Source organism: Aureispira sp. CCB-E (genome assembly GCF_031326345.1).
Taxonomy (GTDB): domain Bacteria; phylum Bacteroidota; class Bacteroidia; order Chitinophagales; family Saprospiraceae; genus Aureispira.
In genome coordinates this window covers 576,714-692,056 of the sequence record NZ_CP133671.1, presented here as the reverse complement: position 1 = coordinate 692,056, position 115,343 = coordinate 576,714, and the positions used below count along the sequence as shown (strand labels likewise).

Here is a 115,343-nt window from a genome sequence, read left to right as displayed (position 1 = left end):
GTAGTCGCAACCATTAAAAAAGCTGCCATATTGGTCAAAAATACATTCAAAATAACCAAAGACCCTAGAACCAACACCAAGAGCCAACCTAGATAATATCTCCTAGGAGTCTCCAATATATTTTGTGTTGGAGTGGCTTCTGAGCTTCCTGTTTCATTATCTAGGATTGTGTCGATCACCTCTATTGAAGATGCAGCAGTTGCTTTTTCTATTTTCAATGTTGAGGTTGTATTGGCTAAGAGACTATGTGCTCTTGCCATTGATCGTGGCAAAGCATCTAAACAAGTAATCGTTGTACTAAACATGGTAATAAAAGCTGCTATTCCTATAAAAAGTCCAACCCCACTTCCTAAAGTTGTTACGTATAAATCAATGAGTTGTTTGGCAAAAACAGCGCCCTTAGGAGAAAATTCTGTTCCTGATCGATACATCACCAAAGCACCTAATGCCACAAAGAAAAATGCTAGGACAGTTGTGCCTATATAACCTACATTAAAATCAAAAAGGGATTTTTTTAAGTCAAAACCGTTGCTGGCACTTTTTCGCTTTTCTAATGCCCATAAAGAGTGCCACACAGACAAATCCATTGGGGCCGGCATCCATCCCATAAACGCAATTACAAACGTCAAGCCTATTCCTTCTATTGGAAATTGTTGCGTCCAGTCAATCGGATGTTGCCTGTTATAAAAGGCAATAAATACGGTTATTAGGGTAAGTAGTGTGAGGGTTGTAATAATTATTTTCATCAAGTTATCCAACAAATTATACCGCCCTATTAGTAATAAGGTCGAGCAAATCAGCAACAAGCCTCCTACCCATAACATTAAACTTCCTCCTCCAAACAAGTGTGCAGCTAGACTTGCAGTTACAATAGTTACCGCAGCCTGAACGGTAAACATTGTCCCTAAAGTAATTAATACAAAAATTACCAAAACCCAATTTCCTAATCGCTGGTAACCTTTTAACAAACTCTCTCCCGTAGCAGTCGCATACCTTGGTCCAAACTCAAAAAAAGGATATTTAAATAAATTGGCAACCAAAACTAGCCAAATCAATCCAAAGCCATAGTTAGCTCCTGCCCTAGTAGAATACACCAAATGAGAAACGCCAACCGCTGCGCCTGCAAATAGCAAGCCTGGACCTAAAGATTGTAATAAATTTTTCACCCTCATTGCACTTCTTAAATTGTCTCACAGCTAATTTCCAATCCAGCAGCAATCAACCGCTCTAGCAAAATACTATCAAATGCTATGGTTGGGGTTAAAAAGCCACTATAATTAGGCAATCGCTCTATATCTAAGGACAAGGCTAGAGCCGATTCACACAAAAAACAAATCGTAGCCTTATTCCCTGCGTCACCATTGTATTTCAGAGTCATCATCGCACGATGACCTTGATTGTCCTCTCCAACAATACGCAATTTAAAAAAACCTTCTTCTATATCTGTTTCCTTGGGACCTTCCCCAGAACTAGGACCTAGTTTTTTGACCAATGATCGGAAAGGTTTAAATTGTCCCAAAATGCCAAAAGAAGCCATTCCAACGGTTCCCATCAAAGCAGGTATCCGTTTGCCAATCGCATGGTATTCTTGATAAATAAATTGATTGGGATGTGGTAGGTTGTATTCAGCAGCTAAAGCGATGCTACGATAAACAACTTTGGTATTGATTTCTGCCATAAAAAATGGGTATACCCACTTATCAATTTCCTTGGCATAGTGATTTTTCTTTCTGTTTCTTATTTTAGGAATGAAATGGCGATGTTTTAAATCTTTGGTTAATAACTTGGGATTTGCCAAACGCTTCTCTTCTCCTTTTTCAAGCATATTTAAAGCAGATAATAATGTCCCTCCATTTAAGCCTCCACCCGCCAAAGTATAATACGCTTTGGCTTCTACCAATTCGGATTGCCAAGTCTCACGCATATATTTTTGCAAAAACCAAACACCTAAATCAGCAGGAATGCTATCAAATCCACAAAATGGGATAATCTTGGCTTTGGTTGCCTGGGCAATTTCTCCATACTCTTCTAACATATCTCGTACCCAAGGAGATTCTCCCGTAATATCTACATAATGAACGCCATATTTAGCACAATGCCGTACCAGTTCACTTCCATACAACGCATAAGGACCTACTGTGGTCATCAGCACTTGGGTTTGCTGAACCAGAATGTCTATGTCCTCTTCATTTGTCGCATCGGCTACCAAGGCATCAACATTTAAATTAAGTTCTCTTTTCAGGTTTAATAATTTCTTTTCATTCCTTCCTGCTATTGCCCAACGAACGGACATAGGTGCGTGTTCTTGCAAATAAGCAGCAGCTCGTTGCCCTGTAAATCCCGTCGCACCGTAGAGTATAATATCGTATCGCGTCATAAAGTATGATTTCATGTTTGGTAGTTCTCTAATATAACAAAACTCTTTAAACTGTCTAGCTTAAAGAGTTTTATATTAAAAAAAAGGATCTACTGTCTTACAATTTATTGGTTACTTTTTGTCTATTAATAGAGACCAATACCGTAGATAAAAATAATAATCCATAAAAATTTCATCAAAGAAAGGTGCATCTCAACGGCGTTTTACAAAATCGCCTAAAAGTACCACGACAACCATCACTAAAAACAAAAAAGCTAAACTAAATGCAAGTAGGACGCTCCACACAGTCAATATATAAGAACTGTTTATCATCGCATTTCCCAATATCAATAGTTCGTTGAAAAACTTTATTAGTTTGATAATTAACAAGTTATAAATTTACTACATTTTGTGTTAAAATTTTAATTATCAAACTATTATAAATAGTGATTTTTTATCTTTTTGGTAAAAAAGTAAAAAATCAACGAACTACTACAATATAATACCAACATAATATTTGCTTGTTGCTAAACATTCTCCTATTCTTCCTAAAAAAGATAAACAAGGGAATATAAATAGTATGATCGCAATAAAAATATAACCTAGACAAATCGTAAGATTACTTTCTTTCATCTTATCATTTTGGTAAAAAGAATAGATTATTTTACCATAAAAAAAAATTACTAGAATACTAATTCCCCAAACTAATAGCGTTTCCATAAGTAAAAATCTATTATACTTCATCAAACTTATAACATAACATCATCTAACACATCCTCCCGAAAAGCCCCGTTTTGTCTGCTTCCATCCATGAACACATCGGCATTCTTATAAGCCAACCATGTCAAACGATAATACCAAGTAGCAATACCTACTGGAATAATAAAAAGAAATAAAATAATGAAGACCTTATCTAAAATACCTAAATAAACATCCAAGTACTCTAACAAAGTACCTCCTATAAATAAAAACAGCAAGTACCCTACTGCCAGTAAAAAGTAACGCTTGTGGGTATCGTCTCTATAACGTATGCTGTGAAATGCCCCACTTAAGACTTGAGTGACTCCGACAAAAAATTGAAGTAGTGCGCCTATAATAAATACTTCTATTTCTACAAAACCAATGGGGTATAGTGCCATCATCGGCAAATAAAAAACACTCTGAATAATTAAATCGTTTTGGTACGTTTGTTTGGTTGGTTGATTCATTGTTTTATTATTTTATCCTTGTAACAATAGTTTACTTTAGAAAAAACCGAAGTGTTTTCACCCACCAATTCCATTTTGTTTTCTTTTGTTGGGTTGAAAACTGGTTTTCAATTTGATCAAAAGCATCTTCGATTAAAGCATCGTGCAGCCAACGTATTCCTACCAACCAAGTAAACATCCCAGTACCTTTTGCCTCCATGTCTATGGTGTGTATGATTTGACTTTGATCTACTGTTAATGCCTTTATTTCAAATTTGTGTATGCCTACAAAATTTTTAGGATTTAAAAATTGAAACTGAATCAATTGGTTAGGGATGTATTTTTGCACGACATAACCAATCGGACCATGTCCACCTTTAGATCCTTGTTCAAGTCCTCTATCTAATTTCATACTAGGCCAATGCTGGGTGGGCCAAATTTTATCCTCCTTTGTTGCCAAAGTCAACAATAACGCACCTAGTTCTTCTTGTGATTGAGGAATTACTCTTTTGTGGATGTTCGTTATTTTCATTACTATAGTCTATTAAAAATTATTAACTTTAGAGTATTAGTAGATAATGCTTGATATTCTTTTATAAAAAACAAAAAATACCAAGTAAAAAACAGATAGAATTAGCAGCTTATTGTATGAAGCATCTATATGCTATATTATGATAACGACCATAAGCTTACAAAAGTTTCAATAATTACTGAAATTTCAAAAACAAAATACATGAATTCAAATACAATATTAGAAAGAGGTACTCTTAGTACTCAAATCATTCGTTCTAGGCGAGCTATTTTTCCACATTCTTATACTGATAAAAAAATTCCTTCACCTATAATAGAAGAACTATTGGAAAATGCCAACCATGCCCCAACCCATCGACTGACAGAACCATGGAGGTTTAAGGTAATTACTGGAGAAAAATTAGGCGCATTAGGAGATTTGCTGGCAGGGCTTTATAAAGAAAATGCATCTAAGGACAATTTTTCAGAAATGAAATACAAAAAAACAGCTCAAAAACCCAGACAATCTTCACATGTCATTGCAATTTGTATGGAGCGTGACGCTCAGGAAAGGGTACCTGAATGGGAAGAAATTGCTGCAACAGCCATGGCTGTTCAGAATATTTGGCTTAGCGCTAGTGCCTATGGAATTGGAGCTTATTGGAGTTCTCCTGCTACTATTAAGTCTTCGGCTTGTCGAACGTTTCTAAACTTGACAGAACGCCAACGCTGTCTAGGCTTTTTGTTTATGGGGTATCACCAACTCCCTTCGCAAACAGCTAAACGAACACCTATTCAAGAAAAAGTTGAATGGCTCTAATAACCAATCATATTTTAAACTGTTTAAGTAATTGTCCAAAGTTTCTCACATTAAAAAGCCTCATTTTTTATCCTCACTAGTCCTCAAAACCTATTCAATCTCTTAAGTGATGAAAAAAACAGCTTATTCCTATAAAGAATTTATTCGCAATATAGATGTAACAACACATTTGCACATCAGCTACAATGAAGAATTTATTCCCCAAAAATTAAAAACCTTAACAGGCTTAACATTGGGACATACCGACTATGTAGAACTTCCTAGTTGGTTACAAGTACTAACTAATCTAGAAGAATTAGAAATAGGTACTAGCAACCTTAGCACGCTCCCAGATTGGTTGCCTCAATTAAAAAACTTAAAAGTGCTTCGTCTCCAATCTGCTCGGCTAAAGTCTTTGCCAGCAATCATCCATCAAATGAAACAGTTGGAAGAATTAGATCTTTCTAATAATATTTTAGAAAAATTCCCTAGCCATTTAGAACTCCCTCACTTAAAAAAAATTGATCTGTCGTATAATACGCTTCTAGATAATAAAATCATTTTAGATACATTAATGCAGCTCCCTAAGTTGGTTTCTTATGCACTTCCTAGCAAAATGTCATTGAGGTATTCCTACGGCAGAAAAAATCCTGACGTATACTATTTTGATAAGTTTTTTGCTGCTCTCTGCAAGAAGCGTTCTACCTTATTATATAAAAATCAAGTACATCCCCAAGCAATCAAAAGCTTGTGTTGGCTCTTTCAAAAAAAATTCTCGGCTGTTCAAGAGATTGCTCCAACAATTCTATATACCGCACTACATGCAAATACTAGTCAATATCGTAAAATGGTATTAGAATACTTGTACAAATATCCTCTAAACACTCCTAAAACTTTGTATAAAAAACGCTTGGCTATTGTAGGCAAATTGACGGTTAAGCGAAGCGAGTACACTGTATGGTTGGAGGATACTGGCGCTATTTTGGATAAAAAAATTGGTCCTTCCACTGACTTTATTGTTCTAGGCGAAAAACCAGGAAAACAGTTAGAGCAAGTCATTCCTTATCAAGAAAAGGTCATTGTAGAACAAATGGTTTGGGATTTAAAGGAGACTCCTTATCTCCAACATCAAATGCCAGAGGTTACTCAAAACCTGCAAGAGTTGTTGCAAAACCCCGCCATAGAAAACCTAGAAATTGCGCTCCAAATGATGGAACTTGGAGGAATGCCTCCTCATTTGGTTGAAGAAATTGTAGCTCTAATGCTTTTTCATACCAATAATTTTATCCGAAAAAAGGCAACACTTATTTTTAATCGATACCTGACTCAACATTTGTCCATCGAAACTCAAAAGCTATTACAAAAACAAGCTTATAGAATTAAAGAAGATAAAAAAATCACACAATTCTTAAGAGAATTAGCACGCTCTAGTGGATGGGATTTGGATCTATTGGCTTATGCAACTTATCGAGCTTCTGGAAAAACTCAAGCACAAGGACTTTGCCTGATGTCTTCTAAAGTTTCTATTTGTGTCATTCGAGATTATATCAATCGTTACGAAGAATTGGAATTTAAGCCACACAATCGTTTGGTCAATGGATTGTATTTAGAACACATACCACCTGCTGTTGAGGAAATTTCAAAAGAAGTTAGCACGATTCGCTTAAAAGGACATCGATTCAAAGAAGAAGACTACTTAAAACTGAAAGGATTTAAACATATGATCCTCAACATTGAAGGCAGCACTAAAATACCTTATTCTATCTTTCAAAATACTCAGCTTGAAAAATTAGATTTAACCGCTTATCGAATCCGAAAACTGAGCGCTTTAATCGGAAACTTAACGCATCTAAAAGAGTTAAAGTTATTTCTAATCAATGTTACCACACTTCCTAAAGAACTTAGAAAACTACAAAAACTCAAACGATTGACATTATCAATAGCCGAAACGAATGTGCCACTTTGTATTGGTGAATTGAGTGCTTTAGAATATTGGTTTATGGGCAACCCTATCACTAATTTTCCCAAAGAGCTAGAGCAACTAAACAACTTAAAATCACTGAATGTTAAAACATCTAATCAATGCCCTCCTAAAGATGCTAAGCGTCTAAAAAAATTTATAGAAAAAGTAAAAGCTAGACAATAATTGATCGCTTAAATGGTATAAAAAAAGGCTATGGAGCAATAGGCATCTCCATAGCCTCACCAATAGATACTAGCTATGTTCTATTAGGCAAAACTCTTAATAAATCCTGAACCTGGGAATAGTAGGCGGCTAAGGGTCGCTGTTGGTTTTGATGACAAAGCCTTAAATAGATCTGTAAGAATGACGCTTTTACAAGCAGCCAACTCTTGAGGGCTATTATGCGACATTTCGGTTATCTGAAGTAAAAAAGCATCTGGATCTGTAATCACCTTCATATTTTCGTTGCTAACCTTTGAATTAGCACCTGTCTTAACGATAATTTCAGCGGCATAACGCTCTCCCCCAACAAAACAATCCTTTACAAATTGATCGGCAGCAGCACGACGGTCAAGTCCTTTGGTTCCTTTTCTTTTTTTGTAAATCGCTCTACCCAAAAAGTAAGATTGCTGAATGGCATTGATAGTAGTTTTAATAAGGTCTAAAGAGAACCCTACAACTGCTCCAACACCTGTTATTTTTAGGATTGTAGAACAAATAGCCAACACTCTTTTTAGGATTTCAACAATATCCCAAATAAATTGGCGTAGCTTTTTAGTTAAGACAACTCCTAAAGCAAAAATCTTTGACTCGTAATCTACTTTGTTTTGCAAATTAACAGCATGAACATTCGCATCGTTTTCCATTGCAGTATTTAGTTTCTCCAGCTCCTCTGTCCACTTATTCATTTCCGTTTTCGCTTCTTGACGCAAATCCATTGCTTTTTTGGCTTCATTAACAAAACCAGGAATGGTAGCAACAGCACTGGCAATATTAAGACCAGTAACAGTTAAAGCAAAATCTGCAAGTACATCTCCAATACTAAATAGTTCAATAAAGCCATCTTTAGCAGCATCCAATGCTTCCTCCGCATTATTTGGTTCGGCATTTAAGGCATCATTTAGTTTCCCCTCTGATCCCTTAACTGCTCTTACGATACTATTGACAGTCGCCAATAAAGCTGATGTTTTGGCAATGGCTACTGCCTTACCTTCAATGTTTTTAGCAGCACAAAAATCAGCGTATCGCTCTGTTACTACAAATTTTGCAATATTAATTACATCCGTATCATCTTGTGTAGGCAAGGTTCTAACACCATGATCTAACAAATACTTCATGGCAGCTTCATCATGTACCGAGGGGTGCAATCCTAATTTATGAACTTCATCAACCAAGTTAATAATCACATGCCCCGTATTGTCATAAGTGTAATTATTTTTTGGAGGCAATTTAATTCCCTTAATGTTATTAATTAGTAGTTCATAATTTTTTTGACTCCAAGTTATCCATATAAACGTTTGCATTTCGGGGGCAAAATCATCTAAGCCATTCTTTAACGTTTGATAATTGGGAGCATTGAGCAAATCCTGTACATCAGCACTATTCGCAACGATTATATCTATAAATGCTTGCAAACTGTCTCTAATATCTCCTTCTATATTATGAAAGCTTATCCGAATCACATCTTCGGGCAAAATGATTCCCTTATTAGCGATATCATTATTAACGCCCTCCAATTGAACCGTCTTTTCTCCTGTCTCCATTTCAATTCCATATCCAACTGGATTGGTTCTAATTTTATTTAAGGCAAATTCAATTGGGTCGGCTTTTCCTTTTAAAAGCACTTGCTCCACCTTTTTCTTGTCGGATAAACCATCTCCTGCCAACAAATCATAATCACTAGGAAAGCCTTGCCAAAAAGGAGTTTTGGTAATTCCATCGCTCAATAGCTCCCTCATTTGTCTTTTATGTAAACCATCTATTGCCTTAGCATCCTCTCCAAATTTCTCCTTCATTGCATTAAGAAAGCTAGCGGTATCATACTGGTCTGCAAACGCTCCTAGTGCAGCTGGTACATCAATATTATACATTTCCTCCATTGTTGCCTCCTCTTGCCCTGAGGCATAATCACCAGCATATGCTCGATTCATTTCAGCAATAACATAGTCTTGGAAACGAGCCAAGGCATCGGCTCTATTTTCAGCTTCTATATTAGCTGCTTTTTGCTTAATCTCAGCAACCAACAAATTTATAGCTGCCCCTACCACTGGATTTCCTTCGTCGACAGGCTTGGGATGATTTCCTAAGGCATTGGTGATGTTAGTCGTGTACTCCAAATCATTATTTCCTTTTTGGACAGCCCCTGCATCAATTTTGCCAGCTATATTCTCTATCAACCAATCTCTATAATATTTTATTCCATTGTACTTAGAGATAAGAATTGCTTCCGAACTTGCCAATTGTACAAGATCATTTTGTCTAGAAATAAAGTCATTTACAGTGGGGTAGGTTACAAAAATAGAGTGATTATCTATTGCATTTACGACCCTTCTACAGGTTCTCATGTTATTTTCTGCTAAATCAAAAGGCATAATTTTATATTTTTTATCGTTAACAGCAGTGCTTGTCTGCTAATTATTTTTGTGAATAAATTGGATAATTGAATTAAATTTCAAAGGTAATTTTTCTAAAATCATTGATCGCTTGAACAACTTTTGCTTGGATAGAAGCATCAAATGTCTTGTTAAATTCCTCCATCAATTTTTCTATAATTTGGATGGTTTTATCCGCTTCTTTAAGTTGTGCTTGTATGGCATTTTTCATTTTGGTAGCTTTACTACGTACAGCCGTCATGTGCTCTGAAATTTTAGTCGCATTTCCAACACCTGCTTTTTTAGATAACAGAATCAAACCTCTAGAACGTTCTTCTACTTTTTTCTGAAACGCTTGTATCTTTTTCTCTACCTGTTCTAATGCTGCTCTAGCCTCTAATGGTGAGGCAATTGTCTTCGTATAATCACGGAACTCATTCCACAAGCGCTCTGCTTCATTTTTGAATTCTGCCCCAACTTTGGCCGCTTCTTTAATTTGGCGCATCAGCTCTTTTTTCAGCTCTTGATTATTCATAATTTCAGCTGTTGCTCCATCCAACACGCTAGAGAATTGCTTTTTCAAATCGCCTACTCTCTTAAAAATTGCTTTATAATTCGGTGTTGCGGCAATTTGCTGGCATGTTCCCATCAAGAAGCTATATTCATTAACCAATTCTTCTAGATTGAGAGAACTGTTGGCTTTTGCCGCATTCAGACGATCTTCCAACTCTTGTACTTTTGCTCTCAAGGCCATTGTTGCTTCATCGTCCTCCTGTGGTACATTGTTGTTTGTTTGTTCCTGATTGCCACTTTGAGCTGCTTTAAATTTGGCTAACCATTCCTGAAATGTTTGCTGTATCAAACTATCATCTGGGCGCTGAATGGTTACTTTTTTAAACTTTCCTAACAAGCCTTTCCATGTTTGTAAGGTATCAGGACTAGGATTATTGATATGACTTGCTTCTACAGCCTCCAAACGCTCTACCAATTGGTCTAGGATTGTTTTTTTGGGGCTTTCTGTTGTTGCTGTTTCAGGACTAGGGGCAGTTTCATTGGTTGTAACGGTAGCTGCTCCTGCTTCGAACTTAACCCCATAAGGCTTGCCTAATTTATTGAGCCATTTTGTTACAGGCATTAATTTCATCTTACAAGCAGAAAGTGCTTCAATACCCAAGATTAAGTTTTCTCCTTCTTTTTTGCCATTAAACACAACCTGACAAGTTGCAATTTGTTTGTCTCCCTTTTTGACAACTTTATCAATTTCTTTAAATGTATTTTTGAACGACCCTGCTTTTGCTTCAGGAAAAAACACGCAGTAATCAGAAGGATTGGGATCGGCAATTGTTTTACAATCTAGTACAATTAGACTAGAAATGGAAGAACCTATTGGATCGGCTTCTGGGTCACTTTCTGCGGCTCTAATTGATTTAGAGATAACATCTAAATTACCTCGCAATTCCGCCAACATCATAGCACCTTTTCTATCGGTTGCAATTTGTCGTTGACCACTCTTTAATGGATTTAATTGGGCTGGTTTTACTTTCGTTATAACAGGAATACTGATTGGCATAATATTCTATTTTCACAAGTTTAATAAGAACAATAGCTAGTTGATGTGCTATTTTACCTTATAGTCGTTAGGTCCACAAAAGCTCCCCTATTTTTAGAAAATATTTTTATACCTTTTTAAAAAATATGTCGAAACAGCAACAACACCCAGTCAAACACAACCAATTGATTAACATGCTATTAAAAACACATCAAGCGAACAAAAAAATGAAAAATATTTTTTTATTTTTTATTCAAATATAAATCCACTCCACTAACTTCTGCTAAGTTCAGGACTTTCAACTCTATAAAAAAGACTCCATTCATGGCTAATTTCATCTGTCACGATACCATCATATAGTAAAAAAATAGTCGAGGTTAATCTTAAAAAAGGAAGGGATAGGTATGTGACTTTAGGGCATGGGATACCCTCCTCAATTAGTAGAAGAAATACAAAGTTTTCTAATCTCTAATTAAGAGCAACGTTCCCAAATAGAATGATTGAAAAAAGCAACCTCAGATTGAAAGGTTAAAGAGTCGTAAGCATTACCATTAAAGCTTAGAACAATTGATTGATATCGGCTAAGATTTGGTTTTTGGCTTTTAGAAATAAGGCTTTAAATTCCTCTGCATCTTCGTTATCAACTTCCTCTTTGGCCCATTCAACTTCTTTAGTTAATGTATTTAAAACATCAGTGATAACAATATCTATAGCCTGCTTGAGACGGAAAGGAATATCTTTTTTTTGATATTGGCTTAGGCAATAAATGGCATTATTAGCTAATGCCTCCAAAAACTGAATGTCAGCTTTGAAGGCACTTAGCTCATCTATTTCATCTCGAATTTGCTCTAGTTCGGGTGTCATTTCATTCAATTAAAAGAGCATAGAACAAAACTTATGCTATACAATACATATTCCACTTAATAGCAACCATTGAATAGCATAATATATTTCATCATAAGTAGTCTGTTGATAATCGCTGATTTTAACAGACCAACTCTTTATTAATCAGCTAATGCTGTTTTTGTTTCATTAGTTAGCCATCCTTTGTGAAGCAAATACTCTGCAATCTGTACGGCATTTGTAGCAGCACCTTTTCTCAAGTTATCTGCAACAACCCACATATTGAGAGTCTTCTCATTCGATTCGTCTCGGCGAATTCTTCCTACAAAAACGTCATCTTTGTGTTGAGCATCCAATGGCATTGGATATTGATTATTTGTAGGATTGTCTACAACGACAAGACCATCTGCACTTTCTAATATAGTTTTTAATTCTGTAATTTCAAAATCTTTGTGAAAGCTAACATTCACACTTTCAGAATGTCCTCCTTGTACAGGAACTCGAACAGCTGTTGCTGTAATTCTTAAACTACTATCTTCTAGTATCTTGCGTGTTTCTTTAACAAGTTTTAGTTCTTCTCTTGTATAGCCATTATCAAAAAAGACATCGCAATGAGGCAAACAGTTTTGAAAAATGGGGTGTGGATAAGCAGGATTACTAGCCGTTCCTGTTGCCATTTCTTCTTCATATTGTTTGACAGCCTGTACACCAGTGCCAGTCATTGATTGATACGTAGATATTACCAAACGATCAATGCCGTACGTTTCATGTAGAGGTTTTAAAGCGACGACGAGTTGAATGGTCGAACAGTTGGGATTGGCAATAATCTTATCCTCCTGTTTTAAAACATGAAGGTTTACTTCAGGCACGATTAGAGGTTTATCGGCATCCATTCTAAATGCCGAAGAATTATCTACCACAGTAGTTCCAACAGCAGCAAACTTAGGGGCATATTCTTTTGCAGTACTTCCTCCTGCAGAAAAGATAGCTAAATCAGGTGCCTTATCTATTGCCTCTTGCATTCCTATTACCTTATACTGTTTCCCCTTAAATGTCACCTGTTTACCTACGGAACGTGCAGAAGCGACGGGTAAAAACTCTGTAATTGGGAAGTTGCGTTCTTCCAATACTTGACACATAACTTGGCCCACCATACCTGTGACGCCAACAACAGCTACTTTCATGATTCTGTTTTTTTAATAAGTAATAAGTAATAAGTAATAAACAATAATACTCCGTTGATTATTATTCGCTACGCTCATGAGAGCGCAAGGTTAGTTCCCTTTGGTCATGAGGACGCAAGCTTAGTTTTTTAGTTTTTCTGCCTCCCGAAGGTTGTCACAGAATGTTTTTTTATAAAACAAAGATAGGAAGAATACTTTTGAGAAGCAGTACATTTTAACCCCGAATTATTATCAGGTTGCATAAAAAAATAAAAAGGTAGCCTTGTACAATTATCTGGATTTCTGTAAAGTTCGCAAACTTTTAACCTTCAATTAATCTTAGAGTCTTTATTTTTACTTAAATTGACTAGAATTTGAAGACTATAAAATACACTTGGTAATAGGTTTAATTTATTCCTATACTTTTTATACTGACAACCCAGCTTATAAAAGAAAGTAGCCAATAATAATAGACAAACAATAGTATAATGAAATACATTTTCTTACTTTTTTTGATTATCTGGATCAATAATCTTAGCCTAGCACAAACCCTTCAAGAAGATTTTTCGGATGGCAATTTTTCTGCTAATCCTACTTGGGTTGGAACAACTTCGGACTTTATTGTAAATGTAACGAACGAGTTGCAAACAGATAACTTAGGCGTTTCAGCTAGTTCAGAATTAAGCACTCCTGCAGCTATTCAAGACTCTACGTTTTGGGAATTTTATGTCCGCATGGATTTCGCCCCTTCTACTTCCAATTATACCAGAGTTTACCTACAATCAGATGAGGCAACTCTCAGTAATACAGGAAATGGTTACTTCCTTCAAATTGGCTCTAGTGGTAGCAGTGACTCTATCGAAATCTATAGAGTAGATGCGGGCAGTTCTACAAAAATATTTGGTGGCACCAATGCTGCGGTTGCAACCAATCCTAATGTAAGTTTCAGAATCATTCGTGACAATGCAGGAGTTTGGGAAGTTTTTGCAGATTATACAGGTGGTAACACGTACGTTTCGGAAGGGACATTTACTGATGCCACTCATAATACAGGCGCACATTTTGGTTTTTTCACATCCTATACAACTACCCGAGGCGATAAATTTTTCTTTGACAACATCTATATATCTCCTTTAGTTGTTGATGTCACACCCCCTAGCATTAGTTCAACAACGGTTATTTCTGCAACAGAAGTAGACGTGCTTTTTGACGAAGTTGTTGACTTGACCTCTGCTAATCTTACCACCAACTATACGATCAACAATGGAGTTACTGTCAACACGGCAACTAGAGATGCGAGCAACCTAATGCTGGTACATCTCACAACAAGTGCATTAACTAGTGCTTTGCAAAATACCATTACCATCAATGGTGTAGAAGATTTAAATAGCAATGCTATTGTTAATGGAACAGATAATTTCACTTATTATAATGTCCAAGCAGCAACATTTCAAGATATTATTATCAACGAAATACACGCCGATCCTTCTCCTACGGTTGGCTTACCCAATGCAGAATTTGTAGAGTTGCTAAATCGCTCCAACAAAATCATTGATTTGGGAGGTATGTTGTTTAATGATGGAAGTGATAAGACCTTGCCTAGCTTTTTGTTATTTCCCGATTCTATGGTAGTCTTAACAGCATCTGCTAATGTTAGTGCTTATAGCTCTTTTGGAACGACACTCAATATTGGTTCCTTGACTTTAACTAATGGGGGTGAATTGGTCACCTTTAAAAATGCATTAGGACAAACGATTGATAGTGTTGATTATGATGATAGTTGGTACCAAGATGCCGTTAAGGACGATGGAGGCTGGACGCTTGAATTGATTAATCCTAACTTAATTTGCCAAGGGGCTATTAATTGGATTGCATCTAACAACCCAGCAGGAGGAACGCCTGGGCAAGAAAACTCGGTATACAATAATACCCCTGATACCCAAGGTCCCTTGTTGGTCGATGCTAATTTTACAAGTGCTACCCAAGTTCTTCTTACCTTTAATGAAGGCTTAGACAATAACGCCAATGTACTTGGCAATTATAATATTAGCAATGCGACTATTTCTAGTGTCAATTTTTCTCCTCCAAGCGAAGTTCTTTTGACCTTAACTGCTCCAATGGTTGATTTGACCAATTATATAGTAACCGTTAATAATGTTGCTGATTGTTCTGGAAATACTATTCTTGCCAATACAATCGATTCTTTTGATTACTACGAAATCCAATTAGCAGGTTACCAAGATCTTATTATCACAGAAATACATGCTGACCCAACTCCTGTAGTCGGGTTGCCCAATGCGGAATTTGTGGAAATTTATAACCGTAGTAACAAAACACTTGATCTTGCCAATTATGCCTTGTTTGAATCTAGCAATCACCTTCTTCCAAGTCATATCCTACGACCAGGAGAATATGTAATTTTGTGTACAGCTTCTAATCAAGCTAGTTTTAGTGGATTTGGTACTGTTGTTCCTATAAATAGCTTAAGTCTAACCAATAGTGGAGAACTACTAATGCTAATCAACCCTAACGGAACTACTTTGGACAGTTTGGAATATAATGATACTTGGTATCAAGATAATAATAAAGATGATGGTGGCTGGACACTTGAATTAATCAACCCTAACCTACTATGCAAGGGATCTGCAAATTGGATTGCTTCTAACAATAATACAGGCGGTACTCCTGGGGTTCAAAATTCTGTTTATGATAATACGGTTGATAATACACCTCCAAGTGTCATCAATACCCGCCAATATGGTCCAAATCAAATATTGATAGAATTTGATGATGCTCTGAATAAAAACCTAGCAAGCCTAACCAGTAGTTATTCCATTGACAATGGGGCTATTGTTGTGACCGTAATTTGCTTATCTAACAATGAAGTTGTTTTAACACTAGGCGCAAATATGGTTGATCAAACCGTTTACACTATTACCTTAAATAATTTGGAGGACTGTGTTGGCAACAGTATGGGTATTGGCACCACATCAATGACTTATTATGAATCTGGTGCAGCTAGCCATTACGACTTAATTATTAACGAAATAATGGCGGACCCTAACCCTCCTGTTGGTTTGCCAGAAAAAGAATATGTAGAGATATACAACCGTTCTAACAAAACATTTAATTTAGAAAATTTCACGTTTACAGATGCCTCTTCTGTTACATCAACACTACCTTTCTTTATTTTAGGTCCTGGTGAATACGTTACCATTTATAGTGGTGACGATACGGTTAGTTTTGCTTCTTTTGGTCACGTGTTGCCTGTTAGTCCTTTTCCCGATTTAAATACTAGCGATGAATTGGTTTTACAAGACCAATCTGGAGAGGTGATTGATGCCGTTGCTTATGAATTGTCTTGGTATCAAAATGCGGATAAAGATGATGGGGGATGGTCTCTAGAACGCATTAACCCTGATCGTCCTTGCGAGGCAGCAGACAATTGGAAAGCATCTGAGAATTTACTGGGGGGGACACCTTCAACGCCCAACTCTGTGTTAAATACTGCCCCTGATGTACAATCTCCAGATGCGCTAAGAGCATTTCCTTTAAGCCCAGATAGCATCCGAGTTTATTTCTCTGAAGCAATCGCTGACGTTGCAGGGGCTACAGCAAGTAATTATAGTTTCAACGATGGTAATATCAACATTACATCTGTGTTCATTGAACCTCCATTATACAATAGTGTCACGCTTTTATTAGACAGAAATTTAGATTCAAATAAAACATATATCATAACAATAAACTCAAGGGTAACCGACTGTGTAGGAAATTCAATTGCGTTAAAAAATACAGCTCGTGTTGCATTACCTGTTTCTCCTAAAGATCTCAATAAAGGTGATTTCATTCTAAATGAAATTCTATTTAATCCTGTTACAGGAGGTAAAGATTTTATTGAATTATACAATAGATCTAATAAAGTATTAAATACAGCCGACTTCGTTCTCTCTAACCAATCAATTCCCTATAAAAATTCAACAATTGCATCTTCTGTTCAAACTCGTCCTGTCGATATAGATTGGCTAGTATTTCCTAATGAATATGTTGTTATTACAGAAGATGCCGATCAAATAAGAGAACAATATTATACCCCTAACCCAGAACTCTTTGCTGAAAATGATTTGCCAACTTATGACGATAAAGAGGGTACTGTCTTTTTATATGCGGTCTATGATTCTACTTGTATTGATAGTTTAGGCAACCCAAAAATTGCTTATTTGGCAAAAGTAATGGACCTATTTGATTATTCAGAAGATTATCATTCTCCATTAATTGATGATCAAAATGGTGTTTCTTTAGAACGTATTGACTTTGATGCTCCAACCAATGATCCCAATAATTGGCATTCGGCAGCAACAAAAGTAGGTTATGCAACACCTGCTTACCAAAACTCTAGTTTCTACGCTAATGATATTGATGGGAGCGACTTAATTCAACTCCCTAATGAAACAGTTTCTCCCGATGGCGACGGTTATGAGGACTTCCTATTAATCAATTACAATGTAGATGATTTGGGTTATGTGGCAACGATTGACGTATACGATGCGACAGGGCGTTTGGTTCGGAACTTAATCAACGGAGAACTGTTGGCTAGAGAGGGCAGCTTGCAATGGGATGGTACCAATAATGAAGGAAAAAAAGCAAGGGTTGGCATTCATATCTTGGCGATAGAAATATTCCGCCCCGATGGGACTGTCAAGCGATTCAAAAAAACGTGTATTGTTGCAGGACGAATGGAATAAAACACTATAGATCCTGTATCAGCGGTTATAACAACAAAAATTAATTACTTATTGTTTCATATTTAGTTATAACTATCTAATAGTTAGCCGACTACTTCGTAATCACTTCGCTTTTAGTTAGCTCGCTACGCTCGTGAGAGCGCAAGCTTAGTTACACAAAAGCATATTTATATTAGTTTACTTCGTGAGCGCTGCGCTTTTAGTTAGCTGCGCTGCTACTTCGTGGTACTGCGTGAGCGCTTTGCTTTTAGTTAGCTGCTGACAGTCTATTTCAATTGAATGCTCAAAAGGATGAAAGCACCTTAAATATTTATCTCACAAAAAGAATACAATTGATATAGAAGGTACTAGCCTTTACTTTGTATCAGGTAATTCTATGAACTAAATAAAGTCGTATAATTAGAAAAAAGAGAAGTAGAGGTGAACTATCTTACTAGCAAAGCTAATAGGCTTATATTTTGCATTAGTCCTCTACATTCTCCCTTCGTTGAATAGCTTCAAATAGAATAATAGATTAGCAGATCTACTAAAGGCGTGAAAGAAATTCAACATCAAATTAATGATCTAAATTATGAAAAAGTATTCCCATTACATTGGTGTAGATGTATCTAAATTAAGCTTAGACTTATTAGCACTTAATTCATCCAATGAAATTGTTATATCAGCTTGTACAATAGCTAACAAAACAAGAGAAACTAAGACTTTCTTTTTAAACATTGTTAAACAATTAGGAGATAAAGATTTTGTAGTAGCTTTTGAGAATACAGGAGTCTATAGCTCTTTACTTGCATGTACATTGGAAGAACTAGATATTGATTACTGTCAATTATCTCCTTTAGATTTGTTCTTGAGTAAAGGACTCAGTAGAGGAAAGTCAGATAAAATAGATGCTTATAGAATTGCCCAATATACCTTATTTAATCGAATGAAGTTAAGCTTGAGTCAAAACAACCCAGCTTCAATAGAAAAACTAAAAGTCCTTCATTCTCAAAGAGAAAAGATTGTTAAGTCTATAAAAAAATATAAGAGCAATAAAGAATTAGAGGCTTTTTTGCCAAAGGAAATGCTTAAAGAATTGACAAAATCAAGCAAGAGTATCTTGAATAATTTAGAGAAGAACTTGAAGTTAATCGAACAAGCAATCTTAGCCACTATAAAATCTGAACGTCAACTTAAGATAGATTATGAGTTGGTCCAAAGTATTCCTGGTATTGGTCCTCAGATTGCTACTTATTTGATCATAGTAACTCGTGGTTTTTCAAAGTTCAAAAGCGCAAAAAAGTTAGCTTGTTATGCGGGAGTTGCGCCATTCCCATTTCAATCTGGAACGAGTATAAAAGGCAGGACAAAAGTAAGTCCCTTTGCTGATAAAAAATTAAAAAGTCTATTAATAATAGGTGCTCTCAATGCTAAAAGAGCGGATAGAGAATTAAATAACTACTACCTAAAAAAAGAAAGTGAAGGAAAGAATCCCATGCTTATTTTGAATAATATCGCAAACAAAATTTTGGGTAGAGTTTATGCGGTTATTAATAGGCAGCAGCCTTATATCAATACTCAAAAATTTGCTGCTTAAATATTGCTTCTTTTATTTGGTTTTATAGATAGAATGCAAAATGTATAGTTTTAAATTTTAAAGCATGAAATAGGTTCTTCACCAAGTAGGTTCAAAGCTTTTTTGTTCTAAGCTTGCCTTCAATTATTTTTATATTAATAAAAAATATTCTTAATAATTACATTTCATCAAAACACCATCGCTCCCTCTAACTTTCATTATTTTATTATTACAAACCATACAAATAGCATCAATAATAAGTTACTTAGCCTCTCTTTGCAAAATTTTATTCCTATCCCAAAGCCTTGTTTTAGTTTTACAAACAAGATTCAATTGTCATAAAATCGTAAGGTATTTTCTAGAATTATTTTTTTTTTAAAGACTTCGTGAAAAATTGATCTATTCTCGAACACTTTCAATTGAAAAAGTGTTACTTTTGTACTAGATTAGATTTAATCTAAATACAATAACAAATAGAGAACAAATGTCTGACAAAAAATTAATTTACTTAGATAATAACGCCACAACTCCAGTTGACCCAAGAGTAGTTGAGGCTATGATACCTTACTTTACTGAACATTTTGGAAATGCAGCCAGCAGAAACCATCCTTTTGGTTGGGCTGCAGAAGGAGCTGTTGACAAAGCAAGAGAGCAAATTGCAGATTTGATTGGAGCAGATCCTCGTGAAATCATTTTCACTTCTGGTGCAACTGAAGCAGATAATCTAGCCATCAAGGGAGTTGCTGAAATGTACAAGCGTAAAGGAAATCATATTATTACCTTAGAGACAGAACATAAAGCTGTTTTAGACACTTGTAAAAAGCTAGAAAAAGAAGGTTGCGAAATTACCTACTTAAAAGTGGATCGCCAAGGTTTGGTCGATTTGGCAGAATTAGAAGCTGCTATTCGTCCTACAACTATTTTGGTGTCTATCATGTTTGCTAATAACGAGATTGGTGTCGTTCAACCAATGAAAGCAATTAGCGACATTTGTGTCAAACACCAAGTGTTGTTTATGACAGATGCTACTCAAGCAGTAGGAAAGATTCCTGTTAACGTTAAAGAGTTGGGCATTCATTTAATGGCATTTTCTGCTCATAAAATGTATGGACCTAAAGGTGTTGGTGTTTTATATGTATCTCGCAAAGCTCCTCGTGTAAAAGTAACCGCTCAAATGGATGGTGGTGGACACGAACGTGGCATGCGCTCGGGTACGCTAAATGTGCCTGGTATTGTGGGCTTGGGAAAAGCTTGTGAGCTTTGTAAACTAGAAATGGAGGCTGATGCAGAACGCTTGTCTAAATTGAGAGACAAACTAGAGACTGAATTGATGAAAATTGAAGAAGTTGTCTTTAATGGTCATCCTGAATACAGAATGCCACACATGACAAATCTATCGTTTAAACATGTAGAAGGCGAAGGCTTGATGATGACGTTCAACCAAAATATTGCGCTTTCTTCAGGTTCTGCCTGTACCTCTGCCTCTTTAGAGCCTTCTTATGTTCTAAAAGCATTGGGCTTGGGTGATGATTTGGCGCACTCTTCTCTTCGTATCAGCTTAGGGCGTTTTACAACCGAGGAAGATATTGACTTTGCAATCGAAGCGATTCGCAATGGTGTAAATCATATGCGCGAACTGTCTCCAATTTGGGAAATGTACAAGGAAGGTATCGACCTAGATTCTGTAGAATGGGCAGAACACTAATGATAATCACTACGTATTATCAATCATAAATTTTGATCACTCGCTACACCATTTTGTAGCACTAAAATAAATACAATTATGGCTTATTCTGATAAATTGTTAGACCACTTCAAGAAACCTAAAAATGTTGGTACCCTAGACAAAAACCAAAAAAATGTTGGTACTGGACTTGTTGGCGCTCCTGAATGTGGTGATGTTATGCGTCTTCAAATTGAAGTAGACGAAGAATCTGGCGTTATCAAAGATGCTAAATTCAAAACATTTGGCTGTGGTTCTGCCATCGCTTCTTCTTCTTTGGCTACAGAGTGGCTCAAAGGCAAAACATTGGATGAGGCTTCTTCTATTGACAATATGGATATTGTTGAGGAATTAGAATTGCCTCCTGTAAAAATTCACTGTTCTGTTTTGGCAGAAGATGCTATCAAATCAGCAATCAAAGATTACAAAAGTAAAAACGCTGAGTAAATTTACATTTGAAAATACTTTCAATTCTTTATTATGATATTTGTAACTGATAGTGCTAAAGAACAAATCAACCATATTCGTTCAAAGAATGAAAACTTGGACGACAACTACTTTATTAGAGTTAGTGTAACGAGTGGTGGTTGTTCGGGCTTATCTTATAATATGGATTTTGATAACGAATCACAAGCAGAAGATCAAGTATTTGAGGACAATGGTGTCAAGATTGTCACCGACTTAAAAAGCTTTTTATACTTGTTTGACTCTACACTAGAGTTTTCTGGAGGTTTGGATGGTAAAGGGTTTCATTTTACCAACCCGAATGCTTCTAGAACCTGTGGTTGTGGCGAAAGTTTTGCGGTGTAGAGTAAATATAAAAGAGACAATTACACCAATACCACTCTTGTGGTCGTTCATGATACTACTAAGCTTCTCAATTTTTGAGGAGCTTTTTTTATTGGCATAAAAAAATTCAATAAAAAACGCCTTGCACAAAATAGTACAAGGCGTGTTCTTTATTTCTATTCAGTAGAAAAACTGGATTAAACCAATTTCACTCCTACTGCATTCACTCCTTTTCTTCCCTCTTCAAGATTGTAAGAAACACGATCATCTTTAGCGATTTCATCTACCAAACCTTTGGCATGTACGAAGTAATCTGTGTTGTCATTATCATCTTTGATAAAGCCGTAGCCTTTTTCTTCGTTAAAGAACTTTACTGTTCCTGTATTGGTACCCATAATAAAAAATTTTGTGTGCAAAATGGCACTTAAATACAACGTTTAATTGGAGTTAACTCTTGTGGGTTGAACATCTAGAAAACATTGATAGAAAAATAAAAATTCGGCATCCAAACAAGTGGATACTCTACAAAGGAAAGAAATCTATTTCTAAATTTCTATTTTTTAATAGACATTTATTACTTAATAAGCTAAAAAACAACCTTTAGTTAACACTATAGAAAAGAATGTTAGGGATATTTTATGGTTCAATATCTGTTTTTTAGACGTAATTATTCTTCTTCTTTCTTTTGAATTCCAAAACGTTTTCTTCTTACATAGGTGTACAATCGCCCAAAAATAATCAAAACTAATAAAGGCAGAACAAGGTTTATCATTGGCCATTTAGGTAATGTTATTAGTTGTATTTTTTTAATACTAATTGCCATTTTTTCATCAAAAGCTCGTTCTTGATCCAAAGGACGCAGTTTAATCTGTTTATTCCTTGATGCTATAATCCCCTTATTATCAATCATGTACTCCATGCAATTCATCAAGAAATCTTGATTACCATAATGATAGCCATCAAACGGGTTTATTCCTAAAGGTAATGGAGTTGGTTTTCTTTTGTTGGCTGGATCCAAAGCATTTTTAGCAATATCTCCATCTGCAATAACAATCATTTTGGCTGGTTTACCCTGCTCTTTAAATGGTTGTCCCAATTTTTTTAACCCAGCTAACATTTCAGGAGAAACCCTGTTTTTGTAATAAGAAGTAAACGAACCTTCTAGTAATACCGCAATATCTTGATTTCCTTTGGTGAACGCATCTTTTGTGATGCCTTTGTCCATGATATCAATACTTACTCGAACAGGAGGATACTGCACTTTGCTATATTGAGAACTTCTCAACAAAGGCGTTTTTTTAATATAATTACTCGTTTTTATGGTATCTATACTAGCAGGATAACGGGTATCTACAAAGTCTAAATTCTGGACAATAGGATGTTGGATCGTATGACTTCCCGTTTCTTGAGCATCTAACGGTGTTGCATACGGATATGCTTTAGGATGGTAGAACCATTTTCTTGATTCGATTTGTGGTCTTTCTGGTGTTGGACTAACATTAACAGGGATAACACTACACTCCCAATCAGACACCAAGTTAGGGTTAATTCGTACACCATAATTGAATAAGAAATTATTAATGTCCAATTTATGTTCATTGGGCATAAATACGCCTGCCCTCTTCAAACTATCTGCCTCCATATTCAAAGGATCTACCAACCAAATTACATTTCCTCCATTCATCATATATTGGTCGATCATAAACAAATGCTGTGGAGGGAACGGACGGATTGGTTTTGGAATAATAACAACATGTATATTGGTATCAATATACGTCACATCATCCAGATTAAGCCGAGCTATATCATAGTATTTAAACATAGCAGCCTCCAAAGACTCCGTCCAAGGGCGTTGCAATTCGCCATGACCAGTCATCAAAACCATTCGAGGACGGTTTCTCATTTTCAGCTTTTGAATGGCATTCGCAAATTTATACTCTAACAAATTGATAGAGGGGTTAATAGCTTCCATTCTTGTGTAATCCTTGTTGTACCCCCCTGTGGTTTCTAACAATGGAATCACGGTTTTCTGTTGTTTATAACGAATGACCGCATAAGGAAACGCCAACATTGCTTTTCGGACATTTCCACCTCTTGTCGAATTGGTTAAATTAATGGGATAAATGCCATCTTTAGACAAAGCTTCTCCATTAGCAATATTTTCTTCTTCGGTACCACTCATTGGGTCAACCCAACGAACTTGAATAGAAGAATTATGGCCTCTCAATTTGCTCAACAAATCCGATGTTGCATTTTGCAAACGTTTGAAAGAAGAAGGGAAATCACCTTCTAATAAAACTTCTATAGTTAGTACTTCCTCCAACTCTTCTACCAATTCATAGGTGGCAGGATTGAGGGTAAATCGTTTGTCTTCTGTTAAATCAATATCTGAGTAATAAAAACTAGAAATAACATTAACAAATATCAGAATCCCCAAAACCAAAGCTAGGCTTACCAATGATTGTATAAAGCGTGAATTTTGCATATTAATTTTATATCTTTTTTAGTTTGTAGTCGTCAGCTAAATGTTTTAGAATAAATAATTTTAGCCAACTATCGAACGGGCTGTGTTGTCAGTTAATTGAATGCCTTTTAGAGGCTTACCATTTTCGTTTTTCTATCGCAAATTTTGTAAAAGATAAAAAAGCGACAATCATACTAATAAAATAAACCACATCTCTAGAATCAATTACCCCTCTACTCACAGAAGCATAGTGATAATTAATCCCTAACCCTTCCACCAAAGCATCACTGGTTCCGTAAAATAGTGGCAATCTTGCCAAACTAGCAAAAGCATCATAGAAAAAGCCACATAAAAATAAGCCCAGCATAAAAGCAATAATCTGGTTGCTGGTCAGAGCAGAACAAAAAATGCCAATAGATACAAAAACAGCTCCCAAACCAAACAAACCAAAGTACGATCCCCAAGTTGCTCCTATGTCCAAATTCCCTTTGGGCATTCCCAGTTGATACACAGAATAATAATAAACAAACGTTGGTAAAATAGAAAGTAAGACGAGAAATACACATGCCAAATATTTTCCTAGTATAATTTCCCAATCACTAATAGGCTTTGTTGCTAACAGTTCCATTGTTCCTGTTTGTGTTTCCTCTGCAAATGTTCGCATGGTAATTGCTGGAATCAAAAAAAGAAAGACATAAGGTGCCATTCTAAAAAAAGATCCTAAATCTGAAAATCCATAATTGATAATACTATAATCAGGAAAAACCCATAAAAATAACCCTGTTGCTAGTAAGAAAACGCCAATAGCAATGTAACCAATTAATGAACTCAGAAATAAATTAACTTCTTTCTTAAAAATGCTAATCATAATGTTTTTATTCTACTAATGATAATTCCTTATAGGATTTACTTCACTTCTATTGTTAACAATCGTTTTTACTGTTCATTACCCTTTTTTAATAATGGCATTCATCTACAAAAGGGTAAGTCACAAACAAGGTTTTGCCTTTCTACCTTATTTTATTGTCAAAGAGACAAAAATACAGTTTTGAGAGAAACTTAGGTATACTATAATAGAATAAGTTTACCGATTGTCGATAAACTTATTTTATGGAGGTAAAATACAGAAATGTCTAGGGAATTTAAAAGCTAAAACGCAAGATTTGGGGTTTCATGTATAACTTGCTAAAAAATACTACTCAAAAAAGCATACTTTAACCTAGTCTTAAGGATTTTTTTAGGACTCTTCATAGATTGGGTGACGATCGTTGTAGATTTTGATGGTCTTAAACAACTTTTCTTGCACTTCGTCCTCTGTCATATCCTTGAGGGTTTTCATCAAACGTTCATCATCTTGAATCCATGCTTTAAAATTATCTGCGGTATAATCTTTTATTTCTCCTGTTTCAAAAAGCATTATTTTCTTTACTAATACACGTTCTCTATTGACAATTTTTCGCCCCCCTACACGGTTTCCAGAATAAGGGTTGTAAATCAACATTTCCACCTCTTTGTCCTCTATAGAAGGATAATACAAATAACAAATGCGTCCTAGTATATGATAGCTCACAAAATAAATAGCTCCGTCCTTGCCCTTGGGATTGACTTTCATATAAGGTTTGCCTTTGATGCACAAGCCCCAAATATTGTCTAAGGATTTAATTTCTGATGTTGATAATTGTGCTACAGATTCTTCAGATAAAAACAGCAAGTTCTTTTCTCCATCTAATTGATAATCAAAAGAGGGAATCCTATAAAGAGGAAAACTAGGTTTGTTGTTCTTAAAATCTAGATGACTGGTGTATACGCCATCTTCAAAATCATATCCCTTCTTTATTTTTTGTTGCGCCTGAGCAGGCAGCCAAAAGGTCATACAACTACACCATAGAATCCATACAATTGCCTTCATGCTCTTTTATTTTTATAATGGTTTAAGAACTATCACCAAGTCATCCTTCTACAATGCACTCAATGTAATCTTAATCTGCCATTTGGTCTTTTACTAATAAACTTCAAAAAATTTTGTACAAAGATAAACGTTAAAATAATAGACAGAGTTAATAATGACCACTTGATTTTTTATTTTTTAATAAAAAATCCCCCCTTATTCCTGTTACCGCTTGGGAGGATTAAGACTCACTAAGATAACAAACGCTTTTTCGGAACTATCGCCTATTCGTATAACACCACTCTTGTATGCAAAACTAGAATCAAATTCAATACCGAAAAATGCACTGTTGTCTACAGCAAACAATCGATCTCCTACATACCAACGGGTCGAACTACTGGGAATATAGGTCGTTATGTAAGGGTTTAGCGTTGTTTTTTCGAATGAAATTGGCTGTGAATTTCCCCTTGTTGCCGTCGCAAATAATACCAAAGCTATATTTTGGCTATACAAGTTTTTACTCAACTCCGAGGAGTTGGGGTTGATATAGGAAAAACGTTGAGCATTACTCAAATTCAAAAATTTATTACCAAAAAAATCTAGCCCTAATTTTGGGGTAGCAAAGCCTAATACCTGTTCGTTTCCTATTTCTACAACCTCACTCAATGCATACCCATTCTGCCCATACAAAGCTGCTGAATAATTACGCACACACAAAACCATTATCAGAAACAAACTAATTGAGCAAACGTTCTTCATTGATGGAAATTTTAAACAATAGGACAACTTTTTTTAGATTGGGGAACGATCTAAGAAATGGTTATACATTGCAGATTTAGGACTTAAAAACATACCGTTCAACACACTATCTTCAATTCTCTGTTAAACCATGCAGTAGCAGCGCAGCTAAACTAATAAAGTTTTTCAACGACCACGTAGTAGCAGCGCAGCTAACTATTGTAGTATTTCTAATGTGCAAAAAACTAATAGGCTATTCTATTAAGATACGTCAAAAAAACACTGATTGTCAATATTTTTAATAAAAAAATTATCAAAAAGTTGTAGAAAAACAATAAAAAAGCGTGCCTTCAACAGGAAAGCACGCTTGTATTATTATTCTTTATATTGATTGTAAAAAATTACAATTCGTTGCCCTATTTTACTTGAGCTGCATCTTCTATTAATTGTTTTGCCAATGCAATTGCTTTTTCTAAACCATCAGGATTTTTTCCTCCTGCAGTAGCAAAAACAGGTTGTCCACCACCACCGCCTTGGATTTCTTTAGAGACAGCTTTGATAATATTTCCCGCGCTTAAGCCATAGTTATCAACCACTTGTTTATCCATTGCAACAGTCAACAAAGCCTTGCCTTTGTTGGTTCCTCCCAAAACTAAAACTAAATTTTCAAACTCCTGACTCAAACTATTATTCAATTGCTTGATACCGTCTTTGGAAGTAATATTGCTAGTAGTTCCCAAGAAGTGCAAATCACCAATTTTAACCACCGACTGTTTCAACTGATCTTTTGCCAATTGCGCTTCTAAAACTGCCATTTTATCCAACTCTTTGTTCAACTTCTTGTTAGCATCCAACAAATCTTGCAACGCCTTCGTCAAGTCTTTAGGATTTTTTAAGGTAGCACGAACAGCAGCTAATTGTTGCAACTCGTCTTGCACATATCCCATCGCTTCTGCTCCTGTTAAAGCCTCAATACGACGTATTCCTGAAGCAATAGAAGTCTCTACAACAATCTTAAATAGACCGATTTCTCCAGTTGCCTTTACATGGCAACCGCCACAAAGTTCTTTCGAAAAGTCCTCTCCAAAAGTAATAATACGAACTGCATCGCCATATTTTTCTCCAAACAACATCATCGCTCCTGATTCACGCGCTTCATCAATAGGCACGTTTTGTTGCTCTCTCAATGAGATGTTTGCTCTAATTTTAGCATTTACAATTTCCTCCACTTCTCGAATTTGTTCCTCCGTCATTTTGCTACTGTGCGAAAAGTCAAAACGCATCTTATCAGATGAAACAAAAGAGCCCTTCTGTTGAACATGTGTTCCCAATACTTGGCGCAAAGCAGCATGCGCCAAATGGGCAACAGAGTGATTTTTCTCTGTCAACTGACGCTTCGTGCTGTTGATTTCAGCAACTACATTTTGCTCTATGTTTTGAGGTAGTTTTTTGACCCAATGTACAATTAAATTGTTTTCTTTTTTGGTATCAATTACAGGAATTTTTTCTTCTCCAAACCACAACAATCCAGTGTCGCCAACTTGCCCACCGGCTTCAGCATAAAAAGGCGTTTTGTTCAATACGATTTGATATTGTTCTTTCCCTTTTGCAACAACTTTTCGGTATTTAACCACCTTAGCTTCTGCCTTGTGCTCAGTATATCCAACAAACTCGACATTAGGATTATCTAAAATTTCTTCCCAATCGCTCACATCTTTTTGAGCATCTTTTTGAGAACGTTTTCGCTGTTCTGCCAAAGCAGCTTCAAAACCTTTTTCATCAACCGTCCAACCTTTTTCTTCTGCCAACAAACAGGTCAAATCAAAAGGAAAACCAAAAGTGTCAAACAAGACAAAAGCATCTTGTCCACTCACCTCTTTGTTCTTAACTTCTAAGTCTGCAAATAGTTTCAGACCACGCTCCAAAGTTCTTAAGAACGCAGCTTCCTCCCCTTTGATCGTATCCATTAACATTTTTTGCTGCGCTTTTACCTCTGGAAAAACTTCGGCAAAAGATTCGGATAATGTTGGGATTAATTGATAAATAAATGGCTTTTGAATGTTCAAAAAGCTATAATAATAGCGCACTGCTCGGCGCAATACACGGCGGACCACATAACCTGCTCCTGTATTATCAGGACGTTGTCCATCTGCAATCACCAAAGCAACTGCACGTACATGATCGGCAATCACACGCATCGCAATATCCGTGTAAGCATTTTTATCATAAGAATTAGTATACTTAATTTCCGACTCTTTTTCGATCAACTGAATCAAAGGACTAAAAGCATCAGTATCGTAATTAGATGTTTTTCCTTGTAGAGCCATACAAAGACGCTCCAAGCCCATCCCTGTGTCAATGCATTTGTTAGCTAACGGCACCAAAGAACCATCTGCCATACGATTAAATTGCATGAAAACTAAGTTCCAAATCTCAATAACCAGTGGATGATCTTCATTGACCAAACTTTTGCCATCTACCTTAGCTCGGTCTTCGTCCGAGCGAATATCAATGTGAATCTCAGAACAAGGACCACAAGGACCTTGCGCTCCCATTTCCCAGAAGTTATCTTTTTTACCAGCACGAATAATTCTATCCTTGGACACCCATTTTTGCCACAACTCAAATGCCTCTTCGTCAGCTTCTACACCATCTTCTTTATCTCCCTCAAAAATAGTTACATACAAGCGATCCTTATCCATCTTGTAGACTTCGGTCAACAACTCCCAAGCCCAAGCAATGGCTTCTTCCTTAAAATAATCACCAAATGACCAGTTGCCCAACATTTCAAACATGGTTTGATGATAGCTATCGCGCCCTACATCTTCCAAATCATTGTGCTTGCCAGATACTCTCAAACATTTTTGAGTATCTGCAATACGGGCCGCCGAAGGAGTTTCGTTTCCAAGGAAATAATCTTTGAACTGTGCCATCCCTGAGTTCATAAACATCAAGGTAGGATCGTTCTGATTTACAATTGGAGCAGAAGGGACAATCTTGTGTTCTTTGCTCTCAAAAAAGTCCAAAAACTTTTGGCGAATTTCTTTTACCGTCATCATGTTTTTAAAATGTTAGAAATAAGATATTAAATAGGAAGTTTCTTCTTAAAATACGTTTGATTTTATAATTGTCAGACAAACAAAGATGTGTTTCTTTGAGTTATATCCCAAAAGATATTTTAAAGTAGTTCCCATCATAATTTTGAATCGCACAAATATAATAGTACTGGCTCTAAATAACTATATTCATTATCAAATAATTTCATTTTGCTCTATTTATTATCGTAAAGTTTTTTTTAACTCTATTTTAACTCGTAAAATATATGTTCAAAGCTGCTTCTTTTGCCAAATTTAAAATTGATTTTACCACATAGAATTATTTTTTATTTCCCCAAAACACTATTATATCGAAAACAAGCCCCACTATTTTTCTTTTTTCAAAACATATACAAAGTGGTCAAAACAAAACAAATTGTCCAAAAATTTGGAAAGCTCCCCAATTTGTATGTAAATTCGCCCTGTGATTTCTACAAAATGTTCTCGAAATTACAATTATTAGTCCTTTTAATAACTTAATATCCTCATGGGAAAAGAAAAGTATATCTATAATAAGCATACCTTACGCTACGAAAAAGCCAATGTGCCGTTTAAGCATCAATTGCTACGAATATTAGGGGTTACAGGTTGTATCGCAGGTTACACAGCGCTTATTTTCGCTTTATCGCCCAACACAAGTACTTCTAGCCAAGCTAAGGAATTGGCAGATATGAAACAGAAGTATGAAGCGATGAACTACCAAATAGATATGATGAGTAGTGCTTTAGAAAACATTCATGATAGAGACGATGCGATTTATCGTCAAGTACTTGAAATGGAGCCGACCGATAAAGGTATTTGGAATGGAGGACGTGGAGGAAGCGACAAATATGCTGACTTGCGTAACCTTTCTGACAGCGAACTGTTGATTACAACTAGCAAAAAGTTAGAAAAATTAAGACACCGTTTGGCTGTATCTGCTCAATCTCAAGACGAAATCATTCAACAAGCACAGGACAAAGAAAAGATGCTTGCATCAATTCCTTCTATTCGTCCAATTCGCAATTTAAAGAAAAAAATACAACACCTTTCTGGTTTTGGATATCGTACACATCCTGTTTTCAAAACACGTAAAATGCACACTGGTATTGATTTTGGTGCTCGCAAAGGTACACCTATCTATGCTACTGGTGATGGTAAAGTTGTCCGTGTAGAATACAAAAAGACTGGATACGGTAGAAATGTTGTTATCGACCATGGCTATGGTTATCAAACACTTTATGGGCATATGTCTAAAGTTCAATGCAAAGTTGGACAAAAAGTGAAAAGAGGTGAAATTATTGGTTTGGTAGGCAGTACAGGTACTTCTACTTCTCCACACGTTCACTACGAAGTTGTTCACAAAGGCAAAAAAATTAATCCACTTCCTTTCTGTTTAGATGGTTTGAGTCCTAAAGAGTACAAGGAATTTGTAACAAGTGCAACGGCTGAAAACCAAGCTATGTCTATTGATTAAGTCAGGAATAAAGGTTTTAATATAGAATATAGGTACAACCTTCTAAGCTTTGGCTTGGAAGGTTTTTTTTATAATAAGTAAGAGGTCAGAAAAAATAAGAACAAAAAATGGGATTATTTTTTGCTAATCAAAGAAGAAAAAGGAAGGCTGTTTTACTTGTTATTTTTTTTGAACGATTACTTAGATGCTAAAAACAAATTATTTTTAAGTAAGCAGAAATATATAGCTATGTCAACACTACATCAATTGGCAATTGGTTTGAGTGTTAGTGAAAAAACACTCCAATCTTGGAATAAAAGCTTTAAATTAAGTCCTTCACTCAATGCAGAAGGGCAATTGGTTTATAATTCAGAACAAAAAGAATTGTTGTTGCAAATACATCATTTGATAAAAGAAAGAGGATTCACTATTTCTGGCGCTAAAAAAGAGCTAAAAAAACGCCCTCTCCACGAAAAGAAAAAAGAAACTATCCAAAGCCTGCAAAACATTCGAGGATTCTTAGAAGAACTAAAGAATTCTATATAAAACCGTTTTTTTCAACCGTTTTATTATAGTAGTTTGGTGGTTGCCTCAAAAAAAAGCCTCAAAGCGAATCTATCACTCTGAGGCTTTTATCTTCTAAAAAGAAGGGCTTACTCTTCTTTTTTAAGATCGTATTTTTCCATGTACTTATTGTACAAATCCTTTTGTTTATTGCCTAAATCTACTGCATTTCCTGCCATAAAAGCAGCTGTTATAACAGAAGTACGCATATCAAGTGCATCGCCTTCTGAAACTATAAATGTAGCATCTTTTCCCGTTTCTAAACTTCCTACACGATCTGCAATTCCTAAGATTTCAGCTGTATTCAAAGTTAATGCGCTTAGTGCAGCTTCTTGGTCCAAACCATGCCCAATAGCCTGTCCAGCTTGAAACATAAGATTGCGAACATTCCAACTCCCTTGTCTATTGAGAGAAAAGGCAAATTTAACGCCTTTTGCTTGCAATACTGCTGGTGTCTTAAAAGGTTGATCTATATCCGAATCATCTCTACGAGGTAATTGTTGTACATCATCCAAAATAACAGGCACATTTTTCTCCTTTAAGAAATCAACAATCTTCCAAGCTTCTATTCCTCCTTGAATCACCAAATCGACCCCATAAGGTTGCAAAAGGTTAATTGCATCCATCATAGACTTCGCATCATCAGCATGTACAATTAATTTTTTCTTCTTTTGAAACAAAGCCTTCATTGTTTCAAACTTCAAATTCTTTTGCTCCACACTAGTTTTTTGTGCATAAGCTTGTGCTGCATCAAAATAAACACGGGTAGCTGTCATACCATTGTTGTAATCCTTGTTCATTTCTGTTCGTCCTCTTTGCGCCCACCATCCTGTGTAACGAACTCGATTCGGCCAACGCAAATGCACGCAATTATCAAAAGCAAGGGTAGCATCTTCCCAGTTATCTCCCTGTGTGTAGACAATAGAAGACTGCCCAGAAATACGCCCTCCTTCTGGTACAATTTGTGCCAATAAGACCCCATTGGAACGAACCGTTGGCACTACTTTAGAATCGGTATTATAAGCGATAATAGAACGAATATTAGGATTAAAATTACCCACTTCACGATAATCTATCGTTGAACGAACAGCTTGGATTTCTTCCAAGCCTAAACGAGTGTTAGGAGCAATAAACCCTGGATAAACGTGCTGCCCGTTTCCATCTATTGTGCGATCATATTTACTACTTGGCTTGGCATCCATCGTTTCTACCAAATCAATTTTTCCGTTTGTTACACCAATTTGTCCATTCTCAATTACTTTTCCATTGCCAATATGAATGGTTACATTAGTATATAAAAATGATGTTGAGGTATTTTTTTGAGCCACAACATTTAGTGTCGCAATGCCCCATATTATAAGTAGACTAAAGATAAGTTTCATTTTGTCTGTTTTATGCTTTTATAAATTTCAAGGTTTGCACCTTATTATTAGTCTTGTAAACTGCTAAATAAGCTCCTGAAGGTAAGTGCATCGTTGGAATCGTTCCTGTTTTATCACCTGCAAATACTTGGCTTTTCAACGGGTTACCTAAAATATTGTAAATTGTTATTGTATACGGTTCTGTTGTGGTTGTACTCCAACTCAATTCATTTTCAACAGGATTTGAACTTGTTATTTGAAACCAATTAGCAGGCTCCTCTTTCACGCTCTGCACCGAAGTAATCAAACGATACGGGCTAAAAAATTGCCAGATTTCTACACTTGCATCAAAATCCATGTTGGTATTTCCACTAACAATTACCCCTGAACCTGGCCAACTATGCCCTCCGTTATTGACTCGAATTAAGTGTACAGGATAATTTGATCCTGTTTCATAACGCCTCTTATCTGCTGTTGAGCCATCAAATAAATTTGTATTCGGAAAAGCCGTTGACGAAACAGCCGTTGTGAGACCATTGTGTGTTCGCCAGTGTTCTACTAGAGTATTTACACCAATTAATGCTCCATTCCCGTTATAGGGCACCACCGCATCTGACGTTCCATGAATGTGCAAAACTGGAATTTTATTGGCAGGCGTACAGGCTGCATATTGCGTTGCACTCATTGTCCCTGCGACTCCTGCTATTGCCGCAATTCGATGATTTAGCTCACAAGCCAATGTATTGCTCATTATAGCGCCATTTGACAGCCCTGTAGAATACACTCGCTGCAAATCAACCGTATAACTAGCTGCTATTGTATCAATCAAAGCATCAATAAACCCTATATCATCAACCCCTGTCCCATAACCAGCATTCCAATATGGTTGAGAAGAATTATCTAAGGTTCCTTCGGGATAAGCGACTATAAAACCTGCTGTATCTGCAATGGCATTCATTTTTGTCAAATTTGCTTGCGCATTACCATTAGAAGTATAACCGTGCAAATTAAAAACAATAGGATGCGCATTTGCCGTTGTATAATTGGCTGGAATATAAAGCGTATAACTCCGAGTCAAACCATCATGTACAAAACTTCCCGATACATTTTGTCCAAAAACATTCGACAAGCCAATACATAAAAAACTGATAAAAAGACTATAGTAGTTCATCTGATTTTGTTTTTGTTAAAAATTCGGTGGTACTCCTATTCCGTTCCATTTACATCCACATTAAAATCTATAAACTTATTACAATCTGCATCTCCACAGTGATAATGCTGTTTAGGAATAAAAATAGCTGGTTGTGTTGGTACTCCTTTTTCTTTGGCATTCAACATTTTCTGAATCAATCGGTTGCGTTCTAATTTTATCGCTAATCGCTTTTCTTCATCCTTCTGCTTATCGAATAGACAAACACCATCTACAAACGTCTTTTCTGCTTTAGCATAAACAGACAAAGGGTTGTGCGACCAAAGAACAACATCTGCCGATTTACCGACCTTAATAGAACCTACTTTATCATCTAGATGCAATAATTTTGCAGGATTGTGCGTCACCATATTCCACGCAGCTGTCTCAGACATTCCACCATATTTTACGCCTTTAGCAGCTTCTTGATTCAAGCGGCGTCCCATTTCTGCATCATCAGAATTAATTGCAACCACAATTCCCATATCATCTAAAATCTTAGCATTGTAAGGGATTGCATCAATTACCTCATATTTGTAAGCCCACCAATCCGAAAACGTAGAAGCTCCTGCTCCATGTGCTTTCATTTTGTCTGCAATTTTGTACCCTTCTAAGATATGTGTAAACGTATTTAAAGTAAATTTGTGCTTTTCTGCGATGCGCATCAACATTGTAATTTCACTTTGTACATAAGAATGACAGGAAATAAAACGCTTGCTGTTGATAATTTCTAAAATTGCATCTAGCTCCAAATCTTTGCGAACGGTTTTACCAGCAGCAATCGCTGCTCCATATTCTGCCGCTCTAGTAAAATGATCTTCATATACTTGTTCGACTCCCATACGAGTTTGGGGGAAACGTACTCTTGCATGAGGTCCCCAATTCGATTGCTTAACATTTTCTCCCAAAGCAAATTTGATAAACCCATCTGCTCCTTTGTATTTGATTGCCTCTGGTAAACTCCCCCAACGGAACTTAATAATTGCCGATTGTCCACCAATTGGATTAGCAGAACCATGCAATAATTGGGCACCTGTTACGCCGCCAGCTAACTGACGATACATATTAACATCTTCCGAATTAATTACATCTCCAATACGTACTTCGGCAGAACTGGCTTGCGTTCCTTCGTTAACACCATAACTAATACAAATGTGTGAATGCTCATCAATAATCCCTGCTGTCAAATGCTTTCCTGTTCCATCAATTACTTTTGCTCCTGTTATAGATAGTTTTTTACCAATTCTGGCAATTTTTCCATCTTCTATTAAGACATCAGTTGCTTCTAAATTTCCTTTTTTCTCCCCTGTCCAAACCGTAACATTTTTAATTAGAACTGTTTCTTTTTTAGGCAAATTAGCTTTGGTGTATCCATAAGGAGACCAAGGATACAGCACCTCTCCTAATTCATCTAAATTGACTAGTTCTGGTAATTTGGAGGAATCAGACGGCACAGATCCTGTTCGAGTCGCTGTCCATGAAATCCATGTTCCATCAAACTTTGTCGCTTGTCCTGCCCATTTATTTAATTCTGCTTTACCAGAAAGACGATAAATTTTTAAACTTTTCTTTGTTGTATCTTTCTCTGGAACAAAAGCAAATGAAATAGTATTGTTGATTAGGTTGTGTTTAATTTTATGTTGTTTGCTCGTATCCTTTGTATTCGTCCAGTACAGTTCAGGAGCTGCCTCGGTTCCTTTTACTTCTAATTGAAAGGTTTTATTATCAATAGATAATTGATATTTTCCTCGAATATCAACAGCGTTTAAATCTTTTACTATATATGGCTTGCCCTTTACCCAGTTGTGATATAAGACTACTTTCTCATTCAATACATTATCAGAAGTAATGATAAAATTTGCCAATTTGCCTTGTTCCAGTGTGCCAATCCATTGATCTGCTCTGATTAACTTAGCTGGTGTTGTTGTCAAAGCTTTTAATAGGTCTTTTTCTGATAAACCATGCTGATAAGCCTTGCGAACTTGTTTCCAAAAATCCTTTTTATCTTTATTCAGTCTAGATGTTATGGCAAAAGGGATTTCTGCCGCTGCCAATCGCGCAGGGTTCGTGGGTGCCAATTCCCAATATTTCATTTGCGTTAGACTTACCTCTTCTGCATCGTAAGGATCACTCACATCATAAGCCTTTGGAAAATGCATTGGAATAACAAGCGCTCCATTTGTTTTTTTGATGGCATCCAAACGCAAAAACTCATCGCCACCACCTCTAAAAATATATTGCACTCCAAATTCATCGCCCAATTTATCAGCACGCAATAAATCCAACCGATTGCCCAATTCAAAAAACTGAGGTACATCTTGAATTTTGTTCCAATATTCTAGAGAAATATTATAGGATTCGTTGCTTTCTCGCTCTGCGTACCATTTTCCATCGTAATATGTTTGTCGTAACAAGGCAACAGCCCCCATTCTAGAACTTGGATAATTTTGCTTAGAAGTTCCTTTCGAAAAAGAATAATGAGCACTAGCTTTTCCTTTAAGAATCATATCGTGTTCATTTTCTTCTCCTAACAAGACCAAGGCAGAAGTGCCTCGTGCCATGCCATCCATCTGATGAGTTAACACTGTCCCAAAGCCTAATTTGCGTAGGGTTTCAGCAGCTTTTTTATCAACCGAAAACAAAGCGGTTGCATCTTGTTCTGGTTTCAATGCCTCGTTCCAACTATAAGCTCCTTCTTTGTTAGAAAGCATTTGAGGGGCACTAGATTTCGATTTTGTCCCAACAGGTTTTGGCATACCGTAATTGCTAGATAACTCAATAAAAGAAGGATAAATAAACTTTCCTCTCAAATCAATTGTTACGGCATCAACAGGAATTGTTAGGTTGGTGCCTACACCAACTATTTTTCCCTTTTTGATCAATAATGTCGCCTTTTCTAGTTTCTTTTCTGGTGTCACGTAAATAGTTGCATTGGTAAAGGCATAATGCCCTTCTTGCTCATCATAAACCCCATTCCTAGGAAAAGTTATTTGTGCTATGGTTATAACAGACCAAAAGCATAAGAAAAGTACGGCTGCTATTTTTTGCAATCCCATGTCTTATTAATTTAATTTTTTGTCAGTTTTTCGCAAAAGCAATAATATTGTCGTTTTTTGTGCTAAACAAGTACAGAATTATTCCTAGCGAATAATTAGTATCACCATTCAATTTGCAGGATAAAAAACAGCAATTTGATTTCTGATAACATCAACTTGTGATAATACTAAAAAAAATCAACCAACAATATATATATGCATATTTTTTATAACAACTCAAAAGTTGCTTACCAAAAAGTAGGACAAGGACAAACACTTGTTTTGCTTCATGGCTTTTGCGAAGATAGTACGATGTGGGCAGACTTTGTGCCTCTTTTGTCAAAAAAATACACCATTTTGACGATTGATTTATCTGGCTTTGGCAACTCTGATCTTTTGAAGGATACAAGTATTGATGGAATGGCTGATGCCGTGCTGGCTGTTTTAAGTGCGGAGAACACAAACTCATGCGCCTTAATTGGGCATTCTATGGGAGGATATGTTGGTTTATCCATTGCTCAAAAGGCTCCCCAAATATTAATCGGATTGGGACTCTTTCATTCTCACCCCTATAAAGATTCTCCTTCTAAAACAGAAAATAGGCTCAAAACAATTGGTTTTATAGAACGGCATGGTATTGCTCCTTTTGCGGGACATTTTGTCCGCAACCTATTTCCTCCCAAGTTTGTTGACAATAACAAGCTATTTATAGAGGAATTAATTCACAAAACCAGTATGCACCATTCGGATGCCGTTATTGCCGCTTCTCATGCCATGATTGATCGTTCTGACCGAACTGATGTCTTAACCAATTTAGCCTGCCCTACGTTATTTATAGTAGGAACACTGGATAATGCCATTGCGACTGAACATAGTTTAAATCAATTGAGTTTGCCTTCCATAGCTAGTGTTCATATTTTAGAAAACATTGGTCATATGGGGATGTTTGAAGCGCCTATGGAAACGCTAGAAATCATTGTAGATTTTATTGATTTTTGTAATTTATTTACCCTTGAACCATCAAAATCGTAAAACAATAGCAATCTATACACAGCATTCTCAAAGTAATTAGTGGGTTACTAAAACCTCAAGAAGTACTATAAAATAATATTTATGAAAATTTTTCTGTGTCTCTTATTTTTCGTTGCAATCAGCATTTCTGCTTGTACCAAAAAAGTAGATGGATGTATGCACCCGAGAGCTGTTAATTTTAATCCCGAAGCCGATGAGGATAAAAATGATGCTTGCCAGTATTACCAGTTAATTTTGCAAATGCAACATTTTGCCAGTTCGCTTCCTAACGATACTCTAAAATTTGGCAACTGGCTCTATGATGCCAACAACGAGCCTTTTTATTTAAGCACCATGAACCTTTTGGCGGGGGAAGTACACTTGGTCAAATCGGGTACCAACGAGGAAATAAAATCTCCTGAAACAGCTCCCTTTTTTAATGCCAATAGTACCCCCATTTATGTGGAAGATAATTTTTTTATCAGCACCTTAGAAGAATATGCTTATAACATTGCTGGATGGACAGAGTTAGGAGATTTTGACCGCATTCGTTTTAAGTTGGGCATTCCTGATGCCATTCGAGCAACCAATCCATCGTTGGTTAGTGAAGCCAATCATCCTTTGTCGACTACAGCTATCAGATATATGTATGATTCTACGTCTATGAATTATCTAACAGCTAAGATAGTGGTCGAACAACCCAACACCAATACAAAATTAAGCTTTGACTTTTTTGATTATATTCCAATAGAATTGCCGTATGCGGTAACAGCACAAGATGGTGCTAATATCCCCATTCGTCTACGTTTGGATTACTTAGCTTTATTTAATGGCATTTCGTTTAGCAATGATAGCCCAACAATCATAAAAGATAAGATTTCTCAAAACTTTACTACTGCCTTTTCTACCTATTAAGTAAGAGGTCAGAAAAATAATCCCATTTTTTGTTATTTTTTTGAACGATTACTTAGTCTTAACATTTTAATCAACACATTCACCATGCGTTTACTTTTCATACTTCTTCTATCTAGTTTATTAGGAGCCTGTCTTTCCACTAATCCAACCTCAGAGCAAGAATCAAAATTAAAGAAAGAACAATTTGTTGGTGAAACAATGGGTACTACCTTATCTATTGCCTATTTAGATAGTACAGGAATGGACTTTTCTCAACAACTTAGTGACTTGCTGATTGATATTAACAATGCTGTTTCAACTTATATTAAGACCTCTGAAATTTCTATTCTCAACCATGAAAAAGATTCCTTGTACGTTGCTCAAGATGGGCATTTTGCTCGAAATTATGCCCTAGCTCAGCAAATATACCAACAATCTGATGGGTGGTTCAACCCTACTGTTATGCCTTTGGTCAATTATTGGGGGTTTGGATACAAGGAAAAAAAGATGGTGGCGCAAACCAATTCTTCTACCATTAAAAACTTGTTGAGTTTGGTGCAGTTTGACTCTATAAAAGTGCAAAAGGCTGCGACTAATCAATTGTTATTCACCAAAAATATAGAAGGTTTAGAATTAGACTTTAGTGCAATAGCCAAAGGCGATGCTGTTGATCAAGTGGGTTTATTATTAGAGAGCTTAGGAATTGATAATTATTTTGTTGAAATAGGTGGTGAAGTTCGTGCTAGAGGAACTACTATTAGTGGTTTTCCTTGGCGTACAGGCATTCGTAGCCCAAGAGAAAATAGCTCCACCAAAGAGTTACAAGTTGCTGTTCAACTAGACGATCTATCGCTGGCTACTTCTGGTAACTATGAGAATTATTATGAAGACAAAAATACAGGTATGAAATATGCTCATACCATCAACCCCAAAACGGGATATCCTGAAAAAAATCAATTGCTCAGTGCTTCTGTTTTTGCTAGCAATTGCGCCACAGCAGATGCTTTTGCAACAGCATTTATGGTTATGGGCTTAGAAAAAGCATTTGAGTTGGCAAATGAGCTGCCTGAATTAGAGGCTTACTTTATTTACAGCGATACCAATGGCAATTTACAAGTAAAATACACCTCCAAGGTTGAAGACTTTATGCAATTGGGAAAAAAGTAACCCTATCAATCAACAAGTTCTTCTAGTTTTTCATTGATGAAAACCTATTTAGATGCTATGTTCAAGTCACAAAAGCCTGAAGATAGCATCTAAACGTACTCTAATATTTTCTTGGTTTTAATTGAGGTTGCCTATTCAGCAAAATGGCGCTGGTACAAATCTATACGCATCGCTGCAATGTGTTTGGTATAAAGCTCTATCGCCTCCTTGATATGATCAACCGTTAAATTATCGGTATGTGGAAAGTCCATTATTTGCATTAAAAAATCTTGGAACAAGGCATATTTACTCAATCCATGAAAATGTGCCTGCATCAATTCTTCCAAACAAGCCCCTCTATTTTCTTTTGGAAGTTCAAACAAAACAAAGTATAAAATCAAACTTGGAAAGTCAGGATTGACACTATTGTCTGCCACTATTTGCACTTCTACTTCTTGGTAAACAATTTTCCAGTTTCCAGGTCTTAATTGTTGGCTACTAGTTGGCTTTAACGCCTCAATTGCTAGCTCTATAGTAGTATGAAGCAGCTCTATTTTAGAGGTAATCATCTGCGTAATTTATCAAGGATTAATAATTTTATTCAATTCTTTTTTCACCCATTTTGCTGTTTTTAGACTAGCCGCTACTCGTTTTTTTCTATTTTCTGGTTTGATAATAAAATTGGCATCTGTTTTAGACGTATGGAAGCCCCATTCTTCTAAGATAGCCCCAAACCAATTGAATTCTTGCAAATCTGTTTCTCTCAAAATTTGAAAATTCACTTCAAAATCAACATCTCCATCTCCTCTAGTCTGCGCTCGATACTTCCAATTACTTTTTCCTATAGCAGCCTGAACATTTTCAAAATGTTGGGTTGCAATTTTATCAGAAAAGTTATTACCTCTCGTATTGAAAATCATAAACCCACGCGTCGCATCCAACTTAGCAGGCGTATTGCTACTAGAGATAGCGTTTGAATGAAAAGAATGCAGATAACCGTAATAACCTCTACGCAGCCAACTACGAACAATTTCTGTTCGTTGAGACAAAGAAGTGTCTTTGTAAGGATGATAGGTGCGTACACACATAATTCCTGCATCGGTACAAGCCTCTATAAATGATTCTGCAATCAAACGATTTTCATACCCTTCGTAGTAATGCCCTCGTTCGTGCATTTTTTCGCCCTTATGATACGCTCGTTTACCTGGCGTAACGTATTTTCCATTTTCATCAATACCTCCATGCCCTGCATCTACAAATACGACAAAGCGCCGTTTGCCAAAATGCAACAAATCAGAATTTTTATTGAACATAGCTCTGTAAACGACATCCAATTTTGCATTGGTTTTGGGACCAGCATGCCCATCTACCACCAAATCATATAAAGATTGAAACAAACGAACAGCAGCTTCGGTAGAGGGACCATAATCTCCATCAATAGAAAGGCTTCTGTTCAGCACCTTTCTCAATTTATATTGAAGTATTCTAACTTCAGGTCCTTTGTCTCCTCTTTTCATAGTAAAATGGTTTTTAAATTGTTTGTATTTTCACTTAAAATCTGCGATGAAGGCTTCAAAAAATGGAACATCATATTCCAAACACCCCGCTACAAAGTCATCATAACACCTCAACTACTCAATAACAGAAACTTTTAGCATATTGGTTTTCTTTCGTTCATGAAGTGGCATTGAGCCTGTATTGATAACAACATCTCCCGTTTTGAGGTGCCCACTTTCTACCAAGAGATTTTGAACATCTTTTATCGTGTCGTCTGTACTTGTGTATTTATCATAATAGAAACAGCGAATGCCCCATACCAAACTCAAGGTGTTCAACATATTTTCATCCGATGAAAAGATAAAAATACTCTGTTTAGGTCGGTAACTGGAAACCATAAATGCCGTATAGCCCGATTTGGTCATACCAATAATACATTTAGCATCTACTTGACGAGCAATTCGACAAGAGTTATAACAAATAGCGTCCGACAAGAAAGAATCTGATTTTTCAGAAGGCGTCAAGTGCTTGTAATAAATACTATCCATTTTTTCCGCCTCTGCAATAATATCATTCATTGCCTCTACAACCTTTACGGGGTGAATACCCATTGCTGTTTCGCCACTCAACATAACCACATCCGCACCATCAATGACAGCATTGGCAACATCTATAATTTCGGCACGGGTAGGTGTTGGATTTTTGATCATTGAATCCATCATCTGAGTAGCGACAATAACTGGTTTTGCCTTTTTGATGCATTTTTCAACAATCATTTTTTGTAGCATGGGCAATCGCTGCATGGGCACCTCTACACCTAAATCGCCCCGAGCTACCATTACCCCATCCGTGGCATCAATAATATCATCAATGTTATCAATTGCCTCAGGTTTTTCTATTTTAGCAATAATTTTCACCCTTGATTTTCTGTCTTGAATGCGCTTACGCAAATCGTGAATATCCTTAGGAGAACGAACAAAAGACAAGGCAATCCAGTTAAAATCATGGTCTAAGATAAAATCCAAATCTCTCAAATCCTTTTCAGTTAATGAAGGTAGACTAACATTGGTTTGAGGTAAATTCACACCTTTTCTAGAAGATAAAAATTCGCCATATAGAACTTCTAGTTTTACCTCATTAACGCCATTCGTTTCCTTTACCAACAACTGCACATTACCATCATCCACCAATACCTTTTCACCAACTTTTACATCCTGAGCAAATTGCTCGTAACTCATATAAATTTTTTCACTATTGCCAATACAAGGTTCATTAACAAAAGTCAAAATATCACCTTTTTTTAAGGGCATTTTACCATTTTCTATTTCCCCTACTCGAAGTTTTGGACCTTGCAAGTCGGCTAAGATAGAGATGTTCGTTTTGTATTTTTTATTGATGTATTGAATGTATTCAAACACTTTTAAATGACCTTCATGTGTTCCATGAGAAAAATTCAAGCGAAAAGCATCTACTCCTGCTTGTACCAATCCCAACAAAGTACTGTAGTTGTTAGAAGAAGGTCCTACGGTTGCCAAAACTTTGGTCTTTTGAAAATTACGGATTTCCATATTAAGTGATTATTTTTTTAGTAGTTTTAAGTTTGGGTTCTTGGTCAAATGATGTGCTGTTGCTAAGCAAAATAATTGGATATACAAAGACATGTCTTGTGTATATTAGACATTATCACGAATTAATTTGTATGGCTAAAAAATAGCATTTATCAAGAAACGAAATGTTTTCAAAACAAGGAACATATTTTAAAGGAGCTTTGTTTTATATTAAATGCACGATTCATTAACGTTTTTATTATAAAACAACAGTCATAAAATAAGAATTCTTTGAAGAAAGCCATTAGCTTTTCTCATTATTTTTTTATTGTGAGAACAATTGTTTAATATTAACCTCTTAGATGAACCACACAACAACTGAATTCAAAGAGTAATGAACTCCTAAAAAATCAAGCTGAGTTAATTTCTTACTATTGACATATAATAGACTATTGGGTACAGGAACATATAGAACAATGACAAACAAACACGTATTAGTTACAGGAGGAACAGGTTTTTTGGGTGCTTATCTTCTACACTACTTAGTACAAAAAGGTTATCAAGTTAAAGCGATCAAACGAAAAACAAGTTCGATGGATTTAGTTAAAGATATCCAAAATCAAATTGAATGGCTAGAAGGAGATATCTTAGATACACCTTTTTTGGAGAGCGCTATGACGGGGGTTCAACAGGTTTATCATGCTGCAGCGGTTGTTTCTTTTAATCCACAAGAAGCAGCTTTTATGCTTAAGGTCAATGTTGAAGGAACCGCTAATATGGTTAATACAGCGATCTACAAAGGCATCGAAAAATTTGTACACATTAGTTCTATTGCTGCTTTGGGGAGAAAAGAATTTCAACCGCATATCAATGAAGAGGCACAGTGGGAAAATTCTAAGGAAAATTCAAATTATGCCATTAGCAAGTTCAAAGCAGAGTGTGAGGTCTGGCGAGGAATGCAAGAGGGGCTTAACATCGCCATACTTAATCCTTCTGTCATTATTGGCGCAGGGCATTGGGATCAAGGTTCCTGTAAGCTAATTCAACGAGTAGCCAAAGGGTTCAAATACTATCCCAAAGGTCGTACGGGTTTTGTTGATGTTCGAGATGTGGCCAAAGCTGCTATTATGCTTATGGAAAGTACGGTTTCAGGGCAACGTTATATTGTCAATAGTGCTAACTGGTCGTACCAAAAGTTTTTTAGTCAAACGGCACAAGCCCTCGACCAACCTGCTCCCAATCAAGCTGCGGCACCATGGATGGTAAACTTGCTTTGGCGCGCTGAATGGTTGCGTTCCAAACTATTTCGTACCCAGCCACTATTAACTAGGGAAACTGCTCGCACCTCTCAATCTACTTACTATTATCATAATGAAAAGATTGTAGAAGATTTTGGATATGATTTTATTCCAATGGAAGAAACGATCCAAACAACAGCTAAGGTTTTTCTTGATTCTCAAAAAAAAGGTCAAAATTATGGTTTAATGCCACTTTCTTAAGTACATTTCCATTATAGAGTATTTAATGTGCTCTAGATTTACTTGGCGATTGATGAACTTCTACTTATTATACTTTCAAAAAATTTTGAAAATTAATTTTTTGATGTATATTTAAGGCATGGAATTAGACGAAGCAAAACAACGATTTATACAAGCATGGGGCACTTTAGGCTCTAATTGGGGGATTAACCGCACTATGGCTCAGGTGCATGCGCTTTTATTGATATCTGCCGAACCTCTTTGCGCAGATGACATTATGGACAAGCTTAAAATTTCTAGAGGAAATGCTAATATGAATATCCGTGCGTTGATTGATTGGGGACTTGTGTTTAAAGAATTAAAGCCTGGTGAACGTAGGGAGTACTTTATTGGTGAAAAAGATATGTGGAATGTTGTTCGTCAGATTATCACACATCGCAAAAAGAAAGAATTGGAACCTGTCCTAAAAGTTTTAGACGATGTGAGTGATATTGAAGGCAATAGTGCTGACAAAGAAGCGTTTCTAAATGTTATCAAAGATATACAACTGTTTGCATCCAAAGCGGATAAAACACTTGATAAATTGGTTAGTTCTGATGCCAATTGGTTGATGAAAACATTTATGAAAATGATGTAAAATACATTGTTCTGCTGTTCTAAGAAAATACTGTTTTTAGAACCAAAATGGAATTTAATTCTCCAAAATTTTCGATGTGGTACTGATAATAACGCAACATATCACTCAAAAAATCTCGTCGATCTTGATTGCTTAACTCTAATTGAGCACTTGCCTCAAAGTCTAATTCTAAAAATGCTGCTAACAAATGGGTGTTTTGAGGTGAGAAGTAATAATGATGCCCAGCTGGGATTTCTGGTAAAATCCGCCCCTCTGAATAATCAAACACACAATCTTCTGTCAGTGAATTAACAACTGAAAACAAGCCTAAATAAGTCGATAACTTTACTAAGAACCACACTGGAAAGTTGACAATTTTTGCCTCGGTTTGATCTAGTGTCTGATAGCAATTGAACAAAAACTGAAATAACAATGGATTCGATTCTGGTTCTCTCAACGTTTTCTGTGCCACTTCAGCCATAAATAACCCAATAGCACCTCTAGCAACATCAAAAGGTAACTGTTGATAAATATAACTTGGTTTGATTTCTTTGATTCGATTAATGTCTTTTTCTTCGTGGTGATATACGATCATTTCTACCAATGACATTGGCTGTACTAAGGCAGGGCTTATTTTGGAGTTTTTCTTGCGTACACCATTGATAATATAAGTTCTCAACCCTAATTCTGCGGTATAGGCATCGCAAATAACACTCGTTTCGGAGTATTTCACAGCTTTAACAATAAGTCCTTCTACTTTTTTTAGCATTTTAACTTGGAAGTAATTTTTTTAGTAATGAAGTTGTTTAAAATTAGTAGTTAGCTACGCTGCTACTTCGTGGTCGTTGATTAGCTCCCTGCGGTCGTGAGATCGCTATCGCTTAGTTGTTTACTTTTTTTACCAAAAAGACAAAAAAGCACATTTATATTAGTTTGATAATCAAATTTTTAACACAAAACACAACAGAGGCACAACTTACTGATTATCAAACTAATAAAGTTTACTTCGTGAGCGCTGCGCTTTTAGTTAGCTGCGCTGCTACTGCGTGGTTTCAACGAACTATTGTTAAAATGACATCTTGATAAAACTACTATTTTAGAATACATGACTGTATTTTAATGAAAAGCTACGTGGAGCTCCCATTTGCGCAGGACGACTAGCATATTCCTCATTGAGTACATTTTGAACGACAAGATTGATACGTTGTTTATCATTAAATCGATACCCTACTCTTATATCCCAAAGCCAATATCCCTTGTTATGTATCAACCTAAAATGCGACAATTTAGGGGTAATAAAATTATACTCAAACAAAGCATCAATATGATCCATAAAACTATTATAGGTAAGCGCAGTACCAAGTGTAAGACCCCACAATTCGGTTTCTACATCCATCCGAACCGTATGCATTCTTCTATATTTTAAAATGTTGGGATAATCTGCTCGTTCTACTCCTTCTGCAAATGTTCTAAACAATTCTCCAATAAAAACACCTGGGTCTCTTAATTTGCTCGTGTCAGCACTCAAATCACCAGGAAAACTATATGTATACCCTCCCCAAACTCTAATAGGAACTTTACCAATGCGAACTTCTCCTTGTGTGGATACTTCCCAACCTGCAATTCTAGCTTTGCTAATGTTCACAAAGCTAAACCCTGGTCCTTGGGCATAACTTCCCAACGAAAATTCGACCATATCATCATATTCCATCCAAAAGAAGGCGACATCTGCATATATTTTAATATTTTTTCCTCTAAAAATTCGTCGATAAGCCAACTCCGTTGACCAACCAGTTTCTGGGCGCAAATCTGGGTTGGGATAAATTCCCAAGAATGTTCCTGGAAGGCGTTCATTAAAATAACGTTCAGCCATAGATGGCAAGCGAAAACCTTGACCAAAAGAAGCTCTAATAAAATCGTTTGGACTTGCCTCATAGTTTAGACCAGCTCGAACAATAGGTAAAGCAGGTATAAAGCTAGTATCTACAACAAACCCTTCCCAACGGAGCCCCAATGTAGCTGAAAGTCGATTCCAAAACTTCTTATCTACCTGTGCATAGGCTGCAAACGAACCTCCTGTAAATAGCGCTCGTTCGGTATAATGTGCATTAACATCAGCAAAAAGAATACTATTTACATTTAAAAACTGCCCTCGTATACCTGCTGTGACAATCCAATCATTGGCGAAATTTCGCTGAAACTGATACTCTAAACTAAAAATATCCGCTTCCGAATCATCTCCTGGTTGTACCTTCGCTATTCTAAACCATCTAGCTCGTAAATCGTGCTTATTATCCAGTTTGTCAAAAGCTGTTAAATAGGGGTCTATTGTAATAGAATAATAGCGATCTCTGTAAATCGTATCTAGGTTTAAATAAGCATTACTTGCCATGTCTTTTGCCATAAAAAAGCGACCATCCTCATGATACATAATATTGCCATTAACCCCATAAGAAATACGACCATCGAGTTGGGGCACCCTAAACCTTGTATTAAAGTTAAATCGAAAACGGCGTTCATCCGCTCCTCGATAATAACCATTGCCCAGATGAACATTTCCACCTACAACTAAATCCACATTCTTGTGAAGTCGTTCTCTATGTGCAAAATAAAAACCTGAAAACATAGGTATTTCGGCTGCATTTACCTTGGGGTCAAACCAACGCATAGAATCTATTCTAGGTTGATCATAAATACCAGCATACATAGAAAATGCAGTGTAAGGTTGTGTTCCTTTGGGATAGGCTGTTCTTAGATTAATGACACCATTTAAAGCTCCTGAACCATACAATACCGATGCCGATCCTTTAATAATTTCAATCTGTTCGGCATTTTCTACTGGCATATAATTCCATTTCACATCACTCAACTCTGCCGAGAGCAAGGGTTGCCCATCCACTAAAAAAAGGACTCTACTACCAACACCATATGCATAGCCCGCGCCACCTCGAATGCTAATCTGACCATCTGTAATTTGTACTCCTGATGCCTTTTTTACAATTTCATCCAAACTAGTTACATTGTTACTCTCTATTTGCTGTTGACCTATAACATCAATTGACACCGTACTCTCTTCTAGCTTTTTTTCATAACGCCCTTCTGTTACAATCACCGTTTCCCCCATCAAAGTACCAACAGACAATGCTACATCTAATACAATGGGAGTTTGACCATCTACCACGACTTCTTTTTCGACACTAGTAAAACCAATATAACTAAATACAATCGTATGTGTTCCTTCTCCTAAACTTAGCTTATATTTACCATCCAGATCAGTTGTTGTTCCTTCTGTGGTCTCTTTGATACTAACGGTAACACTAATTAATGGCTCATTGCTTTCTGCATCTATGACAACACCCGACAGTAAACTTTGCGCTATTGTTGCCATTGGAGACATCCAAAGTAGAATAAAAATTAGTCTTGCTATGTCTTTCATACCTTATTTTATTATAATTACGCGCCTCTGAAATAATGCTCTGTGGATTACTCCAATAATTTTCTGTATTCTTCGTTTGATAGAATATCGACTTAGGGTCTAAGTCATCTCAAAATACGGCTTTATTAGCAAAAAAAACAATTTGCTGTTTTCATAGACTACATTCTTGGTCTAAATATTGAACTAAGAGCAAACTAAGTACCTCAAGAAGAAAGCAGAATTCGTTTAAATTAGATTTTGAGCTCTTGTTCGGTGCCTATTGATCAAATATTATAACATAAAACTATGAATCACTTAATAACCTTTTTACTCTTTTTTAGTTTAAGTACCCAAGTCTGGGCACAACAAAGCGACTTCCCGAAAGTCGTCAATGTAGCACAACGTAGCGAAATACTAGAGGAATTAAGTTCTCGCTACAAAAGTTCTCTCTTTTCTGCCTCGGATGCTGATTTTATTAAAACAACACAAAACTGGCAGCACATTTTGGTGGCAATAGAAAAATATGCCGAAGAAATTGATTTTGATTTGAAAGGTGTAAAAATTTGGATAAAAGTATTCTTTGCAAAGGATGGCAACCTTGACCACATTACGTATATCTTATCCGAAAATTCTATCAATATAGATACCATAGAGTTAGAAGCCTTTTTTCGATCTTTTATGAAAAACTATAAACTACCAGAATCCCACGAGCAAAAGTTTTCGTATGACGCACGCATCTTATTCCCTTTATACTTAATGCGTTAAAAAAAAAGGTTGAACTGTAATACAGTTCAACCCTTTAAAATAAATCGAATATAATACCTTATTCGGCGATTTCTACTCTTCTAATTAACTCTCTTCCCTCTTGCTCATTTCTCAGTTTAAAAATATATCCTCCTGGTTCCAAGTTAGCTACATTCAACGCTTTGTAATTGCTCCCCTCCTGAACTTGAAACTTATTATTGGCAACAACTCCAAACCCTTCCTCATCGTACATCATCAAAGTCAAATCTTGTGCATCATCTGACTTAATACCAAAAATAAAGCTTCCGTTATCGACAGGTTCGTCAGACATAGAAAACTCAACTGCTAGTTGGTTTTCTGAGTTTTCTGCTGCAATCAAAGCATTAAAAATACTCGTCACTAACTCTGTTGCTTCAACATTAGCCAATGCCTCACTTTTATTTTGGCTCAAGTCTTTGGTTAAGATATCCAAATCTTGTGGCTGGATTCCCTCTGGAAGCATCTCCATCGTAAATTTAAATCGAGGAACATCCTTTACTGTACTTACTTGGCTAGAGACGCTGCTTACAAGACGTTCTCTAAATGATTTGTTAACATCGAGGTCTACTGCTCTAGTTGTTGCATCAGACATTTTTGCTTTCTTCTCACAATCACACTCTTGTTGGCAAGAAGTTAATGAAAAGAATAATAAGCAAATAATAGACAGTGTCAGAAATTGTGTCGGTTTTTTCATCTTTGTTCGTTTTATGAATTTAAAACTGGTTTTAAGTAAGCTTCCAATTGAATTGGTTGGCTTATTAATTATTTGGGGGTATTTTATTTTAGCACTTAGCTGCGCTGTTACTTCGTGGTCGTTGATTTTTTATAGTTGGTAATGCTGCTATGTTGTAATTTTAGAAAACTACTGTTTTAGTGACTTCTTATCAACAAACAATAAGGTTAAGTTACTATTTTTATTATTATAAACAATAATATACAATAGTTATTTTATTCTATGCCTGTATCCAAAACACTGTTACCTCAAACTTTAAATATCTTCAAAATTTAACTATAAGTATTTCATCCTTTCATTCTCTACGATGAAAAAAAAATCTCCCTTCTCTTTCTAGAAGGGAGATTTCATATAATATATGTATTTTATATTATTTTGTTTCTGCAACTTGAACAACTCTGTTCAATTCTTTGCCCATATCGTCTTTCAAACGGAAGTTGTAAGCACCTGGCTCCAAAGATTTAACATTTAATGCTTTGTAGTTATTGCCTTCAGTTACTTCAAACTTATTGTTAGCAACCATAGCAAAACCTTCCTCGTCGTGCATTTCTAGTGTCAAGTTTTTAGCATCTTCTGTTTCGATACCAAAGATAAACATACCGTTTTCTACTGGTTCATCAGACATAGTGAAGTTTACATCTAGCAATTGAGCTTCTTTCTCTGCTCCCATCAATGTAGAGTTAATATTCATAACAGCTTCAGCATCCGCATCTTCTGAATTCATTGCTTTTGCAGTACCAACCATATCTCCAGCTTCGATTGTAATCATTTGACCGCGGAAGTTTACTTGCATTGCTTCACCTTGAGCCGCTCTAGTTGTTTCTGTATCTATATTTAGTTTATTAGTGTTGTTTTGGTCGCTGCAAGATGCAGTAAATATAATCACAAACAACCCTAGGACGAATAAACTTGTATACTTTCTCATAATTCTCTTTTTTAATAAAACTGTTTTTAATATTGATTAATGGTATAAAAGGGGAATATGTTACCGTATATCTATGTTGTTAATAGGTTTACATATACGTTTGTCTATATACTAAGTTAATTTTCTAAATTTAGAAAAACAAATTTTATCTTTATTTTTTCTGAAAAAAACTTTTTTTTCTTTAAAAATGTGATAAAAAACAAATCGTTACATAAAACAAATAGCAACAAATTTTCAAGTAAGATATAATGTTTTCTTACTTATAAGAACAAATTTTCTTTATTTTTGTTCATGGGCAATATCGACTTTTCTATTTATCTCTCTTCCTTTATCATCCCTAAGTCGAAAAACATAAGTACCATTTTCCATTCCACTTACATTTAAAGCTTTATAATTATTCCCTTCTTGTATATGAAACTTATTATTAGCAGTTAAGTGAAACCCTTCTTCATCATACATTTCTATCGTTAATATCTTATTATCAGCAGATTCTATTCCAAATATAAAGACTCCATTTTCGACTGGTTCATCAGACATAGAAAACTTAATATCCAATAATTCTGCTTCATTTTCTGCAGCCATTAAATTCCTATGAATATTTGTTAGCACGTTTTCTTCTGAGATCGTTCTCATTCCAGTAGGTTCCATAATTTCAAGGTTGGCAGCATCATATTCAAAACGCTCCTTTACCACATTTTGCCCTGTCACAGATCCTCCTACATTAACAGCTGTAGAAGCCATATGACTTGTTCCTGATTCACAAGACATTAGAGTCAAAGCAATAGAGCAAATAAAAAATGTACTTGTTATTTTCATATTTAGCATAATATTAATAAAAAAGTTATAAAAAAATCGGGTACACCTAATAGTGAGGTGTCCCGATTTGTATATTTTATAGGCAATTCTAATTTGCTCTAACTATTTTTCATTGCTGATGTTTACGGTTCTTACTAACTCTCTTCCTTCATCATCTTTTAGGCGGAATAAGTAATCTCCATCTTCCATAGAATTAACATTTAATGCTTTGTAATTGTTACCTTCTGTTACATCAAACTTGTTATTAGCTACTTTTGCATAACCTTCCTCATCATACATTTCCAATGTCAAGTTTTTACCATCTGGAGATTCAATAGAAAAAATGAACATACCATTTTCTACTGGCTCGTCAGACATAGAGAATTTTACCTCTAGCAATTGAGCTTCTTTTTCAGCTCCCATCAATGCAGCATTCATATTCATAATATCCTGAGCATCTGCATTTTCTTGGTTCATTTGTTCCATTGCAACGGTTTCCATTGCCTCTAAATTTACGTCAATATCAGCTAGAGAGAAACGGTCAATAGTTTGATGAGTTTCTTTAGCACCACGATGGGAATTCAAATCAATTTTATCAGCACTTGCTACTGTAGCACTTTGAGTTGGGTTAGCATTATCACAAGAAACAGCGAATAAAACTACTGCCACTAGCATGAGTAATTTTGACATATTTTTCATAATAAGATTGTTTTATAAATGTGAGGAGTTTTTGTTATTTTGGTAATTAATGTTGTAAAATAACGAAACGTTACCTCTGGGACAGAAAAAATATTTTTTTTATTGCATTTTGCAATGTCTACAAAAAATGCACACTTAATATATAGCTTTTCAGAGGATTATGCAAGTTCATTCTATAAAATTATCATAAAAAAAATGGATTAAAAGTCGTTTCATTCTCTTTTGAACTCGCCTATTTTGTTTCATTAAACTCTTAAAGAAAATATACCGACTGGGTCAAAGCTTAAATTCTACTATTTTTTTCCGTATTTTGGTCTTGTATCTATTGTAATGAATCCCAATAATGAAAATTATTTATATTATATAATCAATACTTTGTGAGAAAATCGTATTAATTTGATTATATCTATGAAATCTATAAGACTATCCTCAGCATAGGTCTAAATTATTCCATCATAAAAGAATCGAATAGGTTCTTTAAAAGTTAATTGTTCATGAACGATCATCAACCAAAACAAAACGAAATTAATATTGAATTATCTGAAGAAACAGCAGAAGGTGTTTATGCAAATTTGAGTATCATTTCTCATTCTAATTCTGAATTTGTTCTAGATTTCATTCGTTTGGTTCCTAATGTTCCAAAAGCAAAGGTCAAATCTAGAGTTATCATGACACCTCAACAAACCAAGCGTTTGATGTATGCCTTGAGAGAAAATCTAAAACGCTATGAAGCTGCCAACGGACCTATTAAAGATGTAGATCTGAATACCAATCCATTTCCAATGAATTTCAATACTCCAAAAGGACAAGCTTAACCACAGCCGACTCTTGTTTAGAAAATTACTTTTCTGTGGAGTTGTTCAATACTAAAAGAGTTGATAAATCCTGTACAACAAGCTTTGTATGGGATTTTTTTTGATCATACCTATATTATACTCTATTATTTCTTAACAGAGTAAGGGAGGAGATGATGTTCTGTATTAAACTTTTGGACGTTTGGTTGTTCTTCTTGGAGGCAACTTATCATCATCTCGACCATCATCAGGATTATTGATAGCTGGATTTTGATTGTCTTTTTTATTTTTAAATCGCTCTTCTTCTTCGCGTCGTGCATCCAAAACCAGTTGAAAGTTATTAACAATTGCCCCAACGACTAAATTAACGAGCAAATAAGCTGCAATAACCATCCAAGAGACATGATAGATGGTTACAACCCAATTAGAAGCAGCAGGGACCGTATTCATACCATCCTCTTTAGCTGTATATTCATTTTTCAATAGATTGTACCTCAAATCTGTCCAATCCTCTCCTGTTAAAATTCTAAACAAGGTAAAAAATGCCTCTCCTAAACTACCATAAGGATCTGGATTGCTAATCGTCAATTCCAAATGTTCGGATTGACTGTATTGTTTATTCTTAAAAAGTGTGACTCCCATTATAGCATAGATGTACATAATAAGCAAGAATAACACCGCAATATAGGATAAAGATTTGATGGACTTCAGTAAGACGCCTATTAAGACTCTGAGCTCTTCTATTGCTCGAATAGAACGGGTCAATTGCACAATTCTAAGGACACGCAACGTCGCAAAAACAGAATTTTGTTGATCGTTCATGTCGGTAAACAAAATCCCTGCAACTTCAGGAATAATACCAATAACTAGAATGAAAACATCAAACCAATTCCAGCGATCGGCAAAGTACTCTCTAGTGCTCCTCCTTCCGTGCCAACGCAAGACTACTTCTATAAAGAAAACAAATAAGATGCAAAGCTGTACGACCTGAATGTAACTTGGCACGTGGCTATACGTTTGCACACCAATTAGTAAACCATTTAGAACAATAAGTCCTAATATGGTCATATTAAACCAGGTACTATTTATAATATTTCTTGCCTTGAGTCTAGTTGGAGAATCTAAGGTACTCATGTTTATCGGGTATTTTCAAGCACTTAACTAGTCCTTAATTTGCTACAAATAAGTGAAACGAAAGAATGGTTTATAGTTTGTCTAGAGTTAATGGTATTTTAGTTTGTAAGTGTTACCATTCTTACCGTAGACATTCTCACGAATTTGGATCAACTTATTTTTAAGAGATTCAGAAAATTAATATACTACTATCCCCCTTAATTTCAAGGGAAAACAGTTTTTTTTTGTAATAATTTAATGTGATTCTGCATTACTCGACTAAAATACTCAAAAATTAAGACAAATAAGCCTGAATTTGGGCACGAGTTATTTCTAAAGGACTTTGTTTTTTGTCTAAAGCCTCTTTATACCATTTAATTGTATTCTGGATAGCCTGTTTTGCATTCCATCGCGGATACCACTTTAGCTCATTGACCGCTTTAGAACAATCCAAGCGCAGCAGTTTTGCCTCATGCAACTGACCTTTTTGTTGTTCTACCACGTAAGAGCCTTTTCCCCATTCTTCTATTGCTTGCTGAACTAAAAATTCTACTGTTATCGCTTCATCGAACAAAGGACCAAAATTATAAGGCTCAGAAAATCGAATAGGATCCTCGTCCATGCGGATTGCCAACAGCAAATAGCCATACAATGCTTCTAAGACGTGTTGCCAAGGTCTCACGGCATGAGGATTTCTTAAGGTCACTTGCTTGCCATCACTCACCGCCCGAACAATATCAGGAATAATTCTATTCTCTGCCCAATCTCCCCCACCAATAACATTTCCAGCACGTACTGTAGCCAAACTCGTTTGATGTTTGGAGTAGTCTTTAAGATTAAAAAAACTAGAACGATAAGAAGCACTAACTAACTCTGCACAAGCTTTACTAGCACTATAAGGGTCATAGCCTCCCAAGTGATCGTTCTCACGATAAGGATAAAACCATTCTCTATTTTCGTATACCTTATCGGTTGTAATATTAATAATCGTACATTTTTTGTCCACCAACTTTGCTGCTTCTAACAAATTTGCCGTCCCAATGGCATTGACTTCAAATGTATATACAGGGCGATTATAGGCATCCAACACCAATGGTTGTGCCGCCATATGATAAATAATATCGGGTTGAAACTCTTGAACAGCACTAGATAATTGCTGTGCATTTCGAATATCTGCTATTACCGATTCACACAAATGATCTCCATCTATATCAACATACAACGAAGGGTTTTCGGCTTCCAAAGCATAGCCTTTAACTACCGCCCCCAAACGATTCAGCCAAACCGTCATCCAAGCACCTTTGAAGCCTGTATGTCCTGTCAGAAAAACTTTTTTTCCTTCAAAGAATTTCTTAAGCTCTGTTCCTGTTACCATAGATTCTTAATTTACCATATTTTCCAAGCAGGATTTCCACTCTCCCACATACGTTCCAAATCACGTTTGTCTCTCAATATATCCATGCATTTCCAAAACCCATCGTGTTTATAAGAAACCAGCTGATTATCAGCTACTAAATCACGCATAGGATCATCCTCCCACATAATTGGAGTCATGTCTTTGTCTCTTAGATAAGAAAACACCTTTCGATTCAAAACAAAGAAACCACCATTAATCCAAGTTCCACCACCTTTGGGTTTTTCTACAAACTCGGTTACTGTTCCTTCTGAATCTGTGTTCAATACGCCAAATTTCCCCGCAGGTTGTACGGTAGTGACAGTGGCTATTTTATCGTGTGCATGATGAAAATCGACCAATGCTTTGATGTCAACATCAGAAACTCCATCGCCATAAGTCAACATAAAATTTTCATCCTCACCAATATATTTTTCGACTCGTTGCAATCGACCAGCAGTCATTGTATGCAACCCTGTATCCACTAAGGTTACTTTGAAGTTTTCTGAATTCGTTTGATGCACCTCAACTTGATTGTTTGCTAAGTCTACTGTGATATCTGAATTGTGATAAAAATAATTAATAAAATACTCTTTTATCATATATCCTTTGTAGCCCAAACAAATTATAAATTCGTTGTGTCCATGTGCTTGATACATTTTCATGATATGCCACAAGATAGGCTTACCTGCGATTTCAATCATCGGTTTGGGACGCATATGTGATTCTTCTGAAATTCGAGAGCCTAACCCTCCAGCAAAGATGACTGTTTTCATTTTTTCAAGGCTTTTTGATAGACGTTATAATACTGTTTTGTAGTATTCTTAATGTTAAATTTTTCAAAGGCTTTTTGAGCTTGTTTTCCATATTTTAAAACTAAATTAGAATCCTTTACAAATGCTAACATAGCTGCTTTTAAATGTGCTTTTGAAACCTTTTTTTCTGTATTCAATGGAATTAAGATTCCTGCAACTTCCTTTGAGTCGGTGCACAACATTTCTTCTATCGCTCCTACATTCGTAGCGATAGAAGGTTTTCCACAAGCCAAGTATTCTATAATAGTGAATGGCATTTCTTCATGGTATGAAGGCAACAATCCAACATCAAAGTTAAGAATTTCTGCGATAGGAGAATGCGTGGCTCCCATATACTTTATATTAGGGTGCCAATCTTTCTGTTGCATGAGTTTATCAACATAATCACCATCGGCAAAAAGGCGCAATTCTATTTGCTCGTATCCTGCTTTTAGCAGCTCGTCTGTTACTTCTAACAATTCAATCCAACCTTTGTCTTGATGTCCCCTTGCGACCATTCCAAAGGTAATTTTATTATTCAGTGAATCAGAACCAGTCACCACTTGCTGCTCAGCCAAACCGTTATAGATTTTCAAAAATAACGATTCATCTACAAAAGAACGGTTGGGAAAAATTTCTTTGAAAGGAAGAATATTCGCTGGTGACAAATAGACAATAGCCGATGCCGTAGACAGTAATTTTTCTAAAGTATTTTTTAATATCTTTTTCTCTGTCTCCGAAACCTCTTGTCTCAGTATGTGCTTATAAGCACCATGTAGAGTTGTAATATAAGGGATATTTAACCGCTGTTGAGCTAAATAAACATTTTCATCTCCTAGCTGAATATTATTGTGAATGACATCTACTTGTTTATTTTTTAACAACTTCAAAAAATAACGCGTTGTCAACCATTCTTTCAAATCAAAGGAAGGAATTATTTTCTTTATCCAGTTTCTCAATTTATTGATTAGAACAATTGTTTTGGCATTTTTTGATAATGTCAAAATTTCAATTTCAGCAGGAATTGGTTCGTTAGAACTAGTATCTACTTGCTCTGGATGATGGCAAAAGATGGATACTTTGACATTCGGTAGTTGAATCAATTCTTTTGCCAATTGAATGACAAAGGTTTGAATGCCTCCTATTCCAAAACGAGATATGTAGAAAATAATATGCATTAAATTGTTTAAGATATTTTATAATCACTATGGTACCATTTCCATGTAGTAGACAAAATTTCATCAATCTTGTACTTAGGTTTCCATTCTAATAATTCCATTGCCTTTGTTGCATCTGCATAGATAGCAGAAATATCTCCTGCCCGTTTACTTCCTATAGAATAATCTAATCTTTGTCCTGTCACCTGCTCAAATACGGCAATTAGTTCTAATACGGACACTCCTTTTCCTATTCCAATATTAAATACCTCGCAGTTATGTTGTTGTTTTTCTTTTAACAGGTACTGTAGTGCTTTGGTATGGGCACTAGCGACATCCATAACATGGATATAATCTCTAATACAGCTTCCATCGGGTGTATTGTGGTCATTTCCTGTGACAACAAAAGGCGGACGTTTTTTTAATAATGCTTCTACTAACAAAGGGATAACATTATAAGCTCCTTTTTGAGGGACTTCTCCTATCTTAGCACTTGGATGAGATCCCCCAGGGTTAAAATATCGCAATAGAATATGATTGGTGCACGGCTCTGCCACTGCAAAATCTTGAATGATTCGTTCTCCCATTTGTTTGGTATACGCATAAGGACTTTCGGCGGTACCAATAGTTGTGTGTTCAAAAACTGGCAATGCCTCTGCATTTCCATAAACAGAACAGGAGGAAGAAAAAATAAAGTTGGGAATCCGACGCTCTTTTATGCAAGTTAATACATTTAGCAAGCCATTTATATTATTCTGATAATATTTTAAGGGCTCTTGAATAGATTCAGGAACGCTCTTGTAGGCTGCAAAATGAATAATTCCTTTGATCTCTTTGTATTGTCTAAAAACACTTCTAAGTGCCTCCAAGTCACAAATATCTATGGCATGATTCTCTACTTTCATACCTGTGATTTCTTCTATAGCAAACAATACATTTCGATTCGAACGGACATTGTTATCAACAGATACCACCTCAAAACCATTGGCAACTAAATCCACAATTGTGTGACTACCAATATACCCACAACCTCCTGTTACTAATATCGTTGACATTTATTTTGCTTTTTTGAAAAAGTTTTTAATTCTATATTTAAATAACATCCACATGAATTTAAAATAAAAGTGTATCGATATTTTTAACATTAAATGTCTTATCATTGTTTTTTTTGCCGAAGTAATCGTTTTCGTACTTGTATATTTAAATAAATATCGATCCAAAATATCGAACTCTATGGCAGAATAATTAATTTCTTTTTCTTTTAATTGAGGTAGAACTATTGAATAAAACTTCATATTTTCTATCAACAGTAATCCTGATTTATCATTAGATTTGGTAATATTTTGGTCATGAGTTCGGTAATAATTTAATGATTTCGCACAATAAACAATATCATGATTTAACAAAACTAGAGTGCACAAAAGCCAGTCTCCTGCACCTTTTAAATTTTCTATTTGAGACATATTGGGCAAAGCACTCTTACGAATAAGACAAGCACTCATATTATTAATAGTCATTACAACAAGCATATTCTCCAATAACTCTGTCATGCCTTTTTTGACATAATTTTTCTCCCATTTATGAGTTGAGAATTTTTTGTTCTTTATTTTTTTCCAAGTACCTATTTTTTTTGATTTTTCGTTAACAATATTAGAATCAGTATAAGCAATACCTGCTTGGGGATACTCGTCTAGTTTCTCCACTAATACCTCCAGAAAATTCTGCTCTGCCCAATCATCATTTTCAGCAATCCAAATATACTCTCCTCTAGCTAATTCGAAGCCTTTCTTCCAACTTCCAAAAGGGCTTCCACTATTGATTTTATTATAAATCAAGTGAGATACCTTATCATGATTTTTGTACTTATTTAAAATATTTTTGCTATCATCACTAGAATTATCATCGATAATAATTAATTCAAAATCTTGAAAAGATTGATACAATATAGTATCAATACGCTTTTGTAGGTATTGAGCATGATTATAATTAGGAAGTATAACAGAAACTTTAACCATTTTTTACATTATCTCTTTTATACCTTCCCAACAAATAACTAACAAATGTTCTTAGCCCTGCCCTCTTTAAGCTTTTGTTCTTAATAATTAAGCATATATACATAGCCAAAAGCTTAAAACTGAAAGGGATATTATGCTTAAATGCTAATATTATTAGGTTAAAGCTTCTAGTTGGGGAAGCTGTAAATTTATACCACTTTTGAGATGGTATTGATTTATTTAAAATATCTTTTGTTGTATCAAAAGGAGCAATAGGTTTGCAAGGTTCAGCATAGATTTTCTCCAATTGTTCTTGCCATGGTTTTAAAAGAAATTTATCTTCTATGTGCTTCTCAATTATAGGACTAGCCCACTTCTTATAAGCTTTAGTTTCAATTTCCTCTTCAATAAATTCAAAGTATTCTTGTTTATTAGTATATGATAAGTAATTAACGATTGTATCAGGATAGAGTTTATTCACAGCTTTTCCTAGCAATACAGAATTTTCTTGATAAGACAAAATTGGAGGTAATCCATAATATAACCCATCTAAAGTACCCAAACCTGCAGGTAATGGGTAAGTGTCTACTATATAATCTGAAATCTGGTAGTAAACGATTGGCTTTGTAACTCTTCCTTTAAGTAATAAATTATCTACTTTTTTTAGATTGGGGCAAAACCGTCGAAAATCATCTTCTGTTGATCCTACGACAATCAATGTACAATGATGATTTTTAGACAAGAATTGATTCCATTCAGCAAAGAAATTTTGTTCTTCAAAAGGAGCATATTTATATGGAGAACCAATTGCAAAAAAAATCACCTTTGATTCTTCTAAACCTGTTTCTTGCCTATACTTGATAAGTACCTCTGAAGAAGGTTTTTTGTATTTCTTTTCCCCTAATACGAAGTTCAATACATAATCATTTACAGGATATCGATATTTCTTTGAAATAACAACATCTCCAGAATTAAAGTTTATCCGTTTATCTGCTATAATATTTCCTAGAGAAAAACGAAAATTAGCATGATTATAAAACAGAACTATGCTACCTGTTTTTTTTCTTATATCCCACAAAGCGAGTGTAGGAACAATGTCTTCCATATGCTGATGAAGTACAATAACATCAAAGTAATTTTTATACAAAAAATCTCTTAACATTACTGCCTTATCTATTTCAGAAGTTCCTTTTAAATAATGTTTAGGAATGCCTTCTGGTAGTAGGACTTGTTGTTGTTGGTTAGTTAGCAATATTTCTGAATTGCTATAAATATCATTTTCAATCCAATCTAAAACTACCTTTGTATGTCCTCCTATATTATAAAATTCTGTTCCGATGTGGAGTACTTTTCGTTCTTTTTTTTCCTTTTTTTTAAAATTAGAATTGGGAAATGTTTTTTGTGCTATCTTTAATAACAATACTTCTAAACGAATAGAAGATAAATACCCTATATAATCTCTTCCTTCTAAATAAGCTAATTTAGAAATTAAGCTCACAGCATCAGTTAATGCACCTTCTTGGCATAAATCGTGAGCATAATCTACTAAAGTTTGATGCAGTTCCGTATCTATGTTTTTATCCATTGTAAGCATTTATCGCTTCAATAATTTTCGTAACATCTTGATTGTCTAGAACTGGGCTAATTGGGATACTCAGCACCTCTTGATGTATCTTTTCCGTAACTGGATAACTCAAGTTATTCCACTTTGCATATGCTTGTTGCTTATGGGGTGGAATAGGATAATGAATTACCGTTTGGATTCCCTTTTTATTTAAATACTCTTGTAGGTGATTTCTATTTTGTGTTTTAATTACGTATAAATGAAATACGTGACTATCATCATCCTTCCACATAGGTAATGAAATTAATGGATTTTTAATTTCTGTACTATACCTTTTAGCTATTTTTCTCCTTTGACTAGTATCTTTGTCTAGAGAAGAAAGTTTGATAGACAAAAAACCTGCTTGAAGTTCATCAAGCCGGCTGTTATAACCAATAACTTGGTTATGGTATTTTTCTTTTGATCCATAATTTCTTAATACCCGTACCATATGAGCTAACGCTGTATCATTAGTAGTAATTGCACCTCCATCTCCCAAAGCTCCTAAGTTTTTGCCAGGATAAAAAGAAAAGCCTGCTGCATCTCCTAAATTTCCACAACGTTTTCCTTCATGACAAGCTCCGTGTGCTTGCGCAGCATCCTCTATTACTAATAGGTCATATTTACTTGCAATTTGCCCCAATGTAGTCATATCTACTGCTTGTCCATATAAATGAACTGGTATAATGGCCTTAGTTTGGCTCGAAATAACTTTTTCTATTTGACTTAAGTCTATATTAAAAGTTATTTCATCAGGTTCCACTAATATAGGTGTCAAACCATTTTCACTTATAGCTAGTATCGTAGCAATATAAGTATTGGCTGGCACTAAAACTTCATCCCCCTTCTTTAGTCTACCTAATTCAATATAAGCTCTCAGAATTAATACTAATGCATCTAATCCATTGGCTACACCAATACAATACTTTGTCCCACAATAATCTGCAAATTGTTGTTCAAATTTTTTGACGGATTCTCCTAATATATACCACCCTGAATTGATAATTTGGTTAGAAATATTGACCAATTCCTCTTTATATTGAGCGTTAATTTTCTGAAGATCTAAAAACTTAATCATTATATTTTCTTAATTAAAGTATATTTTGAACTAATTGAACAACCAATCCCTTCTTTAAATTCACATAAACCATGATTGGGTATCCCTTTTTCTGTAGATGGTCCAATATCAATTACACTAACTTTATTTTTATAATATTTAAATAAATTATAAGAAAGGTAATTCATTGGTCTATATATATGATAATCTACAATATCTCCCCAATAAACAACTTGAACAATCTCTTTTGTTACATAAAAAACTATAGCAGCAGCTACAGAATTTTCATGTAATTGTACCAAAAAGAAATCAATATTAATAACCTTAGAAGTTTTTTGTATATCTTCCCAAGATAATCTCAAGGGGTATCCTCTTGAAAACCTATTCTTCGCAATCACATTATAGGCTTTTTTTTTCTCTTCCAAACTAACTACATGTTTGAAATTATATCCTTCTGTTAACAAGGCTCGTTTCAAATTTTTGCGAGCATTACTTCTTATTTTCTGTGTATAATTATTATCAAAATCACTCAATGAAAAACTATAATTCAAATCTACATAACATACAGAAAAACCTTTTATAAATAAAGAATTTAATTGTTTATCAATTGCTGCATCTCCATAAATAGAAGGTGGTAAAGTAATATGAATTTCTTTGATTCCATTATCTTTACACCATACAAATAAATTATCTATTGCAGCTTGAATATCTGATAGCCGAACAGAGGGGCGAAGTAGGCTGAAGCCACCAAATGGTGCAGAAAAAGGGCTTTTTAATATCCCTTTTTTTACGCCTCCTATCAACGCTATTTTAGGTTTTCCCCCATTATCAAAAACTAAAGTTGCTAAAGAATTTACTTTATCTTTATTGAGTAGTTGAAATTCAATACTATTAAATATATGGTCCTTGCTTTTAAAAACATGATAAAAATGTGAATCTTCTGTTATAAACATTTATTTATTAAATTTTTAATTCATAAAATTAGTACTTATACTCCATATATAACTCACTCTTTAGCTGTCTTTCTATATCCTCCACTACAATAAAACCCAATTTCTTATATAAAGAAATTGCTCTATCATTGTTTAAACTAACTTTTAAATAAATTCTTTCTAAACCGTCTTCTTTTCCTTTCTTCATTATATACTCTAACATTTGTGTACCAATGCCTTTTCCCCAATGTTCCTTTTCTCCTATATATCCCCAATACTCACCCTCCCTTGAGGATATATTTTTCAATCCTGTAATTCCAATTGGTTTATTATCAAGACAAACTCCTTTTATAAAATAATGAGCTGATATAGACTCTAGTGAATTATACCATTCCTCTTGCTCTTCCTTAGTAAAGGATGAACTATTTGTCAATCTCTTTATTTCGGGATCATTCAACCATTTCCAAGAATACCCTAAAAACATCCTGTCAAAATCAACAAACTCAACATTCATAAACAATGTATTATATATATTTTTTAAATTCATTATAATCTCGTATGTAATCTGCTTCATCATATAACTGTGACGCCATACAAACCAAAACAGCATTATGAGAAAACTTCATCCTTCTCCAATATCCAGAAGGTACATAAATACCTTGACTTGGTTCATCCAGTTCAAATTCAAAAGTTTCTCCTCCAACACTTTCAAATTCAAAATATATAGTTCCTGCAACACATATAATCACCTGTTCTAAAGCACGATGAGAATGATTTCCCCGTTCTACATGATTTGGTGTAAAATACGTCCAGTAAACTCTTTTTATTTCAAATGGTATATTATCCTGAATTTCTGCAACACTAATATAGCCTAGGTGTGGTGCTCCTATTTGTTCAAATTGTATTTGATATGGTTTTTTCATCTTTATTTTTTTAGACAAAATGAACTTTATAATGATTCAACAATTTTCTTAAAAGATTTCCATTGTTGTTCTTTTGAATATTGTTTACGAACCATTTCATGCCCTACTTGAGCAATTAATTTTCGTTTGGCATCATTCTGCAATAAGGCTTTAATTTTAGTGAAACACTCTTCCATATTATGATACGTAGAAAAATGCTTTCCCATTTCAAAACCTTCAGGATAAATTCCTGCGTCCGAAATCATATGTGCTCCACATCCCAAAACTTCAAAATTTCGCATATTAACTTTATAGTTCTTTGTAAAATCTACTCCTGCATTAAATACTATCTTACTTTGACTTATTGCATCATACAAATCTAATCCATAAATAGGGGCAGATGAATATTTCCGAACAATTTTAGGAGGAAAGTCTATTCGCCTTAAATATCTCCTAATATAAGGTATGTTTACATATATATGCTCTTTTTCTATATACTGTAAGCATAGTTTTATATTCAAATGCGGATTATTTTTTTTAAATAATAATAATGCCTCTAATCGTTTATTTCTATTATCAAATCCTGCTTTGGTGTATTGCCCATAAAAGAACAAATCAATTGGGCGTTTGTCATTTTTGGCATATACGCTCATTTCATCATCATAAGCTGGTTGAAATAAATCATTTCTATATCCAACTTTTTCTTTTAATAAAATATCTTCAGGATAATTTGTAAGACGTGTAGCATATAATTTAAAAAACTCTGGATTTCGAAAAGGTGCTGCCGACCAACAAATACGTATTATACTAGGACTTAAGTTCAAATCTAACTCTTCCTTTGAAAAATTATCTGTTGAAAAATTGTAAAACACATCTGGTTTAAATTTCTTTATCTGAGCAAATAAAATTTCTTTTAAACTTTTTGTCTTTAAACCATTTTCTCTAGCCCACTTGTATTGTAAGTTCTCATATCCCCACATAGTAAAAAAGCCATTTCCTTCATTTTCCAAACAAGGGCTTAAAATATGTAAAGCATGAAAACGACTTTTGAGTAACAAGGCTCTGTGTTCTTCAAAAGAAAGATTTTCTACCGAATATTTTGACTCTAGATAAGGAATAAATGGGGGGTAAATATTCATAACTTGAAAAACTCTCATATAGTATATTCATTTAAATAAAGTTAAATATAAGAAGCTATAAATTCAATAGATTCCTCATCCAACTCTGCAAACATAGGCAATGAAATAATTTCTTGGGTTACTTGATGCGCTACAGGAAAATCTTCTGCCGTATACTTTCTATTTTTATAACAATCTAAGAAAGGTAAAGCCGTAGGGTAGTGAATAGAAATACCGATATTTTCTGCCTTTAGCGTACGCATCAAAGCTGCTCTATTCTTAGAACGAATAACATATAGATGAAATACGTGCTTACCATTTTCTATAACACGAGGTGTCACAACATCACTATTTTTTAGTAAGGCATCATAACGCTTGGCATTTGCAATACGAGCATCTGTCCACTCATCTAAATAGTTTAATTTGACCGATAAAACTGCTGCTTGAATACCATCCATTCGACTATTTCTACCTTCCATCAAATGGTTGTGTTTACCTTCTTGTCCATGATTAGCAATCATTCTTGCTATTCGTGCAATTTCTGGGTCATTTGTAATCATACCTCCCGAATCGCCATAAGCACCTAGATTTTTTCCAGGATAGAAACTAAAAGAAGCACAATCCCCAAAAGTCCCGATCTTTTGACCATCAAATGTAGCACTATGTGCTTGTGCACAATCTTCCAACACCTTTAGATTATGTTTTTGAGCAATTGCCATCAAACGAGGCATATTGACAGGTTGTCCATAAATATGAACAGGAATAATTGCCTTGGTTTTAGCCGTTATTTTTTCCTCTATCAAATCCAAATCAATGGTATAATAATCAGGATCTATATCTACAAATATAGGTGTTGCTCCGACAGTAGATACAGCCTCAGAAGTCGAAATCCAAGATAGTGCGGGTACCAAAACTTCGTCACCAGCTCCTACTCCCATTGCTTGAAGTAAAATCTCTAGTGAGTCTGTTCCATTTGCGCAAGCAATACAATGTTTTACGCCATGAAAATCTGCAAATTCCTTTTCAAATTTAGCAGCATAACTACCTCCAATAAATGCAGTTTGGTTAATTACACTTTGGATAGCCTCATCAATCTCTTTTTGAATGCTGAGATATTGAGCTTTTAGATCTACAAATGGTATCATTTTTCTATTGTTATATTTAATTTTATGCCATTAATTTCTGCATAAGGAGGAGGAAAGCCAGGCATTGAAGTTGCCCTCACATGTCGCCAAATTTTATCTTCATCCCAATTTAAATCAATTTTTTTAGCTTGAGCAATTTCCTTTCTATAATGGATAGAAGTTGTTCGTTCTAAAAATTTTTTTTGTGGAATTGGAGTTGTTTTTCCTAATAAAATAGCTCCTATCTTATTTTCAAATAATTTTTTAGATGCCACCAATGTTAACTCATACAATTCATTTACAAAACAGTTATCAGAAACTGGAAATCGTTCTTCGGCCAAAATAGCTCCAGAATCAATACCTTCATCCATAACATGCAATGTTGTTCCAAACTCTTTTTTTCCATCAATTATAGCAAAAGTAAATTGGTTACAACCTCTATACTCTGGTAATGGTGCCATGTGCAAATTAATTGCCATTTTAGAAGCAATCGATAGATGTTTTGCCTTTAGTATTTCATGATATTGGACAGATACTAGAAAGTCACATTCGAATTCTATCAATCTATCAAGAGATTTTATTACTTGTACACCATACCTATCTGCCAACTTTGTCAAATCTGCCGCTCCCAAACGGTTAGTGTTATTAGTAAGTACTCCAACTACTTCTATATTATATTCTTCTTGTTCTTTTAATAAGTGTTCTAAACAAAAATAGCCAATAGGTTTTGAGCCTAAAAATATAACTTTACTTGCCATTAATATCTGAATAAATTTTATCAATAATTTCTACCGTCTTTAATCCTTCAAACATATTGGTCGTAATTTGACCACCGTTTAATAGTACATCAACGACATTCTCATAAACCATATCATGATTAGACATAGAGCCTTGGTATTGTCCGTAATTATTAGCTGTATTACCTGCAGGCAAGTTATCAATACTAAAATTTTCAATTTTTTGGTACTCCAACTCATTTAGGTATTGCCCACCAATTTTCACAGTTCCTTTATCTCCAAACAAAGTCAAAGAACCTTCCATATTTCCTCCATAACTATTTACGGTATAATTAATTGTTCCGATAGCATTGTTATGAAACTTTAAAATCACTACTCCTGTATCTTCGAATTCTGTAATTCCCTCATGGCAATAATTTCCACCAAAAGCCTTCGCATCTTTTACATCGCCAACCAAATAGTATAATAAATCTACAAAGTGACTAAACTGTGTATACAAGGTACCTCCATCCAAGTCTTTGGTTCCTTTCCAGCTATTTTTATAATAGTCTTCATTTCTATTCCAAAAACAAGATAATTGTACACTATTTATCTTACCTAATTTCCCTGAATCAATCGCATTTTTGACAGCGTTAACAGGCGGATTATAACGATTTTGTTTGATTACAAACAACCGTTTATTTGCCTTTTCTGCCGTTTTAATCATTTCGCCACAATCGTAAACAGAAATAGCCATTGGTTTTTCGCACAAAACATGTTTTCCTGCTCTCAAAGAAAGAATGGAATGATTGGCATGCAAACCATTAGGAGAACAAATAGAAACGATAGAAATATCATTGTCCTTTAGCAATTCCTCTATAGAATAATATGGTGTTGCGTCATATTTTTTTGCCAATTCCTTAGCTTTTTCAATTACAACATCGCAAACTGCTACTAATTCAGCTCCTTCCGTATTTTGAATATGCTTTGCATGACGTTGTGCAATCCTACCACAACCTACAATTGCAAATTTTAGATTATCCATTCAAATTTTTAGTTAAAATATGTGCATTAAACAATGGCCAAAATTGTTTACATTCTTCTTCTGTCCACGAATTGTTTGAAATTCGATGTTCAACAAATGAAAGTATTTCTTTGGCATTCCATAAATCATTATTCTGAAAAGAAGTTGACTTTAATTCATCTAAAATTAATGATTTTAATTCATTACTAAACCACTCTGGCATAGGAGAAGTCATACCTACTTTTAATTTTCTAGTTCGAATTGACTCTGGCATGATTCCTTTCATACTATCCCTAAGAATTCTTTTAGTATATCCACCACCAATTTTACTTTGTTCAGGAAGTGAAAACATGTAAGAAATCAATCTCCAATCCATAAAAGGCATCCGAATTTCGATACTTTTTTGCATTGCTCCACGATCAAAATTCCTTAATATGGATGGTAAGACAGATTCATGGAATATTTTATACAAATGCCAATTGCCAAAACTCATTTGTTCATTAGGTTCTAACAAAGCAAAATTAGCAGGTTGTTCTTTTTCTAAAAAAGACCATAAATCAGGAGGAGGAATTTGGGAAGGACTTAACATCCGTCCAATTTTCCGAATACCCCTTTCCCATAAAGACCTTTTTTCTACATGAGCTACTTTTGTTAAATTTTTTAAATACTGTAATTGTTCCTCCCTTTCTTCTTTAGGTAATAAACCTAAATATATATTCTGAATTAATAACTCTCTTTCTTTATCACCTCCCCGTACTGCATCAAGGTAAATATCCTTAATAGAGAATCTATATCCAAACATCATCTCATCAACCCCGTGACCATCCATAGATATTTTATAACCATCTTGCTGCATATTACCATAAACTGTCGTCAAGGGGTATATTGGCGAGTTATATATATTATCAAATAGTACTGTTGAACTAACTATGTCATCTAATAAATTATTGTAATCTGGTAATAAAAACCGCCCATCGCCACCTGTATAGTCAATTACCTCTTTGGCAAAATGACTTTCATCTAATATAGATCCTGGGAAACCAATATTATACGCTCTCTGCCAATTTTTAGGTGTTCTATCAATTGGCTCATTCTTCATCAAATAGTTAATCATGCAATAAACAGCTGAAGAATCAACTCCTCCGCTCAAAGCACTAGCTATTGGTACATCACTACGCATTCGAATTTTCGCCGCATCTTCAAATAATTCTCTGAACAAAAGAACCTGATCATTATATTCTTTTGGTATCTCTATTCTATTTTCTAAGGTATTCCACCACTTGTATTTATAAAATTCACCAGTGTTTAAATTCAGAGTTGCATTGTGTCCTGCTTGTAATTGGTATATTTCTTCATAAATTGATTCACCTGTTGCTTCTAAACCATGTACATTTCTTATATTAAATAAGATGTTATTTTGGTGTATACGCTTCTTGAAACCATGGAGTTTATTAAATGCTATAGACTCTGATGCAAAGGCAAAGATACCATCTGTATTAGCAAAATAAAGTGGTTTAATTCCAAAACGATCTCGAGATAAAAATAATTCTTTTTTTTGTCGGTCTACTATTGCAATTGCCCACATACCATTAAATCGCTTCACACAATCATTCCCCCATTCTATGTAAGCAGCTAACACAACTTCGGAATCACTGTCAGAATAAAAAGAATATCCCAACTGAATTAAGTCATTACGCAATTCGATAAAGTTATATACCTCGCCATTATAAACCATCCAATAACGTTCATTGTCTAATGACATTGGCTGATTGCCAGAGCTTGATAAATCCAAAATAGATAATCGACGATGCCCCAAAGCCATATTTAATTCCTCATTGACCCATACATCATGTCCATCTGGTCCTCGATGTATTAGTTGATCATTGAAGTCTGATATAATTTTATGTGATATTTTAATATGATTAAAATAAATTATTCCTGAAATTCCACACATATTAAATTACTTAAGGTAGTTTAGTCGTTTTAAATTTTCTTGCATTATCTTTTCTGCTTTCCGTTTTTCAAAAAAACTTAACCTCTTCTGCCATCTACCAATTTTTGATGTATCAAAGTTAGCATTAAGCATTGCTTCTGTATGCCAAATATTATCAATATGTAACGGGCTTTCTCTTACTTCCTTTTTATGAGGAGTGAGCATTCCTTCTTCCAATACAAGCCCTAAAGATTGGCAAATTCTCATCAACTCTCTTTTAGGATATTGCAACAAATCTTCATAAACTAAATTAATGACTCTATTATTCAATGTTTCATTATTTGCTAGTTTTAAATAGGTATCAATACTTTTATTCCACAACGCACATACACTTTCTAAAGAAAAACTAGGCTTGTGGTATGCTGTCCCTGATTTAATAAAACGCTGCTCTACATCAAGATGAGAAACAAGTACATCTCTACCATCTCTAATAATATTCAGAAAAAAGGCATCTGGAAACAAAGTCAACAACTCTTCTGCTACATCTATATTATTGGGAGTTTTTTCAGAAAAAAAGATAACTTCTGAGTTTTCTTGATGTTTATTTAGCAATGCACTACTCACAAATGTTCTCATATATTGGTCAAGCGAGTCCCTATCATAGAAAAATTCCTGTCGTTTCAAGTGAAATGGAGTTATCATTCTCCTGTATGTCATCATAAGAGGTTGCAAAAAATCAAATTCAGGACCTCCGACTACTTTAGAATGAGAAATTATAATTTTCTGTACAAAAGAAGTCCCAGAACGTCCGCAGCCTCCTATAAATAAATGCCTCATTAAACTAGATTAATTTTATGATTAATAAAAAATTTATCATTTTGAAGAATATTATTTCTCCCTGTTCCATAAAAATCACCTGCTTCAATTCTTAAAATAAATGCATCCTGCACCCAATCTACTATATCTCCATTTTCTCCTTCTCTAAGAAATACATTACAAAAATACTCTCCAGAATACAAAGCTACATTCTCTAAAATAAATTCAACCTTAAAACTTCTATCTACTGTTAATGTTTCTGGGAAAAACATGGATGAAAGAGTTGAAACCCTTACTCCTTTAGAGTCATGAATACCAATACTTATACTAATAGGTATTTTAATCATAGCTTTCTGACTTATACTCAATATGATTTTACCCAATTGCCCAACCTTTAAATAACTGGTTACTTGACCATTAGTACAAACATCTACCTCCGTAATTCGATAACGCCCATTTCCTTTCCGATCTGTTCTTGATTCCAACCGTTGTGTGGTACTCTCTCTATTATCATTTAGGTACAATTCAATCATTTCTTTTGTACCTCCCTGTCGAAGGATTGTACCATTCTTAAATACGGCACAACTTGTACATAAAGCTTCTATTGATTCCATATTATGGCTAACAAATAATACAGTACGTCCCTCCCCACTACTAACATCTTTCATCTTGCCAATGGCTTTCTTTTGAAACTCTGCATCTCCAACAGCTAAAACTTCATCTACAATTAAAATTTCAGGCTCCAAAAACGCTGCTACAGCAAAACCAAGGCGTACACGCATTCCAGAAGAATACCTTTTAACAGGGGTATCTACATATAAAGCACAACCTGCAAAATCAACGATCTCATCAAACTTTCTAGAAATTTCTTGTTTAGTCATTCCCATTATAGCCCCGTTTAAGTAGATGTTTTCTCTTGCTGTCATTTCTGGGTGCATTCCTGTACCTACTTCTAATAAAGAAGCGATTCGTCCCTTTGCTCTTACTCTCCCAGTAGAAGGAGAGGTAATTCTAGAAATAAGCTTTAATAAAGTAGACTTTCCTGCACCATTTTTTCCTACAATCCCTAATACATCCCCCTTTTTTACTTGAAAATTTACATCTTTCAAAGCCCATACAAATTCAGATTCAGCTTTTTGAGTTCGATCATTAATCTGACCAACTAAACTAAAAGGATCTTCTTTTCCCCTTATTTGAGCCCACCAACGTTTTATATCATTTGATAACGTTCCTGTCCCTATTTCTCCTATTCGATACTGTTTTGATAAATTTTCAACACTTAATACAATATTAGACATCTTTATTTTCTTTTGCACTATCAAAAATTATGTGGACGTTAATTGTTATCATCAACAATAATACATAACCTCTATTATAAATACTAAATTGTATCTACAAAGCTTTTTTCTGTTTTATTAAAAATCAAAATACCTATAAGTAGAACTACTGTAGCAAATATTGTTGAATAAGTCAATCCTATTATAGAAAGCTCTCCCTCTCCCAAAAAACTATATTTAAATGCTTCAATTACATGCGCTAAAGGGTTAAGAGCTATAGCTAGCTTTAGTTGACCTTCTATCAAACTCATAGGGTATATAATTGGTGTTGCATACATTAGTAATTGTACTCCAAATTGCACTAAAAATTTTAAATCTCGATACTTAGTAGTCATTGAGGTAAAAATTAGCCCAAAACCTAAGCCTAAGGAAGCCATTAATATAATTAAATAAGGAATTAATAACATACTCCAAGAGATAACTACTGGAACGCCCTTTATAACGAAATAAAAATAAACAATTAGAAAAAGAGTAAATTGAATAAAGAATTTAATTAATCCTGAAACTACTTTAGATAATGGCATAATAAGTCTTGGGAAATAGACTTTACCAAACATATCCTGATTTTGAGCAAATGTATCAGAGGTTTGCAGAAAACACTCTGAAAAATAGTTCCATATAACAATTCCAGATAAATAGAACAGGGGTTTAGGGATTCCATCTGTAGCAATCCCTGCTATATTTCCAAAAACAACAACATACACCAGTGTTGTCATAATTGGCTGTACAAAAAACCATATAGGTCCTAAAATAGTTTGTTTATATACCGTTACTACATCCCTCTTAACAAACATTGTTAATAGGTCTCTATACTGCCAAATTTCTTTTAGGTTAAGACTCAACAATTTTTGTTGTGGCTTTATAATTAAATCCCACTCTTCTTTCATGTTAAATACAACTATTTAGCAATGAATCAAACATTAGACATGTTACCAACATTTGGTTAAAAAATTCAAAGATAGCTATTGCTTTTGTAATATCCTTAAATTGTTAGAATTATATTCAGACTACAAAAACAAGCTACGTACATTATTTATTTATCCATATTTCCCATCCATATACCTAAAAAGACAGCCAAAACACCCAAGACCAAACTCAATATTAAGTATACGACAGCCCATACTGTTAAACCACCTTGACCAAGTTCTAAGGTTTCTTTAGAAAAGGTACTAAAGGTGCTAAAACCACCACAAAAACCAGTTCCAAGCAATAATTTCCAATGATCTGATAAGTTGTCTCGAGTCAAATGATCGGTAAGGTATCCCAAAAAAAAACAAGCACTAACATTAGCAATTAAAGTAGCTATAGGAAAAGAGGCACTGGGTGCTGGGAAAATCAGCCCTACACAATAACGACACAAACTTCCTAGTCCCCCTCCGACAAAAACAGCTAGAGCATTAAACATATCCTTCCGTTTTCTTTTTTTTTCGCAAGGCATACTCTACTATACCTGTTAAAATCGTTCCCATCAGAATGACAACTCCAAATAAAGGTAATGTGCCAATCCATTGTAACTGAAATACAACAGCTATAAAAATTAAGTTGACTATTCCCAAAATAGCTGTTCCTTGAAGGTGGCTACACCCCAAATCTAATAACAAATGATGGATATGTGTACGATCTGGACTAAAGGGAGACTTACCTTTTAAGATACGTAGCGTAAAAACTCGTAAAGTATCAAATAATGGAATAATCAAAATCCCTACAGTTACGGCAGGAACCGAACTAACACTTTGCTCATTCACATAGGTAATATTGGATTGGATAAATGAAATGGCGAGAATTGCTGCTGTTAAACCAATTAATAATGATCCTGTATCTCCCATGAATATTTCTGCTGCTAAGTTGTACCGCAAAAAAGCCAACAAAGCTCCTGCTAATGCAGCTGCAATAATAGCTAAATCTGGGCGATTCATACAATAGAACCAATATCCAAAAGTACCACAGATAATACAACCTATTGTTCCTGACAATGCATTAATTCCATCTATTAAATTAAAGGCATTGATGATGACTATAATTGTAAATATGGTTAATGGAATACCTATAAAATCAGGAATAGCATGAATACCAAAAATCCCATACAAACTCGTCAACTGTATTTTGGCAAAATAAACTAATAAGAAAGCAGCAAATATCTGCCCTGCAAACTTTTTGGAGGGCGTTAGTGGAATAATATCGTCTTTTGCTCCTATTAGAAAAATGACGATAAATGCGCATAGTATATATTGCAAATGAGAGGGCTGCTCATGAAAAGGCACCCAAAAAGTTGTCGAAAAAATGAGTCCTGCAAAAATACCTAAGCCGCCTAAGGTAGGCACACTCTTGGAATGCGAACGCCGTTCTCCCGGTTCATCTACCAAGTTTTTCTCTACTGCTACCTTGATGATAGAAGGTATAGCAAAATAAGTTATTAAAAAGGCAGTTAAAAAAGCTGGAATTATATCATACATCCTTTATCTCACGCTTTTGTGATCATTAATATCGGGGAGAATTCAAAGCTAACAAAAAAAAAGGAGATGCAAGACATTCTGAGTTTGCATCTCCTAGACTTTTGCACATATATATGCTAGATATATTATTATTTACGAACTACTTGTATTTCTGCACGTCTATTGCGCTGTTTTCCTTCATCGGTCGCATTGCTAGACAAAGGATATTTTTCGCCATAAGCATTGTACTTCAAACGTCGATCGCTAATTCCTTGTCCCATAATGTATTTTAAGACAGATTTAGCCCTTCTTTCAGACAATTTGTAGTTGTAATTTTCACTTCCATCACTATCGGCATAGCCACCAACTTGTAATTCTAGTTTAGCACATTTTTGCATAGCATCAACTACTCTATTCAACTGGCGCAAAGAACTGTTGTCCGCTTTGGCTGCATCATAGTCAAAGTAAATAGCTGCCGTCAAAGTTTGTAGATTAATTCGATTACAATCTGCTGCTTCTGCTGGCGTTAATGGTTTTGCATTTTGGGGGTTATAATCATAAATATTATCATTCAAATCATTTCCATTGCCCGAATTTGGATTGCCTCCACCAGAATAACTATCAGTATTGTCAGTGCCAAATTGAATGCCATTTTTTTGCTGATTAGGTAGTGAACCCGAACCAATCTTAATGCCACCACCTGATGTTGCATTGTTCACTTTTTTCTTGCTCAACAAGCCATCTGGGCTAAATACATAACCTTCTTCATCGATACGCACAACACCTTCGTTTGCATCTCGGATGTATCCTTTTCGGTCAATAAAGAACTCTTTAGTATCGGTAATAAAAGAACCACTTTGGTCAACAATATCACCAGAAACGACATCCACACGCATATCATTACGATCGTATAGTTTGCCGTCATAACTCTTATAATAGCCTTTTTCTGCTATGCCATTTACTTTTGCTGGGTGACCATTTCTTTCTGCGATTTCCATCATATCTCCGATTGCCAAAGGACAACCATTATACTCAGAAATTCCAAACAAATCAGGACAAGCGTCCAATTCATCTTTGATACCATCACCATCGCCATCGGGGCAACCATTGGCTGTAAACAGTCCTCTTACTTCAGGACATTCGTCATCTTCATTTTTTACACCATCACCGTCAACATCCGAAGGGTCTATATCTGGGCAACCTGTTTCACGCTCTCCGTAAGCGTCGGGACATTCATCATCTGGATCAATAATCCCATCATAATCTCTATCCAAACATCCTAATAGATTTGCATAGCCTTTGTCGTCTGGACAGCGATCTTCAGAATCTTGGATACCATCACCATCAGCATCTGGGCAACCAAATGTTCGAGCTGTACCATAAATATAAGGACACTGGTCCACATCATTCGGTACACCATCATAATCATCATCGGGTGCTTTTTTTTCTGTAGTTGCTACCGTATCATTTTTTGTCGTTCCAGCAGTAGAACCACAGGCAACCAAAACAAAAAAGCTAGTGATGTAAATAAATAATACATGTAATTTCATGGTAACTATGTTGGATTGATTTATGATTGCTAAATAGATCGTTAGAATGTAATTTACGAATTTTATTTATTGTTAAGAGGTACTTTATATTTCCTAAAAAATTAATTCTCAATTAAGAGAAATCAAAGATAATTATAAATACTTCTGAGTAATAACAACAAGATAGTGTTTCTATAAATTTAACGATAAAAACGTCAAAGAGTTATTCTTTTTTGTTTTTTATTTGGGTAAAATCATTAAAACACCACCTACAAAAGTACTATTTTAAAATGACTTTACCCTATAAAAAGCTACAAAACAAAGTTTTAAGCTTTATTTTTTATAATTGTTTTAACAAATTACGCATATCAATACGCTCCCCAACAATTTTCTCCACTTCACTCACTGCTATTCGCTCTTGTTTCATACTATCACGCTCACGAATTGTTACCGTATTATCTTCTACTGTCTGCTCATCAATTGTAATACAGTAAGGTGTTCCTAATTCATCTTGACGACGATAACGACGTCCTATTGTATCTTTCTCATCGTATTGACACTCAAACGAGTATTTAATTTCATTAAAAATCGCTCTTGCTTTTGTTGTTAATGCTTCATTTGATTTCACCACTGGCAAAACGGCACACTTAATAGGTGCAATAGCAGGGTGCAATCTCAAGACCACACGATCCTTCAAATTTCCATTCGCATCAGGTACTTGATCTACTTGATAAGCATTACTCATCATAGCCAAAAACATTCGATCACACCCAATTGAAGTTTCAATTACATAAGGAACGTAACTTTCTTTCAACTCTGGATCAAAATATTGCAACTTTTTACCAGAATGTTCTTGGTGGGCATTCAAATCAAAATCTGTACGAGAATGGATTCCTTCTAGCTCTTTGAATCCAAACGGAAATTGAAACTCAATATCTAAAGCAGCATCTGCATAATGTGCCAATGTTTCGTGGTCGTGATAACGCAATTTATCCTCATTCGTTCCCAAAGCCATATGCCATTTCATACGAGCCTCTTTCCAATATTGATAAAACTCTTGTTGTTGCCCTGGACGCACAAAAAATTGCATCTCCATTTGTTCAAACTCACGCATACGGAAGATAAACTGACGTGCCACAATTTCATTTCGAAATGCTTTTCCTATTTGAGCAATTCCAAATGGAATTTTCTGACGAGACGTATTCAACACATTCAAGAAATTAACAAAAATCCCTTGAGCCGTCTCTGGACGTAGGTATAATTTATCATCACTCGTTGCTCCTCCTCCTTGCGTAGAAAACATCAAGTTAAACTGTCTTACATCGGTCCAGTTTCTAGAACCAGAAACAGGGCAAGCAATGTCCAAGTCTACTATTAATTGACGAACATCTGCCAAATCTCCTGAATTTAAAGCGGTGTTCATTCGATTCAAGATTTCATCAATTTTCTTTTGACGTTCAAGGATTCGCCCATTCGTTGCTAAAAACTCTGCCTTATTAAAAGCATCTCCAAAACGCTTGGCAGCTTTTTCAACATCTTTATTTATCTTCTTTTGAATCTTATTCTCTATATAGTCCTCAATAAGAGTATCGGCACGGTAACGCTTCTTAGAATCTTTATTATCTATCAAAGGATCACTAAATGCATCTACATGCCCTGAAGCTTTCCATACTGTAGGCTCCATAAAGATAGCAGCGTCTAAGCCTACGATATTTTCATGCATTTGTACCATGGATTTCCACCAGTACTGCTTGATATTGTTTTTTAACAAAATACCATAAGGACCATAATCATACACTGCACTCAAGCCGCCATAGATCTCACTAGATTGATAAATAAATCCTAGTTTTTTACAATGCGAGACAACGTCTTGAAATGAGGTATTCTGTTCTTTAGCCATAATGTGATGCTCTAGTTTTAAACAACTTATATTGGCACTAATTTGCTTAATGCCCTACCCGAAAATTATTTTTTTCTTGTAGCAATTAAGTTATTATTAATGAATGATTCTATTTAATTCTAGCCTACTAAAAATTATATCTTATTTTTTTTCGTAACAACCATACAGTTAACAACTTATGGAATAATACATCATCGATAAAAATATAAAACTGCCTCACAAATATAAAGTACTAACTTATAGAATTTGATTTACACAACAAATTATACCCTTTTGATTATAAGGCAATCATTAGTGGACTATTAATTTTTGCTAGCAAAAATAGTATTTTATAAAAAAAAACGAAAGTGCTGGCTTAATTTATACCAACACTTCCGCTTATTTTTATTCACTGAGCTTTTAGAACGTTAGGTTTAACCATAAAGTTCACAGTGACGTATTTTTTTTCTATTTTTTAGCTCAAAAACTTTCAAGCCATTGCTCAATCGTTATGAATAGATAGAGTTACCATAGTTTGATTGACCAATACATAGGCAATTTCTCCAAATGTGAAAGGTCCTCGAAAATCTCCTGTAAATTTATTTTCCATTTGTATGTTAACATAATTCAAAATACAGTTGCACGAACAAAGCAAGGCACTTGTATCTTTAGGCAAAGCCTCTGAAAATGCTTGATAAAGATCTTCGATTGGTTTTGCAACATAGTATGTTCTGCCTTGTAATAGGGGGGCAAAAAACGACATTTCGCGCTCGTTCTCTTTAACAGCTTGCACGCTAACGTTAATAGATGCTCCCGAATAGTTTGCAACCAAAGGCAACGATACATCAATATCATGCTCTATATAATAATCTGCTAAATTCGCTGGCTCATCATTGATTCGGCAATCCAAACAAGAAAAACTATTCGCATCCACTTCAATCTTGTCTCCCACTCCCTGTTCATAAATATTAACAATATCCAACTCTGCATAACTCCCCTTCTTCAATGAACAGTGCATGACACAAGCCTTATTTTCAGACACTTCTCCTGTTTTCCCATCAAACACCTTAGGCGTTTTAACGCCAATATCATCCAAATGCACACCTGTTATCCAGCCCATAACTGGCACATCAAAAAGACTTGCTACTTCACCTGTTTCTAAAGCATAGGTTTGATGTATGGTAGAAAACCCAGGTAACAATACATACGAGAAGCCATTGGCATAACGATCCTCAAGCATCGTACTACTTATTTGGGTATTATCATAGGACTCAATCTTTGCCTGTAGAATTACATCGGTGAAATCTGTTACAAATACCTCTTCATGATTAACACTACCTCCATTTTTGTCCATAAAATAAGGAATCGTGCCGCCTATCCAATTGCCTAAGTCTAATTGACGAAGAAGCGTTTCATCACCAGCAATTACAAGACTTCTTCCTAAATGTATTAAAGTATTGACCTCCTGTATAGACATTAGTTTATTCTCAATGTTCATTTTCTATTGGGTTTTAATTTTTTTTGAAAATAAGCGCTAAATCTTTTGCACACAACTTTTCATTCGCCACACAATAGTTGTATAGCTCTGATATGGCTTCTGCCAAGGTGGTTTTTTCTATTTTTATATTGGCTTTTAAAGAAGAAAGTTTGAGCTTTAGAGATAAACTTTTTAGAGGCGGAGCGTCATCATTCAATAATAAATCCTTCCATTCTTTTTCATTAAGATTTGGTACCATAGGACAGTTTTTTAATTACAAAAAAGCTTTTTTAGCTATTTTTCTAAGATTTATCTAGCACTATTGTTGATTATTAGTTCGTTAATTCTACACAATTACTCAACTATTGAAAATTGTTGATTGAAAGTGTCACCATTGTTTGATTCACCAAGACATAGGCTATTTCTCCAAACGTAAATGGTCCTACAATTCCCCCCGAGTGCTTTCCTTCCATTCCGATATTCAGATAGCTGGAAATACAATTGCAGGAACAACTAATATTCGAACTATCATCAGGAAGTCGTTTGCAAAACAACGCATATCTATCTTCGACAAGGTTGGCAATTTTATATTCATAGGCTATATTTAAAGGTCCAAAAAAAGACATTGTTTTGTTTTCTGCATCTACATCTTGTATATCTACATTTATTGGAACACCTGCATAATTAGCGACTAGAGGTAGTGTTCGATTCACCCCATGTTCCAAGTAATATTCTGCTAGGTTACCAGGTTCTCCATTAATCAAACAATCCGAGCAAGAAAAACTATTCTCTGGAAATGTAAAAACATCACCATTCCCTTGTTCATAAATATTAATAATATCCAACTCTGCATAGACCCCTTCGGGTAATTGACAATGCAATGCACAAATTTTATTTTCTAGCAATTCCCCCGTTTTTCCATTCATCACTTTGGGCGTTTTTAGACCTATTTCTTCTAAATAGACCCCTGTTACCCATCCCATTGTAGGCACGTCAAATAGATTAGATTCGTTGCTAATATTCAGACCATACTCTTCGTGTACTTCTGAAAATGCAGGTACAACAACATAACTAAATCCATCCAAGTAACGATCATTCAACATCGTTTTAAATTCATCTTTGGAATAAGAAGCTACCTTAACATCAATGATCTTATCTGTAAAATCTGTAACAAAAACCGCATTTTCACCAATCAAACCACCTCCTTTATCACTCATACAATAAGGAATTGTTCCGCCAATCCAGTTGCCTTTGTCAAGTTGTTTCAAATATTCTTCCTCGCCACATATTAACAAAACTCGATTCTGATTAATCAATCTATTCGTTGCTTCGATAGATTTTAATGTGTTTTCTATGTTCATTTTTATAGGGATTAAAAGTTATCAAGGAAAAACATTTTTTCAAAAAGCTGTTGAAGTCATGCACAATTTATAATTCTAACACAATTCGAAAATTATGCTCGCATTACTACAAACAACATTCATTGGATGCTTTTATGACAATCTATTTTCATCATTTTGTGGGGTTAAATGGACTATTGAGCAATAATTACTTCGTTATTAGCACCTATCATTATTCATTCAAACCACATGATAGTAGCGCAGCTAAACTACTGCATATAGACATATAAGTACTATTCATTAAGTTAAGAAAAAGCAAAGCACTTTACAATTTTTTTGGCGTTTAATTCCAACATTTAGAATTTATCCAATTCTAAACTAATCAATTTTGATGGGCACTAAATCTCCATCAGGAGTTAGCCAGACATGTTGAGGTGTTGGCTGATTAGGGTCTTTCACGGCTATTTGAATTTTCATTGTATACATAAACTGTATTGCTGGTTCTAATACTGTTGGATTGATAACAATATCAAAGTTATCATACGCTACCTTGTCATAGTACATTGTTTTAGGCTTGTACATATCTTGTACCTTTCCCTTCTCAGGAGTTCCTCCCAACGATACATTCGAGTAAGCATTATAACTAGAGTAGCGATCAACAGGAAAACTCACTTGCTTGTTTTCACCAACGATACGATACCCGCTTTCTAAATCTACTCCTAAACGATCGACATACAATTCTATTTCTTGAACCAAGTGCGCAACGGCTTTTTCTCTCATTTCAACATAAACTGCTTCTTGATTATCAACAGCATAATCTATCTTCACTAAATCAAAGATTTCATATTTTGCTGCTACGGACATGATCTTAGGCATCATACTCATGTCGTTGTACTTGATGTGTACATTTTGCTGCATTTCAAAGCCTTTGGGCACTTCATTATGGGTTTTGGAGAAGATTTTTTTTTCTTTTTCATATTCATACAAGGGGACAAAAGAAATCATATCCAAATAAATTGCGTCTTTAGGAATTCCCACACTTTGCAATTCTTGCGCAAAACCATTGTACCGGTCAGTTAGTAGCCGATTGGTTTCATCAACCGTTTTTCCCATTTGTGTTAGGTTAAATATCGCCACATAGGTATCTGCTTTTTGATTGCTCAATATTTGAACTTCTAGGGTAACCAACTTGCCTTGCCCTAACGTAACATTGGGTTCTATATTCTGAGGAACTTCTGAATAATCGTTGTAGGTATTATTATTGTAATTCACATTTCCCTTTGCTCTTTTGGCATAATTTCGATTACCTGTTGCCTGTGCCATTATCAAACTGCTCATTGTTGACAACAATAGTATGGTATAAAATATCTTCTTCATTGTTCTTGGTTTGTAATTGATAAAGTTGATGTTCTTGATGTTTCTAACCAAAATAATAAAAAGATTTCAGAATATAATACTCCGTTGCGCTACTACGATTCAAAAGAAGTTAGAATCTATTGTGGAAGACTTCCTACTTGTAATTCAGTTAGAATATAAACATATGGGTCGTTTTTTTGACATTAGCTAAAGAAAAAGCTATTTTTGTCAATACTTCGTGGAAAAATTGTATTCGCTTGATTGTTAATCTAATCTATTTTCAAATTTGAGACTGCAAACAATTAACAATCAAACAACAATCCACCAAGTACTCTTTTAGTCGTATTTATTTAATAAAGAAACAACCAACTAGCTTTATGGTCATTGAAGCATTTGATAAAGTAAAAGAAATACAACAAGCAATTGAAGCGGCTGTTATTGATAATAAAGAAGCTTTAGAAGCTTTCCGCATACAATATTTAGGAACAAAAAATACCATCAAACCTTTGTTTGGTGAAATCCGCAACATCCCTAATGAACGCAAAAAAGAATATGGGCAATTTGTCAATGAAGTCAAGCAGGCTGCTGAGGCAAAGTTTAATGCTGCTCAACAAGCGCTAACAGCGCAAGCTGCGAATCAGGTCGAAGCAATAGATTTGACGGCACCAGCAGAAGCCTTAGAATTGGGGTCTAGACACCCTGTTTCTTTGGTTCTAAATCAAATGATTGAAATTTTTGATCGACTTGGTTTTACAGTAGCAGAAGATAGTGAAATTGAAGACGATTGGCACAACTTTACGGCTTTGAATACGCCAGAAGATCATCCTGCTAGGGATATGCAGGACACCTACTATATCTTGAATGACCCTAGCCGATTGTTGCGTACTCATACGTCTTCTGTTCAGTCTCATGTTATGATGAATCAAAAACCACCGATACGTATTATTGCACCTGGTCGTGTTTATAGAAACGAGACGATTTCTTCTCGAGCACACTGCCAATTTCATCAAGTAGAGGGTTTGTATATTGCCGAAAAAGTAAGTTTTGCAGATCTACGTCAGACCATTTACTACTTTGCGAAAGAGATGTTTGGAGCTACTAAGATTCGTATGCGTCCTTCTTTCTTTCCGTTTACAGAACCCAGTGCAGAAGTAGATGTTTGGTGGGGGTGCGAAACAGAAGCCGACAAACGTATTACAAAGGGAACAGGCTGGCTTGAAATTTTGGGATGTGGCATGGTTGACCCTGCGGTCTTAAAAAATTGCGGTATTGATACGGATAAATATTCTGGATTTGCATTTGGAATGGGTGTGGAACGTATCGCCATGTTAAAGTATCAAATTGATGACATTCGACTATTATTTGAAAATGATGTTCGTTTCTTACGTCAGTTTAAGAAAACAGCAATATTCTAATATAAATTGATCGCCAACTGATTGGGTTTTCAACACTATATGGAATGCTTAAGATAAAAGTTGACAAACTACTAAAATATACTATCATGCGTTTATTGACTGCCTTAGTTTTTTTATTGTTTTTAAATATTGCGTGCACGTCTGAGCCTCAAACGGATCAAAGTACTCCTGAAGCAGCAGCTAAAGGTTTCTTTGAAGCTCTGAAAGCAGAGGATTTTGAAAAAGCTAAATTATACGGAACGAAATCAACTCAAGAATCGTTAAGAGATTTTGCTACGAATCTAAAGATGATTAATGCTGAAGAAAAAGAGGAATTGATTGCTCCTTACAAAATGGAAGTTTCCAAAGTTACTTGTGCTGAGAAAAGTGGCACTACGATTTGCCAACTATGTTGCAATCCAGAATTTGATGTTGAATTAACAATGGTTCAACAAGACGAAAAGTGGTTTGCTCAAATGGATTTTCCTTATTAGGAATTCTTCTTATAAGAATCCCATTATTAAATAAATCAATGGACTACTAAAACAATTGACCAATGAAACATATTCTTTTCGCTACTCTTTTCTGTTCCCTATTTGTTTTTTTGGGGTGTGAATCTTCTGGCTCAACAAATTCTAAGGGCTCTCCTGATGAAACAATGGAAAGCTTTATCCAAAAAATAAAGGCAAATGATTTTGAAGGCGCAAAAGAATTTACATCCAACCGCACAGATCCTGTGATGGACTTTATGGCTACTCGTATTGATATGCTCCAGCAAATGGGCAAAGAAGATCAAATCAACTCTCTTTTTGGCGGGCTAGATGTAAGTCAGAACATTACAATCAAATGCACTACTTCCGATCAAAAAGCTAGTTGTGACTGTTGTGAAGAAATTACAGGCAATTGCAAAAGTATTACCGTAATTCAAGAGGGAGGAAAATGGTTGGTTGATCAACCCAAAGAATCTAATGCGGAATAAAAAAAATATACCCACAATATTAAAAGGACTACTGCTAACAGTGGTCCTTTTTTGCTTTTCTGCGTGCAAATCCTCGTCTACCGATACGACTGTTAACTCATTTGCTACCACAACATGGGACACAACCATGCCCAATCTAACACAATACTTATTATTTGGCAATGGTAAAGCACAAAATACGAATTCTGATTCTTTAAGTTCTAGAGAACTCCGTCTACTTCAAGATGGGGATATCTTATTGCGAAAAGGCTTTGGTAGTATTAGTGACTTCATTGCTGATTTTCTTCAAGAAAAATACCCCGTTACCCACTGCGCTTTTATTATTAATACATCTAAACCGCCCATACAAGTCCTCCATACCGCTTCTAACGAGCAGGTGAATCATGTCCATATCGAACCTTTAGAGCAATACATCAAACAAAGTGCCGCAGGAAGTCTGGTGTTGGTTCGTCTAAAATGCCTACCTGAACAAAAACGGGAAATTTTACAAATAGCACACCAACTCTTAAAAGAAAAAGTTCCATTTGACATGGGATTTGATGATCAAGATAACCAGGCGCTGTATTGTATTGAGTTGATGCGTAATATTTTTGTAGAGGTGCTAGGGCATGATTTGCTTCCCAATAGAACACATAAAAACACAATTGACGTGTTAAGTATGGATAATTTTTTTAACCCTACTTATTTTGAGGTTATTTTTAATCATTTTGATTCTGTCAAAGATTGATGCCTTACAAAATAGATAGAATTTTATCTTTACAAGAAGAAATATTTTGTTGTACAACAACAGAAGTTGAAGTATACACAAATCCAACATAAACGAATATTACTACATGAAAGTTACTTTTTTGGGGACAGGAACATCCCAAGGCATTCCTGTCATTGGTTGCGAATGCGATGCCTGTCTTTCTACCGATTTTAGAGACAATCGTTTGCGAGTTTCTATTCAAATTGAAATAAAAGGAAAAACAATTGTAATTGATGTAGGTCCTGACTTTAGGCAGCAGATGCTTCGTGCCAAAACAAAGCAAATAGATGCCATTTTGATTACTCATGAACACAGCGATCATGTTGCTGGCTTAGATGATATTCGTCCCTTTAACTTTATGTATGAAATGGATATGCCTATTTATACTACAAAAAGGGTTGCCAAAGAACTCAAACAGCGGTATGCTTACATTTTTGAAGCAACCTACCCAGGGGTTCCTAAAGTACAACAGCATTTAATAACAAAAGACAGTACATTTACAGCAGCAGGGATAGAGATCACTCCAATAGAAATCTTTCATGGCAAACTGCCTATTTTAGGATTCAGAATTGGAACGTTTGCTTATCTAACCGATTTCAAATCTATCCAACCATCAGAAATTCGTAAATTAGAAGGTGTAGAAACATTGGTAATTAGTGCTTTACAACATCAACCTCATCATTCTCATTCTACACTGGAAGAATCTGTACACTTCATTCAACAACTACAAATTCCTAACGCCTATCTAACGCACTTGAGTCATAAAATGGGAACACACGCCAACACAGAACAATTATTGCCTCCTCATGTACGAATTGCATACGATGGTCTTGTTATTGAGATTTGATGAAACCAATTTTTAAAAAATTCTGTTTTAAGAGCATTCAATCTTTTTATTATTTATTATCATAGAATAAAATACTTAGCTGCGTTGTTACTACCTAGTTTTAACGAATGATTGAATAAAGATGAAATTAGCAAAGTATTATAAAAATTAAAGACACACATACATAAATATGAGCACGACAACAAGTCAACCCACTTCATTTTTAAACCGATTGGCACAGATTCTCTATGGTTTATTCCTTTTAATTGTTGCCCCAGTTTATCTCTATATGAACCTCCCTGTATTAAACATGTGGTTCTTGAGTTTGCCTGTAGGTATCTTTTTTATTGCTTTAACAGTAATGATTATTGAGCTGCGAGTTATCAATAAGAAAAAGACTTTTTTATTCAAATTATCAACCTTAACCGCCCTTTTGACAATCACTTACATTATGGTCATTAGTTTGGCTACTTGGGAAGGTTTTAGAGCGATGTCTTATCAAGGTTTGATTGGAGAAATAAAATTGAGTGAAAACTTTGCGGAGGAAGTACCTCCTGTAGAACTTGATAAAATTCGCATCATTGACCAAGAGGTAGCCCATCGGTTGGGTGACAAAGTTCTTGGAGAGGAATTACCAGGTCAAGAACGCACCTTGGGTAGCCAAGCTTATGTAGGTGAATTTAGAATTCAAAATGTTAATGGAGAACTTTTTTGGATAGCTCCTCTTTTGCATTCAGGCTTTTTTAAGTGGTTTAATAATCGTGAAGGCACACCTGCTTATATCAAGGTCGCAGCTACCTCCGATCCAGAAGTAGAATTGGTTAGCAATGTAAAAATCAAATACCAACCCGAAGCCTATTTTGGCAGCAATCTACATCGTCATCTTTATTTAAGTGGTTATATGACAACTGGTTTGACAGATTATACCTTCGAAATTGATGATGAAGGTACACCATACTGGGTTGTTACTTTATATAGTCACGAAGTTGGTTTTAGTGGTATGAATGCCTATGGTGTTGCTGTTGTTAATGCAGAAACAGGCGAGATCAAAGAATACACCCCCGAAACAGCTCCCAAGTGGATAGATCGCATTCAACCTATGGAAATGGTAGAGGAACAGTTGGAATACTGGGGAGAATATATTCATGGGTATTGGAACTTCTCTAATTTGGACAAAAAGACAACCACCAAAGGGCTCTCGTTAGTTTATGGTAAAGATGATCAGTCCTATTGGTACACAGGTCTTACTTCTGTCGGACAAGAAGAAGGAACAATTGGTTTTGTATTGGTTAATACAAGAACCAAAGAAGCTACTCGTTACAAACAAGTCGGGGCAACCGAAGAAGCTGCTCGTCGATCTGCAATGGGGAAAGTTCAAGAAAAAAAATACATTGGTTCTTTTCCAATTTTATACAATATCAATAATGTTCCTACTTATGTCCTGTCCTTAAAAGACCAAGCAGGTTTGATAAAAATGGTCGCCATGGTTTCTGTTCGAGATCATTCTATTGTCGGTGTTGGTGAAACATTAGAAGAAGCCCTTCGCTCTTATCGAGGAGGAAAAGTTGTCGATAAAAAAGAAGGAATCTATACGATCTACGGTCATGTTCAGCGCATTCAATCTAGTTTAATTGATGGCAAAACTTATTATCACTTTACCTTGGATAATGTTCCTAATAAAATCTTTTTGGGAGAATCTATTGTTTCAACCGAGTTCCCATTAACGGCTATCTCCGATTCTGTTATGGTTGCTTACGATGATGCAAGACAAGCAACAGTTCCTGTTGCTAAGTTTGATAATTTAGAACTCAATACAACGGTTACCACTAGTCCAGAATTAGGAAAATAAAATATATCCTCATTTAAGTTTAGAGATACTACGAATGTTGTTTTTCATTCGTAGTATTTTTTTTATTTCTTACTAAGAATTCTTCAACTTCTTCCTTGTCTCTAATAACATTTAAGGTAAATAAAAAAGTGCTGCACTGAAAATAGATCAGTACAGCACCACCATTATATTATGTAGAAGTAAATCTTGTTTATTTTATTTCTTACGTCACTCTATTAAAAATTATATTAAACTGACAATAAACTAATTACCATTCTTAAAGAGTTTGTTTTACTTCTTTGATTTCATAAACCTCAAGAACATCACCTTCTTTCAAATCGTTATAGTTCTTCATGGTCAAACCACATTCAAAACCATTTTTAACTTCTGTTACGCTATCTTTGAAGCGACGTAAGCTAGACAACTCGCCGTGAACGCCCTCTTTTTTAGGATATTCCACGATGCCACCACGGATAACTCGAACATAGCCGTTTCTGGTAATTTTTCCTTCTTGAACAAAACAACCTGCAACAGCACCCACTTTTGAAATTTTGAATACTTGCTGCACCTCTACCATACCAATTACTTCTTCTACTTGTTTTGGTTCCAACATTCCTTCCAAAGCTGACTTAATTTCATCAATGGCATCGTAAATGATAGAGTAAGTATTAATCTCTACCCCTTCATTCTCTGCCAAGCGTTTTGCCATTGGGTTAGGACGTACTTGGAAACCTACAATAATTGCGTTCGAAGCAGCAGCCAAGTTAACATCCGATTCTGTAATTGGACCAACTGCTTTGTAAATGATATTGGTTTGAACTTGGTCGGTTGACAATTTTAACAATGAATCTGCCAAAGCCTCTACAGAACCATCAAAGTCACCTTTAACGATAAGGTTAAGCTCTTGGAAGTTACCAATCTTGATACGATTTGTAATATCATCCAATGTAACACGACGTGTAGCACGAATTTGTTGTTGACGAACTAGATTAGCACGTTTTCCAGCCAAATCCTTCGCTTCTTTTTCAGAAGCCATCACATTCATAGTTTCCCCTGCTTGAGGAGCACCTTGCAAACCTAGAACTAATACAGGAGTAGCGGGACCTGCTTTTTTCACACGTTTACCACGTTCATTGAACATTGCTTTAACTCTACCATAATGAGGACCAGCCACCATTGCATCTCCAACAGCTAAGGTTCCGTTGCGAACTAGTATCTTAGCGACATAACCACGTCCTTTTTCAAGTGAAGCTTCCAAAACAGTACCAACAGCACGTTTTTCTGGATTCGCTTTCAATTCTAGCATTTCAGACTCTAATAAGATTTTTTCTAGCAACAAATCAATGTTCAAACCTTTTTTAGCCGAAATATCTTGACTTTGGTACTTACCACCCCATTCTTCAATCAACAAGTCCATTGAAGCCAATTCTTGTTTGATTTTATCAGGATTCGCACCTTCTTTATCTATCTTGTTAATGGCAAAAATAATTGGTACTTCAGCAGCTTGTGCGTGACTAATAGCCTCTTTAGTTTGTGGCATAATACTATCATCTGCAGAGATAATAATAACCGCTACATCCGTTACTTTAGCACCACGAGCACGCATTGCCGTAAAGGCTTCGTGACCAGGAGTATCCAAGAACGTAATTGTTCCTTGATTTCCTACTTTTACTTCATAAGCACCAATATGTTGTGTAATACCACCAGCTTCACCGCCAGCAACATTCGCTTTACGAATACTATCCAACAAAGAAGTCTTACCGTGGTCAACGTGTCCCATTACCGTTACGATTGGAGAACGAGGCGTGTTATCTTCTAACTCATCATCCTCAATTTGGTAATCTTTCTCCATTTGGTCTTCAGCAGACACGAACTCAATTTCATAACCAAACTCAATACCCATCAACTCAATCAACTCTCTATCCATACGTTGGTTGATAGAAACCATACGTTTTTCGTTCATACAAGCCATGATAATCTCCGTAGCGCTAACCTTCATCAAGTTGGCCAATTCAGATACAGAGATAAATTCTGTTACTTGAATCTTAGGAGCTTCCTCTGTGCTATTTTCAATTTCACGCAAACGCTCAGCACGTTGTTCGTCTCTTTCTTTACGAGAAGCACCAAACTTTTTCTTCTTACCACCGCGACCACTCAAAAGATTCATTGTTGCTTTTAGCTTATCATCAATCTCTTTGTTGTCAATTTCCTTGCGTCTACCTTTTTTCTTATTTCTACGATTACTTGGCGTTGCGTCTGGTTTTTTGAACGTTTTTTTCTTGTCCTCAGCATTATCTTTATTGTTGGACGAGTTGTTGTTAGAACCTGATCCTTGAGAATTCTTAGAATCATCTGATTTATTAACACGAGTACGTTTTCTACGTTTTTTCTGTCCTTGACCACTCTCAGAAGAAGCCACCAAATTCTTCTTTTTGGGATCATTACTATCCTGTCCTCCCTTTTTATTGTCTTTTCCTTTTTTCTTACGTTTAGATTTAGGAGAAGCAATATTGATTTTTCCTAAGATTTTCAAACCTTTCAACTGAGGAGCATCTACTTTGATGTCCAACTCAGTATTAGAAGATGAGCTATTAGAGGTTGTTTCTTCTGTTTTCTCTTTCTTAGTTGTTTTCTCTTCTTCTTTAGCCACCACAGGATTCTTTTTCTCTTCAACAACAGGTTGTTTAATTTCTTCAACCACTTTTTCTTCTTTAGGAGTATCTTTAGTTCGTTCGTCCTTGGATGTACTGACGACTGTTTTTTCTTTCTGTTCTTTCTTAGGTTCATTCTGAACCTTTTTATCCTCTACTTTATGCTCTGTTTTTTTCTTCTTACCTCTCTTACCTTGATTATCCAAGTTAATTTTCCCTAAAATTTTAGGTCCTGTAAGCTGAGGTGTTTTACTTTCTGTAACTTCTTCTTTTTTCTGCTCCTCTACTTGTTCTTTTAAAGGTTCTTTTTTCTCTTCGACCACAGGAGTATCGTCTACAACAGGCGTTTCTGTTTTAGGCTCAACAGGTGTTACAGGTTCTGTTGTTTCCTCCTCTTTAGTTTTCCAATTTTTTGCTTTTTCTTTTGGTTGCTCCTCTTTTGTTTTGCGAGTACCAATTGTAATTTGATTGGCTTTCTCCTTGATTGCGATAGAGTTCTGAAAGTTTTTGGCAAGTGCATCATACATCTCGTCCGAAATCTTTGCAGTGGGTTTGTTGCTCACAGAAAAGCCATTGTCATTTAAAAATTCGACAATAGTTTTTGTTCCAACATTAAGTTCTTTAGCTACTTTGACTAAACGTTTTGACATCCTATAATTTTACGTTACTTTAAAATAAATAGCTCGTATAATCTTATTTTTAAGAATTGTTTGGTGACAAAAAACGAACTATAAATACTCCTATATATTAATTTAAAAAAATTCATTAGGATTCAATACTCCTTTAGTAGAAGAGACCCATGCAAGGGACGAGAACAATAGCTTTTAATTAGGCTGTATTTTTCCGCAATAGCCTATAGGTTAAAAACTGTTTCATTAGATTACATCATAATTTCTTACAAGTTTTTAGTACCAAAATTATTCCTCTTCTTCATTATTACCAGAAGCATCTTCTTCCAATTCCGCATTTAGAATAGCTACTACCTCAGCGATAGTTTCAGCTTCTAAATCCGTGCGACGAATCAATTCTTCAACATTCAGTTCCAATACACTACGTGCGGTGTCACATCCAATTGTTTTTAACTCGTCAATAATCCATTCTTCGATTTCGTCTTTGAATTCATCCAATTCAACATCATAATCAGATTCTTCAAATCCTTCTCGATAAACGTCTATTGTATAGCTAGTTAATTTACTAGCCAATTTAATATTTATACCTTTTTTTCCAATTGCTTTAGAGATCTCTTCTGGTTTTAAAAACACAGAAGCTCTCTTTCTTTCCCCATCAATTTCGATAGAAGAAATTTTAGCTGGTGTAAGAGAACGTTGAATCAACAGTGACTCATTGGTTGTAAAGTTGATAATATCAATATTCTCATTACGTAATTCACGTACAATACCGTGAATACGAGAACCTTTCATACCAACACAAGCCCCAACAGGATCAATTCGCTCGTCATAAGACTCTACAGCTACTTTTGCACGCTCTCCAGGAACACGAACAATTTTCTTAACCGTAATCAATCCATCCTCAATCTCAGGTACCTCTTGTTCCAACAATTTCTCCAAAAATGTATTATCTGTTCTAGACAAGATAATAACAGGGTTGCTATTGCGCATATCAACTTTGCGAATGATAGCTTTTAGGGTATCTCCCTTGCGGAAGAAATCACCACGCACCATTTCACTCTTTGGCAACAACAGTTCCACCCCAGATTCATCATCTAAAACAACTAATTCTCTTTTCAATATTTGATGTACTTCTCCACGAATAACCTCTCCAACACGATCCACATACATCTGGAATACTTTATCTTTCTCTAGTTCTAATATTCTAGAAATCAAAGTTTGGCGAGCAGCCATAATCGCTCTTCGACCAAAATCAATGATATGAACACGCTGATAACATTCCTCTCCTACTTCATAATCTGCCTCAATTTCTAATGCTTCCGTAATAGTAATCTGAAAGCGATCATCCTCTACTTCCCCATCTGGCACAATTTCTCGTTTTCTCCAAATCTCCAAATCGCCCTCATTAGCATTCACGATGATATCAAAATTTTCATCAGTGCTGTATTTCTTGCGAATTAAAGTACGAAAAACATCCTCTAGTACTCTGATCATCGTAGGAAGATCAATGCTCTTTATATGCTTAAACTCTTGGAATGAGTCTATTAAATTGATGCTCATGCTTTCATAATATTTTATGTTTATCTAAATTCATAGTTTACAATTCTACCTTTCGCAAAATTGTACGAACAACAAAAGTAGTTGCTCTATAAACTAACTATTTAAAAGATACTGTAATTATCGTTTTTTTAATGTTGTCGAAAGAAATCTCTTTGCGAATCGTCATCAACTCTTTCTTTTTTCGACCTTCAATTTTTACCTTTTCTTCGTATTCAACTACAACACTATCTTCGTTCACTTCTGCCAAAACACCTTTGACATGCTTGTGATCGTCCTTAACTTCAATACTTACATTGCGTCCAATATTTTTAACGTACTGACGTTTGAGTTTTAGGGGAGCTCCAACACCTGCCGACGAAACATCGAGCGTGTATTTTTCGCCCAACCAGCCACCTTCTTCAATGTGTTCCTCTAAGTAACGACTTATCTTAACACAATGTTCGTAGGTTACAAAATTGTCGCTATCCAAAAAGACTTGGATAACATCATTGTTTAGCTGTTTTAACTCAATTAGAAATAAGTGGCTAAATTCCTCTTCTTGGAATTTTTGCTCAAGAAGTGCTGTTAATTTCTCTGTTAGTGAAATCATGCTTATATTTCTTCTTCTGGGTAAAATTTACCCCTATTCTATGTATTAAAAAGAGGGAACAGTCTCTGTTCCCTCTTTTTACTCACACTTAATTGTAGCGCAAATATACAAATATATATAGATATTCAAAAAAGTTCGGGTGAGATATTGCTCATATTGTTAATTTTTAATGCTTTTATGTTTTCTTTAACGAGACTATTCCCCTAAAAAGTTTCATTTTTGAGCATTAATTTTCTTTTATTCAAAAAAAATAATACCGCCACTTATGAAAAAATACATTTCTTACGATCAAGCTCGTTCCAAATTGCAAGCTTTTTGTGCCTACCAAGAACGCTGTCACAAAGAAGTTCGTTCGAAATTACTTGATTTAGGTATTTATGGAGATGATGTAGATGCAATCATTGCTGACCTAATAGAGGACAATTTTCTCAATGAATTGCGTTATGCCATTGCCTTTGCTGGTGGCAAATTTAGAATAAAAAAGTGGGGAAAACATAGAATTATCAGAGAACTAAAACTAAATCAAGTTTCTGCCTATTCCATCAAAAAAGCCATTCAAAGTGAATTACCAGACGAGGATTATTTGGAGACCCTCGAACAGGTTATTCAGAAAAGAAACCGATTGTTAAAAGAACCCAACTTATACAAACGCAAGCAGAAAATCGCTAAATATGTAATCGACAAAGGCTTTGAATCTCCCTTGGTTTGGGAGACAATCCACCGCTTGTATTCTTAAAGAACGCTTCAAAGCCAAATAAGATATCAAGGCACAGGATGATAGGTCTTTACTGCTTTTTCGAGCACCTCTTTTTTATTCAAACTCATCGTCTTTAGTTCTCGTTCATTAAACATTTCCAACTCATCTTCGTACTGCTCACTAGCCTTCGTAACTTCAAAAGGTAAAAGGGTTTGAATTTGAACAGGTCCTTTTTTATCAAATTCTACAAAATGAATATAAGTATCGGCATATTCAGCCACTTGCTTGCCATCCTCTTCGCGAACCGTATAAATGGGCGACAAGACATCTGGAAATCCACTCGCAGGATACAATTTGCCGTTGCGTCTATGGAAAAGTATATCTTTCAGAGGTACTTTTAAACGACCGTGTTGTTGCAACAAATCTTTAGAAGCATTTTCTATCGCTTCAATATATAATTGTGCAGGAATTGTATCCGGTATCCCTGTTGTAAAAGGAACATCAGTATATCCCATCTTATCAAAAACGTATTGGATGGTCAATAGAAACAATGGGGCTGTTGTATTCTCAGCACTAGCATCACCATCCCAATTTTGAAGCAAATTTATCGCTTCTTCAAAAGGAGGATATTCTTCTGAATTGATGGCAAACAAGCCTGATAAGCTTTCCCAAAATTTAGAATTCGGCGTCATTTTAGTATCAAACTTCAAGGCTTTAAACTCTTCAAACGTGTATGTTTTATCTTGGTTCATCATCTCCATAAAACGAGTGGAGCGATTGTTATCACCAGAACGCATATCGGCATATTTCAGAACTTCCTTACTACAATTATCCCCAATCACACAAGTCGCATTCGTTGGTGTGTTATTCGCATTAAAAACATAGCCACAATTAGGATTTTCTACCCTAGGAAGTTCTTTTTGGGTGTAATACTCTGTCCATAACTTCTCTTTTGAATCTCCTTTTAGTATCTGTGTAAAGTCATAATCAGGGTTTCTTTTCGGCAACATACCGTTGCATAAATACAAAATATTTCCATCCTTGTCACCATATACAAGATTGAACATAGAATGGGCATTCATACTTAGTGCCGCTTGGAATTCATCGTAATTTGTTGCTTTGTTCATTCTGTAGTACTGCTCTCCTGCTTTCAAATTAAAAAAGGCTGGACAACGTACGGCATAATACTTTTTTTGAGGAGATTTGTAGGTAGGTCCAAATTTCGACCAATAGGTCATCTTTCGTACAGGAATAACTATTTTTCCTATCCTAACTTTTAGCCAAACAGGTCTTTTTTCTAACTTTATATATTCCTCATCGTATTTGTAATATAGCTTTTTTCGAGGGTGCATTTCCAACTCAAAAACATCAACTTGATCAATGTGGTTAAAAGTTTTCCCCCATCCCAAATGCTCATTGTTTCCCATAAAAACACAAGTGCCTCCTTGGAACAAGGCTCCTGTTATATTCAAACCTTCTTCACTGTGCAAATGGGCATCATAAAAAGAAAAAGCACCTTCTATTTTAAAATGAGGATTGATACACAAAAAAGTATTACCATTCGTTGTTTTGTGAGGTGCAAAAGCATAAGCATTTGATCCCGCAGGTTTGGATACTGGTTCTTTATCATAATCCCCCTCCATAATATGGGTTACTTTGTCAACTGCTCCAGACAATGCCGAAAACCCCACCAAATAAGCTTTTAAAATATCTTTGGGTTCAATGGGAAAAGCTTTCTTGAGCAATATTTTGTCGGGATTTGCTTTGGCATAAGCATTTACTCCTTGACAATAACCATCTAAATAAGTCATGTACTCTTTTGAAATCTTACCAATATTCTCTTGATAAGTCATTTCGGTTCCAATCGAGTGTACAAAAAAATCAAATGGTGCGCCTTTTATGCCATCTTTTTTGCCCATCATCTGCTTACCTATAATCAACAATTCTTGCATCGTTTCAAATGCATCTTCAGCGTTTGCCCATGCTAAACCATAGGCTACAGCAGCATCTGTTTTGGCAAAGATATGAGGCGTTCCCCATTTATCTCTAACAATGGTAATATCGTTGGGGTCAATAACGTCGTTTTGAGCGTATAAAAAAGGAGCATAAGAAGACAGTAAAATTGCTAAAATGAGGGTGGTATAGTATTGCATTTTTTAATAATGAGAAGACATACAATAGACCTTTTGGTTACAGCTGCGAAAAGATCAAAACAATGAAATTTACTATTTTTTTCCATCTTTCAATAATCGTTCAGTAAAAACTGCATAAATGCGCTTTCTTTTTTAGCGGCACTTACTCCAACAAAACATCGTCTATTACTCAACAATCCATATCTTTTAGAGGGTCCCAAAAGAGCGTTTTAAAATCAACCACCTTATTATCTTTCACAACAATACCTTCTGCTTGGAGCAATTCTGCCATCAAATTTCCTCCAAAAGCAGTACGACCAGTCAAAACACCGTTTCGATTCAAGACTCGATGCGCTGGTACATCCTCTGGACATCCATGCATTGCCCACCCCACCATTCGAACACGGCGTTTTTGCTCCAAGGCTGTTGCAATAGCACCATAACTCGTTACTCTACCTTTAGGAATTAGTCGAGTAATGGCATAAATATCTTTTATAAATTGTTCTTTATCAAATTCCATTCTATTCGTTTGAGCTGGTTGATAAATCATCTAGGATTTCATCCTTATAAATCGGCTTCATAATAGGAGCGTTATCAATAGTACGATAAACAATAACCGTCCATCCCCACCCTAGAGCAATGTATAGTGTCCAAGCCCAGAAACACTCCTCCAAGCTAATCGCTCTAGGGCTTGAAAATAAGATAACGGAGAAAATTCCTAAACAGAGACTTGCTACACTCCAAATGCGTCCCATAAAAGGAAGTCGTTGGGCGGTGCGAATGGCGACCAAAAAGCAATACAGACAGTATATTCCTGCCGCTATGGCAAAATACATAGAAGGTTTTCCATAAGGTCCAGCATCATATCCATTTTCATAGAAAATAGCAACCAATCGCTGTTGTTCTTGCTCCAAATTAAAGCCAATGAGATACAGTATAAAACCTAAAAAAGCTTGTATGCGGTAAAGTATTTTCATTCGACTTGTTAAGAGTTAAGTAACTATTCAAAAAAAATTAGCCTTCCTCCTCCAAAAAATCACGATCTCGCATCATCATTACATAGGCATTCAGCCACATTCCCAACACAATATAAGGACCATAAACCATTAGGACATCTTCCATACGCATGGTATCTGCATAAACCAAAACAACCATAGAATAAATAAACCCAAGCAACGAAAGTAAGCCTACAGCAACTCCCATCCGGCGCATTGTTGCCCAAGTTCGAACGCCTACATAGGTCGCAAATAAAGAGCATATAAGTCCCAATATAGCATAAAAAGACGTTGCCCAATCATAAGAATCTTGTTGGGGGCGTAAGCCTGCTAAGAATGCTTTTTCTTCTTCGTTTAAATGTACGCCTGCATAGAAAAGCACTACTACCAAGAAAATATTAAACATATAGAACTTTCTTAAAGAATGCTTTTTTTCTGTAATTGAGACTCCCATCTTTAATTTTGAGATCCAATAATCTAATTGGTAAGCTTTTTCTCGGTTGGGAGTGTCTGTTTCGACAACAGTTCGGTAAGCTTGTAGGTAATATTTGGCGGCAATTGTCTTTTCCTCTTTATTTTTATAATAATGCCCTAACAAAGTACAAGCCCATTCTATATTTTCTTTGAAATAACTTGTAGACAGATACTCCAATGCCTCATATTCAATATCACCAAGTTCTCCTGTTTTTAAAGCTTGCTCTACATGTGCTCTAAAGTCCATCAACACACCTTGTTGATGCATCTTGTTCTGGTTGGCATCTTCTCCAAAATAGCTCCAAGACAATTCTTTGCCCGTAAGGTATATATGAGATTCTTTAGGCAAGGTTGTTCGCCCTAAAGTTATTTTCTCCTTTAATAAAATTAATACTGTCGCTCTAAAATCATTCGCTTGCAAACGATCAGACTCCTCTTCTTCTCCAACAAAAGCTTGGCTAGTATTGGTTAAGAACATGAGTTGAGACGAAGCAGGAATTGAAAAACCTACAACCTGCAAATCTTCTTGAAGTGCTACAGAAGCTGGGACATTCTCTGAAGCATACTCAACCGCTTCATTTTTTATCTTGTAATAAAACGTTGTTTGAGAAGGAAATAATACGGTGCTTCCTGTCAACTGCATCTGAACCACACTTTGATCCAAGATTTTTTGAGGGGCAATAATCTTGATAGAACAAACAATGTCTGAAGTATCAGCAACTGGATGCTCGCAAATAATTGTTCCCACAGGAAAAGTAGTAGCATAAAGCACTGTTTCTTCCTTTAGTGTGGTCTCTTTTAATGTTGTCATAATCTATCTTCTAGCAAAAATATGCACTATTTGTCTAAAAAATCGTCTAAAAAATCATCTAAAACATTATCCTGATAAATGGGCGTTATTGGTGCCGCTTTTTCATATTGGGCAATGGCTATAATGGTTAAAATAAGATTTGCTCCCATGTAAAAACACCAATACCAAAAGGCATCATACATATTGACATAACGAGGTACTCCAATCATTATCAAGCCAAAACCTAAAAAACAACTCCCATTGCCTACTAAGAAAGCACCTATCAAGGGCAATCTTGCTCGAGTTTTGTAACCCACAAATATAGTCAAAGCACAAAAAAATACGGCACGTATGGCAAAGTTATGTGCAGGTTCATCATAAGCGATGGGATCAAAGCCTACTACTTCTATGTTTGCAATTACTACTTGAAGTGATCGCACGTGAATTATTCCCATGAAAAACAAAATAATAGCAGATATCAAGTGCCCTGTAAATAATAATTGCATAACCTTAAGTTTTAAAAATTATTCTTCTCCTCTTGTAAAGACGTTTCAAAAGCATTCATTATACCTTATTCCTTCTATAAACAAGCCATCTCTTTTTTATGTTTTTATGCTTCTATAAATGAAAACCTTCGCTTTTATTATCACTTCAGTATAAAATCCTTATTTTTGCAGACTTTTCCAATATTTTGCATTTTATAATTAGTAAACATACCATGGCCAATTTTAAAGAAGAAATTCAAAGACGCAGAACATTTGCTGTAATTGCCCATCCTGATGGTGGTAAAACGACCTTAACAGAAAAACTATTGCTTTTTGGTGGAGCCATCCAAGTAGCAGGAGCTGTAAAGTCAAACAAGATTAAGAAATCCACCACTTCAGATTTTATGGAGATTGAAAAACAACGTGGTATTTCTGTTGCTACCTCTGTTATGGGATTTAATTACAAAGATTGTAATATCAACATTTTGGATACGCCTGGTCACAAAGATTTTGCCGAAGACACCTATCGTACCCTTACTGCTGTAGATAGTGTTATTGTTGTGATGGACGTTGCAAAAGGGGTGGAAGAGCAAACAGAAAAGCTAGTAGAGGTTTGTCGAATGCGAGATACTCCCGTAATTGTTTTTATCAACAAAATGGATAGGGAAGGAAAAGATGGCTTTGATTTATTGGATGAAATTGAGGACAAATTAAAATTGACTACTTGCCCATTGAGTTGGCCCATTGGAATGGGGCAGAGCTTTAAAGGGGTTTATAATTTGTACCAAAAAGAGTTGAACTTATTCTCTCCTAATACGAAATATGGCAACATTTTAGGTTTTAATGACATCAATTCCCCCGAACTAGAACAACATATTGGTGCGGATGCTGCCGAAACGCTTAGAGAAGAGGTCGAAACCATAGAAGGCGTTTATCCTGCTTTTGACAAAGAACAGTACTTGGCAGGAAAATTATCTCCTGTTTTCTTTGGTTCTGCTGTCAATAATTTTGGTGTAAAAGAACTCTTAGACTGTTTTATTGAAATTGCTCCCTCTCCTGTTACATTCAAAACAGAAGAACGGGTTATAGACCCTTACGAGGACAAATTTTCTGGCTTTGTATTTAAAATTCACGCCAACATGGACCCTCGCCATAGAGACCGTATTGCCTTTTTGCGTGTTTGCTCGGGTACATTCCAACGAAATACCAACTACTTGCACGTTCGCAAAGACAAAAAAATAAAATTTTCCAACCCAACTACCTTTATGGCTTCCAAAAAGGAAGTGGTTGACAATGCTTACCCTGGTGATATTGTTGGCTTGTACGATTCAGGGAACTTCAAAATTGGAGATACTCTAACGGAAGGAGAAGTTTTACACTTCAAAGGTATCCCTAGTTTCTCACCTGAACAATTTAAATATATTGAAAATGCAGACCCTATGAAATCCAAACAATTGTCAAAAGGAATTCGACAGTTGATGGACGAAGGAGTCGCTCAATTGTTTGTTAAAAATTCTAACAATAGAAAAATTATTGGTACGGTTGGACAACTTCAATTTGAAGTCCTTCAATATAGACTCAAACATGAATATGGAGCTAGTTGTCGTTATGAACCCATCAACTTATACAAAGCTTGTTGGATTACAACAACCGATCATGCAAAGTTAAGTGAGTTCATTCGCAAAAAAGCCAACTACATGGCTAAAGATAAGGAAGGTAGAGATGTTTATTTAGCAGAATCTAGATGGATGCTAGAATCCGCTCAAACAGATTATCCAGAATTGGAGTTCCATTTTACTTCAGAATTTTAAACTCCTTATCCTATTGCGTTCGCTAAAGTTCTTTCTTAAAAGGGAACTTTAGCGAACGCAATTTTTTTTATAAAAAGAAAGTACAAGGCTTCTAATACTAAAAATACAACTCGTGTTTTCTCTATGATAGAAAGTTAAAAGGAAACATTGTGTGGCTATATTTCGTTTGCTAATAGAACAACTTCTCTTATGAGATGAGTCCCCCAAGCTGATTTTAAAATATAGATTCCCAATGTATAAAATAGTTTACTTTCTTCTCTTTTTTATAATGGCAACTCCTTTGTGTTGTTCTGTCTTTGGTCAACAAGTGCCTATTATCAATTATTCGACCACAATAGATGGACGAGTTCAGTTAGAAGTTTCTTCAACTACTCAACACTATTATCTTTTACAAGTAAGACACGATACTACTCAAAGTTTCGAGTTGACCACTTCCATCCAACTTGGTAAATCAGGCACAACCACTCTTACCGAACCATTAGCATACTATTCGCTTGCACATTATCAAGTCTTAGAATATCCCATTGCCGCTCCCTATGATATAGATGGTGATGGCATAGACGATATTTCAGAGCTTCAAAATTTCCCTACTCAAAACCCCATTAACGCTGCTCCATCTATCGCCCCAGTCAATGGAAGCATCTCAATTGATAGCTTTAGCACATTCAATCAATTATCTATTGCAAGAGATTTTGTACAATGGTCTGAATTTCTTAATGGGAAACGGTATGCTAAGTTTATTATTACCGATTTTACGACAGCACCTAAAGTCTATTTCATTAATGGAAATACGCATACCCTTCACGCAGATTTTGCCAATGCAGTAGGGATTAGACATCTAGGAAATGATGTCAAAAAAGGACAACTTATTTATCACCCTACTACTATTTCGAACAATGGTACTTTGGGTACTTTTGCTTTTAATTATAGCAATGGACATGGCGAAAATTTTGAAATCGTTCAAAAGTGTCATGAGCTGCTAGCAGCCAATATGCCTTTTCTTAACAATAATTTGTCTTATTACGTTACCACAAACAGCCAAGACGAATACGAACGAGATTCGACAAAGTACAAAACTTCTAGAATTCCATTGCTTTTTGAAAAAGATGTTTTTGCCCAAGTTGACTATTGGGGATTGAATGAAGCAGAGGGATATGGCTTTTTTAGGGAAATGTCTTTGTCTGATATTCCAGGAATCAAAGATATTGTTTTATATGCCTCTTTACCCAACTCTCTACCTCGTGTAGGAGGAATAATCACCTCTGCCATACAAACACCTTTGTCTCATGTTAATTTAAGGGCGATTCAAGACGGCGTACCCAATGCATTTATTCGAGACCCCTTATCTATAGACTCCATTGCTCGCTTATTAAATCATACTATTTATTTCAAAGTCGAGCCCGATAAGTTTTTTATTCGAGAAGCCAGTTCAGAAGAAGTCAATCAATGGTATGAGAGCTTACGCCCTGAGCAAAAACAAACCTCTCCTTTAAATCTAAATCATGACGCCATCTTACCTTTAGATGAAATTACCTTTTCGATGTACGACGGTTTTGGTGCCAAATGTGCCAATGTTGCAACCATGCGAACGTTTGGTTTTCCAGAAGGAACAATTCCTAATGGTTTTGGCATTCCCTTTTATTATTATCAAAAGTTCATGAAGCACAACAATCTTTTTGAACAAGCTAGGTTGATGCTTAGCAATCCAGATTTTGCCACCAACCGAAACTTAAGAGCACATCTTTTAGCCGATTTTAGAAAAAAAATAGAAAACGCTTTAATGCCCAATTGGATGCGAGATAATTTAGAAAAGATGCAAGCTTCATTTCCTCCGAACACTTCTATTCGGTGTCGCTCTAGTACTAATAATGAGGATTTACCAGGTTTTAATGGCGCTGGACTATACGAATCTAAGACCCATCATCCAAATGAAGGGCATATTGCAAAATCCGTTCAACAAGTTTATGCCAGTTTGTGGAGTTTGAGAGCTTTTGACGAACGAGCGTTTTATAAGGTCAACCATTTTACAGCATCTATGGCACTACTCTGTCATCCCAACTATGCCAATGAGCAAGTCAATGGTGTAGGAGTTAGCAAAGATCCTGTTTACCAAACCAACAATACGTTTTATTACCTAAATTCACAAGTAGGGGAAACTCTAATTACCAATCCAGATGGCAATGCTATTCCTGAAGAAATTTTATTGGATGCCAACTCGTCAAGTTCTAACGATTACATCCTCGTTAGACGTTCTAATCTTGCTACCAATAATACCACCATCATGCAAGGAGATTACCTTAACCAAATGCGCACTTATTTAACCACCATTCACCATGAATTTGAAGGGCTTTATGATGCTATTGGTAATGAAACATTTGCCATGGAAATAGAATACAAAATCACGCGTGATGGTCAATTAATTATCAAACAAGCCCGCCCTTGGGTTGCCTATCAAGCTACCCATTCCTTTAGTATTCCTGATTCCGATCATCTTGATTTTAATCTATATCCGAATCCTGCTAGTGACTACATCCAAGTAGATTGGATAGACGGAAATCCTTCGGAGGTTATGATTAGTAATATGCTTGGCAAACAAGTGTTACACCAATGTCTAAGCATTTCTAACCATCCAGATTTTAGGATTTATATCAAAGATTTACCTCCAGGAATTTACGTATTAAGTGGCTTTTTAGCCCATAAAGGAACCTACACCTCTAAAAAATTTGTAAAAAGATAATGAATCAAACATTTGCTCAACAATATGGTCCTTGGGCATTAATAACAGGTGCTGCTATGGGGCTAGGAGCTGAATTTGCGCTCCAAATTGCTCAAAAAGGCATTTCTATTATTGCTATTGACCACAATAAAACTGCCTTGCTTACAACGTGCGAAGAAATTACGCAGAAAACAAAAGTAGAAGTACGTCCGATTGTCCTTGATCTCTCTAGAACAGATTTTTTAGAATTACTTTTGCCTCAAATCCAAGCCTATCAAATTGGATTGTTAATCAATAACGTAGGCATTTCTAAAATTGGCTATTTTGCTCCTCAATCGACTCAGTTTTTGTCTATGCAATTGCACTTAAATACCAAAGTCGTTTTATTGTTAACCCATCATTTTGCTCGCCAGATGCAAGCTCAGAGACGTGGAGGCATTATCATCCTATCCTCTGGTGCAGGAGAGCTATCTAGTGCCTACAATGCTACTTACGCTGCTACTAAAGCTTTTGATTTAAAGCTAGCAGAGTCTCTTTGGGCAGAACTAAAACCCTTTGGTGTCGATGTCCTTGGTTTTATGCCTGGACCAACCAAAACTCCTGGTTACATCGCTCAAGGTGGTGATGGCAATGGAGGTATGGTTATGTCTGTTCAACAATCGGTACAACAAGCTCTTCGAGCACTTGGAAAGTCGCCTAACTATGTAGCTGGAAACTTTTTCATGCGGTTGGGGCATTATTTTTTAACACGTTATCTTCCAACCAAATTAAGAATTAAGATTGTCAGTCAACAGATTAAACGCTTGTTTGGTATTTCTTAAAAACTTCGTGTTTGTTTAGATGCCTTTGCCATACTATCCTCTTAATCAACTACTTAAAAAAGTCTCGTCTCTTAGAAGATATTCGCTCTCCTAAAAAACGAGACAAGTCCAATAAATAACTATCTAATTTTCATATGGGTTTCAATTTGTAGGATAAAAAATACGTTTCTATCCTATAAATAGTTCCATTTATTAAAGTGTACTACCGAACACTTACAGCCACAATACTCTCAACCCTGTAACACGGCTCACATCAAACGACAAAAGACCCTGCTCAAAAAGAACAGAGTCCATTGCTTTCTTGTAAACAAGAAGTATATATTGTATAAGATTTGGAAAATAAATAAGCCAGAGCCTATCCTTCCATTTCTCTCAATTTTTCAGTATTGTATTTAGCTTTTAGAATTTCAACTCTACGCTCTACAGAAGGCTTTACAAAATGCTTTCTAGCACGTAGTTGTTTCATTAATTGCACTTTTTTGTGCTTATTTTTGTATCTTCTCAAAGCTCTGTCGATAGATTCCCCATCTTTTACGTTAATAACTAGCATGTGATATTTTTAATGTTTTTTGATTCTCTTTTATTTTGGAACACAAAGATAATAAAAATAAATCAATTCCAAAAAATTAACTTCATCTTACGATGTCAGAAACAATAAATTAATAGATTAAAAAAAAGGATTTATCAAATCTGATAAACCCTTTTTAGCGCCCTCAACTGGGCTCGAACCAGTGACCCTCTGATTAACAGTCAGATGCTCTAACCAACTGAGCTATGAAGGCGTTACTCTTGTAGAGCGATGCAAATATACGACGGGTTTTCACTTTTCCAAAGCTTTTGGCAAAAAAAAATAAAAAAAAATAAAAAAACTTTTCGACAAAAATCACAACAACTTAAAAATCAGCCAATTATTAAAAATCTTTTTTTTTCTTTTTTTTGAAAAAAGTTATTTTTCGATAAAAACGGTTCAAAATGCTTTGCTGTAAATAGAGTTTATTATTTTTGTGCTATTAGCTAAATAGATTGTTTGCAATCAAAAATTACAAATCTATTTAAGGAAGACAACTATTACAATTTTACAAAAATAAATTATTATGAGTTTATTGGTTTTGGGTACGGTGGCATTTGATACCATTGAAACCCCTTTTGGTAAAGCAGATCGTATTATTGGTGGTGCAGGTACCTATGTGGCATGGGCTAGTTCTCACTTTTACAATGACATCAAATTAGTTTCTGTCATTGGTGGCGATTTTCCAAATTCAGAATTGGATGCTTTGAAAAATAGAGGTGTTAATATGGATGGACTAGAAATAAGAGAAGATGAAAAATCTTTCTTTTGGGCTGGCCGTTATCACAATAACATGAACTCTAGGGATACTCTAGCTACCGAATTAAATGTTTTGGAAAACTATGCTCCTGTATTGCCTGATTCTATCAAGAATGTTGACTATTTGATGTTAGGGAACTTTGCCCCTGCTGTACAAAAGAGCGTTTTAGACCAATTAGAATCTCGCCCTAAATTGGTGGCAATGGATACCATGAACTTTTGGATGGATATTGCTATGGACGAACTGAAAGCAGTTATCAAGGAAGTTGATGTATTGACAATCAACGATGAAGAAGCCCGCCAACTTTCTGGAGAGTATTCTTTGGTAAAAGCTGCTGAGACCATCTTAGAAATGGGTCCAACTCATTTGATCATCAAGAAAGGCGAACACGGTGCGTTGTTGTTCCACAAAGAAGGCATGTTCTATGTTCCTGCCCTACCTTTGGAAGAAGTATTTGATCCAACAGGAGCTGGCGACACTTTTGCAGGAGGTTTTATGGGTTACTTAGCCAAAACGGACGATTTCTCATTTGATAATATGAAACGTGCTTTGGTCTATGGTTCTGTTGTTGCTTCTTATTGTGTCGAAAAATTTGGACCAAACAAATTAAAAGAGATTAGTGAAGAAGACATCCGTAATAGAACCAATGAATTCCTTGGTTTGATGGATATTTCGATGGCAGTAGAAGCATAAAAGCTCTATATTCTAATAAAAAATACTAGAAAGCCTCATCAATCTCGTTTTGATGAGGCTTTTTTTTACATTCTAATCTAAATCTTCTATATTAGCCACAAGTCTTTCTATACTTAGCAGAAAAGAAAAGACTTTATTCATATACTAAAAAACACTTGAATAGACGTTAAAGAAGAAGGTGGACAAGAGGGAACACGACACACCAATTTTACCCCCTCATTGGACAGCTCATTCAACGATCTATTTATTGACCTTTTAACTACTATCCAATGAAGAAGATACTTCTTGCTTTAGCAATAACTCCACTTTTTGTATTGATTGCTGCTTTTAAGCCAACCTCTACCATTGTACAATTTGAATCTGCCAACTGGGAAAGTTCTAAATCTAGAGCAATAGCCGAAGGGAAATTGTATTTTGTTGATTTTGATGCTAGTTATTGTGCTACGTGTCGCAATATGGACGAAAGCACGTATATGAGCGAGCGTTTAGCCAACTATATTAGCAAAAATGTTGTAGCAGTACGTGTTGATGTACAAGACTTTGATGGTGTTATGTGGTCGCAACAGTACGAAGTAGAAGCATTGCCTACCATGCTTATATTCAATGAGCAAGGTGAGTTAGTAAAACGTTTGGTTGGTTACAAAAATGCAGATGATTTACTTGAAGAGTTTTCTCAGTTAAGAACGGTAAAACCAGCACCTGTTCCTCCTGTTAACACAGCTCCAAAGCCTGCTCCTATTGCTGCTGATAAACCAATGTCTAAAACAAATTCTCCTACGAACCCAACTCAAATAGGAACAATAACAACCAACAATTATCCAAACCAAGCAGAAAAACCAGTTTCTTCTGGGCTAGGCTTATATGAAGTAGCTGTTCGCAAACAGGAATCTAGAGGTTATGGGGTGCAAGTTGGCGTGTTCAGCACTTACGAAACTGTCTTGGCTCAAGCAAGTACTTTCAAGCGTAAATACAGCAAAAAAACATTAATTCATATTGATGAATACAATGGGTCTATCGTTTATAAGTTGGTATTGGGTGCCTTTAATTCTAAAAGAGATGCCGCTTACTTTAGAAACGATTTAAGAAGAGATAATATCGATGGCTTGGTCAAAGATTTAAGCCTTATGAAATAAGGAAAAAGACAACCTTTTGCTTTTTTCGAGCATTAGACTTGCTTTATCCCTCGAATGTGCTAATTTTGAGCTCTGGAAATAGACGTTACGCTACTAGATTGTAGGAATAACGCCGAACAAATAATTTCTGTTCTATTTATTTTCAAGGTTCTTAATTTGCACATTTTTTTTTAAAATTTTTGCCTCTATCATGCACACCTTAATTCGTAACATCAAAACACTTCTATTAGCTAACAATCAGGCTCCTAAACTTGTCCAAGGTGCTGACATGAAAACTCTCCCGCAACTAAACAATGCTTTTGTTTTGGTGGAAGAAGAGCAGATTGTAGACTGGGGATCAATGGACAATTGCCCAACATTTAGTCCAGACCAAACTATTGATGCTACAGGAGCTTTTGTTTTGCCAACTTGGTGCGACTCTCATACTCACTTGGTTTTTGCAGCTACTAGAGAAGGTGAATTTATTGATAAAATACAAGGCGTCTCTTATGAAGAGATTGCCCGTAAGGGAGGAGGTATTTTAAATTCTGCCCAACGTTTACAAACTACTCCTCACGAAGTCTTATTAGAATCAGCTTACCAACGCTTGATGGAGGTAAAAAATTATGGTACTGGTGCTATAGAAATCAAAAGTGGTTATGGTCTCACAGTGGATGCTGAGCTAAAAATGCTTCGAGTTATCCGAGATTTAAAGTCTAAGACCAAAATGCCTATCAAAGCTACCTTTTTAGGGGCTCATGCTTTGCCGTTGGCTTACAAGGAAAATAGAGCGGGTTATCTTGATTTGATTGTTCATAAAATGTTGCCTCAAATTGCAGATGAAGGACTAGCCGATTATATTGACGTTTTTTGTGAAAAAGTAGCTTTTTCTGTCGCAGAAACAGAACAAATCATGGAGGCAGGAGCCAAATATGGCTTAAAGCCTAAAATTCACACCAATCAATTTAATTGTATGGGTGGCATTCAAGCTTCGATAGCTCACAAGGCCATTTCTGTAGATCATTTGGAAGTAATCAATGACGAAGAGATTGCTTGTCTTTTGGCATCGGATACAATGGCAACACTACTCCCTTCAGCACCTTTCTTTATCAACGATCACTATCCACAGGCTCGAAAAATGATAGATGCAGGCATGGCTGTTGCACTGGCAAGTGATTACAACCCTGGTTCTACTCCTTCTGGCAAAATTCCTTTTGTCTTGTCATTAGCTTGTATCAAAATGAAAATGCTCCCTGAGGAAGCTATTCATGCCGCTACTCTCAATGGAGCTTATGCAATGGAAGAGTCGCACCGCTTAGGAACCATCAGCAAAGGTAAATTAGCTAACTTAATTATTACCAAACCTATGAATTCAATTGCTTATATGCCTTATGCTTTTGGTTCGGACTGGATTGATAAAGTAATGATTGCGGGCTCATTATAATATGTAGTCGCTTTTAACAATAGTTCGTTGAAAAACTTTATTAGTTTGATAATCAGTAAGTTGCGATTTTATTGCGATTTATGTTAAAATTTTGATTATCAAACTAATATAAATGTGCTTTTTTATCTTTTGGGTAAAAAAGTAAAAAAGCAACGAACTACTATTTTAAGTAATCGTTCAGAAAAAACTATATAAAAAACAACCTTCTTTTTGCGCTACTCTTCATCGAAACATCTTGCTTTAGCCCGTTAAATTTAGTAGAGGTTTCCTTCCATTGAAAGAAACCTCACTAAAACTATTAAAACGTCTATTTACACTTCTTTATTTCTGTTATTGGTTCCTTAAGGAATCTAAAACAAATTCAATATTTTTTTATTACTAGATTTGCTTGCAATAGCCTTGGCGTCATCTCCTGATCGATAAGCGCTATAACCTCTTGAAATTTTATGCTGCACATCTGCTCCTTGCTCAATTAGATACTTGGAAGCATCATACTTGCCTGCAATAATAGCCTCATGTAACGGGATAAATCCATAGTCTTCTGGCAAATTGATAGAGGCGCCTCCTTTTTCTATTAATAATTTTAAGACATCTACATTTCCTGAACGAGCACCTACGTGCAATGCCGTAAAACCATCGCTATCTTGGTGATCAAATTCCTGTTTATAATTAGGGTAATCAGCAATTAATTTATCAACAATCATGGTAGTAATTTCGGGCGATATTTCGCACGCATCTCGAAGGGCTTTTTGGTTGGAACCAGATTTGGCTTGTGCCAAATTAACATTGTTTTCTATTAAAATTTTAGCAATTTTTACATGTTCCATATATTCATTATCAAAAGCCAAAATACGAGGTCCTTTGTTGTATAAACTATTAATACAAAGCATCAACGCATTAAAATTACTTCCTTGAACGGCGTTTACATCCGCACCATATTTTAACAACAATGCTACCATATCAGCCGTGTGTTCTTCTCCTCGATCATTTCTAGCTACCGATAATAAAATAGACGTTTTATGTTGATCATCTTGCATTGCTGGATCGCCTCCTTTTTGCAAGTATTTCTCAACAATAGACAGTCGATTACTCAAAGCGGCTTCTCTAATTTCGGCAATTGTAAAAGTTGTTTTTTCAACATCTAGGAAAGGAACAATTTGAGTTCTAGATTTATCTTTTGCAATCTCCAAAGCCGTGGTGCCTTTTGGATAGCCTAATTTTTCGGCAGTAGAAGCTTGCTTAAAATCAACACCTTGCTCTTCAAAAAACTTGAACATAGCTAGATGATCTTGCGTTGCTACCAAATGATGTAAAACCGTCCAACCTGCTCCATCTTTAGTATGGACATCAAGCCCCTCTATTTGTTTGAAAAAGAATTTTAAGCCATCTAGACGACCGCTTGTTGCAATGGCATGAAGTGCTACTTCTCCCTTTTTGTTTGAGATCGTAGGATCAGCGCCCCCCTTTAATAGTGCTTTTAACAAACGAGGTTCTCCGATTCTAGCAGCAATTATCAAAGCAGTATCTCCATTATCATCCTGTCTATCCAATTGAGAAGCACCTTTTAAAATAGCCAAAGCACTGTCGATCGCATTGTAATAATCCATTTGACCTTGTGGCCCCCAAGATTGTTTGGCACAATATTTTTGATCTTTTAATGGGAACGAGCGTTCCTCTTTATTGACATGATAAGTAAATAACCCATTGTTCAATTTGTATTGAACAAAACGATCTCCGTTGTGCCCCTCCGAGTACCAATGATCAATCCTAGCACTCAATACCATTTCCAAAGCCAACATCAACGGCGTTTGACCAATCTCATTTTGAGCATTCAAATCAATGCCTTGTTTTATCAATTTATTTATCTTTGTCTTGCTCTTTTGACGAACAGCTTCTAATAATTCTTGTTCTAACATGTTTATTTTTTCTGAACGATTACGTAATTGGTTTATTTTGTGGAGTAGGCTGTTGCTGTCTTTAATTGCCTCCTCAATTCATCTCGAGTAATTATGCGTACCTTTTCATGATAACTTAGAGCATAACGCAAATTTCCACCTTGGTCTAAGTGTATCCATGGGAAAGGATATTTTCCACCTCCAACAGAGCCACGGGGAGCTGTATTAAAGACAAATGCCTCTTTGAGATTATTTTTCAGAAAGACCAAACGTTCCAAACCTGCCAACATCCACATTCCCTCCAACTCACTATCAGGAACAGCACCGTAAAAATTAAACTCCCCTGTTAATTTCTCTAAAGTTGAATTCATGACGATAGGATTCATTTTCTCATCTAAAGAAATGACTAAGTTATTTAAAAAGAAGAAAGGAGCACGATTGGGAACATCTATCCCACCATTTACATAAGGCACACCAATAAAGCTTTTTCCCAATAAAGACTCTAACTCTTTTTTGAAGCTCTTTTTTAAAGAATGAACAGTAAGGTTTAAATCCGCATCAACAAGCATTAGTTTGTCATTGAGCAATACCAAATGCTCCTTGTCAATAGCGTAAATTAACAAGCGCTTTCCTCTTGCATCTCCAGCTTTAATTTTAAATGCACTTAATTTATCTTTTTTCTGTGTTTTGAACGATTGTATATCGATTCCTTTGCTTGTTAAAACAACCGACCAACCCTTGCCTGTATACTCTTGCAAAACCGTGTTTCCCATTAAGCCTGTTTTGCTGTCTAGTTTTTCTAACTTTTCAAAATTTTTATTGGTTTTAATTAAGCCTTTTTTAGTATAAATATGATAAAGTCCGTCTTGAACACTCATACCAACAGGATCAAAACCTTCTACTTGTTCCCAAGCACCACTTTTTAAATCGTAATACTCAATAGGTTGTTTTTTGCCATAGTGTGAAGGCATTTTAAAGAATCGTTCTTCTGCTGCATCGTATTGATATGGTTCACCTTGTGTTGGCAGCAGGGTTGACATTGATTCTAAAAAATTAGGCGACCATTTTCCTACTCGGTTCATTCGATATGGAATAGCACTCTCCCAATGATACCAGTTTCTATCCTTGATTGTATACCCGTAACCTGCACTTTCATACATTAAAGCATTACTGTCCCAAAATTTTGTAGGAATCAAAACAACTCCTGCTAAGCGATAATCGGAGAAACTATCCACTCGAACTACCCATAAAGGGCAGCCCTCTATTACATTAAAAGAATTGGCTCTTGAAATAACTTTATACGTATCACTCGTTTCGTCATAAATATCCTTACTAAGTTCAAAACTAGGAATATTTCTAAAACTAAATTCATCAGGATTTTGAGATTTCTGATACCTCTTAAATGCCATTTCAAATTTATCATCGTGCAAGGAAGTAAGCATTATACCTAAAAATTCCGCTGCACTACAATCCATTTTTCCATCTTTGGTATGTTCATAGTACACTGCATCTATATCGATGCCAACACAAGCCCATTCGTCAAAATCAAACTGTTCTAAAAACCGCTCTAGTTCTTCATTATGCTGGTTATAATGTTGGCAAAGTTCCCAAACTTCTTTTTTGGTTAAAATTGTTTTTTTGCTTGAATGCGCCTCATACAAAGAGACATTATACATTTCCGCAGACATATTTCTGTGTTTTAAATTACAATCTATTGATTATTGGAATGTCTTAAATTACAGTATTCTCAAGCAATAAAAAAGTCAAAAAAAACATTTTTTAAGGAATTCCAAAACCCAACAAAAGCACACAAACATCTATTTATCAACACATAAAAAACAACAAAAAACAAGACATTCAAATTCTAATTGAAGCTCCTTTCATCACAAAAATTTCTGAACCCTCTGCTAAAAAAACAGAATCAGGTGCAGAATTAATAAAATCAAACTGTTTTCCATAAATCGATGAGAAGTCCCCTTTTATTTCAAAGTTGTCAACTTCATAAAAATCCCATGTAGGGTGTCCTACTTCGTACTGTGCGGTTTGTTTTTTGTCAATTTGAGTATATCCCCAATAATGCTCTGTTATAAATTCTACTTCACTATTAGGCTCTATTGGTAACAACTGGTTTATTGCTTCTGCTTTCATTTTGTACCAAGATTGATTCTTTTGGATGTGATACTCTACCGTTAATTTATCCTTTTCGATCGAAATATGGTGATCCATCTTAAGCGTTTCGTAATGCTCCCCGTAAACCGTATTGGCTACTAAAGTAATCATCCTTTTAGGAACAATTTCTTTAATAAAAACAACTCCTCGACGCCATTCTCCTTGATGTTGATACTTGACATAAAAGCGTAAATTTACCTCTTCAAAATTTCTATGAAACGGGATTGGCATACCCAGTACTTTGGTATTCAAAAACATAAACCCCACCAAACTCAAATGGAGCTTGCCATTCCAATAATCCAATTCTGTTCCTGCTGGCAAATAAGGCAACAGAAAATCTGGCTCTACTAAATAATTAGCCATTATTAACTTTCTCCATTCTGCTGTCAAAAATTTCATGTTTATTGTTTTTATATAGTAGCTATACTTTGAACGCTGAAATAGTATTAATATAAGTAATCGCTCAGACAAAATGAAAATAAATCTAGGCACAAAGAACGGAACTTAATGTTTAACTTTATGGTCTAGAATATTGTTGTAGATAAAGAACTCATCTAAAGCTATCAAAATTTTACTACTCTAGATATGGCAAACAAAAACCAACCACTTGCAGAACGAATGCGCCCACAATCGCTAGAAGATTATATCAGCCAAAAACATTTGGTTGGAGACAGTGGAGCCTTAACAAAAGTCATTCAGATTGGTCGTATTCCATCCTTAATTCTTTGGGGACCTCCCGGTACTGGAAAAACAACCTTGGCAAATATTATCGCCAGTAGTTCAGGACGTGTTTTCTATAGTCTATCTGCCATTAATGCAGGTGTCAAAGAAGTGCGAGAAGTCATCAAAAAAGCCGAAGGACATCATGGATTATTTAGTCCTCAGCAACGCCCTTTGTTGTTTATTGATGAAATTCATCGATTCAGTAAATCTCAACAAGATGCTTTGTTAGGAGCTGTGGAAAAAGGAATTATTACATTGATTGGAGCAACAACAGAAAATCCTAGCTTTGAAGTTATTCCTGCTCTTTTGTCTCGTTGCCAAGTATATATTTTGAATAGTTTGGACAAGCAAGACTTGGTTCAACTGCTTGAAAATGCAATTCAAAAAGACCCTGTTCTATCCGAAAAAGAGATTGTTCTAAAAGAAGTCGATGCACTCTTACGGTTTTCGGGAGGAGATGCCCGAAAATTACTCAATGTTTTTGAATTGATTTGTACTTCTGAAGAAGCTCCAAAAGTAATTGTCACCAATGCTCTAGTGCAATCTAAAGTACAACAAAATATTGTTCGATACGACAAAACAGGCGAACAACACTATGATATCGTTTCTGCATTTATAAAATCTATTAGAGGGTCTGACCCCAATGCTGCGGTTTATTGGTTGGCAAGAATGATTGAGGGTGGAGAAGATGTCAAATTTATTGCTAGAAGAATGTTAATTGCTGCATCAGAAGATATCGGCAATGCTAATCCAACAGCACTAGTTATTGCAAATAATACCTTTCAAGCAGTAACCACTATTGGCTATCCCGAAAGTAGGATTATACTGTCTCAATGTGCTACTTATTTGGCTGCTTCTCCCAAGAGCAATGCGTCTTATATGGCAATTAATAATGCCCAACGTTTGGTAAAACAAACGGGAGATTTATCGGTTCCGCTACACTTGCGCAATGC

The 115,343-nt window shown here is 35.5% G+C and carries 95 protein-coding genes and 1 tRNA gene (2 of these 96 cut by a window edge); 30 read left to right on the top strand and 66 right to left on the bottom strand.

The window, feature by feature from the left end; genetic code table 11:
- From QP953_RS02615 to QP953_RS02600, 4 genes are all read right to left on the bottom strand, one after another.
- Positions 1 to 1,172, bottom strand: the 5' portion of a protein-coding gene (locus QP953_RS02615; RefSeq protein WP_052597905.1) for an Nramp family divalent metal transporter. The gene continues 166 nt to the left of window position 1, outside the view; 1,172 of the gene's 1,338 nt are visible here — the first part of the coding sequence; its start codon is at positions 1,170 to 1,172; the stop codon falls past the left edge of the window.
- A gap of 8 nt (positions 1,173 to 1,180) precedes the next feature.
- Positions 1,181 to 2,392, bottom strand: coding sequence for a saccharopine dehydrogenase NADP-binding domain-containing protein (locus tag QP953_RS02610; RefSeq protein WP_309553860.1), 1,212 nt, complete (start codon positions 2,390 to 2,392; stop codon positions 1,181 to 1,183).
- A gap of 713 nt (positions 2,393 to 3,105) precedes the next feature.
- Positions 3,106 to 3,564: a hypothetical protein gene (locus QP953_RS02605; protein WP_309553859.1), complete on the bottom strand. Its 459-nt coding sequence runs from the start codon at positions 3,562 to 3,564 to the stop codon at positions 3,106 to 3,108.
- A 31-nt stretch (positions 3,565 to 3,595) separates the two neighbouring features.
- Positions 3,596 to 4,075 carry a hypothetical protein gene (locus QP953_RS02600; RefSeq protein ID WP_052597902.1) on the bottom strand — a complete coding sequence of 160 codons (480 nt, stop codon included), beginning with the start codon at positions 4,073 to 4,075 and terminating at the stop codon, positions 3,596 to 3,598.
- 201 nt (positions 4,076 to 4,276) lie between these two features.
- Here QP953_RS02600 and QP953_RS02595 point away from each other — a divergent pair, with 201 nt between their 5' ends.
- The gene (locus QP953_RS02595; RefSeq protein WP_052597901.1) at positions 4,277 to 4,873 is read left to right on the top strand and encodes a nitroreductase; all 597 of its coding nucleotides are present in this window, start codon (positions 4,277 to 4,279) and stop codon (positions 4,871 to 4,873) included.
- 109 nt (positions 4,874 to 4,982) lie between these two features.
- Positions 4,983 to 6,998, top strand: coding sequence for a leucine-rich repeat domain-containing protein (locus QP953_RS02590; RefSeq protein WP_309553858.1), 2,016 nt, complete (start codon positions 4,983 to 4,985; stop codon positions 6,996 to 6,998).
- A gap of 83 nt (positions 6,999 to 7,081) precedes the next feature.
- On the opposite strand, the gene QP953_RS02585 is transcribed toward QP953_RS02590, so the two are convergent.
- The 4 genes from QP953_RS02585 to QP953_RS02570 form a co-directional block, all read right to left on the bottom strand.
- Positions 7,082 to 9,406: a hypothetical protein gene (locus QP953_RS02585; protein WP_309553857.1), complete on the bottom strand. Its 2,325-nt coding sequence runs from the start codon at positions 9,404 to 9,406 to the stop codon at positions 7,082 to 7,084.
- A 73-nt stretch (positions 9,407 to 9,479) separates the two neighbouring features.
- On the bottom strand, positions 9,480 to 10,976 hold the full coding sequence (locus QP953_RS02580; RefSeq protein ID WP_309553856.1) for a hypothetical protein: 1,497 nt from the start codon (positions 10,974 to 10,976) through the stop codon (positions 9,480 to 9,482).
- 537 nt (positions 10,977 to 11,513) lie between these two features.
- Complete coding sequence (locus tag QP953_RS02575; protein WP_156039804.1) at positions 11,514 to 11,819, bottom strand: hypothetical protein; 306 nt, start codon at positions 11,817 to 11,819, stop codon at positions 11,514 to 11,516.
- Between the two features lie 140 nt (positions 11,820 to 11,959).
- Positions 11,960 to 12,982, bottom strand: coding sequence for an aspartate-semialdehyde dehydrogenase (locus tag QP953_RS02570; protein ID WP_052597896.1), 1,023 nt, complete (start codon positions 12,980 to 12,982; stop codon positions 11,960 to 11,962).
- Between the two features lie 467 nt (positions 12,983 to 13,449).
- Here QP953_RS02570 and QP953_RS02565 point away from each other — a divergent pair, with 467 nt between their 5' ends.
- The 5 genes from QP953_RS02565 to QP953_RS02545 all read left to right on the top strand — a co-directional run bounded on the left by QP953_RS02565 (position 13,450) and on the right by QP953_RS02545 (position 21,794).
- Positions 13,450 to 17,706 carry a lamin tail domain-containing protein gene (locus tag QP953_RS02565; RefSeq protein WP_309553855.1) on the top strand — a complete coding sequence of 1,419 codons (4,257 nt, stop codon included), beginning with the start codon at positions 13,450 to 13,452 and terminating at the stop codon, positions 17,704 to 17,706.
- A 571-nt stretch (positions 17,707 to 18,277) separates the two neighbouring features.
- Positions 18,278 to 19,282 carry an IS110 family transposase gene (locus tag QP953_RS02560; protein WP_309551837.1) on the top strand — a complete coding sequence of 335 codons (1,005 nt, stop codon included), beginning with the start codon at positions 18,278 to 18,280 and terminating at the stop codon, positions 19,280 to 19,282.
- A gap of 463 nt (positions 19,283 to 19,745) precedes the next feature.
- Positions 19,746 to 20,966, top strand: coding sequence for an IscS subfamily cysteine desulfurase (locus QP953_RS02555; RefSeq protein ID WP_052597894.1), 1,221 nt, complete (start codon positions 19,746 to 19,748; stop codon positions 20,964 to 20,966).
- Between the two features lie 78 nt (positions 20,967 to 21,044).
- Positions 21,045 to 21,431, top strand: a complete 387-nt coding sequence (gene iscU / locus QP953_RS02550; RefSeq protein ID WP_052597893.1) for a Fe-S cluster assembly scaffold IscU — start codon at positions 21,045 to 21,047, stop codon at positions 21,429 to 21,431.
- Positions 21,432 to 21,464: 33 nt separating this feature from the next.
- The gene (locus tag QP953_RS02545) at positions 21,465 to 21,794 is read left to right on the top strand and encodes an iron-sulfur cluster assembly accessory protein (RefSeq protein ID WP_052597892.1); all 330 of its coding nucleotides are present in this window, start codon (positions 21,465 to 21,467) and stop codon (positions 21,792 to 21,794) included.
- 176 nt (positions 21,795 to 21,970) lie between these two features.
- Here QP953_RS02545 and QP953_RS02540 read toward each other — a convergent pair whose 3' ends face one another.
- From QP953_RS02540 to alaS, 6 genes are all read right to left on the bottom strand, one after another.
- On the bottom strand, positions 21,971 to 22,168 hold the full coding sequence (locus QP953_RS02540) for a cold-shock protein (RefSeq protein WP_052597891.1): 198 nt from the start codon (positions 22,166 to 22,168) through the stop codon (positions 21,971 to 21,973).
- 272 nt (positions 22,169 to 22,440) lie between these two features.
- Positions 22,441 to 24,258, bottom strand: a complete 1,818-nt coding sequence (gldG, locus tag QP953_RS02535) for a gliding motility-associated ABC transporter substrate-binding protein GldG (protein ID WP_052597890.1) — start codon at positions 24,256 to 24,258, stop codon at positions 22,441 to 22,443.
- 115 nt (positions 24,259 to 24,373) lie between these two features.
- The gene (gldF, locus tag QP953_RS02530) at positions 24,374 to 25,105 is read right to left on the bottom strand and encodes a gliding motility-associated ABC transporter permease subunit GldF (protein WP_052597889.1); all 732 of its coding nucleotides are present in this window, start codon (positions 25,103 to 25,105) and stop codon (positions 24,374 to 24,376) included.
- Positions 25,106 to 25,474: 369 nt separating this feature from the next.
- Positions 25,475 to 26,146: a hypothetical protein gene (locus tag QP953_RS02525; RefSeq protein WP_052597888.1), complete on the bottom strand. Its 672-nt coding sequence runs from the start codon at positions 26,144 to 26,146 to the stop codon at positions 25,475 to 25,477.
- 204 nt (positions 26,147 to 26,350) lie between these two features.
- On the bottom strand, positions 26,351 to 26,884 hold the full coding sequence (locus tag QP953_RS02520) for a hypothetical protein (RefSeq protein WP_309553854.1): 534 nt from the start codon (positions 26,882 to 26,884) through the stop codon (positions 26,351 to 26,353).
- 395 nt (positions 26,885 to 27,279) lie between these two features.
- Complete coding sequence (gene alaS, locus QP953_RS02515; RefSeq protein ID WP_309553853.1) at positions 27,280 to 29,922, bottom strand: alanine--tRNA ligase; 2,643 nt, start codon at positions 29,920 to 29,922, stop codon at positions 27,280 to 27,282.
- A gap of 523 nt (positions 29,923 to 30,445) precedes the next feature.
- On the opposite strand from alaS, the gene QP953_RS02510 reads away from it, so the two are divergent.
- Positions 30,446 to 31,414: a M23 family metallopeptidase gene (locus QP953_RS02510; protein ID WP_052597886.1), complete on the top strand. Its 969-nt coding sequence runs from the start codon at positions 30,446 to 30,448 to the stop codon at positions 31,412 to 31,414.
- A gap of 228 nt (positions 31,415 to 31,642) precedes the next feature.
- On the top strand, positions 31,643 to 31,939 hold the full coding sequence (locus QP953_RS02505; protein ID WP_052597885.1) for a MerR family transcriptional regulator: 297 nt from the start codon (positions 31,643 to 31,645) through the stop codon (positions 31,937 to 31,939).
- A 107-nt stretch (positions 31,940 to 32,046) separates the two neighbouring features.
- Here QP953_RS02505 and QP953_RS02500 read toward each other — a convergent pair whose 3' ends face one another.
- The 3 genes from QP953_RS02500 to QP953_RS02490 are packed head-to-tail and all read right to left on the bottom strand — an operon-like array spanning position 32,047 to position 37,563.
- Positions 32,047 to 33,339: an amidohydrolase family protein gene (locus QP953_RS02500; protein ID WP_052597884.1), complete on the bottom strand. Its 1,293-nt coding sequence runs from the start codon at positions 33,337 to 33,339 to the stop codon at positions 32,047 to 32,049.
- A 10-nt stretch (positions 33,340 to 33,349) separates the two neighbouring features.
- The gene (locus QP953_RS02495) at positions 33,350 to 34,489 is read right to left on the bottom strand and encodes a PHB depolymerase family esterase (RefSeq protein WP_309553852.1); all 1,140 of its coding nucleotides are present in this window, start codon (positions 34,487 to 34,489) and stop codon (positions 33,350 to 33,352) included.
- Between the two features lie 35 nt (positions 34,490 to 34,524).
- A complete protein-coding gene (locus QP953_RS02490) occupies positions 34,525 to 37,563 on the bottom strand; it encodes an amidohydrolase family protein (protein ID WP_309553851.1) in 3,039 nt (1,012 codons plus the stop codon).
- A 195-nt stretch (positions 37,564 to 37,758) separates the two neighbouring features.
- On the opposite strand from QP953_RS02490, the gene QP953_RS02485 reads away from it, so the two are divergent.
- From QP953_RS02485 to QP953_RS02475, 3 genes are all read left to right on the top strand, one after another.
- Positions 37,759 to 38,574: an alpha/beta fold hydrolase gene (locus tag QP953_RS02485; RefSeq protein WP_309553850.1), complete on the top strand. Its 816-nt coding sequence runs from the start codon at positions 37,759 to 37,761 to the stop codon at positions 38,572 to 38,574.
- Positions 38,575 to 38,655: 81 nt separating this feature from the next.
- Positions 38,656 to 39,468 (top strand): hypothetical protein, encoded by an 813-nt coding sequence (locus tag QP953_RS02480; RefSeq protein ID WP_052597880.1) that lies wholly within the window; start codon positions 38,656 to 38,658, stop codon positions 39,466 to 39,468.
- 84 nt (positions 39,469 to 39,552) lie between these two features.
- Positions 39,553 to 40,614, top strand: a complete 1,062-nt coding sequence (locus tag QP953_RS02475) for an FAD:protein FMN transferase (RefSeq protein ID WP_309553849.1) — start codon at positions 39,553 to 39,555, stop codon at positions 40,612 to 40,614.
- A gap of 131 nt (positions 40,615 to 40,745) precedes the next feature.
- Here QP953_RS02475 and QP953_RS02470 read toward each other — a convergent pair whose 3' ends face one another.
- The 3 genes from QP953_RS02470 to pyk form a co-directional block, all read right to left on the bottom strand.
- A complete protein-coding gene (locus tag QP953_RS02470; RefSeq protein ID WP_052597878.1) occupies positions 40,746 to 41,162 on the bottom strand; it encodes a hypothetical protein in 417 nt (138 codons plus the stop codon).
- A 12-nt stretch (positions 41,163 to 41,174) separates the two neighbouring features.
- Positions 41,175 to 42,110: an N-acetylmuramoyl-L-alanine amidase gene (locus QP953_RS02465; RefSeq protein ID WP_052597877.1), complete on the bottom strand. Its 936-nt coding sequence runs from the start codon at positions 42,108 to 42,110 to the stop codon at positions 41,175 to 41,177.
- 114 nt (positions 42,111 to 42,224) lie between these two features.
- Positions 42,225 to 43,658, bottom strand: a complete 1,434-nt coding sequence (pyk, locus tag QP953_RS02460) for a pyruvate kinase (RefSeq protein WP_052597876.1) — start codon at positions 43,656 to 43,658, stop codon at positions 42,225 to 42,227.
- Between the two features lie 455 nt (positions 43,659 to 44,113).
- Here pyk and QP953_RS02455 point away from each other — a divergent pair, with 455 nt between their 5' ends.
- Both QP953_RS02455 and QP953_RS02450 read left to right on the top strand, forming a co-directional pair.
- A complete protein-coding gene (locus tag QP953_RS02455; RefSeq protein ID WP_052597875.1) occupies positions 44,114 to 45,136 on the top strand; it encodes an NAD-dependent epimerase/dehydratase family protein in 1,023 nt (340 codons plus the stop codon).
- Positions 45,137 to 45,254: 118 nt separating this feature from the next.
- Entirely contained in the window at positions 45,255 to 45,752 is a 498-nt protein-coding gene (locus QP953_RS02450; RefSeq protein WP_052597874.1) for a GbsR/MarR family transcriptional regulator, read from the top strand.
- 19 nt (positions 45,753 to 45,771) lie between these two features.
- On the opposite strand, the gene recO is transcribed toward QP953_RS02450, so the two are convergent.
- Both recO and QP953_RS02440 read right to left on the bottom strand, forming a co-directional pair.
- Entirely contained in the window at positions 45,772 to 46,500 is a 729-nt protein-coding gene (gene recO, locus QP953_RS02445) for a DNA repair protein RecO (protein WP_052597873.1), read from the bottom strand.
- A gap of 327 nt (positions 46,501 to 46,827) precedes the next feature.
- Positions 46,828 to 49,167 (bottom strand): TonB-dependent receptor, encoded by a 2,340-nt coding sequence (locus tag QP953_RS02440; RefSeq protein WP_309553848.1) that lies wholly within the window; start codon positions 49,165 to 49,167, stop codon positions 46,828 to 46,830.
- A gap of 285 nt (positions 49,168 to 49,452) precedes the next feature.
- On the opposite strand from QP953_RS02440, the gene QP953_RS02435 reads away from it, so the two are divergent.
- Entirely contained in the window at positions 49,453 to 49,911 is a 459-nt protein-coding gene (locus tag QP953_RS02435) for a hypothetical protein (protein WP_052597871.1), read from the top strand.
- 58 nt (positions 49,912 to 49,969) lie between these two features.
- Here QP953_RS02435 and QP953_RS02430 read toward each other — a convergent pair whose 3' ends face one another.
- The 4 genes from QP953_RS02430 to QP953_RS02415 all read right to left on the bottom strand — a co-directional run bounded on the left by QP953_RS02430 (position 49,970) and on the right by QP953_RS02415 (position 53,081).
- Positions 49,970 to 50,623, bottom strand: a complete 654-nt coding sequence (locus QP953_RS02430) for a hypothetical protein (protein ID WP_156039802.1) — start codon at positions 50,621 to 50,623, stop codon at positions 49,970 to 49,972.
- 409 nt (positions 50,624 to 51,032) lie between these two features.
- On the bottom strand, positions 51,033 to 51,587 hold the full coding sequence (locus QP953_RS02425) for a hypothetical protein (RefSeq protein ID WP_052597869.1): 555 nt from the start codon (positions 51,585 to 51,587) through the stop codon (positions 51,033 to 51,035).
- Positions 51,588 to 51,866: 279 nt separating this feature from the next.
- Complete coding sequence (locus QP953_RS02420) at positions 51,867 to 52,403, bottom strand: hypothetical protein (RefSeq protein WP_309553847.1); 537 nt, start codon at positions 52,401 to 52,403, stop codon at positions 51,867 to 51,869.
- Positions 52,404 to 52,505: 102 nt separating this feature from the next.
- Positions 52,506 to 53,081 carry a hypothetical protein gene (locus tag QP953_RS02415; protein WP_052597867.1) on the bottom strand — a complete coding sequence of 192 codons (576 nt, stop codon included), beginning with the start codon at positions 53,079 to 53,081 and terminating at the stop codon, positions 52,506 to 52,508.
- A gap of 494 nt (positions 53,082 to 53,575) precedes the next feature.
- On the opposite strand from QP953_RS02415, the gene QP953_RS02410 reads away from it, so the two are divergent.
- Positions 53,576 to 53,896 (top strand): DUF3467 domain-containing protein, encoded by a 321-nt coding sequence (locus QP953_RS02410; RefSeq protein WP_052597866.1) that lies wholly within the window; start codon positions 53,576 to 53,578, stop codon positions 53,894 to 53,896.
- A 165-nt stretch (positions 53,897 to 54,061) separates the two neighbouring features.
- Here QP953_RS02410 and QP953_RS02405 read toward each other — a convergent pair whose 3' ends face one another.
- The 27 genes from QP953_RS02405 to QP953_RS02275 form a co-directional block, all read right to left on the bottom strand.
- Entirely contained in the window at positions 54,062 to 55,009 is a 948-nt protein-coding gene (locus tag QP953_RS02405; RefSeq protein ID WP_052597865.1) for an ion transporter, read from the bottom strand.
- A gap of 274 nt (positions 55,010 to 55,283) precedes the next feature.
- Complete coding sequence (gene rfbG / locus QP953_RS02400) at positions 55,284 to 56,363, bottom strand: CDP-glucose 4,6-dehydratase (protein ID WP_309553846.1); 1,080 nt, start codon at positions 56,361 to 56,363, stop codon at positions 55,284 to 55,286.
- An 11-nt stretch (positions 56,364 to 56,374) separates the two neighbouring features.
- Positions 56,375 to 57,157 (bottom strand): glucose-1-phosphate cytidylyltransferase, encoded by a 783-nt coding sequence (gene rfbF, locus QP953_RS02395; protein WP_052597863.1) that lies wholly within the window; start codon positions 57,155 to 57,157, stop codon positions 56,375 to 56,377.
- Positions 57,154 to 58,353 (bottom strand): glycosyltransferase family 4 protein, encoded by a 1,200-nt coding sequence (locus QP953_RS02390; protein WP_309553845.1) that lies wholly within the window; start codon positions 58,351 to 58,353, stop codon positions 57,154 to 57,156. Before QP953_RS02390 ends, rfbF begins: the two co-directional genes overlap by 4 nt.
- Positions 58,354 to 58,361: 8 nt before the next feature.
- Entirely contained in the window at positions 58,362 to 59,387 is a 1,026-nt protein-coding gene (gene galE, locus QP953_RS02385; protein WP_052597860.1) for a UDP-glucose 4-epimerase GalE, read from the bottom strand.
- Entirely contained in the window at positions 59,388 to 60,347 is a 960-nt protein-coding gene (locus QP953_RS02380; RefSeq protein WP_309553844.1) for a glycosyltransferase family 2 protein, read from the bottom strand.
- A complete protein-coding gene (locus QP953_RS02375) occupies positions 60,340 to 61,911 on the bottom strand; it encodes a hypothetical protein (protein ID WP_309553843.1) in 1,572 nt (523 codons plus the stop codon). The genes QP953_RS02380 and QP953_RS02375 overlap by 8 nt, the downstream gene beginning before the upstream one ends.
- Positions 61,904 to 63,007 (bottom strand): DegT/DnrJ/EryC1/StrS family aminotransferase, encoded by a 1,104-nt coding sequence (locus QP953_RS02370; protein ID WP_309553842.1) that lies wholly within the window; start codon positions 63,005 to 63,007, stop codon positions 61,904 to 61,906. The genes QP953_RS02375 and QP953_RS02370 overlap by 8 nt, the downstream gene beginning before the upstream one ends.
- On the bottom strand, positions 63,007 to 63,939 hold the full coding sequence (locus tag QP953_RS02365) for a hypothetical protein (protein ID WP_309553841.1): 933 nt from the start codon (positions 63,937 to 63,939) through the stop codon (positions 63,007 to 63,009). The genes QP953_RS02370 and QP953_RS02365 overlap by 1 nt, the downstream gene beginning before the upstream one ends.
- 28 nt (positions 63,940 to 63,967) lie before the next feature.
- Positions 63,968 to 64,432 (bottom strand): GNAT family N-acetyltransferase, encoded by a 465-nt coding sequence (locus QP953_RS02360; RefSeq protein ID WP_309553840.1) that lies wholly within the window; start codon positions 64,430 to 64,432, stop codon positions 63,968 to 63,970.
- A 10-nt stretch (positions 64,433 to 64,442) separates the two neighbouring features.
- The gene (locus QP953_RS02355) at positions 64,443 to 64,841 is read right to left on the bottom strand and encodes an FdtA/QdtA family cupin domain-containing protein (RefSeq protein WP_309553839.1); all 399 of its coding nucleotides are present in this window, start codon (positions 64,839 to 64,841) and stop codon (positions 64,443 to 64,445) included.
- Positions 64,842 to 64,867: 26 nt separating this feature from the next.
- Positions 64,868 to 65,977: a glycosyltransferase gene (locus QP953_RS02350; RefSeq protein ID WP_309553838.1), complete on the bottom strand. Its 1,110-nt coding sequence runs from the start codon at positions 65,975 to 65,977 to the stop codon at positions 64,868 to 64,870.
- 23 nt (positions 65,978 to 66,000) lie between these two features.
- Positions 66,001 to 67,083 carry a DegT/DnrJ/EryC1/StrS family aminotransferase gene (locus QP953_RS02345; protein WP_309553837.1) on the bottom strand — a complete coding sequence of 361 codons (1,083 nt, stop codon included), beginning with the start codon at positions 67,081 to 67,083 and terminating at the stop codon, positions 66,001 to 66,003.
- The gene (locus QP953_RS02340) at positions 67,080 to 67,844 is read right to left on the bottom strand and encodes a formyltransferase family protein (protein WP_309553836.1); all 765 of its coding nucleotides are present in this window, start codon (positions 67,842 to 67,844) and stop codon (positions 67,080 to 67,082) included. The genes QP953_RS02345 and QP953_RS02340 overlap by 4 nt, the downstream gene beginning before the upstream one ends.
- The gene (locus QP953_RS02335) at positions 67,810 to 68,823 is read right to left on the bottom strand and encodes a Gfo/Idh/MocA family oxidoreductase (RefSeq protein WP_309553835.1); all 1,014 of its coding nucleotides are present in this window, start codon (positions 68,821 to 68,823) and stop codon (positions 67,810 to 67,812) included. The genes QP953_RS02340 and QP953_RS02335 overlap by 35 nt, the downstream gene beginning before the upstream one ends.
- Positions 68,816 to 70,756, bottom strand: coding sequence for an asparagine synthase (glutamine-hydrolyzing) (gene asnB / locus QP953_RS02330; RefSeq protein ID WP_309553834.1), 1,941 nt, complete (start codon positions 70,754 to 70,756; stop codon positions 68,816 to 68,818). The genes QP953_RS02335 and asnB overlap by 8 nt, the downstream gene beginning before the upstream one ends.
- A 6-nt stretch (positions 70,757 to 70,762) precedes the next feature.
- Positions 70,763 to 71,572, bottom strand: a complete 810-nt coding sequence (locus QP953_RS02325) for a sulfotransferase (protein ID WP_309553833.1) — start codon at positions 71,570 to 71,572, stop codon at positions 70,763 to 70,765.
- The gene (locus tag QP953_RS02320; RefSeq protein WP_309553832.1) at positions 71,572 to 72,849 is read right to left on the bottom strand and encodes an ABC transporter ATP-binding protein; all 1,278 of its coding nucleotides are present in this window, start codon (positions 72,847 to 72,849) and stop codon (positions 71,572 to 71,574) included. The genes QP953_RS02325 and QP953_RS02320 overlap by 1 nt, the downstream gene beginning before the upstream one ends.
- An 83-nt stretch (positions 72,850 to 72,932) precedes the next feature.
- Complete coding sequence (locus QP953_RS02315; protein ID WP_309553831.1) at positions 72,933 to 73,775, bottom strand: ABC transporter permease; 843 nt, start codon at positions 73,773 to 73,775, stop codon at positions 72,933 to 72,935.
- A 146-nt stretch (positions 73,776 to 73,921) separates the two neighbouring features.
- Entirely contained in the window at positions 73,922 to 74,293 is a 372-nt protein-coding gene (gene crcB / locus QP953_RS02310) for a fluoride efflux transporter CrcB (RefSeq protein WP_309553830.1), read from the bottom strand.
- Positions 74,286 to 75,341 carry a glycosyltransferase family 4 protein gene (locus QP953_RS02305; RefSeq protein ID WP_052597833.1) on the bottom strand — a complete coding sequence of 352 codons (1,056 nt, stop codon included), beginning with the start codon at positions 75,339 to 75,341 and terminating at the stop codon, positions 74,286 to 74,288. The genes crcB and QP953_RS02305 overlap by 8 nt, the downstream gene beginning before the upstream one ends.
- A gap of 128 nt (positions 75,342 to 75,469) precedes the next feature.
- Entirely contained in the window at positions 75,470 to 76,870 is a 1,401-nt protein-coding gene (locus tag QP953_RS02300; protein ID WP_309553829.1) for an OmpA family protein, read from the bottom strand.
- A gap of 319 nt (positions 76,871 to 77,189) precedes the next feature.
- Positions 77,190 to 78,749: a glycine--tRNA ligase gene (locus QP953_RS02295; RefSeq protein WP_309553828.1), complete on the bottom strand. Its 1,560-nt coding sequence runs from the start codon at positions 78,747 to 78,749 to the stop codon at positions 77,190 to 77,192.
- Between the two features lie 481 nt (positions 78,750 to 79,230).
- Positions 79,231 to 80,226 carry a DUF6976 family protein gene (locus tag QP953_RS02290; RefSeq protein WP_052597828.1) on the bottom strand — a complete coding sequence of 332 codons (996 nt, stop codon included), beginning with the start codon at positions 80,224 to 80,226 and terminating at the stop codon, positions 79,231 to 79,233.
- Positions 80,227 to 80,239: 13 nt separating this feature from the next.
- A complete protein-coding gene (locus tag QP953_RS02285; protein WP_052597827.1) occupies positions 80,240 to 80,464 on the bottom strand; it encodes a hypothetical protein in 225 nt (74 codons plus the stop codon).
- Between the two features lie 103 nt (positions 80,465 to 80,567).
- The gene (locus QP953_RS02280; protein ID WP_052597826.1) at positions 80,568 to 81,566 is read right to left on the bottom strand and encodes a DUF6976 family protein; all 999 of its coding nucleotides are present in this window, start codon (positions 81,564 to 81,566) and stop codon (positions 80,568 to 80,570) included.
- A gap of 357 nt (positions 81,567 to 81,923) precedes the next feature.
- Complete coding sequence (locus QP953_RS02275; protein WP_309553827.1) at positions 81,924 to 82,922, bottom strand: SIMPL domain-containing protein; 999 nt, start codon at positions 82,920 to 82,922, stop codon at positions 81,924 to 81,926.
- A 356-nt stretch (positions 82,923 to 83,278) separates the two neighbouring features.
- Here QP953_RS02275 and pheS point away from each other — a divergent pair, with 356 nt between their 5' ends.
- The 6 genes from pheS to QP953_RS02245 all read left to right on the top strand — a co-directional run bounded on the left by pheS (position 83,279) and on the right by QP953_RS02245 (position 88,697).
- Entirely contained in the window at positions 83,279 to 84,316 is a 1,038-nt protein-coding gene (pheS, locus tag QP953_RS02270) for a phenylalanine--tRNA ligase subunit alpha (RefSeq protein WP_052597824.1), read from the top strand.
- 44 nt (positions 84,317 to 84,360) lie between these two features.
- Entirely contained in the window at positions 84,361 to 84,789 is a 429-nt protein-coding gene (locus QP953_RS02265; RefSeq protein ID WP_309553826.1) for a hypothetical protein, read from the top strand.
- A gap of 62 nt (positions 84,790 to 84,851) precedes the next feature.
- Positions 84,852 to 85,274, top strand: coding sequence for a hypothetical protein (locus QP953_RS02260; protein WP_052597822.1), 423 nt, complete (start codon positions 84,852 to 84,854; stop codon positions 85,272 to 85,274).
- Positions 85,275 to 85,401: 127 nt separating this feature from the next.
- The gene (locus QP953_RS02255; RefSeq protein WP_052597821.1) at positions 85,402 to 86,001 is read left to right on the top strand and encodes a YiiX/YebB-like N1pC/P60 family cysteine hydrolase; all 600 of its coding nucleotides are present in this window, start codon (positions 85,402 to 85,404) and stop codon (positions 85,999 to 86,001) included.
- A gap of 106 nt (positions 86,002 to 86,107) precedes the next feature.
- A complete protein-coding gene (locus QP953_RS02250; RefSeq protein ID WP_309553825.1) occupies positions 86,108 to 86,869 on the top strand; it encodes an MBL fold metallo-hydrolase in 762 nt (253 codons plus the stop codon).
- Between the two features lie 169 nt (positions 86,870 to 87,038).
- A complete protein-coding gene (locus QP953_RS02245; protein ID WP_309553824.1) occupies positions 87,039 to 88,697 on the top strand; it encodes a hypothetical protein in 1,659 nt (552 codons plus the stop codon).
- Between the two features lie 256 nt (positions 88,698 to 88,953).
- Here the strand turns inward: QP953_RS02245 and infB are convergent, their stop codons facing one another.
- From infB to rimP, 3 genes are all read right to left on the bottom strand, one after another.
- Positions 88,954 to 91,977, bottom strand: coding sequence for a translation initiation factor IF-2 (infB, locus tag QP953_RS02240; RefSeq protein ID WP_309553823.1), 3,024 nt, complete (start codon positions 91,975 to 91,977; stop codon positions 88,954 to 88,956).
- 267 nt (positions 91,978 to 92,244) lie between these two features.
- Positions 92,245 to 93,516 (bottom strand): transcription termination factor NusA, encoded by a 1,272-nt coding sequence (nusA, locus tag QP953_RS02235; RefSeq protein ID WP_052597818.1) that lies wholly within the window; start codon positions 93,514 to 93,516, stop codon positions 92,245 to 92,247.
- A gap of 97 nt (positions 93,517 to 93,613) precedes the next feature.
- Positions 93,614 to 94,105, bottom strand: coding sequence for a ribosome assembly cofactor RimP (gene rimP / locus QP953_RS02230; protein WP_052597817.1), 492 nt, complete (start codon positions 94,103 to 94,105; stop codon positions 93,614 to 93,616).
- A 265-nt stretch (positions 94,106 to 94,370) separates the two neighbouring features.
- Here rimP and QP953_RS02225 point away from each other — a divergent pair, with 265 nt between their 5' ends.
- Positions 94,371 to 94,841, top strand: coding sequence for a regulatory protein RecX (locus QP953_RS02225; protein ID WP_309553822.1), 471 nt, complete (start codon positions 94,371 to 94,373; stop codon positions 94,839 to 94,841).
- Between the two features lie 26 nt (positions 94,842 to 94,867).
- On the opposite strand, the gene QP953_RS02220 is transcribed toward QP953_RS02225, so the two are convergent.
- The 5 genes from QP953_RS02220 to QP953_RS02200 form a co-directional block, all read right to left on the bottom strand.
- Positions 94,868 to 96,955, bottom strand: a complete 2,088-nt coding sequence (locus QP953_RS02220) for a penicillin acylase family protein (RefSeq protein WP_309553821.1) — start codon at positions 96,953 to 96,955, stop codon at positions 94,868 to 94,870.
- Positions 96,956 to 97,124: 169 nt separating this feature from the next.
- A complete protein-coding gene (locus QP953_RS02215) occupies positions 97,125 to 97,454 on the bottom strand; it encodes an MGMT family protein (RefSeq protein ID WP_052597814.1) in 330 nt (109 codons plus the stop codon).
- Between the two features lies 1 nt (position 97,455).
- A complete protein-coding gene (locus QP953_RS02210) occupies positions 97,456 to 97,911 on the bottom strand; it encodes a hypothetical protein (RefSeq protein ID WP_309553820.1) in 456 nt (151 codons plus the stop codon).
- A 37-nt stretch (positions 97,912 to 97,948) separates the two neighbouring features.
- The gene (locus tag QP953_RS02205; RefSeq protein WP_309553819.1) at positions 97,949 to 99,214 is read right to left on the bottom strand and encodes a hypothetical protein; all 1,266 of its coding nucleotides are present in this window, start codon (positions 99,212 to 99,214) and stop codon (positions 97,949 to 97,951) included.
- A 26-nt stretch (positions 99,215 to 99,240) separates the two neighbouring features.
- On the bottom strand, positions 99,241 to 99,699 hold the full coding sequence (locus tag QP953_RS02200) for a hypothetical protein (protein WP_052597811.1): 459 nt from the start codon (positions 99,697 to 99,699) through the stop codon (positions 99,241 to 99,243).
- 212 nt (positions 99,700 to 99,911) lie between these two features.
- On the opposite strand from QP953_RS02200, the gene QP953_RS02195 reads away from it, so the two are divergent.
- The 3 genes from QP953_RS02195 (at position 99,912) to QP953_RS02185 (ending at position 105,026) form a co-directional block, all read left to right on the top strand.
- Positions 99,912 to 101,489: a peptide chain release factor 3 gene (locus tag QP953_RS02195; RefSeq protein WP_309553818.1), complete on the top strand. Its 1,578-nt coding sequence runs from the start codon at positions 99,912 to 99,914 to the stop codon at positions 101,487 to 101,489.
- 232 nt (positions 101,490 to 101,721) lie between these two features.
- A complete protein-coding gene (locus QP953_RS02190; RefSeq protein ID WP_309553817.1) occupies positions 101,722 to 104,226 on the top strand; it encodes a PEP/pyruvate-binding domain-containing protein in 2,505 nt (834 codons plus the stop codon).
- A complete protein-coding gene (locus QP953_RS02185) occupies positions 104,226 to 105,026 on the top strand; it encodes an SDR family NAD(P)-dependent oxidoreductase (RefSeq protein ID WP_309553816.1) in 801 nt (266 codons plus the stop codon). The genes QP953_RS02190 and QP953_RS02185 overlap by 1 nt, the downstream gene beginning before the upstream one ends.
- A gap of 355 nt (positions 105,027 to 105,381) precedes the next feature.
- Here the strand turns inward: QP953_RS02185 and rpsU are convergent, their stop codons facing one another.
- On the bottom strand, positions 105,382 to 105,576 hold the full coding sequence (gene rpsU / locus QP953_RS02180) for a 30S ribosomal protein S21 (RefSeq protein WP_052597807.1): 195 nt from the start codon (positions 105,574 to 105,576) through the stop codon (positions 105,382 to 105,384).
- Positions 105,577 to 105,734: 158 nt separating this feature from the next.
- Positions 105,735 to 105,808 (bottom strand) — tRNA-Asn (locus tag QP953_RS02175).
- 312 nt (positions 105,809 to 106,120) lie between these two features.
- Here QP953_RS02175 and QP953_RS02170 point away from each other — a divergent pair.
- The 3 genes from QP953_RS02170 (at position 106,121) to hutI (ending at position 109,603) form a co-directional block, all read left to right on the top strand.
- A complete protein-coding gene (locus tag QP953_RS02170; RefSeq protein ID WP_052597806.1) occupies positions 106,121 to 107,047 on the top strand; it encodes a PfkB family carbohydrate kinase in 927 nt (308 codons plus the stop codon).
- A 269-nt stretch (positions 107,048 to 107,316) separates the two neighbouring features.
- Positions 107,317 to 108,180 (top strand): thioredoxin domain-containing protein, encoded by an 864-nt coding sequence (locus QP953_RS02165; protein WP_052597805.1) that lies wholly within the window; start codon positions 107,317 to 107,319, stop codon positions 108,178 to 108,180.
- Positions 108,181 to 108,370: 190 nt separating this feature from the next.
- The gene (hutI, locus tag QP953_RS02160) at positions 108,371 to 109,603 is read left to right on the top strand and encodes an imidazolonepropionase (RefSeq protein ID WP_309553815.1); all 1,233 of its coding nucleotides are present in this window, start codon (positions 108,371 to 108,373) and stop codon (positions 109,601 to 109,603) included.
- 350 nt (positions 109,604 to 109,953) lie between these two features.
- On the opposite strand, the gene QP953_RS02155 is transcribed toward hutI, so the two are convergent.
- The 3 genes from QP953_RS02155 to QP953_RS02145 all read right to left on the bottom strand — a co-directional run bounded on the left by QP953_RS02155 (position 109,954) and on the right by QP953_RS02145 (position 114,066).
- Positions 109,954 to 111,519, bottom strand: a complete 1,566-nt coding sequence (locus QP953_RS02155; protein ID WP_309553814.1) for an ankyrin repeat domain-containing protein — start codon at positions 111,517 to 111,519, stop codon at positions 109,954 to 109,956.
- Positions 111,520 to 111,551: 32 nt separating this feature from the next.
- The gene (locus tag QP953_RS02150) at positions 111,552 to 113,186 is read right to left on the bottom strand and encodes a hypothetical protein (RefSeq protein WP_309553813.1); all 1,635 of its coding nucleotides are present in this window, start codon (positions 113,184 to 113,186) and stop codon (positions 111,552 to 111,554) included.
- Between the two features lie 169 nt (positions 113,187 to 113,355).
- A complete protein-coding gene (locus tag QP953_RS02145; protein WP_052597801.1) occupies positions 113,356 to 114,066 on the bottom strand; it encodes a YqjF family protein in 711 nt (236 codons plus the stop codon).
- Between the two features lie 186 nt (positions 114,067 to 114,252).
- Here QP953_RS02145 and QP953_RS02140 point away from each other — a divergent pair, with 186 nt between their 5' ends.
- Positions 114,253 to 115,343 carry the 5' portion of a replication-associated recombination protein A gene (locus QP953_RS02140; RefSeq protein ID WP_309553812.1) on the top strand. The gene runs 199 nt beyond the window's last position, so the window shows 1,091 of its 1,290 coding nt (coding positions 1-1,091); the start codon lies at positions 114,253 to 114,255; its stop codon lies beyond the right edge, outside the window.

Bases quoted from the DNA above. Each gene is read 5' to 3' on its own strand.
- QP953_RS02155 (WP_309553814.1), bottom strand. From the start codon at position 111,519: ATGTTAGAACAAGAATTATTAGAAGCTGTTCGTCAAAAGAGCAAGACA.
- QP953_RS02315 (WP_309553831.1), bottom strand. From the start codon at position 73,775: ATGAAAGAAGAGTGGGATTTAATTATAAAGCCACAACAAAAATTGTTG.
- hutI (WP_309553815.1), top strand. From the start codon at position 108,371: ATGCACACCTTAATTCGTAACATCAAAACACTTCTATTAGCTAACAAT.
- QP953_RS02475 (WP_309553849.1), top strand. From the start codon at position 39,553: ATGCGTTTACTTTTCATACTTCTTCTATCTAGTTTATTAGGAGCCTGT.
- QP953_RS02525 (WP_052597888.1), bottom strand. From the start codon at position 26,146: ATGAAGGCAATTGTATGGATTCTATGGTGTAGTTGTATGACCTTTTGG.
- QP953_RS02170 (WP_052597806.1), top strand. From the start codon at position 106,121: ATGAGTTTATTGGTTTTGGGTACGGTGGCATTTGATACCATTGAAACC.
- QP953_RS02500 (WP_052597884.1), bottom strand. From the start codon at position 33,339: ATGAAACTTATCTTTAGTCTACTTATAATATGGGGCATTGCGACACTA.
- QP953_RS02435 (WP_052597871.1), top strand. From the start codon at position 49,453: ATGAATCACTTAATAACCTTTTTACTCTTTTTTAGTTTAAGTACCCAA.
- QP953_RS02595 (WP_052597901.1), top strand. From the start codon at position 4,277: ATGAATTCAAATACAATATTAGAAAGAGGTACTCTTAGTACTCAAATC.
- alaS (WP_309553853.1), bottom strand. From the start codon at position 29,922: ATGATGACGGTAAAAGAAATTCGCCAAAAGTTTTTGGACTTTTTTGAG.
- QP953_RS02275 (WP_309553827.1), bottom strand. From the start codon at position 82,922: ATGAAGAAGATATTTTATACCATACTATTGTTGTCAACAATGAGCAGT.
- QP953_RS02320 (WP_309553832.1), bottom strand. From the start codon at position 72,849: ATGTCTAATATTGTATTAAGTGTTGAAAATTTATCAAAACAGTATCGA.
- QP953_RS02260 (WP_052597822.1), top strand. From the start codon at position 84,852: ATGAAACATATTCTTTTCGCTACTCTTTTCTGTTCCCTATTTGTTTTT.
- QP953_RS02305 (WP_052597833.1), bottom strand. From the start codon at position 75,341: ATGTATGATATAATTCCAGCTTTTTTAACTGCCTTTTTAATAACTTAT.
- QP953_RS02520 (WP_309553854.1), bottom strand. From the start codon at position 26,884: ATGAAGAACGTTTGCTCAATTAGTTTGTTTCTGATAATGGTTTTGTGT.
- QP953_RS02250 (WP_309553825.1), top strand. From the start codon at position 86,108: ATGAAAGTTACTTTTTTGGGGACAGGAACATCCCAAGGCATTCCTGTC.
- rfbG (WP_309553846.1), bottom strand. From the start codon at position 56,363: ATGGTAACAGGAACAGAGCTTAAGAAATTCTTTGAAGGAAAAAAAGTT.
- QP953_RS02575 (WP_156039804.1), bottom strand. From the start codon at position 11,819: ATGACACCCGAACTAGAGCAAATTCGAGATGAAATAGATGAGCTAAGT.
- QP953_RS02495 (WP_309553852.1), bottom strand. From the start codon at position 34,489: ATGAACTACTATAGTCTTTTTATCAGTTTTTTATGTATTGGCTTGTCG.
- QP953_RS02470 (WP_052597878.1), bottom strand. From the start codon at position 41,162: ATGATTACCTCTAAAATAGAGCTGCTTCATACTACTATAGAGCTAGCA.
- QP953_RS02335 (WP_309553835.1), bottom strand. From the start codon at position 68,823: ATGGATAATCTAAAATTTGCAATTGTAGGTTGTGGTAGGATTGCACAA.
- QP953_RS02355 (WP_309553839.1), bottom strand. From the start codon at position 64,841: ATGAAAAAACCATATCAAATACAATTTGAACAAATAGGAGCACCACAC.
- QP953_RS02565 (WP_309553855.1), top strand. From the start codon at position 13,450: ATGAAATACATTTTCTTACTTTTTTTGATTATCTGGATCAATAATCTT.
- pheS (WP_052597824.1), top strand. From the start codon at position 83,279: ATGGTCATTGAAGCATTTGATAAAGTAAAAGAAATACAACAAGCAATT.
- QP953_RS02220 (WP_309553821.1), bottom strand. From the start codon at position 96,955: ATGCAATACTATACCACCCTCATTTTAGCAATTTTACTGTCTTCTTAT.
- QP953_RS02430 (WP_156039802.1), bottom strand. From the start codon at position 50,623: ATGAAAAAACCGACACAATTTCTGACACTGTCTATTATTTGCTTATTA.
- QP953_RS02605 (WP_309553859.1), bottom strand. From the start codon at position 3,564: ATGAATCAACCAACCAAACAAACGTACCAAAACGATTTAATTATTCAG.
- asnB (WP_309553834.1), bottom strand. From the start codon at position 70,756: ATGTGTGGAATTTCAGGAATAATTTATTTTAATCATATTAAAATATCA.
- QP953_RS02405 (WP_052597865.1), bottom strand. From the start codon at position 55,009: ATGAGTACCTTAGATTCTCCAACTAGACTCAAGGCAAGAAATATTATA.
- QP953_RS02590 (WP_309553858.1), top strand. From the start codon at position 4,983: ATGAAAAAAACAGCTTATTCCTATAAAGAATTTATTCGCAATATAGAT.
- QP953_RS02295 (WP_309553828.1), bottom strand. From the start codon at position 78,749: ATGGCTAAAGAACAGAATACCTCATTTCAAGACGTTGTCTCGCATTGT.
- QP953_RS02345 (WP_309553837.1), bottom strand. From the start codon at position 67,083: ATGATACCATTTGTAGATCTAAAAGCTCAATATCTCAGCATTCAAAAA.
- gldF (WP_052597889.1), bottom strand. From the start codon at position 25,105: ATGATTAGCATTTTTAAGAAAGAAGTTAATTTATTTCTGAGTTCATTA.
- QP953_RS02290 (WP_052597828.1), bottom strand. From the start codon at position 80,226: ATGAACATTGAGAATAAACTAATGTCTATACAGGAGGTCAATACTTTA.
- QP953_RS02145 (WP_052597801.1), bottom strand. From the start codon at position 114,066: ATGAAATTTTTGACAGCAGAATGGAGAAAGTTAATAATGGCTAATTAT.
- QP953_RS02365 (WP_309553841.1), bottom strand. From the start codon at position 63,939: ATGTTTATAACAGAAGATTCACATTTTTATCATGTTTTTAAAAGCAAG.
- QP953_RS02585 (WP_309553857.1), bottom strand. From the start codon at position 9,406: ATGCCTTTTGATTTAGCAGAAAATAACATGAGAACCTGTAGAAGGGTC.
- QP953_RS02210 (WP_309553820.1), bottom strand. From the start codon at position 97,911: ATGAAAATACTTTACCGCATACAAGCTTTTTTAGGTTTTATACTGTAT.
- QP953_RS02280 (WP_052597826.1), bottom strand. From the start codon at position 81,566: ATGAACATAGAAAACACATTAAAATCTATCGAAGCAACGAATAGATTG.
- QP953_RS02370 (WP_309553842.1), bottom strand. From the start codon at position 63,007: ATGATTAAGTTTTTAGATCTTCAGAAAATTAACGCTCAATATAAAGAG.
- QP953_RS02360 (WP_309553840.1), bottom strand. From the start codon at position 64,432: ATGAATGTTGAGTTTGTTGATTTTGACAGGATGTTTTTAGGGTATTCT.
- rimP (WP_052597817.1), bottom strand. From the start codon at position 94,105: ATGATTTCACTAACAGAGAAATTAACAGCACTTCTTGAGCAAAAATTC.
- QP953_RS02195 (WP_309553818.1), top strand. From the start codon at position 99,912: ATGGCCAATTTTAAAGAAGAAATTCAAAGACGCAGAACATTTGCTGTA.
- QP953_RS02610 (WP_309553860.1), bottom strand. From the start codon at position 2,392: ATGAAATCATACTTTATGACGCGATACGATATTATACTCTACGGTGCG.
- QP953_RS02150 (WP_309553813.1), bottom strand. From the start codon at position 113,186: ATGTCTGCGGAAATGTATAATGTCTCTTTGTATGAGGCGCATTCAAGC.
- QP953_RS02540 (WP_052597891.1), bottom strand. From the start codon at position 22,168: ATGGGTACCAATACAGGAACAGTAAAGTTCTTTAACGAAGAAAAAGGC.
- crcB (WP_309553830.1), bottom strand. From the start codon at position 74,293: ATGTTTAATGCTCTAGCTGTTTTTGTCGGAGGGGGACTAGGAAGTTTG.
- QP953_RS02480 (WP_052597880.1), top strand. From the start codon at position 38,656: ATGAAAATTTTTCTGTGTCTCTTATTTTTCGTTGCAATCAGCATTTCT.
- recO (WP_052597873.1), bottom strand. From the start codon at position 46,500: ATGCTAAAAAAAGTAGAAGGACTTATTGTTAAAGCTGTGAAATACTCC.
- QP953_RS02570 (WP_052597896.1), bottom strand. From the start codon at position 12,982: ATGAAAGTAGCTGTTGTTGGCGTCACAGGTATGGTGGGCCAAGTTATG.
- QP953_RS02555 (WP_052597894.1), top strand. From the start codon at position 19,746: ATGTCTGACAAAAAATTAATTTACTTAGATAATAACGCCACAACTCCA.
- QP953_RS02490 (WP_309553851.1), bottom strand. From the start codon at position 37,563: ATGGGATTGCAAAAAATAGCAGCCGTACTTTTCTTATGCTTTTGGTCT.
- QP953_RS02415 (WP_052597867.1), bottom strand. From the start codon at position 53,081: ATGAAAAATATGTCAAAATTACTCATGCTAGTGGCAGTAGTTTTATTC.
- QP953_RS02390 (WP_309553845.1), bottom strand. From the start codon at position 58,353: ATGCATATTATTTTCTACATATCTCGTTTTGGAATAGGAGGCATTCAA.
- QP953_RS02375 (WP_309553843.1), bottom strand. From the start codon at position 61,911: ATGGATAAAAACATAGATACGGAACTGCATCAAACTTTAGTAGATTAT.
- QP953_RS02200 (WP_052597811.1), bottom strand. From the start codon at position 99,699: ATGCAATTATTATTTACAGGGCACTTGATATCTGCTATTATTTTGTTT.
- QP953_RS02265 (WP_309553826.1), top strand. From the start codon at position 84,361: ATGCTTAAGATAAAAGTTGACAAACTACTAAAATATACTATCATGCGT.
- QP953_RS02190 (WP_309553817.1), top strand. From the start codon at position 101,722: ATGTATAAAATAGTTTACTTTCTTCTCTTTTTTATAATGGCAACTCCT.
- QP953_RS02450 (WP_052597874.1), top strand. From the start codon at position 45,255: ATGGAATTAGACGAAGCAAAACAACGATTTATACAAGCATGGGGCACT.
- QP953_RS02425 (WP_052597869.1), bottom strand. From the start codon at position 51,587: ATGAGAAAGTATACAAGTTTATTCGTCCTAGGGTTGTTTGTGATTATA.
- QP953_RS02455 (WP_052597875.1), top strand. From the start codon at position 44,114: ATGACAAACAAACACGTATTAGTTACAGGAGGAACAGGTTTTTTGGGT.
- QP953_RS02545 (WP_052597892.1), top strand. From the start codon at position 21,465: ATGATATTTGTAACTGATAGTGCTAAAGAACAAATCAACCATATTCGT.
- QP953_RS02255 (WP_052597821.1), top strand. From the start codon at position 85,402: ATGCCCAATCTAACACAATACTTATTATTTGGCAATGGTAAAGCACAA.
- nusA (WP_052597818.1), bottom strand. From the start codon at position 93,516: ATGAGCATCAATTTAATAGACTCATTCCAAGAGTTTAAGCATATAAAG.
- QP953_RS02600 (WP_052597902.1), bottom strand. From the start codon at position 4,075: ATGAAAATAACGAACATCCACAAAAGAGTAATTCCTCAATCACAAGAA.
- QP953_RS02560 (WP_309551837.1), top strand. From the start codon at position 18,278: ATGAAAAAGTATTCCCATTACATTGGTGTAGATGTATCTAAATTAAGC.
- QP953_RS02380 (WP_309553844.1), bottom strand. From the start codon at position 60,347: ATGGTTAAAGTTTCTGTTATACTTCCTAATTATAATCATGCTCAATAC.
- QP953_RS02505 (WP_052597885.1), top strand. From the start codon at position 31,643: ATGTCAACACTACATCAATTGGCAATTGGTTTGAGTGTTAGTGAAAAA.
- QP953_RS02205 (WP_309553819.1), bottom strand. From the start codon at position 99,214: ATGACAACATTAAAAGAGACCACACTAAAGGAAGAAACAGTGCTTTAT.
- QP953_RS02215 (WP_052597814.1), bottom strand. From the start codon at position 97,454: ATGGAATTTGATAAAGAACAATTTATAAAAGATATTTATGCCATTACT.
- QP953_RS02300 (WP_309553829.1), bottom strand. From the start codon at position 76,870: ATGAAATTACATGTATTATTTATTTACATCACTAGCTTTTTTGTTTTG.
- QP953_RS02440 (WP_309553848.1), bottom strand. From the start codon at position 49,167: ATGAAAGACATAGCAAGACTAATTTTTATTCTACTTTGGATGTCTCCA.
- QP953_RS02165 (WP_052597805.1), top strand. From the start codon at position 107,317: ATGAAGAAGATACTTCTTGCTTTAGCAATAACTCCACTTTTTGTATTG.
- QP953_RS02485 (WP_309553850.1), top strand. From the start codon at position 37,759: ATGCATATTTTTTATAACAACTCAAAAGTTGCTTACCAAAAAGTAGGA.
- QP953_RS02245 (WP_309553824.1), top strand. From the start codon at position 87,039: ATGAGCACGACAACAAGTCAACCCACTTCATTTTTAAACCGATTGGCA.
- QP953_RS02510 (WP_052597886.1), top strand. From the start codon at position 30,446: ATGGGAAAAGAAAAGTATATCTATAATAAGCATACCTTACGCTACGAA.
- infB (WP_309553823.1), bottom strand. From the start codon at position 91,977: ATGTCAAAACGTTTAGTCAAAGTAGCTAAAGAACTTAATGTTGGAACA.
- QP953_RS02465 (WP_052597877.1), bottom strand. From the start codon at position 42,110: ATGAAAAGAGGAGACAAAGGACCTGAAGTTAGAATACTTCAATATAAA.
- iscU (WP_052597893.1), top strand. From the start codon at position 21,045: ATGGCTTATTCTGATAAATTGTTAGACCACTTCAAGAAACCTAAAAAT.
- QP953_RS02420 (WP_309553847.1), bottom strand. From the start codon at position 52,403: ATGAAAATAACAAGTACATTTTTTATTTGCTCTATTGCTTTGACTCTA.
- QP953_RS02325 (WP_309553833.1), bottom strand. From the start codon at position 71,572: ATGAGGCATTTATTTATAGGAGGCTGCGGACGTTCTGGGACTTCTTTT.
- QP953_RS02225 (WP_309553822.1), top strand. From the start codon at position 94,371: ATGAAAAAATACATTTCTTACGATCAAGCTCGTTCCAAATTGCAAGCT.
- rfbF (WP_052597863.1), bottom strand. From the start codon at position 57,157: ATGAAAACAGTCATCTTTGCTGGAGGGTTAGGCTCTCGAATTTCAGAA.
- QP953_RS02580 (WP_309553856.1), bottom strand. From the start codon at position 10,976: ATGCCAATCAGTATTCCTGTTATAACGAAAGTAAAACCAGCCCAATTA.
- rpsU (WP_052597807.1), bottom strand. From the start codon at position 105,576: ATGCTAGTTATTAACGTAAAAGATGGGGAATCTATCGACAGAGCTTTG.
- QP953_RS02285 (WP_052597827.1), bottom strand. From the start codon at position 80,464: ATGGTACCAAATCTTAATGAAAAAGAATGGAAGGATTTATTATTGAAT.
- galE (WP_052597860.1), bottom strand. From the start codon at position 59,387: ATGTCAACGATATTAGTAACAGGAGGTTGTGGGTATATTGGTAGTCAC.
- gldG (WP_052597890.1), bottom strand. From the start codon at position 24,258: ATGCAAAATTCACGCTTTATACAATCATTGGTAAGCCTAGCTTTGGTT.
- QP953_RS02350 (WP_309553838.1), bottom strand. From the start codon at position 65,977: ATGAGAGTTTTTCAAGTTATGAATATTTACCCCCCATTTATTCCTTAT.
- QP953_RS02410 (WP_052597866.1), top strand. From the start codon at position 53,576: ATGAACGATCATCAACCAAAACAAAACGAAATTAATATTGAATTATCT.
- pyk (WP_052597876.1), bottom strand. From the start codon at position 43,658: ATGGAAATCCGTAATTTTCAAAAGACCAAAGTTTTGGCAACCGTAGGA.
- QP953_RS02185 (WP_309553816.1), top strand. From the start codon at position 104,226: ATGAATCAAACATTTGCTCAACAATATGGTCCTTGGGCATTAATAACA.